The following is a 115343-nucleotide window of genomic DNA, read 5'->3' as shown; positions in this document are numbered from 1 at the left end:
CACGGGCACGCGGCGCAGAGCCGCGCGCACCAGGTCGCGCCCGTGACGCGCTCGCGTCGCTCGTTACTCACGCTGCGGACGCGGACGAGACGATCGAACTCCTTGCTGCCGGCGGCGAGATGGGTGCGTCGATCGTCCACGATGTCGATTTCGAATGCGAAGTCGTGACCGACCCGCCCACGGAGACCGGGGCTGCCGACACCCGTGAGGCCGTCCGGCGGTTCGCCGAGCACGTTCCGCCGGCGGCGGAACGGAACGGTCGAGCGGCGGAGCCGCGAGACGAGGGGGTCGATTTAGTCCTGTTCGTCGGCGGCGACGGCACCGCAGTCGACGTCGCCGAGACGCTCGAAGAGCGTAGTAGTGAAATTCCGATTCTGGGGGTACCGGCTGGCGTCAAGATCTACTCCTCAGTGTTCGCGGTCTCGCCCCGCGCGGCAGGTCGGATCGCGGCGACGTTCGACGACACCGAGTCCCGCGAGGTGAACGACATCGACGAGGACGCCTATCGCGAGGGCGAGGTCCACACCGAGCTTCGAGCGCTCGCCCAGGTTCCAGTCGCCGAGGAGATCCAATCGAGCAAACAGCTCGGCGGCGGCACCGTCGCAACGCTCGCGGCGGGGGTCGCGAGCGAGATCGAGCCTGGCACGACGTACGTACTTGGTCCCGGCAGCACCGTCGGGGCGATCGCGGACGAACTCGGATTCGAAGGAACGCCGCTCGGCGTCGACGTCTGGCGTGCGGACCCGGCGGGGCCGGATGCGGGCGAGTGGCCGGCGGGCGAGGTGCTCGCCCGCGACGCGAGTGCCGACGAGATCCTCGCGTGCCTCGGCGACCGGAACGTGGTGGTCGTCTCGCCGATCGGTGGCCAGGGGTTCGTCTTCGGCCGCGGCAACCAGCAGCTCTCGCCCGACGTGCTCCGACAGTCGGATGTCGAGATCGTCGCCTCGCGCCGCAAGCTCGACGACATCGGTGTGCTGCGCGTCGATACTGGCGACACGGACCTCGACGACGAACTCCGGGGCTGGCGGAAGGTCAGGATCGGGCGGGTCGAGCGCCGGCTGATGAAGGTCGTCTAGCGTTCAGCCAGTGAGCTAGTAGGCCGCCGACTTCGTTTAGTGACATAGGGAGAAGATTAAGGTGTGTGGGCGCGTCGACTCCCGGTATGGTTGAGACGCGGAAGGTCCAGCGGCTGGGCCCCTCGACGCTGGCGATGACGTTACCGGCCGAGTGGGCGTCGGCACACGATGTCGAGAAGGGCGACGAGGTGTCGCTTCGGATGGGCGGCAAGGGGACGCTGACGGTGCTGTCGGAGTCGGCCCAGACCGAGGAGTCGAAGGCGACGATCCACGCCGAGAACCTCGACGCGGACGCGGTCGAGCGCGCGATCGTCGCGCAGTACGTCCTCGGTCGACGGGTGATCCACGTCGAGGTCGCGGAAGGTACTCTCGACTCCGAACACATCAACGCGGTCTACAACGCCGAAACCCAGCTGATGGGCCTCGGCGTGATCGAGGAGACTCCCGAGCGTATCGCGATCCGGTGTTCGGTCGATCCCGAGGACTTCACGCTCGACAACCTCCTCGAACGGCTCGAATCCACGGGTTCGACGATGCGCGAGGAGGCGGTGAAGGCGCTCGCGCTCGGCAACCCCGACTTCGCCCAGCGCGCGCTGAACCGCGAGCGCCAGGCCAACAAGATCTTCGTCCTTCTCCTTCGGCTGATCTTCACCGCCTACCAGAACCCCAACCTCGCGCGGGCGGTGGACCTCGACGACGGCTTTCCCCTGGTGGGGTATCGCGCCATCGCGAAGAACCTCGAACTCACCGCGGACAACGCAGAAGACATCGCCGACATCGCGATGGAAACGCCGGGCCACACCCTCGATGTCGACGACGCGACGATGCGCCGCATCCGGGAGTTCACCGATCAGGTCGACGAGATCTCCGCACTCGCGGTCCAGGCGGCCGTCGAACGCGACTTCGAGCGCACGATCGAAGTCCGGCGGCAGTTCGCCGAGATCAACGACCGCGAGAGCGAGATCTTGGACGACCTGCCCGAGATGGACAACGAGAGTCTCCTCCGGGTGCGTGAGGTGCTCGTCAGCCTCGCCAAGACGGCGGAGTACGCCGTCCGGAACGCCGAGATCGCGACGAATCTCGCGCTCAACGAGGAGTCCGAACACACCACGATCCTGTAGCAACGGGCTCGATCGCGCCCACAGTTCACGCGATCCAGCGTGATCTCACCCACCCGAGGTCGACGTTTCTGCCGACACCTGTCGGGCGTCGACGATCCGTCCACCGGGTGTCTCGACGAGCACCGTATCGCTGGCGTCGTTGATCACTGGATAGAAGAAGCCAGCGTAGCGCTCGGCACCGGTGTTGTCGCCCCGCCCGGTGTTGAGCGTGACTGTCTCACCGGGTCGGAGGACGTACCGGGAGAACGTGTGCTGTTGCCCGTCGTCGAAGTCCACGACGTACCCATCGAGATCGAGCGATCGGTTGCCGGCGTTGCGGAACACGACCGTCTCGTTCTCGGCGTCGAGGCGTGTGATGGTTAGCTGTGCTGACTGCGGTGTCGGCGATCCCGAGGCTGTCGTCGATGGCGGGGTTGAGGCAGTCGACGTGGCCGTCGTGGACGGTGTCGGAGTCGCCGTCGGCGGACGTTCCGGTGTCGGTGTGGGGGTCGGGGTCGGCGTTGCTGTTGGCGTCGGCGTCGCGGTTGCAGTCGGTATTGCGGTCGCAGTCGCGGTTGCTGTCGCCGTCACGGTTGCAGTCGGCGTCGTCGTAGTGGTTCGCGTCGGCGTTGCGGCCGTCGTGGCCGACGCGGTTTCGGTCGCCGTTGGGGTCGCTTCGGCCGACTGGGACGTGTCGGTTGGCGATGCGGTGATGGGAGCCGTCGACTCCGTCGTCGCGGTCGGTGTCCCCTCGTCGACAGGCGCGGCCAACTGCGAACAGCCCGCGAACACCGCACAGATCGCGAGGGCCACGACGATCGCGGACCGCCGTTGCATGGTCTCGTCTCGTAACCGGGGACACAATTACCTTGCTAGTACCGAACACCGATGGGAAGCCACTTCCCAAGGGACGACCGCTCCGGTCGATCAGCCGTCGGCGGCGAGCACGTCGGTCTCGACCTGGGTGGTGTACCCGAGCTCGTCGAGCGGGACTCGGACCGTCTCACCGTCGGGGAGTTCGACGACGGCAGTGAAATCGACCTGGAGCTCGGTTTGTTGCTCTCGTTCGATATGTGACACCCACCACTCGTCGAGTTTGCTGTTATCGATCGCCACGTCCCCACGGATCGTCTCCTGGCCACCGGCGGGGACGGTGTATCCGCGGGCAGTGGTCCCGTTGCCGACGGTCACGTCGTTCATCGTGACCTCGTAGTCGATCCGACTGATCGCGTACGGGATCGACGTCGGGTTCGAGACGACGATCTCGGTGGCCAACGGCGTCGCCTCGTCGGTCACCTCGCCCCACGTCGCGCTCGTTCGGTCGACGACCAGCACCGGATCGTCGACGAGCGGGAGATTCGCGTTCACCGGCCGCGATTCGGTCGAATTGAACCCATCCGTGATGTGGGTCTCGATCGTTTCGGTCTCGCTGACGCTGGCCGTGCGACCGAGTAGCGACGAGCGCACGCGCGCGGTCGCGACGACCTGCGATCGCTCGCCGTTCGCGACGTGGCTCGCCCACCACGCGGGAATTCGCTGGTTGTCGATGGCGGTCGTGAGACCGATCGTCGTGTTGCCGTCGCTCAGCTCGAACCCGTTTTTCTTCCCAGTGCCCATCTCGATGTCGTTCATCGTGATGGTGTGGCCGACCGTGGTGTTGCTGAGGCGGACGCCGATCGGGTTCGGGTTGGTGACGACGACGTCGGTATCGACGACGGTCGTACTCGCGTTCACCCCGGCGAACCGGCTCTCGGAGTCGACGATCGACGGTCGCTCGATCACGCCGAACACCACCGCCCCGCCGACGATCAGCCCGAGAACGACGACGGCGATCACGAGGGTGCGCAACAGGCCACGCAGGCTCATCCGGGTGGCGATCGCCTCATTGGCTGGGATCGGGCCGGCGGCGGCATAACCTCCGCGGCATGGAACGATACTGTCGGAAAAACGTCTTCACCCATCGAAGACGAACGAATCGCGGGACAGCGATCGGGTGTTCACGCATGGACTCGTGGTTCGTTCTTTCCGACAGTATAAGTCCCCGCCGCCGATAGCGGTGGCATGGCTACCGAAACCGTCGGAAGCGACCGCAGTGTAGGGTTTGCGGTGTTGTTCGGGTTGCTCGGACTCGCTGGCGCGCTCGTGGCGTTCGCCGCCGCGCTCGCGCACAGTCAGGTCGTCGCCGCGTGGGGCTTTGCGGCCGCGGTGCTCGCCGGTGCGATCCTCGTGGTCGGGATTCACCTCACTGGGTGAGGACGACGGAGACAGGAGCGGCTCGATTCGCCACAAAGGGTTAAGGACGTCACGGCCGTAGTACGTACAATGAGCGACTTCACCGAGGAAGACCGCCGTATTCTCGCGTACCTCCACGACAGCGTGTCGCGTGGCGAACGGTACTTCCGATCCAAAAACATCGCCGAGCAGCTCGGCCTGAGCTCGAAGCAGGTCGGCGTTCGCCTCCCGCGGCTGGCCGAGCGCACTGACGACATCGAGATCGAGAAGTGGGGTCGCGCCAAGTCGACGACGTGGCGCGTTTCGCCGGGCTGACTGTCCGGACTCGTCGACCGAACGACAGCCGATCGATCGCGGCCGTGCTTTCTCGGGTCGGCGGACTTTTACCCGACCGAGCCCTCTACTCGATATGACTGTCCGGGTCGAACGCACCTTCGAACTCGAAGCCTCGCCCGAGCGCGTCTGGGAGTTCATCGCCGACCCGGCGAAACGCGCGCGCCCGATCAGCGTCGTCGAGTCGTTCGACGTCCACGACGACACCCACGCGACGTGGCACATCTCACTCCCGATCCCGTTCGTCAGCCAGACGATCGCGGTCGAGACCGAGGACACCGTTCGTGAATCACCCGAACACGTCGAGTTCGTCGGCCGTTCGCGCGTGATGCGCGTCATCGGCGAACACGATCTCGAACCGCTTGATGGCGGCGGCACGCGACTCAGGAATCGCTTCACCGTCGAGGGGAAAGTACCGGGCGTCGAGCGCTTCTTCAAACGCAACCTCGACGGCGAGCTCGACAACCTCGAAACCGCTATCCGGAACGCGGCCGAAATCGAGGCCTGATGGAACTCGCGCTCCTCCAGCTCCGGATCGAGGCCGGCGATGTCGCTGGCAACGTTGAGCGGGCGCTGGGCGCGATCGAGGACGCGGCCGCGGCGGGTGCGGAGCTCGTCTGTCTCCCCGAAATCTTCACTGTCGGGTACTTCACGTTCGACGAGTACGAGCAGCGTGCAGAATCGCTCGCCGGGCCAACACTCGGCTCGGTGGCCGACGCCGCAAACCATCACGACGTGGCCGTGCTCGCGGGGAGCATCGTCGAGGATCTCGCGGCGAGCGCGGCGGACGGATTGGCGACGCCTGCCGAAAGCGGTCTCGCGAACGCGTCGGTGTTATTCGATCGATCGGGCGAACGCCAGGCGACCTACCGAAAGCACCACCTGTTTGGGTACGACTCGGCCGAAGCCGACCTGCTCGTGCCCGGCGAGTCGCTCGGCGTGGCCGACATCGGCGGATTCACGGTCGGGATGACGACGTGCTATGACCTCCGCTTCCCCGAACTGTACCGCGATCTCGCGGAAGCTGGCGCGGACCTGATTCTGGTTCCGAGTGCGTGGCCATACCCCAGAGTCGAACACTGGCAGCTCCTCCCGCGAGCGCGAGCGATCGAGAATCAACTGTTCGTGGCGACCTGCAACGGCTCCGGCGTGTTCGAGAGCGAAGCGTCCGACGCCTCGGAAACGGCGCTCTGTGGACGCTCGACGGTGTACGATCCGTGGGGCGACGTGCTGGCCGAGACCGACGACGCACCGGCCACCGTCACCGCCGACATCGATCCCGGCCGGGTCGAGACGGTCCGCGAGGAGTTTCCGGCGTGGCGCGATCGGCGACGATAGACGGGAAACGAGAGGTTTATCCGGCGCACGAACCTTATCCTAGGTGCCGGTACGTGACGCTTTTCTCGTTGCAGCCGGCAACAACGCGCCCGCCACCACCGCGCCCACCGCACCCCCACCCCCACCCCGTTTCGCTCGATACACTCAAAACCGGTAAGCCCCAGCGACGCCGGTTCGATCAGTGTGCCACGGCGCTATTGAACCCGTAGAGGCGACGGGATTCACTGTTTGACGGCCTGTTCGACGTTGTAGACGCAGTAGTCAACGCGACCTCGCAGAAATGACGAGTCAGTAACGAATCTCCCGTCGTACCAGCTGGAGCATATCAGAGAATCGGACCAGTCCCAGAGTCTTGATCGAACTATCGTGACCGATGCTTTTATCCACCTCAGTTTAGATGGATGATCCGGTATTTCATGGCAAACGAGAACGAAGCGAGGACGGCCCGCGAAGAGTGGGGGACTCGGTTCGGATTTCTGATGGCGATGCTCGGGGGGATGGTGGGCTCGGGTAACATCTGGCGGATGCCGTACACGACCGGTCAGAACGGTGGTGGAGCATTTCTCCTGGCCTATATCATCCTTCTCTTCGTGATCGCGATACCCGGATTGATGGCCGAGACCGCGCTTGGCTCGTACACCAAACAGGGAGTCATCGGAGCGTTCAAGAAAACGTATGGACGCGGCTGGTCGGAGGGGTTCGGCCTCGTCGTCGTCGTCGTCACGATGGCTCTCACCTCGTACTATCTCCCCGTGGTTGGACAGGTCACCTACTACGTGGCACACTCGTTCCTGCTCACGTTCTCTCAGCCTGGCTTCGAGTCCGTGGCTTTCTGGAACGAGTTCACGGCCTCACCGTTGCTCACGATCGGTACCCACACGATCGCGACCGTACTGGTGGGTGGTGTCCTCCTCTTCGGTATCAAGCGTGGGATCGAACGCGTCGTGAAGTGGATGATCCCGCTGCTGGTCGTGACGCTGATCGTGGTCGCTGTGCGTGGGCTGACACTACCGGGCGCGACTGCAGGGCTCGCCTTCGTGCTCACGCCGGACTGGAACTATCTCGTTCGCGGCCAGACGTGGATCGCTGCCCTCGGACAGGCGCTGTTCTCGACCGGCCTGGGATGGGGGATCGCGCTCACCTTTGGGAGCTACCTCCGCCAGAACGACGACATCCCGCTAGGAGCGGGGATATTCACTGCGATCGGCAACACCAGCATCGGACTCCTGTCGATCTTCGCCGTCTTTCCCGTGGTCTTTGCATTTGGGCTCGAGCCAACCGCCGGTGCCGAGCTGACGTTCGTCTCGCTGGTCAGCGTGTTCCCCCAGATGGCGGGCGGCCCGATTTGGGCGATCGTCTTTTTCGTCGGCTTTTTCTTCGCGGCCCTGTCGACGGGTATCGTCATCACCGAGATCGGCGTGTCGACGATCATCGAGGAAACACGGCTGGATCGAACCCAGACCGTTCTCGTCGTCTGTACGATCGTCTGGCTCCTCGGGATTCCGAGCGCCTACTCCTCAGCGTTTCTCGGCACGATGGACTTCATGTTCGGGAACTGGGGGCTGCCGCTGGCAACGCTGCTGATTATCGGTACGGTCGGCTGGAAGATCGGCCCCGAACGCCTCCGCGTTATCGAACTCAATCGCAACGCGGACGTCTACATCGGTTCGTGGTGGAACCCGGTAATCAAATACGTCATCCCGCTCGTGATGGTGTTCATCATGGCCTACTACCTCTTGACGAACATTGCGGGTTCGACGTTGCAGACGGTCGGCGGGGTCGTCCTCATGACGGTCTTGCTTACTGGGGCAGTGCTCGTCATGCGCGTGGTGCGACAGCGGGAGAGCACCAACGTAGCCTCCGGGGGTGACTGAAATGGCGCTCAGTACGGCCGCTTGGGTCGTCATGATCGGTTCGATTTCGGTCCTATGGGTGCCGGCCGTGTGGGCGTTGGTTCGCACGCTTCGGGACGAAGGTCAGAAACTCGAACTCCTCACCGAACAGGGGAAGATCGATACCTACTCGCCGCAAGCACTCGGGGAACTCCACGAGTGGATTCAGGCCCACCCCGATGACACGTACGAACCCGAGGCTCGTCGCCGGTACAACGAGTGCGTCGAGACGCTCCGCGATATCGAGGAGCCGTTCTACGATTGGTCGGACGCAGCAGTTGATGATCTGCAAAAGTTCGATCGATCAGAGTAGGTGATGTCAGTGGACTCCGGCTCTCCCCGTCACGGCACTGCGACGGTGGACGGGTAACGTCCCTTCGCGTTCGATGTCCGACTTCGAGGCCACGGTAACGCGTGGCCGTCTGCCGATGGTGGGTTGCGAACCGTGATATCCTACCGTGGATTCCCACGGCTTTAGCCGTGGAAAATATCAAAATGGCGCACTTTACGGGTTCAACTGAGCCACGTGCCACAAAACCGAGTGTGGTCGTCGCTCCGCCGCTCAGTCCTCGTCGGTCGTGATGTCGGCCGACAGTCCCTGTGCCATCTCGATCCCCTCAGAGTTGTTGAGCGTCCACGCGGTGCGCTCGGTGACGGCCTCGATGACCTCACGCGCGCTGGGGTAGCCGTTGCCCGACTTCTTCACCCCACCGAACGGGAGGTGAACCTCCGCGCCGATGCAGGGGAGGTTGCCGTAGGCGAGCCCGATCTCGGCGTTGTCGCGGAAGTAGTTGATCTCGCGGTAGTCCTCGGAGATGATCGCTCCCGCGAGGCCGTACTCGGTGTCATTGTGAAGCTCGACGGCGTCCTCGATGTCACCGGAGTACTTCAGGAGAGCGACGTGGGGACCGAAGACCTCCTCGTGAGTCACGCGAAGGTCGTCTTCGGGATCGGCCTCGTAGACGAACGGCCCGATCCAGTTGCCGTCCTCGTGACCGTCGGGAATTTCGTCGTCGTCGAGATCCGCGCGGTCGACGAGCACGTTGACGTCCTCGTCGCGTGCGAGGTCGTTGTAGCCGGTGACCTTCTCTCGGTGATCGGGCTCGATCAGCGGCCCCATGAACGTGTCCTCTTCGAGAGGGTCGCCGACAGCGACGTCCTCGGCGACGTCGACGAAGCGCTCCTTGAACTCGTCGTAGCGATCCTCGTGGATCATCAGCCGCTCGGAGGAAACACACCGCTGGCCGGTGGTCTTGAAGCTCGACATGACGGCGGAGTGGACCGCAGTATCCATGTCGGCTTCGCTGGAGACGATGATCCCGTTCTTGCCGCCCATCTCACACGCCGCGAGCTTGCCGGGCTGGCCGCCGACCTCACCGGCGATCTCCTGGCCGACCTCGGCCGAGCCCGTGAACAGCACGGTATCAGTGCGGTCGTCGTCGACGATGGCCTCGCCGGCGTCGCCGTAGCCCTGGACCATGTTGAACACGCCGTCGGGAATCCCGGCGTCCTCGAACATCTCGGCGATGACCTGGCCACACCACGGGGTCTGCTCGGCGGGCTTCCAGACGACGGTGTTGCCTTCGACCAGCGTGACCGCCATGTGCCAGAAGGGGATCGCGACCGGGAAGTTCCACGGCGAGATACAGCCCACGACGCCACGAGGGCTCCGTCGCATGTAGGCGTCCTTGCCGGGGATTTCGGACGGCACGACGTCGCCGTGGGGATGGCGGGCGTTGCCGGCAGCCCACTCGACCATGTGCCACGCCTCGGTCACGTCCGCTTTCCCCTCGGAAATCTCCTTGCCGCACTCCTTCGTGACGACCTCGCCCAGCTCCTCGTGACGATCCTTGAGTTCGTGGTAGATGTCCCAGAGGTACTCCGCACGGTCGATGTACGACAGCGCGCTCCACTCCTCGAAGGCCTCGTCGGCGGCTGCGAGCGCGCGGTCGACATCCGAATCGGTGCCTCGGTGGAACTCGCCGAGCGTCTCGCCCGTCGCCGGGTTGATGCTCTCGAACGTTTCGGTTCCCTCTCCGTCGGTCCATTCGCCGTCGACGTAGTGCTCCGACGGCTCACTGAGTTGCTGACTCATCTCGGCAAGAATTGCGCGGGCCGGGTACAAAAACGTCGCGCTGTTCACACCGGACACGGCCGAGAGGCGATGACGACGCTTCGGCCCTACCGAAGGCCGGGAATCCGCTTCATCGCGCGCAGCGCGGCCGTCATCCCCGTGGTGTACAGCCACTCGGGAACGCCGGGCGGCGCGGCGAGCGGGGCCACGCGCTGTTCGGCCACCGTCTGGGATTCGGTGTACTTCTGGATGCCCTCGCGGCCGTGTCGCCGACCGAGCCCCGATTCCTTCATCCCGCCCATCGGCGCGTCGACTGACCCCCACGCCGCGACGTACGCCTCGTTGATGTTGACCGTTCCACACTCGATCCGTTTCGCGACGGCGTGGCCGCGCTCCGTGTCCTCGGTCCAGACGCTCGCGTTCAGCCCCCGATCGGAGTCGTTCGCCCGCTCGATGGCTTCTTCTGTACCCTCGAACTCGTACAGCGACACCACCGGGCCGAACGTCTCCTCGCTTGCCACCGTCATGTCCGGCGTTACGTCGGCGAGCACTGTCGGTTCGTAGAAATACGGTCCGACGTCCGGGCGCGCCTCGCCGCCGGTGAGCACGGTCGCACCCTTCTCGCGCGCGTCCGCGACGTGTGACTTCACCTTCTCCAGTTGGTCGGCCGACGCCAGCGAGCCAACGTCGGGGCCGTAGTCGAGGCTCGTCCCGAGATCGAGGTCCTCGACGGCCGCGACGAACCGCCGCTCGAACTCGTCGCGGACGCCCGACTGAAGATAGCATCGTTCGAGCGAGATGCAGAGCTGTCCGGCGTTGGTGAAGCAGCCACGGATCGCGCCCTCGGTAGTTTTGGCGAGATCGGCGTCGTCGAACACCAGGAGCGGGTTCTTCCCGCCGAGCTCCATCGAGCACTTCGTGAGGTTCGCGCCGGCCTGCTCGGCGACGGTCTTTCCGGTTTCGGTGCTGCCGGTGAACATCAGGAAATCAGAATTCTCGATCAGCGGCGGGCCGATCGTGGAGCCGTGCCCCGTGACGACCTGGAGGGCGTCCTCGGGAAGGCCGGCCTCACGGAGGAGCGAGACCGCGAGCAGCGCGGTGAACGGCGTCTCCTCGGCCGGTTTCAGTACCACCGAGTTGCCCGCGAGCAGCGCGGGGATCGCGTCCGAGACCGCGAGCGTCAGGGGGTAGTTCCACGGTGCGATGATCCCGACGACCCCCACAGGATGGTGGTGCTCGACGGTCTTCGTCAGCAACGGCAGCGCACCCGTCCGTCGGCGCGACGTGAGGTGATCCTCGCCGTGGTAGGCGTAGTACCGGCTCGTGATGGCGACATCGAGGAGCTCCTCGTAGGCCGCCCGCCGGCTCTTGCCGCTCTCGCGCTGGACGAGATCGAGCAGCTCGTCCTGGCGGTCGAGCACGAGATCGTGATACCGCTTCACTACTGCCGCCCGCTCGCCGAACGACCGATCGGCCCACGATTTTTGGGCGTCAGCGGCGCGCTCGGTCGCCCTCTCCACGTCGGACTCGGTGTGGGCCGGGACCGAGCCGAGCGGCTCGCCGGTGTAGGGTGCTTCGACGGTGATCGCCTCCCGCTCGGTCGTGTCGCTCGGGAGATGTTCGAGCAGTTCGACGAACTCCTCCGTTCCCGTCGGTCGTGCCTGAATCGGTTCGGTCACGCCCTTCGAACGAGTGGAAATCACGTATAGCTGTCGCCGATGGCGACGACACACCGGGCTACGCCGCGCGCTTTTCGATCTCGCCGCGGAGCAACGCGGCGTCGAAGTCGTGATCCGGGCGCATGTTGATGAAATCGACGAACTCGCGAGCGGCGAGCAGGTCGTCGACGCCGTAGTGTTCGGTGGCGGCGTCGACCGCCGCCCGCGCCCCGATCAGCGGTTCGAGTGCCGCGAGCCCGCAGGCGAGATCGTACGATCGAACGTCGGCAGCGGCGTCCCCTCGCACGCTCGTCGCGTCGATGACGTACAGCTCGCCGTCGGCGACGAGGACGTTCTCCGCCCGGAGATCGCCGTGGCCGAGCTCCGCCGCGTGCATCCGCGCGAGCACGCCGAACACGTCGGGCGCGAGCGTGCGGGCCTCGTCGGTCGGGAGCGCGTCGAGCGTGCGGAACGCGGGGAGGTACTCGAACACGAGCACGCCGAACTCCTCGTGGGCGAACGCTTCGAGCGGTTCGGGCGCGTTGACACCGATACCGCGCAGCCGGCGGGTCGCGTCGCGTTCGTGCTCTGCCATCTCAACCGGGTCCGCGAAGCGCTCGAAGAAGCCCTCGGTCCCGCTCGAAAACGCACCGAGGTTCCGGCCCGTGGTGAGCAGCCCGTGGACCAGGGCGTTCTGTGGCGTGATGACCTTCACGAACCACCGCTCGTTCAGGACGCAGGGCGTCGAGAGCCAGTTGTCGGCGTCGAGGCGGTCGATCCGCTCGACCGACGCCCCGTAGCGGGCGGCGACCGCCGCACAGACGGCTTCGAGTCGCTCGGGATCGACCTCACCCCGGATGAATCGACGGAACGCCACGGGTTCCATAGAGGAGCCCCCGTCTTTTGACTTCGGAACTTGGCAACGGCCGAGCAGTCGTACCGGCTCCGACTGCACGACCGTTACCGCCAGCGACGAGCTAACTGCCCGCTGCGATGAGATCGGCGGCCCGTTCGGCGATGGCGATCGTCGGCGCGTTGGTGTTGCCGCCGGTGATCGTCGGCATGACCGAGGCGTCGACGACCCGGAGGCCGTCGAGGCCGCGGACCCGCAGGCGGTCGTCCACGACGGCCATCGGATCGTCGCCCATCCGGCAGGTGCCGACCGGATGGTAGACCGTCTGTGAGGTCTCGCGGATGTGCGCTTCGAGCTCCTCGTCGGTGCGTGCGGCCTCGCCGGGCCAGACCTCCTCACCCCGATGCTCTTCGAAGGCGTCGGCACGGGCGATCTCGCGTGCCCGCCTGAGACCGTCGACGAGCGCTTCCATGTCCGCCGGCTCGGTGAGGTATCGTGGATCGATGGCGGGCGCGTCGAACGGGTCCGCGGAGTCGAGGCTGATCCGCCCACGACTCTCCGGGCGGAGCTGGGTCGCGGCGATCGAGAATCCGCTACCTTTCTCGGGGTTGTCGAATCCGTGGCGCATGAAGTACGCCGGCCCGAAATGGTACTGGAGATCGGGTGCCGACTCGTCCGGGCTCGTCCTGACGAACCCGCCGGCCTCGGCGACGTTCGACGTCAGGGGGCCGCGCTTGAGTAGGGCGTATTTGGGAAGATGACGGAGCTTGGCAGCGTCGTCGATCGTGTCCGCGTTCGTGGCCTCGTAGACCACGGTCGCGAACAGGTGATCCTGGAGGTTGCGCCCAACGCCGGGCAGGTCGTGGCGCACCCCGATGTCGTGTTCGCGGAGATGTTCGGCGTCGCCGATCCCCGAGAGCATGAGCAGTTGGGGTGAGTTGATCGCGCCCGCCGAGAGGACGATCTCGCGCTGGGCGTCGGCCCGAACCCGATCGCCGTCGATCTCGTACTCGACGCCGGTCGCGCGGTCGCCGTCGAACGCGATCCGTGTGACCTGTGCGCCGGTTCGTGCCGTCAGGTTGTGGCGGTCGAGAACCGGCTTCAGGAACCCATCGGCAGCGCTGTGGCGCTCGCCCTTTTTCTGGGTGAGGTGGTAGTGCCCGACACCTTCCTGGTGTTCGCCGTTGAAGTCGTCGTTGCGGGCGTTGCCGACCTCGACCGCAGCGTCCACGAACGTCTCCGAGAGCGATCGAGGCGATCGGGGAGTGGTGACGTTCAGCGGGCCACCCTGGCCGTGGTGCGTCGCGTCGCCTGGCTCGAAGTGTTCGCTTCGCTCGAAGTAAGGGAGCATATCGTCGTAGCTCCATCCCTCATTTCCCAGCGATGCCCAGTAGTCGTAGTCCGCCCGGTGACCCCGGATGTAGATCATCGCGTTGATCGAACTCGACCCCCCGAGGGTCTTGCCCCGCGGCCAGTAGAGTTCGCGGCCGTTCATCGCGGTCTGGGGCTCGGTGTAGAACTCCCAGTCGACCGAACTCTCGAACAGTTCGGGGAAGGCGGCCGGGATGTCGATCTCGCGCTGCTCGTTGGGTTCGCCGGCTTCGAGCAGCAGTACCGACGTTTCCGCGTCCGCACTGAGGCGGTTCGCGAGCACGCAGCCCGCCGACCCCGCGCCGACGACGATGTAGTCGTAGGTGGCGGTTTTGGGCGCCATCGTCAGCGAAGTGGCTGGCTCTCGTTCGCGTATTCGGTGGCCGACGAAACGGCGCTCTCCGACCGTGGATCGGTCGTCGCGGCCCGCTGCTCGTCGAACTCTCGGCCGAACGCATGGGGCCGTCTGTCGAGATAATGGTCAATGATGCCGAACCACATAGCACTCGCTCGTCGGCTGTGAGCATCAACGTTGGGGTCGGATTCGATCGCCCAGGTTCGCAATCGTTGCCGGGAGTTTTTATCCTCGTGCCGCCGTAGGGAGCGCATGGATTTCGAGGTGCCCGACGAACACCGGATGATGTGCGACACGGTGCGGGACTTCTGCGAGGACGAAATCGAGCCGATCGCCCAGGAAATCGAGGACGAGCACCGCTATCCCGCCGAGATCTTCGACCAGCTCGGCGCGCTCGACGTGATGGGCGTCCCGATCAGCGAGGAGTACGGTGGGCTCGGCGGCGATCAGCTGATGTACGCGCTCGTCTGTGAGGAACTCGGCCGGGTCTCGGGCTCGATCGGGCTCTCCTACGCCGCCCACGTCAGCCTCGCCTCGAAACCACTCGAACTGTTCGGCACGCACGAGCAGAAAGAGCGCTGGCTTCGGCCACTCGCCGAGGGCGACCACATCGGTGGCTGGGCGCTGACCGAACCCAGCAGCGGCAGCGACGCGAGCGACATGGACACCCTCGCCGAGAAGGAGGGCGACGAGTACGTGCTGAATGGCACCAAACAGTTCATCACGAACGCCTCGGAAGCCGGGTCGGTGCTCGTCAAAGCCGTCACCGATCCCGACGCGGGCTACGACGGCATCTCCACCTTCATCGTCGATCCCGCGGACGACGGGTTCGAAGTCACCACGATCTGGGACAAGATGGGGCTCAACGCCTCGCCGACCTGCGAGATCCAGCTCGACGACGTTCGCCTGGCCGAGGACCGACTCCTTGGGAACGAGGGCGACGGGTGGAACCAAACCAAAAAAACCCTCGACGGCGGCCGGATCTCGATCGCCGCCCTTTCGGTGGGGCTCGGTCAGGGGGCCTACGAGGCCGCGAAATCCTACGCCACCGAACGTGAGCAGTTCGGCCAGCCCATTTCGGAGTTCGACGCGGTTCGGAACAAGATCGTGGCGATGGATCGGAAGATCGAGCGCGCGCGCCTCCTGACTCACAAGGCCGCGACGAAGTACGACGCCGGACAGGACGTCAACCGCGAGAGCGCGCTCGCGAAACTCGACGCGAGCGAGGCCGCCCGCGAGATCGCCGAGGACGCAGTCCAGGTTCTTGGCGGCTACGGCTACACCACCGACTTCGCGCCCCAGCGCTTCTACCGCGACGCCAAGCTGATGGAGATCGGCGAGGGCACCAGCGAGATCCAGCACCTCGTCATCGGGCGCGAACTCGGGTTGTAGGTCATCCGTCGCCCCCGTCTCCATCGCCGGCGAGCGACCGGGCGATCGCGGCGGCTGCGACGCTGCCGACCGCACCCAGCGCTGCGACTGCGCCGAACCCCGGCCCACGAGCGTCGCTCGCAGTGTCGCTCCCGTTTTCCGCTCCCGAGCCGTTCGTCGCCGTTCCGTTCTCCGTCCCCGCCGATTCCGCTGCGGGCGTGTCTCCCGCCGTCGATTCCGTCGCGGAGGTCTCCGGGACCAGCTTCTGCACCCGTCCGGTCGTGGTCGCAGGATCGACGCCCAGCACGTCGGTCGTGAGCGCGTACAGCTCGCCCGCCGCGTCCTGGCCGATCCCGAGGAGGTAGGCGTCGAGCGAGCCATCGGGGCCGCCGGCGACCCGGAGCTCTTCGAGCGACCACTGCCCGTCCTCGGCGGATGGCGTCGCGGCGAACAGCGATCCGCGGGGCTCGCCGTTCAGGCTGTAATCGCCGAAGACGTACGCCCCGTCGAGGTCCGGGATCGTGTCGGTGTCGTAGACGTGGCCACCGATGACCGCGAGCCCCACGCTGTTGCCCTCGTAGACGTGGGGGTACTCTACGATCGGATCGACGAGCGGTTCGCCGCCACGGACGTCGGGTGGCGTCCGTTCGGGACACGCCGTTGGCGGGTCCGTGGGGCTGCCGGTGCTGTAACAGTGACTCCCCTCGCGAACGTTCCAGCCGTAGTTTCCACCCTTCTCGACGACGTTCACCTCCTCGTAGTTGCTCGCGCCGACGTCGGCGACGAACAGTTCTCCACTACTGAAGCTCATCCGCCACGGGTTCCGGAACCCCCATGCGTAGTGCTCGTCGCGGCCCGGTCTGCCCACCAGTGGGTTGTCGTCGGGGATGCCGTAGGGTTCGGATCCACCCCGATCGTCGACGTCGATTCTGAGGATCGACCCGAGGAGGTTCTCGGTCACGTTCTGGCCGTTGCCGCCGTTGTTCGCGTACCAGTCCTCGGCGTGGCCGGCTTCGAGTTTGCTGCCGCCGCCGTCGCCCATTCCCATGTAGAGATACCCGTTCGGACCGAACGCGACCGAGCCGGCGTTGTGGGTGTAATGCGGCGACGGGATGTCGAGGAGTACTCGTTCGGCGTCGGGGCGACCTCGCCGGCCGTTCTCACCCGCCGTGAACTCCGAGAGCCGTTCGATGTGGGTGTAGCCCTCGGGAGTGTTCGGCGCAGGTGGGGCGCTGTATCGGACGTAATACCGACGATTTTCCCGGAAATCGGGATGGAAGGCGAGTCCGAGCAGCCCGCGTTCCTCGATCGAGTCGGTCCGCGCGGATGAGAAGTCGATGAGTCGATCGGTGATGTCGAGGAACGGTTCCTTGGCGAGTCCGTTGGAACCGTGAACGTGGATTTTCCCTATCTGGTCGACGACGAACCGGCGATCGCGGTCGTCGGGAGCGACTTCGAACCCGAGTGGTGCGCTCAGGGGCCCGTCGGCGACCGTCTCGGTCCGCACGGTCGGACCGGGCGGCATGAAGCGGTCGCTTCCGTCCGTGTCGTCGCCGGCGCTGCCGTCGCCAGCACCGCCGTCGTTCGCGGACTCCTCGCCCGCGATCCGGATGTCGCCGCGCATCGAGCCCGGATGGGCCTCGCAGACGTACTCCGCCATCGTCTCGGTGGCGACGAAGTCGAACGTCTGGGTCGCGCCGCGCTCGGTCACGAACGAGGTGCGCTCGATCGCACCGCCGTCGGCGCCGAGCAGCGCGACGTTGTGGGGCGTGCCGTCGACGTTCTCCCACACGATCCGGTAGACCCGACCCGGTTCGAGAGCGAGTGTGGGGTTCGTCTCGCCCTGGATCGTCGCCGGGTCGCGCCCCCGCCAGCCAGGAATCTCGCCGCCGAGGCGGATCGTTCCCGCTGCTTGAGAGGACTGTGCACCGACGCGTTCGCCCACGCCGGTCAGACCGAGCGCGGCTACTCCGGTGAGGAACCCACGGCGGGACGTGTTGGGGACCACTACCGAACCAGTATCCCTCCTGGGATTTGACTTTTGCGTGCGATCGACATGCGATCGATACCCACGAACACGAGATCGGAGTGTATGTGTATCGACACGTCGATCTCGGGTCGATCGTGCCAACTGTGGCACGTTCGCACAGGCTTAACCGTTTGCGACGAATAAGACGACTATGCTCGTCGACGGATTCGGTCGGGAGGTTTCGGGGGTGCGTGTCTCCCTGACCGATCGCTGTAACTTCGACTGTGTCTACTGCCACAACGAAGGACTCGGCGACACGCGCGGCCCGATGGAGCCCGCCGAAAACGAGATGAACACGGATGACGTCGTTCGATTCCTCGAAGTCGCCCGTGAGTTCGATGTCGGGAAGGTCAAGTTCACCGGCGGCGAGCCGATGCTCCGCGACGACTTGGAGGAGATCGTCCGCCGGACGCCCGACGACATGGAGACCTCACTGACGACCAACGGGACCTTCCTTCCGGGGCGCGCGGTGGGATTGCGTGAGGCGGGCCTCGACCGCGTGAACGTCTCTCAGGACGCGATCGACAGGGAAGCGTTCGCCGAGATCACCGAATCCGGTGCGTACGAGCGCGTGCTGGAAGGCGTCGAGGCCGCGCTCGACGCCGGTCTCGACCCCGTGAAGCTCAACATGGTGGTGTTCGAGGGCACAGTAGAATTCATCCCGGAGATGGTGGAACACGTCGCCACGAACGCGGGACTCCAGCTCCAGCTCATCGAGTACATGCCCGAGATCGCGGGCCACCCCGAGTGGGCGATCGACATCGAACGGGTTCACGACTGGCTCGCGGAGCGTGCCGATCGGATCGAACACCGCGAGATGCACGATCGGCGGCGCTACTGGGTCGATGGTGGGATGGTCGAGATCGTCGACCCCGTCGGCAACGAAACCTTCTGTGCGAACTGCCACCGGGTCCGGGTCACTCACGAGGGGTATCTCAAGGGCTGTCTCAACCGGAACGACGACCTCCGGTCGATGGGCGAGATGACCAGGGACGAAATCCGCGACGCGTTCCGCGAGGTCGTCCACAACCGGGTGCCGTACTACGGCGAGTACATGGTCCGGGACGGTGACGGCGGCTGGGAAGTCAACGACGAGTACGTCGGCGCGTAGCGACGATCGTCGACGGGAGTGATTCCTGTGATCGCCGCGATCCCAGTAGTCGAGCGACAGCGACGGGCTACTCGGCCTGATCGCTGAACCGATCAGCGATCGCCGTGATCCCCGCGCGCGTGTTGACGTTCGTGAGCGTCGCCGCGTCGGCGTGTTCGCGCAGCTCCTGCTCTTCGATCACGACGCGATCGAGATCGGCCACCGCCGCAGTAACTCGGTGTTCGTCCCGCGAGAGCGCCGCCGCACACGCGTCGGCCATCGCGTCGACGCGGTACACTGCCTGAAGCGGCTGGAGACGGTCGTCGGATCGAGGAACCGCCGCGTCGTGGCCGGCGGCCCGATCGAACAGATGCGAGACGAATCTCGGATCGACGAGCGGCATGTCGGCAGCGACGACGGCCGCATACTCGACCGTGGGCTGTTCGGCCCGGACGAAATCGAGCCCGGTTCGGATGCCGGCTGCCGGTCCACGATCGGGATCGGCGTCGGTGGCGTATCGTGCGTCCAACCCCGCAAGCGCCGTCGAAATGGCCTCGATCTGGTCGGCTCGGCAGTTGACGACGAGTGTATCGACGACACCCACGAGACGGTCGGCGACCCGGCGGATCATCGAGACGCCCGCGAGGTCGGCGGTGACCTTGTCCCGATCGCCGAACCGCATCGAGCGTCCGCCTGCGACGATGACGCCAGCACGCATCGGTGACCGTTCGTCGTGCGCACGCATGAACGTGTTCCACGGCATCGTCCCGCGACATCGCGCGGTCGGTCGACCACCGAACGTCGTTCTACTTCCACTCCGCTTCGATAGGATATAAGTGCGGATCGAAACGAGTAGAGTACGTATGGCGGACTTCATCGTGAAATCAGCGGTCAAGGACCGACTCGACGACCAGAACGTTGCGGCCGACTTCTACGACGCCCTCGACGAGGACGTCGCGGAGCTCCTCGACGACGCTGCCCGGCGCGCCGCGGACAACGACCGAAAGACCGTCCAGACGCGCGACCTGTAACGCTGCGAGACGACGATCGCTGGTTTCGGTCGGCGTGAGGCTGCATCGAGAATGACTGCGGAGCGATCCGCTCGAACGGCGAATCCGGTGGTCGTATCGGCCCGCGACGTGGGGGAGCGCCACACACAAATACTCCCGCCGATTGTGTTCGGTGATGGCAACGCCCAAGGGTGCGATCGGCAACGAACCAGTCGTCCGGATCGCGGTCGGCGGCGAGCACGACGGCACCGACCGCCTGAATGCGGCCCGTGACACGGCCGAGACGGTCGATGTCGTTGCGGTGGGGCCGACCGGCGTGGAGGCGCTCGCGCCGCTCGTCCTCGCGACTCGTGACGGCGCGACGGCGTTTCTGCCCCGGTGTACCGTTGAAGACGCGCGCACGGCCGTCGAGGCACTCGAAGACGGATCGCTTCCGGATGGGGGACCGACCGTGGAGCACGACCCGACCACGTCGACACTGCCGCTCCCTCCCGAGGAAACGATGGTTTCGACGGCGCTCACGGCCGGCGTGCGTCGCGCACTCGGGGGCTGTGGCTGGCAGGCACCGGCGAGCGTCGCGGACTACCGCACCTCGTGCGACGGCGCGCTCCTCGCCGAGGACGGGATCGACGATCCCGACGCGGTCCACGAACGGGTCGCGGACGCCGCGCTCCGCGGGCGAGGCCGGGGCGACGGCAGCACCGACGACCCGATATCGGGGGCGTGGACGACCGCGAGCGAAACCGACGGCGAGCCGGTCGTGGTCGTGAACGCGAACGAGGCCGACGATCACGCGCGCGCCGATCGACTCCTGCTCGAAAGCGCGCCGCTCGCGGTCCTCGACGCGGCGCTCGCGACGGCCCACGCCGTCGACGCGACCGACGTGCTCGTCTACACCAACGACACCGAGTCGCTCGCGAGGGAGCGGGCACAGGAGGCGGCGGACGCGCTCGCCGCCGAGTGTGATTCCCCCGTCCCGATCCAAGTCGTCGCCGGACCGGACGAGTACACTGCAGGCGAGATGACGATGGCGCTCGAAGCGATGGAGGGAAACGACCGACTCGAAGCCAGACGCAGACCGCCCGGTCCCGCTGAGTACGGACTGTACGGCCGACCGACGGTGATCCACACACCCCGCACCTTTGCCCAGGTCGGGCAGGCGCTCGCTGGCGAGGGCCTCGGTGGTGTCCCCGGTGATCCGGGGACTCGACTGTTCACCGTGGCTGGCGACGTCGACGCACCCGCGACGATCGAACTGCCGACCGACGCGACGCTCGCCGACGTCCGCGGTGCGGTCGCGCTCGACGGCGGACTGAAGACCGCGTGTGTCGGCGGGCGGTTCGGCGGGCTGACTCGCGATCTCGACGTGCCGGCGAGCGCGTCCGGACTCCGGGGCGCGCGCCTCGGTACCAATGGTGTTATCGAGCTGTTCGACGAATCGACCTGCACGGTGGCGCTCGCCGGCCGGCGCGCGAAACTCGCGCGCGAGGAGAACTGTGGCCGGTGTGTTCCCTGTCGCGAAGGGTCGAAACAGCTCGTCGACCTCCTGCGCGACGTGTACGACGGCGAGTACCAGGATGGGATGCTCCGCGAACTCGCCCGCACCATGCGCGAGACCAGCACCTGCGAGTTCGGCCAGGAGGCCTCGCGCCCCGTCACGACTGCGATGGAGTCCTTCGAGCCCGAGTTCCGCGCCCACGCCGACGGGCGCTGTCCCAGCGGTTCCTGCGATGGAGTTTCATCATGAGCACCGACCAATCCACCCCACGCGTTCCGGACGTCGAGAACCCGCAGCCGACCATGCCGCTGACCGAAGACATCAGACCGGGGACCGCGAACGATCCCCCCGTCGAGATCGTCGAGCGCGATCGGACGGCCGACGCCGACCGGGCGGCGACGCTCACGGTCGACGGCGAGTCGGTCACGGTGTCGGCGGAGTCGACCCTGCTCGACGCCACCGAGGCAATCGACACCGACGACTACGTCCCTGCGTTGTGCTCGTACGACGACCACGACGAGATCGGTCCGCGGAGCGAGTGTCGGACGTGTATGGTCGAAACCGAGGAGCACGGCGTCGTGCCGTCGTGTAGCTTCCCCGCCGAAGACGGGATGACCGTCCGCACCGACACGACCGAGGCGAGCGAGGCTCGCGACGTCAACCTCGATCTGCTCCTCTCGAATCACAACCTCCGGTGTACCACCTGTGGAAAGAACGGCCGATGCGAACTTCAGGACGTCTCGATCGAGAACGACGTGGCCGAACCTCGGTACGGGGTGTTCGACGAGCGCGACGCCTACGAACCGCTCGACGATTCGTCGCCGTTCATCCAGATCGACCGCAACAAGTGCATCCTCTGTAACCGATGCGTCGAGGCGTGCAACGACGTCCAGGTCGAGGGCGTGCTCCGGATCGAAGGCTCGGGCGAGGACACCCGGATCGGGTTCCAGAACGACGCGGAGACGATGATGGACTCGACGTGTGTCTCGTGTGGCCACTGTGCGACGGTGTGTCCGACGGGCGCGCTCGTCGAGCAGGGGTTGACCGACGCGGCGACCATCCCGGCCCCGGGATTCACCCAGAAGAACTCGATCGGCAAGACCGTCGAAGCCGAGAACGACCGGTTCCAGCCCGGTCAGGCGACGCCGATGAAGGGCGATCAGGGAGACGAGTCGGCCGCCGAACCGACCGCCGAATCGCCGGCGACGGAGGACGACTGATCATGTCCGGGAAACCCACACCCGAGTCCGATCCGGAAGGCGATCCCGACACCGAAAAGGAGGGCGTCGCGGGCTTCATGGCCCGTGCGCGTGAGCAGGCCCAGGAGGGGATGGCGAACGCAACCGAGAGCGACGCGTTCGCGTCGGTCGAGCACGCCGTCGAGGGCGTCGCCGCGAACACGATGTCGGAAGGCCGACTGTTCGACGTCGCGGACGCCCTCAGCGACTACCGACTCAACGAGGTCGACGTCACCGACACTACCTGCGGGTACTGCGCGGTGGGGTGTCGGTTCGACGTCTACTCGAAGGACGGTGAGGTGCTCGGGACGCGGCCGAACCCGGAGAAGGCCCCGATCAACGGTATCTCGACCTGTGTGAAAGGGAAGTTCAGCTACGGCTACGTCGACAGCGACGACCGGCTGACCCAGCCGCTCGTGAAGGAGGACGGTGAGTTCCGCGAGGCGTCGTGGGACGAGGCGCTCTCGCGAGTGAAGGAGGGGCTCGACGGGATTCAGCAGGAGTATGGTTCGGACGCGATCAGTCTGGTGGCCTCCTCGAAGGCGACCAACGAGGACAACTACGTGATGCAGCGGTTCGCCCGCGAGGTCTTGGGAACGAACAACATCGACAACTGCAACCGGCTGTGTCACGCCGCGACCGTCGAGGGGCTCTCGGACACGTTCGGGTTCGGGGCGGCCTCGACAGGGTTGACAGCGCTCGAAGACACCGACTGCTACGTGCTCGTCGGCTCGAACACCACCGAGGCCCACCCGGTGTTCGGGACGCGGATCAAACAGAACGTCCGGGACGGCGCGGATTTGCTCGTCTTCGACCCACGGAAGACTCAGATCGCCGAATACGCCGATCAGTTCACCCGCGTCGAACCCGGCTACGACACGACGTGGATCAACGGGATGATCCGGTACATCCTCGCCGAAGACCTCCACGACGAGGAGTTCATCGCGGAGCACGTCGACGGGTTGGAGAAGATCAGAGAGAGTGTCGAGGAGTTCACGCCCGAGTTCGTCGAGGAGAAGGCAGGCATCCCGCCCGAGGAGCTGAAGAGTGCGGCCGAGACGATCGCCACCGCCGATTCGTGCATGTTCGGCTGGACGCTCGGACTGGTCGAGCACTCCCACGGGACGGACAACATCTACGCGATCGCGAACCTCGCGCTGATCACGGGTCACATGGGTGGGCCGAAAAGCGGCGTCAGCCCGTTCCGCGGCCAGAACAACGTCCAGGGCGGTGGCGGTGACATGGGGCCGCTCCCGAACAACTTCCCGGGCTATCAGCCGGTGACTGACGAGGAGAACCGTGAGAAGTTCGCCGAGCAGTGGGGAATGGAGATGGACGAAATGCCCGCCGAGGAGGGGTATCGCCTGACCGAGATGTTTCTGGCTGCCGACGATGACGATCTCAAAGGGATGTTCATCCAGGGCGAGAATCCCCAGATCTCCGAGCCGAACATCGGCCACGCGACGGAGGTCCTCGAAGATCTCGACTTTCTCGCGGTCCAGGACATCTTCCTCACCGAAACTGCCGAATACGCCGACGTGGTGCTCCCGGCGACCTCGACCGTCGAATCGAACGGGACGTACACGAGTTCGTCCCGCCACGTGCAGCTCGTCAAGCGCGCGATCGAGCCGAAGGGGAACGCGAAGCCGGACTGGGAGATCACCCAGGCGCTCGCGGCACGCTTCGGCTACGACTGGGGGTTCGACTCGCCGTCGGACATCATGGACGAGATCGCGGATCTGACACCGATCTACGGCGGGATCAGTCACGAACGCCTCGAAACGGAGGGTGGGATTCCGTGGCCGTGTCAGAGCGAGGACGACGATGGCACGCCCTACCTCTACGCCGACGGCTTCCATGCGGTCGAGGACAGCGAGAAGGCCCAGATGCACGTCGCCGACGCGATCGAACCCGGCGAGACGCCCGACGAGGAGTTCCCGCTGGTGATGACCTCTGGACGAGTTCTCTACCAGTACCACACCGGCACGATGACGCTCCGGGAGGAGGGGCTCGACGCGTACTCCGCCGAAAGCTTCGTCGAGATCCATCCGCAGACTGCGGCGGAGTACGGCGTCGCCGATGGCGAGACCGTCACGCTGACCTCGCGCCACGGAGCGACCGCGGTGCGCGCCGAGACGACCGATCGCCCGAGTCCGGGCGAGGTGTTCGTCCCGATGCACTACCTCGAAGGGGGGGCAAACAACCTGACCAAGGAGGAACCGCTCGACGGGCCGAGCCGCGCGCCCGAGTACAAGGTCACTGACGTTCAGGTGACGCTGGAGGGTGGATCGACGGAGGGAGAGCGGCCACCCGCCGAGAGCGACGAACGGCCGCCCGCCGAAACGGACTCCGGAAGTGACGAACGACCGGCAGCGTCGGACGACTGATACCCATGAGTCTCACACGCCGAATCAAGCGGCTGGCGGGTATCACGAGCGACGAAACCGGCGTCGAAAGCTCGCGTGAACGAACGCTCCGGGAGTGTACCGTCTGCGGTAAGCGCTTCGACAGCGAGGCAACGACCTGCCCGGACTGTGGGAGCCGGATCAGCCGGACGAAGACGTTCGTCCCGCATGCACTCTTCAATATGGTCGTGGTGCTCGCTGCGACCGGCCTCCACGTCGTTCGGAACGTCCTCGCGGGCGACATCCCGAAGGAGTGATCGTGCGCCGAGCCCGGATCCAACCGGTGACGCCGGTCGTCCATCCATGAGCCAGGAGCGTCTCGACGAACGAACCGAAACCACCTGCCCGCGGTGTGCGGTCGGGTGTCGGCTGCGGTACGACGAGGCAACCGGCCGCGCGACCGGGGTCGAGGGCGCGCGCGTCAATCGTGAAGGGCGGCTCTGTCCGAAGGGGATCGCGGCGTTCGAGGGTCTCGACGAGGATCGACTGACCACTCCCCTCGTGCGGCGCGACGGCGATCTCGAATCCGTTTCGTGGGAAGAAGCGCTCGATCGTGTCGCAAGCGGGATCGAGCGGGTCCGCGAGCGACACGGGCCGGACGCACTCGCTTTCTTTGGTGCGCCGCGATGCACGAACGAGGAGAACTACCTCCTCCAGAAGATCGCGCGCTCGCTCGGCACCAACAACGCCGACAACCGCGCGCGGAGCTGTCACGACGCGACCGCGGAGGCGATGGAAGCACGACTCGGCTCGGGTGGGACCACCAACAGCCTCGACGACCTCGCCGAGGCCGATGTCTTCCTCGTCGCCGGCGCGAACCCAGCCGAGCGCCAGCCGATCGCGTTCGATCGGTGTGTCCGGCCGGCGGTCAACGACGGTGCGGCCCTGCTCCATCTCGATCCCCGGGCGAACCGGACGACACGACTCGCGACACAGCACCTCGCACCGCATCCGGGGCGCGACGCACTCGCGGTGGCGCTGCTCGTCCGAGCGATCCTCGATGCGGGGCTCGAAGATCGGGCGTTCGTCGCGGAGCGCACGACGGGGTTCGACGCGTTCGCCCGCTCGATGGAGCGCTTCGACGTCGCGGCGGACGCCGAGCGAGCGGGACTCGACCCTGCGGCGGTGCGCGAGGCGGCCGAGACGTTCGGCGAGGCCGACCGCGCCGCCGTCGTCACCGGAACGGGAATCGAGGACGACGAGGGCACGACCCCGAACGCGCTGCTCGATCTCCTCCTCGTCACCGGGAACCTCGGCAAGCGCGGGGTGGGGATGAACCCCTTTCGCGGCCTCGTGAACGAACAGGGTGCGAGCGATATGGGTGCGCGACCGGACTGCCTGCCGGGCGAAGCGCCCGTCTCGGACGCCGACGCCCGCGCGCGCGTCGCCGCCGAGTGGGGCGTCGAGCCACCTGCCGAGTCTGGACGATCCGAGCCCGATCTCGTCAGGGAGTTCGGATCGGGAGTTCGGGGCGCGTTCGTGCTCGGGGAGAACCCCGCGGTGAACCGACTCGACGACGCGACCTCGGAGCGGCTGTTCGCCGACCTCGATTTCCTCGCCGTTCAGGATGTCGCGCCGAACGAAACCACCGCGTTCGCCGACGTGGTGCTCCCGGCGAGCGCGTGGGCGGAAAAGGAGGGCACCGTGACCAACCTCGACCGGCAGGTCCAGGCGCTCCGCCCCGCCGCGTCGCCGCCGGGACGAGCGCGGCGCGACTTCGACGTTCTCGCCGATCTCGGCGCTCGGCTCACCGACATCGATTTCGAGTACGACGGGCCGCCAGCGGTGTTCGACGAGATGACACGAGTGAACCCGCTCTACGCGGGGATGGAGTACGAGGGCGTCCTCGATGGCGGCGAGCGGTGGCCGTTTTCCGAGGGCGAAAGTGAGGGCCAAGACATTCTCCATCGGAAGCGATTCCGGACCGGACGGCAGCGCGCACCGCTCGAACCGATCGACGTGGCGGCAAGCGGGACGGCTGGGGACGATCGCGATTCGGGCGACGGGGACGGGCTCGTGTTGCTGACCGAAAGTCGGGTCGACGAAGACGCCGGCAGTCCGAGTGCTCGCCGGGAAGCGGCGACGGTGCAGATCAACCCCGCCGACGCCGCCACGCGTGACATCGTGGATGGCGCTCAAGTCGCCGTCGAGAGTGATCGTGGGACGGTTACACTCCGGGCTCGTTGCACCGACGCTGTCCGCGAGGGTACCGTGTTCGCCCACGCGAGCGTCGCGGACCCGCTCGTCGGCGAGGGACGCACTCCGGTCGAAGTAACGCAATCACGGCTCCGGGAGTAGCAGCACTCGAACGAACCGCTTTCTGCTGGGAAGCCGCTGTTGACTTCGGCGACAGCCAGCTGAGCAACTGCTCCCGGTGGGATTGAAAAAGGCGTCACTCCCGGCGTTGCCGGGACTTTCGAGACGTTCGTGGTATCGATAGCCGTCGCCGCTGTCGAGACCACTGCGATGCCGACGCCAATGAGAACAGCACCACAACCGTCCACACGCCTCCCCAACCGATTCCCTCGTTCACTCACTCCGTTCGTTCTCTCAGTCATCCCTCGCACGCCGATCCGCGCTCGATGCTCGCGGCGAGGTGCTCGCTTCGCTCGCACCTCGCTGTTCGCACACGAGCGCGAGCGCGCGCCAACCGCGACATGGGTTCCGACCAACAGCACGACCCCGTTGCCGCGCTGGCGTCGCCCATTCGGTTCGCTCGTCGACTTCCCGGTTCGGCGCTACCCGAACTTCCCCGTAATATAGTCCTCGACGCGCTGGCTTTCGGGGTTCTCGAAGATTTGGTCGGTGTCGCCGTACTCGACGAGTTCGCCGCCGGTGAGGAACACGGCGGTCTGGTCGGAGATGCGGGCGGCCTGCTGCATGTTGTGGGTGACGACGACCACGGTGTAGTCCTCGGCGAGGTCCTCGATGAGATCCTCGATCTTCGAGGTGGCGATGGGGTCGAGCGCGCTTGCAGGCTCGTCCATCAGGATGACGTCGGGGCCGACCGCGAGACAGCGGGCGATGCAGAGGCGCTGCTGCTGGCCACCGGAGAGTCCGAGTGCGTTGTCGTCGAGCCGGTCTTTCACCTCGTCCCAGATCGCCGCCTGCCGGAGCGACCGTTCGACGAGATCGTCTTCGTTCGTTCCGTCACCGCGGCCGAACAGCCGAGAGAGCAGCCCTGTCTCGACCTCGCCGTGTTTCCGGGGACCGTAGGCGACGTTGTCCCGAATCGACTTCGGGAACGGGTTCGGCTGCTGGAACACCATTCCGACGCGCTTTCGCAGTTCGACGAGATCGGTACTGTCGCCGTAGATCTCTTCGTCGTCGAATCTGACCGAGCCGTCGACCCGTGCGGCGTCGATCCGATCGTTCATCCGGTTGAGACACCGGAGGAACGTCGACTTCCCACAGCCCGAGGGCCCGATCAGCGCGGTGACGCTCTCCTCGGGGATCTCGAGACTGACGTCGTCGATCGCGCGCTCGTCGCCGTAGTGGACGTCGAGGCTGTCGACGGCGAGTTTCGTCCGGCCGTCGAACCCGTACTCGGTCCACGCGGGATCGATGCGTTCGTCGGTTTCGGCGGCGGTGCGTTCGGGTCGTTCCTCTGGTTCGGTTTGTGTCGTACTCATGCGTCGAGTTTCCTCCGGAAGTAGATTCGCGAGGCGATACCGACGGCGTAGAAGCTCATCACCACCAACAGGAGGACGAGCGCCGTCCCCCATCTGAAGCCCTCGGAGACGTCGCCGACACCCGCAGTGATGGTGGCGAACAGCTGGTAGGGCAGCGCGGTCGCGGACTGGAGCAGTGCGTCCGGGTTGATCGCGCTCACCTCCACGAACGGGAACGACGACGTGAACCCGGCCGAGAAGTCGAGAAGATCGGGCCCTTCGGCGGGGAACGGCTCGCCGGTGAGCACCAGCAAAATGGGTGCCGTCTCGCCTGCGATCCGGCCGACGCCGAGGATCGTGCCGGTGATGACGCCCGGCATTGCGGCCGGCAACACGATGGTCTTGATCGTCTCCCACCGGCTGACCCCGAGCGCGGCGCTCGCGTCGCGGTACTCGTCGGGGACGTTGAGCAGCGCCTCCCGGCTCGTGATGACCACGAGCGGCAGTAACATGAACCCGAGCACGATCATTCCCGACAGCAGCGTGCTCTGGTTGCCGATCCGTGGGACGAGGAACGCGAGCCCGAACAGGCCGTAGACCACGCTCGGCGTGCTCCAGAGCCCGTTGGTCGCGATCTCGACCAGCGCGGTGATCCGGCCCTGCTCGGCGTACTCGGTCAGGAACACCGCAGTTCCGACCCCGAGCGGCACCGCGAACGTCACCGCGCCGACCACCAGCCAGACCGTGCCGACGATTGCGGGGGCGACGCCGTTTACTGGGTTGGTGATCGCGACGCCTTCCATCGCGAACGGCCAGTAAAACCAGATCGTCGGCGCGTCGACGATGACCCACTGGTTCCAGATCGGGACCTGAAACCACGTGAGCGGCTCCCAGAACAGCCCGTATCGGATTCCCTCGGTCATCGGCCCCCACCCGCGGACGGCGATGAACGAAACCAGCACCACGAGCAGCGCGATCATCCCCGCGGCGTTCGCGCTCACGAGCAGCGACGCGCCGCGCGCCTTGCCCTGCGTGCCGAACCCGGCGATCGCCTGTGCGCCGACCCACGCGAGCAGCAGGCCGGCGACGCCGAACAGCAGCGGCACGGTCGTGTCGGCGCTGAAAACGACCGACAGTCCGCTCGGCTGCCACGACCAGTTCGAGCCGATGACGCCGGTGAGAACGACGAGGCTCGTGATCAGCGCGAACCCGCCGCCGGTCGCGGCGAGCGCCACGTCTTCGCGCGGGACGAGCGCGAGACCGACGCCGAGCGCCGCGCCCGCGATTCCGCCGAGCGGCCAGAGCGTCGCCAGCCCGAGCGTCTGTGCAGCTACGAGGCTGCCGGCGACGAAGCCGAGAACCCCGAACACCGCCGCGATCGACGTGCCCGCGGTGTGATCCGGCGTCGTGTCGAGCAGTCCTGCCGACGAGGCGGTCCCGACACCGATCATACCGAGCGCCCCCGCTCCGAGGACGACCGCGAGCAGATCGAGCAGCGGGACGCCCGCGACGGTGCCGGTCGGGATCGCCCCCGCGAACGCGAGCAGGCTCACGAGCAGGACACCGACGCCGAGGCCGGTGACCGCGCCAGCCGCGTACCGGAGCGAGCCGGACGTACCGCGAGTGAGGGCGGATGTGCTCGTTTCGGCCATCACTCACTCCCCCCGAGTTTGCGCTGCATCCGGCGTTCGATGTACTGCGAGCCGAGACTGAGACCGAGCACCGTCACGAAGAGGACGACGCCGGCGGCGAACAGCGCGCTCATCTGGAGACCGCTCGCGATGCCGTACTGGCTGGCGATCAGGCTCGTGAGCGTGATGGTGTTGCCGAACACGTCGTACAGCGGGTCGGGCAGCTCCGTGACGTTGGCGAGAATCACCGTCGCGGCCATGGTCTCGCCGACCGCGCGCCCCACACCAAGGAGGACAGCGGCGGAGATGCCGGAAAAGGCCGCGGGCACCGTGACGTCGGTCGTGGTCTGCCAGCCGGTCGCACCAAGCGCGAGCGAGCCGTCCTTCATTGGGCCGGGCACGCTCGTGATCGCGTCCTCGGCCACGGAGACCACGGTGGGCAGCGCCATCGCGCCGATCACGGTCCCCACCACGAACAGGCTGCCGAAGTCCGGCAGCGCGAACTCGTCCATCATGAACCGGTTGAGAACCGTGAACCCGATGAAACCGTAGACGATCGACGGAATCCCCGCGAGCGCCTCCACCGCGGGTTTGAGGACGTTCCGTGCCCAGTCGGGGGCCATCTCGCTGATGAACACCGCGCCCGCGACGCCGAGCGGGGCCGCGATCACGACCGCAATGAGCGTCGTGACCAGCGTCCCCCACATCATCGGGACGAGCGAGTAGATCGCCTCGCTCGATGCCCACAGCGTCCCGTCGGTCTTCGTCAAAATGTCGAGACCCATCGCCCGGAACGCCGGGAACGACCGCGCGACGAGATAGATCATGATCAGCCCGAGGACGAGCACCGTCACGACCGTCGCCGCGAGTGCGAGCGTGCGGGCGGTCGTCGCCTCGTCGGCGACCCAGCCGTAGGCCACGCTCACGACGACCGCCGCGAGCGGGTACACGACGAGCCCCGGCGCGAGGAAGAACGTGACCGCGGTGGCGAGCAGCGTCGCGAGGACGAGCCCGCCGACGTGGCCCATCCCGCCAGCGACCCCTTCCATCCGTCCCGAAAGTCCGGTCCCGGTGCTCATTGCTGCGGGGTCGGAAGCTTGTCGCGCTGGCGTTGCTGTCGTTTGTCGGTCAGTACCGCGTAGCCCGCACCCTTCACGAAGTTCGCCTGGCCGTACTCGCTGAGAATCATCCGGACGAACGCGGCCTCCTTCTTCGACGTGCCGTCCCACGTGTAACAGTGGAGATCACGCGCGAGCGGGTAGCCACCCTCCGCGAGGTTCTCGCCGGGCACGTACTCGGTGCCGTCGAACGTCAGCGCGATCGTGGAGACGGAGTCGTCGACGAACGCGAGCGCCATGTACGCGATCGCGTTGTCGGAGTTCGCGACGATCTGTCTGACCTGCTGGTTTTGCCCTTTCCGGCTGTCGACGCCGGGGATCGGGGCGTCCGAATCGCCGAAGAGGTTGTTCCGGAACGCGGTGTCGGTGCCCGAGCCCTCGGCGCGCCCGACCGTCTGGATCTCTACTTTCGGTCCCTCGTAGCCCGGAACGTCCCGCCAGTCCGTGATGTCGCCGGCGTAGATCCCCTTCAGGGTCTCAGCCGAGATCTTCTCGACGCCGGCCTCGGCGATCGCCCCGCTCACGACGATCGGCTGGGCGTCGACACCGACGACGTGATCCGTGTACTTCGAGAGCTCGGCTTGCTCCAACTCGGGGAACTCGGCTTTCACGGGTGCGCTCGAGTTCCCGAGGTCGAGCCGTCCCTTCCGGAGGTTTTCGAGCCCCGTTCCCGAGTGGCTGAGCTCCACCGACACCGCGATCGGGGGCGTCTCGCTGTCGATCGCATCGAAACCGTACTGTCCCGCCCAGTAGTCCGCGAGGCGCTCGTCGGTACTGATCCCGTACTCGTCGGGCGTCCAGTACTCTTCGTCGGGTGGAGCGGCGTTCGTCCCCCAGAACGACGCCGCCCTGTCGACGATCGGGAACACCGTCGAGGAGCCACCCAGACGGAGCGTCGGGACGTTCTCGTTGCCACCGCCACCACCCGAATCGTTCCCGCCTGCCTGACTCGGCGGCGTCGCACTCGTACTGATACAACCGGCGAGTCCCGCACAGAGGCCGGCTCCACCGGCCAGCACTGCGCGCCGACTCACTGGGCTCTCCTGCATCATCGCTACGTAGCAATAGGGATCGTAAGTACCCTTCTATGACTTCTATATAGCCATACTTTCCCAGGGCGTGCGACGTCACGAACCGTCGTCTCGGTGTGTGCGACGACTATGACGACCGCTGTTTCTGAAACCCGGCAAGTGATATGCTCATGCACTCTGCCGTCGGCTGGGTCGGTGCTGAATGCACGGAATGGATGTTCGATGCAGTCGGTTTCTTGGTACAGTAAACGAGCCGCGAGCGGAATCTGGTCACTGTCTCAGGATCAGCGTCCTAACGCACGAACCAAAGAGCGTCCAATAGCGCTGTCGCTCACCCATCTTAATAAAAAGCTTGCCTTCGATAGTAGCTTTTATTAAGGCTGGGGTGGCAGATAGCAGTAGCTATGAGTGAACGCACCCGGCGGCAGCTCCTCGCAGCAGGTGGGATAGCAGCGGGTAGTGTGGTGGGACTGGCCGGCTGTGTCGGCCAGGGCAATCCCGGCAGCAGCGATGCTGAAGGAACCAACACTACTGCCACGACGAGTAATATGGGGCAGCTCACTGTCGCCTACGTGCCGATCTACCCGAATATGCAGCACTACATCATGCAAGAGGAGGGCTACTACGAATCGATCTCCTCGGCAGTGACCGTCGAACGGTTCTCGAACGGTCCGAGCGTCGTCAAGGCGTTCGCGAGCGACGAGGTCGATATCGCGCTGTTCGGGATCACGCCAGCGATGGTGCTCGTCGACAAGGGCAAAGCGGCGAACGTACTGGCGGCGAACAGCCGGAACGGGTTCCGGGTGATGGCGACGAGCGCGTTCGCTGATCTGTACACGAACCAGCAGGGGGATGCATTCTCGGCGTTCGAGAACCAGCACGGGAGGAAGATGAAATTCGGCGTTCCACCCGACGGGAGCGTTCCGGACGTCGTCCTGCGATACTGGATCGAGCAGGATCTCGATCTCGGTGAGATGGAGTCGGTGATCGACAAGGTGAAGCTGTCCCCGGCGAAGGCCCCACAGACGATCCAGGCGGGTGAGATCGACGCGACGATGATCCAGGAGCCGTTTGCGACGGTGATCGCGAGCGAGCAGGGCTTCGGTGAGGTCGCATGGTCTGGTGAGATCCTTCCGGGGCACCCAGTAACCGTGACGTTCGTCCAGAACAGTGTCCCTGGGAGCGTTGCCGAACAGTTCGTCGAACAGCACAGCAAAGCAACGCAGTTCCTCCGCGAGAACCCAAAGAAAGCGGCCGAAGACGCCGCGGCGGTCATCGGGTCGGGTGTCAGTACCGAACTGGCGCGGGAGGCGATCGACTCCCAGGCGTCCGATTTCCTCTCCGATCCACATGAACTCAGAGATCAGGCGGCGACGATGGCCGAGTTCGTCAAAGAGGTCGGAAACACGGATTCGGTGGTCTCGCCCGACCAACTGTTCGACTTCGAGGTCTACGATACCGTCTCGAACCAATGAGCATCGAAACGAGTGACACCGACCAGGCTACTGGAAAACGGACGTTTCCCGAGTGGAACGCGAGTCGGATCGTGCGTGGAGTCCTCGGAACGATCGGATTTCTCGGGCTGTGGTGGGCAGCATCGTCGGTCGTTACACCGGCGTATCTCCTTCCGAGTCCACTGGCGGCGGCGAGCGCGTTCGTCGAGCAGCTCACGACGAGTGCGAGACTTACGCTCCCGGTGGTCGGCACTGAGATCCAGACCGCACGGATGGTGGTGAAGCTCGCCCAGAGCTTGCTCCATTACGTTCCGGGGTTGCTCATCGGGGCATCGTTCGGGATCGCACTCGGTGTCGCCCTCGGATGGAGCGGGCGACTCGATGACGCACTGACGCCGGTAGTTCGAATCCTGCGGCCGATCCCGCCGCTGGCATGGATCGTCTTCGCGATCGTGTGGTTCGGGATCGGTCATACGGGAGCGGCGTTCATCGTGTTCATCGGCGCGTTCTGGATCAACTTCTACGGCGCGTACAGCGGCGTCGAAAGCACTCCCACCCAGCTCACGGAGGTCGCGTCGAGCCTCGGGGTTCGGGCAGACCTTGAAATGATCCGTTACGTCGTCCTCCCAAGTGCCGCGCCACAGATCCTGACGAGCTTTCGGACGAGCATCGGTCGGTGCTGGATGATCGTCGTGGGCGCGGAGCTGTTCGGCGCACCCGGCGTCGGCTACGAGATCATCAACGCCTCGAACAACCTCGCGATGGACATAAGCGTCGCGTATATGCTGGTGATCAGCCTCGTCTATCTCGTGACCGACGGAGCGTTCCGCAGCGTCGAAGGGAGGATGCTCGCGTGGCGCGAGTAGACGAGAGCGCCGATGCGATCGAGCGGGTCGGTGCCCACGCTAACGGCACTGGCGACGCGGACGATACCGACCACACTCCAGAAATCCTCGTCGATGGTGTGAGCAAGCGCTACGAGTCCGAGCGCCAGTCGGTGCAGGCGCTGTCCAATGTGCAGTTCACCGTCGAGAGCGGCGAGTTCGTCTGTCTCGTTGGTCCCTCGGGCTGTGGGAAAACGACGCTCCTTCGAGCGGTCGCGGGGATCGAAGCACCGACGGCGGGAACGGTCGTGATCGACGGCGAGACGGTTGACGGTCCCGACACCGACTGCGGGATGGTGTTTCAGGAGTACGGCTTGTTTCCGTGGCTCACGGTCCAGGAGAACGTCTGTTTCGGGCTCGAACGACAGGGGATGGCGCGAGAAGCGTGTGACAACCGCTGTCATGAGATGCTCGATCTCGTCGGTCTCGATGGGGTCGCAGACGCCTATCCGAAGGAACTCAGTGGAGGGATGAAACAGCGCGTCGCCGTAGCACGCGCACTTGCCGTCGATCCTGACGTGTTGCTGATGGACGAACCGTTCGGAAGCGTCGACGCCCGGACTCGCGAGCGGCTTCACGCCGAACTGCTCGACATCTGGCAGGAGACGGGAAAAACGACGCTCTTCGTGACCCACGAGGTCAACGAGGCGGCCCTCCTCGGTGATCGAGTGGTCGTCATGAGTCCTGAGCCTGGACGGGTGAAAGAGATCGTCGATGTCGATCTTTCGCGGCCGCGGTCTCGAACGGATGGTTCGTTCGTCGAGTACACCGAACGCATCCGGGCACTCATCGGCGGGGAGGCGACCGACCGATTTTAATATCTCGAAACGCAAAATTAACATATGGAGATCGTTAGCGTCTCGATGACGGATTCGCTTCTCGACCGGATCGATGGGTTCGCCGATGACCACGACTACGCGGGTCGGAGCGAGGTGGTCCGCGAAGCTGCACGGGCCCTTCTCGGAGAGTTTGAGGACGATCCCCCCGACGACAGTGAGCTCATGGGAGTGGTCACGGCCGTGTTCGAGTACAACAGTCCACAGGTCGAGGAGCGGATGATGGATCTCCGCCACGAGCACGACGACCTTCTCTCGTCAAACGCGCACAACTGCGTCGGTGAAAAACGTGGGTGTATGGAGTCGTTCGTGCTGGAGGGACATCTCGAAGACATCTCGACGTTCGTCAGGAAAGTCCGTGCCGTGGATGAAGCGTTGACCGTCGAATACTCTCTGATACCAATCGACACTATCGGAGAGACGATCACCAGATCCAGATCGTAAAACCGAGCTCTGTCGTCGAACTCCTTTCGTATTTCAGAGATAGCTGTGCATGATGAATGTCGGTAGCCGACCTCCGCTGGTACGGTGTTCTTCACGACTACATCGAAGACGGCCACGATGAGGTATCTGTCTCCAGAAAGGCGAAGTGCTGTTCGTATCGACAACGAGGAGCTTCGATGCCGAGCGACGACGCTCTCCGGATGCCTCGGAGGCAACGCGGTAGATTTGAAGGGGATGTTGAAAACGGGTTCGTGCCGATGAGCGCAGCCTCGTTTGATGCCCACACCCCAACAAGGAGGACTGAGTCCTGATGGAAGCCCATGGATAGCGTCGATCCATGGTACGAGTCTTTGTGTGGTGATGGGCGAGTCATTCTCTGTAGAGTGGCGTTCAGAACAGCTTCCGAAGCCGCGCTCGTAGCGTTCGATCATCACACGTATCATCTCCGAGCAGCCACCCGGCCATCTCTGCAGCAGTCTCGACATACAAAAACTCCCACTCGGAACCTTCCGCGAGAATCCGACTGTCTTCGACCCCGACGTACACGTGTCGATCTGTTTTGAATCGTGAGTGTGCATTTTTCAGGGCTGTCTTCCTGTCACAGGAGTTTCGTGGGAAGTCACGGCGGATGACGTGACGGGTGGTGAACCCTACCGCGGCGTCGCTATCCTTCGCGACGATACCGACGTGTTGAGCCCACTGTCTCGTGTCGACGACGACCGCTCGCGGGTTCTGCAGCCGATGCAATGCGGCGAGGTCGACCGCGAGCGTCATCGTTCGAGCAGTCATCGATCAGACGAGAAGCGAGCCACCCCATGCGATGAGCAGAGAGAAGCCCGCAGCAGCCGTAGCTTGGCGGAGCATCATTCGCCCCGCGTAGTTCACTGAAAGTTCCTTCGCGACCGTGATTGCGGTGACGAGACAGGGGAGCAACACTCCAGCCAGATAGACGGCAGTCAGGACTTGAACGGGGGTCATGGTCGTTAGCGTCGGGCTCAATCCATCCGACTGCAACAACAGCAGGCCATCTTTCCGGATCGAACCTAAAACGACGACGAGTGCTGTCTCGCCGGGGAGATTGAACAGCCCCATCACCGGCGCGAGGACGTCTCCCGTCACGTCGAGCGCTCCGAGATAATCGAGGAGCGATGCGACGAACACGATACCGACGAACACAGGCAGCGCCTTCACGAAGAAACTTCGAATCACGGTTCGGGTTTCGAGCCACACCGACTGCCACGTCGGCCACTGGAGGAACGCGCGGTTCCCGGTGGCGAGCGAGGTCGTCCGTGCGTTCTCCGGGGCGATCAGCCGTGCGTAGATGAGCGTCGTCGTCGTGAGAACACCGAGATATGGGAAGACGAGCCACGGCATCTCGACTGCCGCGAACACTGCGAGCGTAGCGGGGAACTGATACGAACAGGCCGACCCGAAACCGATGGCCGAGACGGTCGTCCGGCGCGTACAGTCCGAACAACCGCGGGTACTGGTGACCGCTGGGACGTTACAGCCAAAGCCCATTATGACGCGAACGAGGTCCCGTCCAGTGAGACCAACCCGTCGAAGATGTGGATGGAGTGACGCAGTAATCCGCGTGACGATCCCGCTCTTCTTATAGACTGCCATGAAGACGGCGAAGATGAGAATCGTCGGTCCTGCCCAGACGAACAGGAACGGTCCCATCGAGAGGAGGCCGTACTCACCACCCAGAACTGCTGCAACTGGGCCCGGAAGACTGTTTGCCCACTGAACCACGGGTTCAAGAACTGTGCTGACTCGAGGGGAGAGTTCGGCGGCAGCAGCGTTTGCGAAGTGGACTGCAACAGCTGCGGGCAGCAGGAGAAGTAGTATGCTGACGAGCGGTCCGAAGACGGGGTGCTCGATGATCGTCTCCGGCGGTTCGAGGTGAATATCTGTCCGTCGGTCGACTCCACCCGGGAACTCATCGGCATTCTGAATCGCACTGATGAGCTGATTGTAGTCGCTCCTCGTGGCACCGGTGCCGCTGTCTGTCGCTATGCGAGAGACGTTCCGAGCGTCGACCGGGACGAGTGGTACACCAAGAGCGGCTGCAAGCCCGTCCAGCTCCTCACGTGCTTCGTTCCTGTTATCCACCTTGTCCCAGAACGTGACAGCAATCGCACCGAGTTTTCCCTGCACCAGTGGCAGAAGGTCCTGGAGATCATCGTCGATGTTCGTCGCCCGGAGTACGAGTACCACCGTCTCAGTTTCCTCGACGGCACGGATAGCCGCCCGCGTCGTCTCTGTATCTGTCCCGAGGAGGATTCCGGGCGTGTCCACGAAGACAAACCGATCCGATTCGTACCGTTCAACATCGACGGTCGTCCCGCGAAAGTTCCCCGTTATCGGATACGCGCCAGCCATCTTGGAGATGAGTTCCGATTTACCGACGCTCTCTTTCCCGACGACAACGACGGGCTCTTTCGATTCGCTCTCTGCCGACGGAGCACTGTTCGATGGCGACCGTCTGTCAATCATGTTTGATTAATCTCGTCTTCTGCATTAGTTCACGGAACGACGGTCGATGGAGGCCAATATCGTCACTAGTGACAATCGCTTGTTCACGGCCGATCGTACGACGGACGTGGCTGTCGTCTTCTGTGTGCCCGTTCGTACGATCGGTTCTGTCGTCGGCTCGGGCAATCGTTGATATCATAGCTAGCAGTCACACATGTCGGACTCACATCAGGACAGATCCTCGAGGAACATGTTTTTCTCACGGTACACATCGAGCGGGGAGCGATCGATGCCGAGTCTAGCGGCGATTTCGTCGGCGACAACTGCGAATCGCTGTCTGAACTTGTAGATGAAGCAGAACTGCTGTCCGTTGTGTGCGACCTGGGGTCCAACGAGAAACAGTCCCAAGGTCGTGGCTGATTCGTCGTGCTCGGTGATCTGTGGAAACCCGTCCTCGAAATCGAAATGTTCGTCTACCAGTCCGAGTCCCCTCTCGAAACCCGTCGCAAGTACGGGCTGGTTTCGGGTCGTGTAGAACTCTCCGTCACTGCCACGAACGTCGAACGTACTGTCTTTCATATCGACACGCTCGACACGAGTACCGTCCCCAAGCGCGATCGATGCGCCATTTTCGAGCGCGTCGTGAAGCTGCTGGCTAGTGTGAGGGGAGAGTACTTCACTTGGGTCGGGCCCCCGGAACTGCCATGGCCCCTCTTCGTCGAGGACCAGCACTTCCTGGCCATAGTTGGCGAGCGTCAGGGCCGCGTCGATCCCACTCTCGTAGCCACCAATAATAACAACAAGATCGTCGACACACTCTGTGGCGAACTCACTCCACGAACTCACCCGGGAGTTGTGGACACAGTAGTTCGCGCCAGGGAACGGGTCGTCGTTCGGCTGGTCGAACTGACCAGCCGCCCAAACGACGAAGCGACTGTGGATGACGCCGGAAGTCGTATGCAGTACGAAACCGTCCTTATGACGTTCGAGAGACTCCACTTCGACACCCGTTCGGACAGGAAGATCGTGGAACTCAGCGACTCCTTGGAGATATTCGGCGTACTCCACGCCGGTCGGGTGTTCTCGATCGAGGGCGAAGGCAGGTGATGTGTCCGTGGTTATGGCGTTCAGATCACGACATCCGAAGCTGTTGCTCGGAAACGATGGTGTGATGAACTGCATTTCCTCTGGCCATTGTCGAAAGGACGCGCCGACATCGTCACGCTCGAAAATGACGTAGGAGCCGATATCGAGATCGGCAAGGACGGCTCCGATCCCGACTCCAGCGGCTCCTGCACCAACTACGGCCACGTCAAGCGACTCATATTTACGGATCGTGTCTGAGGTCATTCTTAACAATAACTGGTATAGAATATCTGAATATAAATAAGATACGGTGCACAGTTGTTAATGATGAGTCGAGAGACGATTCCCGTCACCGTGCTGAGCGGCAATCTCGGCGCAGGGAAGACGACCGTGTTGAACAGCTCTATTGAATCCGCCGACGGCGTCGGGGTGAGTCGTTAGAACGATTGAGATGAAGCGGAAGAGGAGTCTTTGTGCAGAAGATTCTCNAGCTCTATTGAATCCGCCGACGGCGTCGGGGTGAGTCGTTAGAACGATTGAGATGAAGCGGAAGAGGAGTCTTTGTGCAGAAGATTCTCTTCCGCTTCGTCAAACAGGCTGTCTCGATTGCACGAAAGCTTACTGATGCAGCGCTGATCCAGATCAGCGATCCTGCCGGCAACGGAGTTGCCGGCTGGAAGCACGCCGTCCTGCACTTTCTCCGTGAACACATGGACGCGACACTCGCCGAAGTCCTCGACTGGGCCGAAGAGATGGAACGTGTTCGAGCCGCGCTCGTCCTCGAGCGCGGCGAGTTCATTGGTCCATCTGCGCTGTGCAAATCCCTTGATCGAGCGCCGATGGCTGTTTGGCGAGAGCTGCTCCGACTCTCGTCGGAGCTGCTCGATCGGTCCGGTCACGCTGCCATCGATGCCACCTACTTCGACCGCAGAGAAGCATCGAGCCACTATCTCAAGCGCTGTGATCGAAACGTACAGACCGTGCAAGCGACCTTTCTCGTCGATACCGCGCAGGGCGCGGTTATCGACGTCCATTGCAGTGCGAAGTGGCCCAACGGAACGAACGTTGGCCCGCAGGTCGCCCTGCGAAACGCGGGCGACCTGCTCAGTCTCGCCGCCGACAAGGGCTACGATGATATGAGCTTCCGCGAGGAGTTGCGCGCTGAAGACGTGCGTCCGCTGATCAAACACCGTGTCTTCGCACCGTACGATCACGCACATAACGCGCGGATCAAGGACGAACTCTATAACCAGCGCTCGATCTGTGAGACTGTGAACTCGGTGATCAAGCGCTCGTACGGCTCCGCCGTCCGAGCGCGGTCATGGTATCGTCAGTTCCGCGAGATCACGCTCACCGCTGCGGTCTACAACCTCGAACTGGCCCTCAAACCGTGAATCCCGCTGCCCTCTGCGGATTCAATAGAGCCNAGTTCCGCGAGATCACGCTCACCGCTGCGGTCTACAACCTCGAACTGGCCCTCAAACCGTGAATCCCGCTGCCCTCTGCGGATTCAATAGAGCCGTGTTGAACAACCTGCTGAATACGCGAGCGGACCTCGATATCGCTGTCCTCGTCAACGATATGGGCGAAGTGAACGTCGACGCCGATCGCGTCGCCGAACACTCCGATATTTCCGAAGACGACGAGGAGCTGGTCGAACTATCGGATGGTTGTATCTGCTGTGAGCTTCGCGGAGATCTGCTCGACGCGCTCGCGAGGCTCGCACAGACTTGTGAGTTTGATCACCTCGTCATCGAATCGACTGGAGTAGCCGAGCCGTTGCCCGTTGCTCAAACACTCACGATGGGGTTCGATCAGTCCGATCTCGACCCGACGAAGTTCTACGAAGAAACGGGTATCGAGGTGATGGACCACTATGAACTCGACACGACAGTAACTGTGGTCGACGCTCACCAGTTTTGGGCAACGTTCGATTCGAAGGAATCGCTCATGGACGGCGATACCGAGAAAGACCTCGGCAATCTCCTCGTCGATCAGATCGAATTCTGTGACGTACTCTTGCTCAACAAGTGCGACTTGGTCGACGCTGACACGCTTGCCGAGATCGAAGAGATGGTCGAAATCCTCCAACCGCGGGCAGAAATCGTTCACACCGAACACGGACGGGTCGACCCCAACGAGGTTCTCGGAACGGGCATGTTCGATTTCGAGGAAGCCCGTCAGTCGGCCGGGTGGATACGGGAGCTCCACGAACCCCACGAATCTGCGGAGGAAGAACATGGAGTTACGTCGTTTGTCCATTCGTCCCGGCGCCCCTTCCATCCCGAACGGTTCGCCGACTTGCTCGATTCGTTCCCCGAGAACGTCGTTCGATCGAAGGGACACTTCTGGCTCGCGGGCCGCGAGGACATGGCTCTCGGGTTGGACATCGCTGGACAGTCCATCCGGATCACACCAGCCGGTACGTGGGTCGCGTCACTCCCTGAAGAGGAGCGCGAAACTCATCTTGAAGCTCATCCTGAAATCGAGGCGATCTGGGACGACCAGTGGGGCGACAGAGGGAGTCAGCTCGTGCTCATCGGTAGCGAGATGGACCACGAGGCATTCACCGAAGATCTCGAGGCGGCCACGCTGACCGACGACGAGATGACTGCTGACTGGAGTCTCTTCGAAGATCGCTTTCCGGTGTTCGAGTTCGACGGAGACGATGTGGAATCGACGCAGCAGGACGCCGAACCTGCTGACGAGAACGCTGAGGAGGTGGGTCTCGCAGATTGATCATGTCGTCTCCACGCTCGCTCTTCCGAAGGGTACTCAGTAAGAACGTATCACACGAAGCTCGCATGGACGCGATTGACGAACTCGGCGAGGAAGGTGCGGCCACCCAGCTCCGCATCATCGCGGTAACAGGTGGTCTCAACGGGTCGTATCGGCGCAGAGCAGTGAATACACTTGGTCAATGCGGAGCCATCACAGACCTGGAGAGAGTAGCCGAGGATACGAGCGTTCACCCTTCCATCCAGATGCAGGCTGAAGAGTTGACACATCTCTGAGCGATACGGTTCATTTCGGTCGTCTCCGAGTGTTGTCTCGGTCATCTTCGTTAGTGCGCGTCGAGCGCCTTCGTCGGGAGGTCGATACTCTTCATGGCCTCGACGGAACTCCAGCCTTTGTCGGCCCACTGCTGGTTCCGTTGTTGGTACTATCAGTTCCGTTGTTGCCAGTCTCGTTGCCCTCCCCGGCTCCGCTGCCGTCGAAACATCCGGCGATGGTAGTGCTACCCGCCGCTCCAACGCCGATCAAGACTCTCCGCCATGTGTAGTCTTCCACCGTAATCAGTTTCGAACAACAGTCACAAATATGAAAAATCGCGGTTCGAACGTCTGATTTCGATAGCAGCGGATTCCCGGAATCACTGCCCATTGTCATCATCTACGAGCCGTTCGGCTGCTCGTTTCGCCCCGGCGATGTTGTAGGCGAACGGACCAATAACGGAGGTCGCGAGTGCACCGACGACGTAGACGTTCGAGCCGGAGTAGCCGTCGGCAGGGATCCATTCGAGTGTCTCGTCATCGAGAACAGGCATTCCCTCGTCTCCGATCGTCAAACAGGGGATCGCTGTGATTCGTTCGACGAGAGGGTGGGTGCGTATATCCGCGAACCCAGTCGCAAGAACGACCTGAACGTTGGTTCTGACCGATCCATTCTCGAGTGACAGCACGATACGACCCTCAGTGTCTCTGGCGGTTCTGACTTCCCCGATTTCCCGTGTCAGCAAGCCCTCCTCCTCCGCCTCCCTGAGATCGTCCATCAGGTATGGTGGCACGGTTCCGTCGAACCGCTCGTCGTTCACGAGCCGCTGCCGCGCCGCCGATCCGGACGGGAGCCGGTGGAGGTGATCTTGAATGTACGACCACCCGATCCACTGGGGATCGCACTCTATCGCCTCGACTTGCAGACTGCTCCGCGAGAGCAGCGTCACTTCAACGCCGGCATCTCCAAGATCGAGCGCGACCTGTCCAGCGGTAATTCCGCCCCCGATGACGTAGGTCTCGCCGTCGTAGGATTTGACGCGTGACTCGTCATACCCCTCCTCCCAAACGTGATGCACAGGAGCCTCGTCCGGCAGGTCCGCAGCCCACTCGGGCACGTCGTACGCTCCGCCGTGGCCAATAGCGAGGACGACCCGTTCGCCATGGTGGTTCCCCGCATCCGTTTCAACGACGAGGTGGCCACTATCGCGGCAGATATCTGTCGCTCTGGCTTGATGATGCATCGCTTCCAACCCGTTCTCCTCGATGACACGACGCGCGTAGTCGAAGAACAGCCCGACTGAAGGCCGACGCGGGTTGCCGTGTGTCGAGACGAGCTCGTCGATTCGGCCGTGTTCTTCCGCATATTTTCTCATCCCGAACGATTTCGTACCGATATGCTGGACGTATGGTGACCGGAGATACTCCATCCCACAGGCGGCGGCCTTTCCCTCGAAGGAAGCGAGCAGTTCGTCGTGAGGATCGATGATGGTGATGTCGTCGTGAGTCAGTCCTTCCGTTTCGAGGAGCCAGCGTGCGATGCACGTTCCGTAGATGCCACCACCAACGATGAGATACTCCTGCATGGTGTCGAAGAGAGTATCAGTAGTGTGGACGCCTCCAGAGGAGGAATCCAGTCATCAGTACTGGCGACGATCTCCGATGGGTTTCTCCCGATTTGTCAGCACCGAAGCTCACAGGCGTTTGCATTGTGAGGGCGATTACTCCGTGGTGGTCTTCGCTTGGGTTTTCTCGCCACGATAAATCTCGGCTCCATCCTGGGCGACTTTTTCGGCGAGGACGGCGCATTTGAGGCGCATCGGAGTGACCTCTACACCGAGCATTTCGGTAATATCGTCCCGGTCCATCGCACCGAGTTCGTCGAGGGTCATGCCGACTAACTCCTCAGAGAGCATGCTCGCGCTCGCCTGACTGATCGCACAGCCCTCGCCGCCGAATCGGACCGCGTGGATGATCTCTTCAGTCTCGTCGAGTTTGACGTCCATACGGATCGTATCCCCACACAGGGGGTTCTCGCCGACGTGTGAGAACGTGGCGTCGTCGAGCTCTCCGTAATTTCGTGGGTTGCGATAGTGGTCGAGGATCTGCTGTCGATACATGTCCGAACCCATGGCTGCTATTAACCAATATTTAGAAGTTAATAAATACTGCTGTTCCCAGTGGCGAGCATACGTTCGAGGGGATGTATGACAGTTCAACCAAACCCTAGCACAGGCGCGGTCTGGTTGAGGTGGAGAAGCTGACTTCGGCGGCAAGATCCGGACAACACAGGACACCGTTTCGGTCGATTACTCGGTCAACCCTGTCGAAGACTTCGCCGAAACGCTTGCCTGATTGATTGCATCAGTAACTCGCGGGAGCGGAACCCCTAGCACTGCAAAAACGTCGGTCGGTAGCGATCAGTTCGATCGGGACGGCGCTCCTCGTTAGTGGTCGAGTACGGTGTGGTCGCGAGGTTCGGCAGCGCCGTCGAATTCGTCATCACACAACCGACAGACGTTGTGGTGAAAGACGACGTGCTGGTCGATTGCCGCTGCGGTCTGGAGCTCCGCGCTTCACCGCGAACGGGTGTGTCATGCAGCAAATGCTAATCCAATCAGTATCATTTGCAGTTCTTGCTAACCGAGCCCCATTCAGTACGCAAGATTATTATATTGATGGGTCAGATTAGCAGTCGATATGGCACACATCCACCTCGGGGAAGGGTCATTCCCTCTGTGGGCACTCGCCCTTTGGACCGTCCTCGGCGCCGGGTTACTCGCGGTCGTCACGTATCGCATCCGTAAGGGTGGTATCAAGACCAACCAGATCGCGCTTGCTGGCATCGGTGCAGCGGCGAGCTTTGCGGTCTTCCAGCTCAATCTCCCTATCTGGGGTGGGATTCACATGAATCTGACCGGCCTCGTCGGCATTCTTGCCGGGCCGCTGCTGGGAGCGCTCATCGCGCTCGTGGTCAACGTCTTCTCCGCAGCGCTCGGTCACGGTGCGGTCGGCCTACTCGGCGCGAACGTCATCGTCAACGCCAGCGAGGCGATCGTCGCCTACTACGCCTTCCGAACCCTGCTGCGCATGGACTGGGATGTCTTCCCTGCAAGCGCGAGCGCGGCCACCATCGGACTCTCGGTGGGTGCGATCCTCATGGGCGCGATCATCGTCATCAGTGGCGTCAACGGCAGCGCACTCCCTCGTTCGGATCTCACCATCGCCGTCGCTGGGATGGTCGGGATCAACCTCGGCGTCGCCATCATCGAGGGGGTTCTCACTGGATTCATCGTCCAGTTCCTTGCGTCGGTTCGACCTGACCTCGTTCCCGGTGCGAGTCGCGAGAAGCGCGAAACTTCCACAGGGGTCGGTGCCTGATGCAGCGCTGGAAACAGTACGGCGGTCTCGCGGGATTGCTCGTGGTCTGTCTGGCCGCTGGCCTCTACGGCTTCACCTCTACTGGTGGCGCGCTCCCCTACGCCAAGCGGTTCGCAAGTACGCTCCAGCAGGGCGCACGTGAGGGCAGTGGACCACTCGTCGATCTCGGTCGAGGCATCGTCATCGCCGGCCCCATTCGGAAGGGCGGGCTCGTTCTGGAGTACGCCGCACTCGTGGTCCTGTTCGCTGGTGTCGGCATCGGGCTGTACGTCTACGCCACTCGCTACCGAAGCGAGAGCGACGGCGACCGCGACACCGATAGCGGACGAGATACGGTCTGAGTGGATGACGACCCTCTCGAATCACGTCCCCGACCCGCGGCTCATCACTGCCTACGCCGAACGTCGCGACGGACCGCTTCACCGCGTGAACCCGTGGACCAAACTCGGCGTCGTTGCCGTCCTCGTCCTCGCGGTCACGGTCGTCGACGCGCTCGCCGTTCTCGCGGGGCTGTATGCCGCCACCCTCGTGATCTATGGACTCGCCGGGCTTCCCTACCGCCGACTCGTCCTCTGGTACACGTTGCCGATGCTGTTTATCGTCTCGGTCGCTGGGCCACTCGCCTTCCTCGAACCTGGCCGTCCGATTCTCGGCGCGCTCGCCACACCACTGGGGGAGTTGTCCGTCACCTGGCAGGGCGCGGCGTTGTTCGCCGAGCTGACCTGCCGGTCGCTCACGGTGGTTACGTTCACGCTCACGGCATCGATGACAACGAAATACAACGATATCGCCTACCTGCTCGGGAAGATCTTTCCCACTCCGATCGATCAGGTGACGCTGTTAACGTACCGCTTCACGTTCGTCATGCTCGAAACGCTCGAAGATCTCGTGAAAGCCGCGCTCTCTCGTGGCGCGAACCTGAGCGATTTCTGGGCCAACAGGCGACTCTACGCCCGAATCCTCGGCATGACGATGCTGACCGCCATCGAGCGATCCGAACGCCTCGTCACGTCGATGGAAGCTCGTGGCTACGACGGCGACATCACCCTCTACGGTGACGTGCGTCGACCACCAGTGCTTGAAGCAGCGGCAGTCGTCGTCATGTTCACCGTCGTCGTCGTGTACGCGCTCGTCATCGCCTACGGGGTGGTGGCGATATGACTGAGACCATCGACAGCGAGCCCCTCGAACGGAGCACGGGGACGGACGACGAACCGCTCGTCTCGCTGTGGTGTGAATCCCACACCTATCCCGACGGCACTATCGGAATGCACGACGTCGAATTCGCCGTCCACGCCGACGAAGTCGTCGCACTGGTGGGTGCCAACGGCTCGGGGAAATCGACGCTACTCGAACACTTGAACGCGACGCTCACACCTGACGAGGGTGAACTCCGTGTGACCGGTCGGCGAATCACCGGAAACGACACGGCTCACGCCCGCCGGGAGGTCGGTTTCGTCTTCCAGGATGCCGATTCGCAGCTCGTGGCTCCAACGGTCCTCGACGACGTGATGTTTGGACTGCAAAACAACGGTCTCCCAGCCGACGACGCGAAAAAACGAGCCCGTGAGGCGCTCGCGACCGTCGACGCGGGCCACCTCGAAGGGCGTATCCCGCACTACCTGAGCGGGGGCGAGAAACGGCTTGTTGGACTCGCTGGGGTGCTGGTCCTCGAACCGAGCGTCGTCGTTCTCGACGAGCCGTTCGCCGGTCTCGACCCCGAGCGGTCGCGCTTGGTTGTCGAGCGCATCCGTCGGATCCACGCGGAAGGTATCAGCGTCGTCCTCTCGACACACGACCTCGATATCGCGGCCGAGATCGCCGATCGTATCTGTGTGATGTCTGAAGGAAACGTCATCGACAACAGGAGCCCCCGCGAGGTGTTCTACGACGAGGATTTACTGACCGAGGCGAACCTCCACCCACCGAGTACGGTTCGGATCACCCGCGATGCTGGGTTGGACATCGGGTCACAGCCAGTCACCGAGGCCGAACTCGTGACGTTCCTCGACCAGCAATCGGCGACGACAGACGGCAGTGGGCTTGCTCACCCCGATGGCGACACGAGCGACTGACTCCCCGTGGTATCTCAACCCGACCCGAGGGATCGAAACGCTGGCACTCGGATACACGTGAGTCATCGCCACGATCGATTTTCTTCACCGAGACCGAAACGAGACGTGGTGTCGGCGGATGGCCACGAGTCGGTTACGCTTCGTTCTCGTCGAAGCCGAGCGCCGCGGAGTTGATGCAGTAGCGCTTGCCGGTCGGTTCCGGACCGTCGTCGAAGACGTGGCCGAGGTGGCCGCCACACTCGACACACACAACTTCCGTCCGGTCCATTCCGTGACTGGTATCCCGGCGGAGTTCGATGTGCTCGTCGATCGCCTCGGAGAAACTCGGCCAGCCGGTCTCGGAGTCGAACTTGGTGTCCGAAGAGAACAGTTCGGTTCCACAGCCCGCACAGAGATAGGTTCCGTCTTCGCTCTGGTCGAGGAGGTCGCCGCTGAACTTGGGTTCGGTGCCCTGCTCGCGCAGGATCTCGTACTCCTCGTCGGTCAGCACTTCACGCCACTCTTCGTCGGTTTCGGGGACATCATCCGTCGTGGCTGCCGGTTCGTTCGACATGCCTCGAAAGAAGGGTTCGACGCTCTTGTGTATTGCGTCCTGCTGTGGGATGACGGTCGGCCGTCGGCTCAGAACGTCGCGATCTCACCGTCGACGGCCCGACGGGTCACGTCGGTGAGGTCGGCGAGTTCGCGGTCGACGATCCGTCCGACCTTGCTCTCCACATCGCCGATCGCGACGCCGGATTCGGTGCTGACGTGAACGTCGGCGACGTGGGGCTGATCGACCGGCTGGCCGATCCGACTCACGAGTCGTACCCGGAGGTCGCGGATGCCGTCGACCTCGTCCACCACGCTTTCGGCGATCTCGGTCGAGAGCAGGTTGTAGAGCTTCCCGATGTGGTTGACGGGGTTCTTGCCGGAGGTGGCCTCCATCGACATCGAGCGGTTCGGGGTGATGAGACCGTTCGCGCGGTTCCCCCGGCCCACCGAGCCGTCGTCGCCCTGTTCGGCCGAAGTCCCGGTCGTCGTGAGGTAGATCGAGCCCTCGTCGTAGTCGTCGGCCGTGTTCACTCGCACTTCGATCTCACGGTCGGTGTACTCGCGGGCGAGGTCGGTGACGTACTCGCGCACGCCCGCGACCGCGTCGGTGTACTCGCCGAGACTTGCGATGTGGGCGTCGATCATCGCTGCCGCCACGGTGACGTCGATCCGGTCGCCTTCGCGTTTCCCCATCACCTTGATGTCCGCACCGAGCTCGGGATTGTCGGCGGCATACTCCCGATTGAGTCGGCGCTCGGTGTTCAAAACTATTTCTTCGGTTTCCGAAAGTGGCGCGTGGCCCACCCCGAAGCTTGTGTCGTTTGCCATCGGGACACTGCCGTCGTCGAACACGTCCTGGAGGTCGCCGCTGCCCTCGCCGAGCTTCGCGTCGAGGATCACGTCGGTGCCGACGTCGAGGTGGGGAACGTGGGCGTCGAGATACTGGCGGGCCGCCCGGAGGGCGATCGGCTCGGTCGGGATCTTCGTGCCCTCGTACTCGCTGGTCGCGCGGCCGACGATCAGGATGTAGATCGGCTCGATCATCTCGCCGCCGCCGAAGGCGGGCGCGGCGTTGCCCGCCACCAGTTGGGTCTCGTCGGTGTTGTAGTGAAGGATCGTCCCCACCCGATCGAGATACGCGGCCGCGAGCGCGCGCGAGACGCTCTCGGCGATCCCATCACAGAGCGAGTCGGGGTGGCCAATGCCCTTTCGTTCGACGATCTCCACGGTCTGGTCGTCGACTGCGGGCCGGTCAAGCGCCTCGACCCGGATGTTCCGTTCGGTCATGACCGAGGTTCGCGGCCGGCCGGTCTATAACTTACGGAAACTTTTGCGCACAGGAGGATTATCGTGGGTTATTGCCACCGTCACGCTCGTTCTGCTCGTCCGCCGTCCCGCGCGCATCGAGCAGGAGGGCGAGATACGACGTTCGGAGCTGGTCGTCGGGATCGAGGTCGAGGTCGGCGAGGCGTTCGCGCGCGCCGTCGCGAGCGGCATCGATCTCGGCCTCGGTCTCGACGGTGCGCTCGATCTCGACGAACTGTCCCACGTCCGTGACGCTATCGAGCGCGATCGTGTACTCCCCGAGAGCGAACCGTTCGCGGTGTTTTCGCACGCTGGCGGCGGGCGAGAAGCCGAGGGCTTCGACGATCGTCTCGGCCGCCTCGGGATCGTCGACGACGGTTTCGGCTTCCTCACGGGTCTTCGACGTGGTGTCGACGAGCGGCCCCTTGTAGGTGAGGTGGGCCGTGCTCTCCTCTGTGCCTTCCACGTCCTCTGGGTTCTCCACGTTCTCCTCCCGCGTCTCGCGGCGGAGTCTGAGCGCCTCGTCGGTTTCGGCGAACGATCGGTGTGGTGCGTGGTAGTAAGTGTCGTTCTGCTCGACGGTGCCGAGGCACGTGGCCTCGCGGGCCACGAGCGCTTCCCGGACCGGTTCGTGGGCGGCACGGACCTTGAGTTCGACTTCGTACATTCGGTAGCCTCTGGCGGGTGCCACTCGCCTCCGCTACATGAGCGCCGCGATGGACTACTCGTCCGCTTTCCAGCTCACCTCGATGCTGATCGATTCGCGCTTGTCGCCGATCATCGGCTCCCGTTCGCTCACTTCGATGTCGTACTCGACCGTTTCGTCCGGGCTGAGCGTCACCGACTTGTTGCCGACGGCGACATCGATCTCGCTTTCGGTGTCACGTAGCTCGTTCGCGAGCGATTCCAACTCTCCCGCGACGTCCTCCCGTGAGACTGTCTGGCTCGCGGTGGTAGTATCAACCATACCATAGTAGACACGCCTGAATATAATAAGATCTCCGCCGCTCGTCGTCGGAGCGTTTCGATTCGTCTGCTCGAAGCTACCGAACTCGAAACGTTGTTCTTAAACGTCGAACGGGTGTGAGTGCGCACATGACCGACGATCAGCCCGAGGCCGCCGAACCGAACGACGAGCCCAGCGATGCCGACGATGCCGAATCGAGCGGCATCCAGGAGGGAGACTTCGTCCGTCTCGCGTACACCGCCCGCTCGGTCGAGAACGACCAGCTCGTCGACACTACCGATCCAGACGTCGCCGAGGAGGAAGGCGTCGATGACCAGCAGCAGACCTTCGAGCCGCGCGTGATCGCGGTCGGTGCGGGCCATCTCTTCGACGCCGTCGAGGAGGACTTCATCGGGGGCGAGGCCGGCGACTCCGGCTCCGTGACCGTGCCCGCGGCCGAGGCGTTCGGCGAGTACGACGAGGAAGAGGTCCGGACGCTGAGTGCGGAGAAGATCCCCGAGGACGACCGGTATCCCGGCGGCCACGTCGACATCGAGGGCGAGCACGGCCACGTCAACACCATCATCGGCGGCCGCGCGCGCGTCGACTTCAATCACCCCCTCGCGGGCGAGGACGTCGAGTACGAGTACGAAGTGCTCGACACCGTCGACGACCGGATCGAGCGCGCCGAGGGAATGTTGGGGATGTACTTCGACGCCGACCTCGACATGCGGATCGAGGTCGACGAAGTGGAAGAAGAGCGGATGGTCGAACCCGACGAGGCGGCGGACGAGGACGACGACGAGGAAGCCGAACCCGAGTTCGAGACCGAGACCGTCGAGAAGGAGACGCTCTACATCGAGCAGTCCCAGCAGCTCCAGTTCGACCAGCAGTGGATGATGGGCAAACAGCAGATCCTCGGCGACCTCATCGACCGGCTCGATCTCGACCGCGTGATCGTCGAGGAGGTCATCGACGGCTCCGGCGGGATGATGGGCGGCATGGGTGGCATGATGGGCGGTATGGGCGGCGGTGGCGAGGAGGCCGACCTCGAAGCCATCGAAGAAGAGCTCGAAGACGCCGACATCGACGCCGACGAGATCACCGAGGAGCTCGGCGACGTCGACGAGTAATCGTCCAACAGCGGTACTCTTTCGACGACCGTATTCCCCGGAGCCGTCGATTTTCCCCAGTCCGACGCCGACTCTCCCAGCACGCGCTGCACGCAGTCGACGACCTCGTTCGCCCGGAACGGCTTCTCGACGTGATCGGCCACGTCGACCGCATCATCGATCTCTTCACGGGATTCTGCCGCCGTCAACAACACCACCGGCAGGATGGTATCGACCTCGTCGCGACCCCGAAATCGTGTTTCTCGGGCGTAAACCGGAGTCGCTCGCGGATTCCAGCGTCGTCGACGATCTGAACCGTTCGCGTCATCGGTCTTCGTCGTTCGTTGCAGCTGTCGAGCTACTGACTGGGAAACGTATCGACGACCCGATCGATGGGACTCCGAGTTGCGCTGCGCTCTCCCCGTTAGTCGGTCGTTCGGTGATGGAACCGGTATCTCAGGCGATGTCGCGGCTGGTGTCGATCTCGACGCGATCGGTGAGCTGGAGCTTGAGGGTCTCGGTGAGCGCGCGTCCGCCGCGGAACTTGGGGACCGCGAGTCTGGTTTCGACCGCCGTGCCGGCGGTGGTGGCGGTCAGCCGGAGGATCACGTCTGCCATGTGGGCGGTGGTGTCGCGTAGCGCCGGCACGTTTCGGCCGTCGAGACAGTGGAGCACGGCGACGCTTTCGGTGTCGACGACGTGGCGGCGGAGTCGCGTCATGAACTCCCGAAAACGCGGGCGGTCCTCACGTTCGAGCACGGTGTGGGGATCGACGATCAGCGTCGAGCGCTCGGGGAGATCCCCGGACAGCTCGATGGCGTGATCGACCCGCGAGTCCGCGGCGACGGACTGGATCGTCGGATCGCCGGTGTCGATCGATGTCCGTCCGAGCGCGTCGGCCACGGCGAGTTCCGTTCGGTCGAGCGTGAGATACAGCGTCTCGCGCGGGGCCATGAACTCATACAGTAGGAGTTCGGCCTGGCTCGCTGGCGGCGCGGTCAGCGCGACGATGCTTCCCGGCGGAATGCCGCCGCCGAGGCGCTGGTCGAGGAGGTCGATCCCGGTGGGAAGACGCGACGACATTATTCACTCCTGAGTTCGGCGCTGGATAAAGCTTGCTCACGCTCGAATCATGGTCGGATTCGGCACGCGGACCGGCATCCGGAACGCGGGTCACTATCCCGAACGCCGCCGACAGCGCGCGGTGGCGGCGGTTCCGCAAACGGAAACGGCTATCCGTTGGCCCGTTCGAGAGGGCGCTATGCGGGTCTCGGTCGTCCTCTGTACGTACGATCCGGCGCAGTTCGATGTCTTCAGTGAGGCCGCCGACACTGTCCTCGACCAGACCCATTCACCCGTGGAGCTCGTGATCGTGGTCGACGGGCGACCAGACCTTGCCGAGCGAGTGCGGGAAGCGTACGGCGAGCGCGAGGACGTCGTGATCCACTGCAACGACGCAAACCGGGGACTGCTCGAAAGTCGGAACACGGGCGCAGAGCTCGCCTCGGGTGAGGTCGTCGCGTTCGTCGACGACGACGTCCGGGCCGACCCCGAGTGGGTCGAGCGCCTCGTCGGGGCCTACGAGCGCACCGGCGCACCCGCGGTCGGCGGACGGATGACCCCCGAGTGGGTCGCTGGCCGACCGGCCTTCCTCCCTGCGGAGTTCTTCTGGCTCGTTGGCGTCACCCATCGCGGGTTCGGCCCCGACGGTGACGAGACCGCGGCGGGCGAAGTCCGGAACACGTTCGGTTCGAACATCTCGTTCGACCGCGACACGTTCCTCGACCTCGGCGGGTTCGATCCAGCCATCGGCGGTCGGAAGGGGGATGCGAACCTCCAGGGTGGCGAAACCGAGCTCTGCGCCCGCCTCGAACGCGAGTACGGCCACGGCGTCTACTACGTCCCCGACGCACGAGTGGCACACAAGGTGTTCGAGTACCGCACCCGGCCGGGGTGGCTCGCCGACCGCGCGTTCTGGCAGGGCTACTCGAAGCGAGCGATGGAGACCTTCGTCGCCGACTCGACGGGCGAGGAAAGCGCGTTTCTCGGCCGACTCCTCGTCGAGTTCTTCCCCGGTCGACTGTGGGACCTCCTCCGTGAGCCGTCACGCGAGCACGCAGCCAGGCTGGTCGGGCTGGTCGCGTTCACTGCTCTGGTGGGGATCGGCTACTGTTACGGACTCACCCAGTATCCCAACGATCTCGGGTCGGCGGCATGACGAACCCCGACGGCGAGCGGGAGGGCAGTACGGCCTTGCGAGTGCTGTGGCTCACACCCGACAAGCCGGCGGACATCAGCGTCGGGCGGCGGCGGATCGCCGAACACCTCCGCAAGGACGGGATCGACGTGACGCTCCGCGGGACTACCCCGCAAACGCTCCTCGCCTCGCTCCGCGAACGCGACAGCTACGACGTCGTCGTGGGAACGACGCGCTCGGGCGCGATGGCCGGCGTCGTCCTGAAACTCCTCGGAACGCCGTTCGTGGTCGACCACATCGATCCCATCCGGCAGTTCGCCGACACTCACTCTTCGGAACTCGCGTTCGCGGTCCGGGCCGCCGAAAACGTCGCCTTCACGCTCGCCGATCACACTCTCTACGTCTACGAGGAGGAACGAGATCGCGTCCGGCGGTACGCCCGCGCCGCAACCGCAACCGACCTCGGGGTGGCGTACGATCGGTTCGCCGATCCCGACCCGGCAAGCGTCGAGCGCGCACGCGACCGTCTCGCCACCGTGGGGATCGACGCCGACGACCGAGTGGCGATCTACGTCGGCGGTCTCGAACCGATCTACCACATCGACGAACTGCTCGCGGCGATCGAGCGCCTGGACGGGTGGACGCTCGTCGTGCTCGGTGCGGGATCATTGGTGGAGCATGTCGAGCGCGCCGCCCGCGAGTGCGAGAACGTCGTCTTTCTCGGAACGGTCGATCACGACGCGGTGCCGGGCTATCTCCACGCCGCGGACGTCGGAATCTCGCTGGTTGATGACCCACACACGCTGAAAGTGCTCGAATATGCGGCAGCGGGGCTGGGCGTCGTGCAGGCTCGCGGCCGCGCCGAGGAGCGCTTCGGCGAGCACGTCACGTTCTGCGACCCGACGCCGACGGCCATCGCCCGGGCCGTGCGACGAGCGGGCGATGGTGGAGCCAGCGACGAGGACGGAGCCGACGACGAGAAGGGAGCCACCGAGGCGTTCCGGACGTTCGTTCGCAGGTTCGATTACGAGCGGGTGGCGGCGACGTACGGGAAGGTACTCGAAGGCGTGGCGAGGGGAGAGGGCCGATAACCGACGAGAGAAGCCGAGGCGAGGGGGAAAATCATCTCACGACACTGAGTCTCAGTACCAGGATAGTGCAATCGACTATCCCTGTCTGACAGAAGCGAGAACGCTTCCGCCGGAGTCCTGTTCCGGCCGTCAACGATTCTATCGTGATCCTGATGGTCGGCTGTCTTGCCTCCGTCGGGGCCATCACAGTCAGCAACTAGTAGCGGAAGTGGCCCCCGGTTTGGCGCTCTCGCCGCGATATGCACCATTGTGTTCGGTTCGTTGTCCTTCCGTGACTGAACATCGGGCGATGAACCGATGCAGGACTCGGTTGTTCGGATGGTGAGAGGGACTGTCGTCCGTCATTTCGGTACGCCATCGGTACGGGGCCGGCGGCTACCGGGAAACAGTGACAACGATCCCTCCCAGTCCCAGGCATGCCGGCACCGCGAACGTAACGCTCATGATCGTCGGCCGTGCCCTCCTCCCAATGGAGCGATCGCCCGCGTACTGGCTCGGAAAGTGGGGTCGGTACGCCATCGAGGAGTCGCGACGGAACGGACTGGACGGCGCACGTGAGGGGCTGTTGGACGCGTGGCGAGACGTGTTCGTGGTCGCGAATCAGCGCCTCGTCGAGGCCGTCGGCAACCCCGGCCGGCCGATCTACGAACCCGACTGGGACGTGCTGCTGGTGCTCGATGCCTGCCGCACCGATCTGCTCCACGAGGTCGCCGACGAGTACGAGTTCCTCGGCGAGATCGGCACCTTCCGCTCACGGGCGAGCATGTCCGAAGACTGGCTGGCGCGCAACTTCACGCCGGAGTACGCCGACGAGATGGCGCGGACGGCATACGTCACCGGGAACCCGTTCGCCCGTGCGCTCGACGATGATTCGTTCGCGCTCCTCGACGAAGTGTGGGAGTACGCATGGGACGAACAGTACCACACGATCCCCGCGCGGCCGCTGACCGATCGCGCAATCGACACGTGGCGACGCCGCGAGGACAACGGGGTTGAGCAGATGGTCGTCCATTACATGCAGCCCCACGCACCGTTCGTGCCGGACCCCAACCTCGGATCGTTCGGCACGCCCGACGACTTCGGCGAGGGATCGTTCGGTAGCCTGTGGTCGGAAGCCGGCTACACGATCCCCGCCGAGGAGGTCTGGGCGGCCTACCGCGACAATCTTCGGTACGTGCTCGACGACATCGAGGTTCTCTTGGAGAACATGGACGCCGAACGGGTCGCCATCACCGCCGACCACGGCAACGCTTTCGGCGAGTTCGGTCTCTGGGGCCACGATTCCGACGTGCTCCTCCCGAGCGTCAGACTCGTCCCGTGGGCCGAGACGACCGGCCGCGACACCGGCGAGTACGAACCGTCGGTCGAGCCACGGGAGGCCGACACGGCAGCCGTCGAAGACCGACTGCGTGCCCTCGGCTATCGGTGAGCTATCGCAATCGTTCCTGTACGGCTTCGAGCAGTTCCAGCAGCCGACGATGCCCGAAAGGAAGCAACGAGACAGCCAGCAGCGTGAGCGTCCGCGGGTCGGTGCGATCCGCCGCAAACGCCGTTCGAAGCGCCGTACGGGCGGCTGTCGCGTCGCCGGCGCGGAGCAGTCGTTTGCCGCGTTTGTACCGCGCCTTGCGTTCGAGCGCCGTCCGGTGGGACGTGACTGATGGCAGCCGCTCACAGAGGTCCGCGATCACGTCACGCTCCGCCTCGTACATCGTTTCGATATCGGAGCTCATCGAGTCGTCGCGGCGGGTGTAGTACGCGAGCGGCTCAGCGACGCGGGCGGGCGTGTAGCGGGCGAACAGCCGCGCCCAGAGGTGGCGATCCTCGACCGCCGGCAGGCGCTCGTCGAAGCGCTCGTCGACGAAGCAGTCCCGGCGGGCCACGACCGTCGGCATCGGCACCCCACCCTCGTAGAGAAAGTCGATGTGATGGCTGTCGGGGTTTTGGACGGGGAGTGCGGACAGGTAGCGCGTGCGTCCCGCTTGGCGGAGATACACGTCGGCGTAGACGACGTCCGCACCCGCATCGAGCGCCGCGAGCTGTCGTTCGGTTTTTTTCGGTCGCCAGCGGTCGTCGGCGTCGAGAAACGCGATCACGTCGCCCGTGGCCGCGTCGAGGCCGGTGTTTCGCGCCGCCGCGAGCCCGCGCGGCTCCTCGTGGATGTACTCGAAGCCCACGGTGTCGGCGGCGAGATCGCGAAGCCACGCCACGCCAGAACTATCCACAACGATGAGTTCGATGTTTTCGTGCGTCTGGGCCGCAATGCTTTCGAGAGCCTCCGGAAGGTATTCGGCGTCGCCGTAGGTCGGCACGATGGCCGACACCAGCGGCCCGGGGCCGGTCCGCAGCGAATCGGGCAGCGAGATGGCGTCCGTCACGGTTCTCGTCACTCAACCGGGCGGCGGGGTTTACACTGTTCCGATCCCGACGGCTCTCTCGTGGGTGGATCGACGGCCGAACGGGGCCGTTCGATTGCCGTCGGAGCTGCCCTGCTCGTCGGTAGCGAAGCGAAACGCCCAATTCCCGCTCGCGGAGAAGCGATGGTATGCACTCCGAACGCCAGCGCGACGACGGGCCATCGGACGCCCGTCTCGCCGGGGTTCGTCGGCTCGTGACGGCGTGTTTCGGTGGCCTGCTGAAGGGGCTACTCTACGCGCTCGGGTTGGTGTCGCCGCGCGACGAACGGCTCTGGGTGTTCGGCTGTAACGGCGGGACCCGCTTTGCCGAGAACTCGAAATATCTCTTCTTGCACGCCGCAAACGAACACGCGGACGAGGTTCGTCCGGTGTGGCTCTCTCGCCGCTGGGACATCGTCGGCGAACTGCGCGAACGCGGCTATGAGGCCCACCACGCCGACACGCTGTACGGGAAGTACGTCACGCTCCGCGCCGGCACCGTCTTCTTCACCCACTCGCTCAACGACGTCGTGATGTCGTGTGCGATCGGTGCGCGAGCGGTCAACCTCTGGCACGGCGTCCCCTTGAAGCGGGTTTCGCTCGACGACAGCTACTATCTCCAGCGGATGGGGTGGGCGAACCGACTCAAAACGCGGCTGCTCTATCGAAGCTACGATGACGTCGTGACCACCGCTGCGAGTCTCGTTCCGAAGTTCGCCTCGGCGTTTGCCACGAGCGAGGCGTCGGTCGTGTCTCTCGGCTACCCGCGCAACGACGCGCTCTTCGGGACCGTCTCCGGGGCGGACATCGGCTCCGATCCGACGATGCTCTCGCGGCTACGGGAGCTACGGGCCGACAACGACGTCGTGGCGTACGTGCCGACGTGGCGGGAAACCGGCGGCAACCCGATCGCGGACGCCGACATCGATCTCGCCGCACTCGATGCGTTCCTCGCCGAAGAGGGGGCAGTGTTACTCTGCAAGTTCCACCCGAGTACCGAGATCGCCTTCGACGACGGCGCGTACGACCGGATCGTTGCGGTGCCGGCGGGGCTCGACGTTCACGCGATGCTCCAGCACGTCGACTGTCTGCTGACGGATTACTCCTCGCTCTATTTCGATTTCCTGCTCCTCGATCGCCCGCTGGTGTTTTTCCCCTACGATCTCGAACGGTACGTGGCCCGAGACCGGGAGCTGTACTTCGAGTACGAGACGGTGACGCCCGGCCCCGTGGCGACCGACGGCGCTGAGCTCCACACGGCGATTACCACGGCGCTCGGCGACGACGATCCGTACGCTGCCGAGCGGAAACGGGTGCGCGATCGGTTCTTCGACGATCCCGACGGGAACGCCGCAGAGCGGGTGTACTCGTTCGTGCGTTCGGCCGGAGAGTAACGTATCGCCTGACGATTGCTGGCAGCCGCGGACCGAGCGCCGGCGGCACGCCGTCTCCGGGATTCCACAGTCATATAAACCGACACCGACATGGGAGGGACAATGACCGAGAACGACCACGCCGTCGTGCTCGCGGCAGGCATGGGGAGACGGTTGCAACCCCGTACTGACGATACACCGAAGACACTGCTGTCAGTCGGCGAAAAGCCCATTCTCGGCCACATCTTCGCTGCGCTTCGAGCGAACGACTACCGCCGCGTCACGATGGTCGTGGGCCACGAGGCCGCACGGATTCGCGACTACTGTGCTGACGTCTCGGCGTTCGAGATCGACTACATCGAAAACGAGCGCTACGCCGAGACGAACAACCTCTACTCACTCTGGCTGGCGCGCGAAACGCTTACAGACGGGTTCACGCTGGTCAACGCCGATACGCTGTTCTCGCCGGAGACCGTTGGCCGCCTCGTCGCCGCCACAGGGCCGACGCTGGTCATCGATCAGGAGAAGTCACTCGATGACGAGGAGATGACCGTCGCCATCGACGGCGGAACGGTCGTCGACATCGGCAAAGAGCTCGCTGCGGCCGACGGCGAGTACATCGGCCTCTGTAAGTTCGACGCCGAGAGCGCGAGACGGCTGGTCGAGACGCTCGGTGAGTTCATCGAGAACGAGGCGCTCGGCGAGTGGTACGAGCGCGCGTTTGCCGAACTGTTCGGCGACGTCTCGGTTGGCTGCGTCGCGCCAGTCGGCCCGTGGGTCGAAATCGACGACGCCGAGGACCTTCGTTCCGGACGGGAGCTGTACCGAACCGTCGAGGCCGACGGCATCGATGGCTGACGCTCCGGGACCGCGAGCGCCGAGCGCATGGCCGTCGCCGATGGTTGTCGCCCGACCGAGAGAACGAAGACGTTCTCACCCATCCGAGACGGGGCGAGAGCGATGAACGCCCGGCGGCTCGTTCGCTACGCTGTCGACGAACTCGCCACCCATTACGACGATGGACAGTGGTGGAAGGACCGTCTCGTCCAGCGAATCGTCCGGCCGTTCCAGACGCGGGTTCATCCGGGCGACGGTGGCATCGGGGTGATGGACGAGGAGTGGGATACGCTCGTGGTGCTCGATGCTTGCCGGGCCGATCTGTTCGAAACGGTTGCCGACGCCGATGCGTTCGACGACTACCGCCGCGTCACTAGCCGTGGAAGCATGACCGCCGAGTGGGTTCGCCGGAACTTCGCCGACGAGTCGTTCGGTGACACGGTGTACGTTTCGGCCAACCCACACGTCTCGCTGGCCGCCGGCGACTCGTTTCACGAGCTCGTGGAAGTCTGGCGGACGGCGTTCGACGAGGACGAGCAAACCGTGCTCCCCGAGGCGGTCGTGGATGCCACGCTCGCGGCCCACGAGCGCCATCCCGACAAACGGCTCATCTGCCATTTCATGCAGCCACACTACCCGTTCGTGGGGTACGAGCGTCGGTTTACCGGCTGGCATCCCGACCGAATCGCCGGCCCCGAACGCCGGTCGCCGGATGCGGAGGACCCGTGGCAGGCCATCGAGCGGGGAACGGCCGATCGTGACGAGGTGTGGGCGGCCTACGCCGAGAACCTCGAACTCGTGCTCGAACACACGGCGGACCTCGCAGCGGAACTCGACGGGCGGACCGTGCTCACTACGGATCACGGCAACGCGATCGGTGAACGCGCGTGGCCACTCCCGCTGCGGCTGTACGGCCACCCCGAGGGGCTTCGACTGCCGGCGCTGGTGAGGGTGCCGTGGGCGACCATCGACGGCGAGCGACGGACAGTGGTCGACGAGGGCACTCACTCGGTGTCGGCCGCCGAGGGCGATGACGTCGAGCGACGACTGCGAGCACTGGGGTATCGCTGACCGATGCGGATCGGCCAGACCTCGATCATCGGCTTCGGTTCGCAGATCATCTCGACCGCGGTCGGGTTTCTGGCGACACTGGCCATCGTGCGGGTCCTTGGCGACGACGTCTTCGGGACCTACACCGTCGTTATCTCGGTCGTGGTCTGGTTTCAGATCGTCGGCGATCTCGGGGTCCGCAAGGCTGTCAACAAGCGTCTCAGCGAAGCCGGTGACGACGATGCCTACCTGCTGGCGGGGGCCACGCTACAGTTGGCCGTCTTCGTCGTGATGGCAGTGCTGCTCGTCGTGGCGTGGCGGTTTGTGGGCGTGCTCCCCGAGCGACCGATCACGGACGCCATCGAGAACTACACGCCGTTCATCGTGCTGTTGTTGCTCGTGAGCATCGGCTACTCGTTTCTGCGTGCGGTGCTCAACGGTCGCCATCTGGTTCACGTCGCCGCGGTGCTCGGCTCGACTGAACGCTCGCTGCGGAGCGTCCTCCACCTCGGGGTCGTGTTCGTGGGGCTGGGCATCACGGGGCTGTTCTGGGGCTATGCGGTCTCCGGGTTGGTGGCGACGCTCGCCGGGATCGCGCTTCTCGGACGTCAGAGGCCGCTCGGGATCACGCTCCCGACTCGACAGCATTTCTCGCGGCTGGTGTCGTACGCCCGATACTCGTGGCTCGGCGGCATCGAGACGCAGGCGTTCAAATCGATGGATACGATCGTCCTCGGTGCGTTTTTGGCGGCGAATCAGACTGATCTCATCGCAGTCTACGAGGTGGGGTGGAACATCGCCTCACTGTTTGCGGTGTTCAGCACGGCGATCAGCAACGCGCTGTTCCCGGAAGTCAGCCAGATCGCGAGCACCGACGGGCCGGGCCGGGTGTCGGGACTCGTCGAGGACGCGCTCGCCTATGCCGGGCTGTTCGTCATCCCCGGCCTCGTCGGCGCGGCGCTTCTCGGCGATGCGATCCTTTCGATCTACAACCCGGCGTTCGCGCGCGGTCACTGGGTGCTCGTGGTTCTCGTGATCGCCCGTCTGGTGTACGGATACAGCAACCAGTTCACTAACGCACTCAACGCCATCGACCGACCCGACGCCGCCTTCCGGGTCAACGGTGTGTTCATCGGTGCGAACCTCGTGCTCAACGTCGTTTTCGTCTGGCGCTACGGCTGGGGCGGGGCAGCGGTCGCCACAGCGATCTCGGCGGTGGTCTCGCTCCTCGTTGGCTACCGCGCACTGACCGCGGTCATCGACGTTCCCGTTCCGGTGCGAGAGCTCCTCAAACAGTGGCTCTCGGCGGCCGTGATGGGGATCGTGGTGCTCGGCGGTCGGATGGCCTTCGGCGCGTCGATCCCGGTTGCACTCGCACTCGCAGGCGTCGGTGCAGTGACGTACTTCACGGCGCTGTCGGTGGTATCCGAGCGGTTCCGAACCACGGTGCGTGACAATCTGCCCGACCAGTTGGTTAACGTCATACGGTAGTCACCACGAGCACTCTCGACGGGCGACCGTCGATCGTGATGCGGTGTTTGCCTACCGTCCGCCAGGGTACTTCCCGACACTCTCGTACTCCCAGATCAGCTCGAAGTAGCGCTGGAGCCCCGCGACGAACGATCCGTTCTCGGTGATCGCGGCCTGACGCAGGTGGTTGGGGATCTCGTCCTCCTGGACGAGCAAGATAGCGGTGCCGGTTTCGTAGTCCATGCTCGGATCGGCGAGCGTGCCCCGCCAGGGGAGCTGTTCGGTGCTGAATCGCAGTCCGACATCGGGAAACTCGTTCCGCAGTCGTTCGACGATGTCGGCCTGAATCGCGGCGTTCGATGCCGAGAGGTTGTCCGGATGGAGCACGAGCACGTCGACGTCGATCCCGCGTTCGAGTGCGTCGGCGAGCGCCGGCGCGACGGTGTCGAGGTACTCGAAGCTCTTCGAGAGAACCCGTATTTGACTACGGGCCTCGTGGTAGAGGCGTCTGGTTTCTGACTCGCTCGGCTCGCCGACGTCGACCACCGAGAACAGCTCCTCGGCGGGCGTGACGTCCTCGCTCGCTCGCTCGAATCGGGGTTCGAACTCGTCGAGGAACGCCTCGCGCCGGTCGTCGAGGTCCGTCCGAAATCCTTCGTAGTCCTGACGGCGGTTCTCGACCGCGCGATCGAGGATCGATTCGGGCGAGCGGGGCTGGTACCGTTTCGGGCGCTCGGGGATCACCTTCACGAACCCGCGGTCGGCGAGCGCGTCGAGCACACCGTAGATCCGGGCCTTCGGGATGCCGGTGGCCTCGGCGAGCGTCGGCGCGGTCGTCCGTCCGAGGCTGAACAGCTCGGTGAGCGCACCCTCCTCGTATTCGGTGAGGCCAACCCGATCGAGCGTTCCAGTGGGATCGGCGTCGGTCATACCGACGGTTCATCGGTCGGGGTTGTAACGCTGCCGGAGGCGCGTCGCGAGCGGCTGTGATGGGGCATATGACCGTCTCCGAGCGGTCACGACAGCTTTCGGAGCGGTGTGTCGTCTGTGATAACGAGCACCTCGTGGGTAGTGTTCGGATACGCAGATTCGATGCGACGGCGAACGATCGTAACCACTCGTCGGCAGTTGCTGGATCGGCGTGACTGAAACAGTTCGAGAACGAGGCGGTGCGTCGTTTTCCCTCGCGGAGGACACGTCCGGCGCTGTTACGATTTCCGTGTCGTTCGGAGCGGAAATCGAGGCCGTCGGCGGCGGCCTGCTTCTCCAGCGTGTTCGCGATGAAGCAGCTCGCGTTGTCCAAGACGATCGCGAACTGTTCGCCGAACTCGTGGCATATCGCCCGGAGACAGTGCTTCGCGACCTCAGCATTGAACTGGTTCCGTGTGAGAGCCACGAACCGTTCGCCGTCGTCGGTGACGGCTCCGAGCATGTTTACCCTCTCACGAGCGCCCGAGACCGGCAGTTTTGGGGATGAGTTCACCGGGAATCAATCGGGCTTCTGGTTGGTTGCGACCGTTCGGAATGCTGACCGATCGCGACGATCCGATAGCCCTCTGCCTTCAGCGTCGGCCACTTTTTTTGAACTGGTTGTGCCAGTGTCGCTGCTCTCCTGAGTCGGCCTGATAGGCGATCGACTGGGCTGTCTGGATCGACAGCCCGATCTTGTGCATCACGTGGTAGATGTGTGCGAGCGGGTACTCAACGCGGAAGTTCTCAGCGATAAACTCCCGGACAAGCGGCGGTTTCCAGGCTGGTGCGTCGACGCCAGCCTGGCTGATCAGGCTGGCGTGCGCTGCTCACGCCGCTGCAGCGTCGCTGGCGGAGTGTCGCGACCTCTGCGAGTGGTTCGGCGTCAGNACGCCAGCCTGGCTGATCAGGCTGGCGTGCGCTGCTCACGCCGCTGCAGCGTCGCTGGCGGAGTGTCGCGACCTCTGCGAGTGGTTCGGCGTCAGCCGAACCCGTGCCACCATTCACCACTGGTACCAATCCTACGCCGACCACTACGATCAGGACTTCACCGCCGACCCGGATCGTATCGCCGCCGACGAGAAGCAGATCCAGCTCGCTGAGGAGGAGAAGGTGTGGCTCTACGCCGCTATCGATGTCGATTCGAAAGTCGTGCGTGAAGCACGACTTTCTCAAAATCACGGGATTGGGCCCGCAACGACGTCCTCTGCGAATTGAAGGAGGAGCACCGCTCGGAGACGCGGAGTTCCTCGTCGACGGTATGGGTTACCTGACGGCGCTGGCCAAGACCGATCTGCTGGGCGACCTCAACTACTCCGAGCGGAACATCGTCGAGAAGCTGTTCCAGACCTACACCATGCGTGTCGGCCGATTTCACGAAACCTGGAACGGCAGTCAGCCAGCGTTCGGCGCTTGGCTGACTGCCGACACCGCCTCCTACGATCACCTCAGAAACCACCAAACGCTGGAGAATCAAATCTCGCTCGAACTACTCGAACTGGAGAGCTCAATCTAGCAGTGCCGCGACCTGAATACTGTATGAAAACGTGTACAATCGGTGGATGTACGAAAGCACACGAGTTCCGTTGGTGATCTCGATATCAATCACTGGCAGTCCCGCGCGAACGCCGCGATTTTGCCGCGTCCAACGTCCGGCATCGCGTCGCGACGACTGGACGGGTTTTTGTCGCTCCGCGCCGCAGGTCGCCCCAATGAGCGCGGAGCCAGACCACGATCCCGACGGCGATCCGGGTCATGATCACGATTACGAGGAACTGGGTCTCGTCGCAGGCCTCGAGATCCACCAGCAGCTCGACACCGACACCAAACTGTTCTGTGGCTGCCCGACCGATCGGCGCGAGCCCGACAACTCGACCCATCGGTTCCGCCGATACCTCCATCCCACGCGGAGCGAGCTCGGCGAGATCGACGTCGCCGCGCTGGAAGAGGCGAGCGTCGAGCGCGAGTTCGAGTATCTCGCGTTCGACTCCACCTGTCTGGTCGAAGCCGACGACGAGCCGCCGGGACGGATCGACAGCGAGGCGGTCGACGTGGTGCTCGAAATCGCCGCGCTGCTCGACATGACGCCGATCGACCAGGCCCACGTCATGCGGAAGCTCGTGATCGACGGCTCGAACACGGCGGGCTTTCAGCGTTCGGCGCTCGTCGCGGACGACGGCGCGATCGAGACCTCGGCGGGCACAGTTGAAATCGAGGACCTGATGCTCGAAGAGGAAAGCGCTGGACGGGTCGACGAGACCGAATCGGGCGTGCGGTACGCGCTCGACAGGCTGGGAATCCCGCTGGTCGAGATCGGCACTCGGCCCGACATCACCTCGCCCGCTCAGGCGAAGGAGGCCGCCGAACGCATCGGGATGTTGTTGCGCTCGACTGGTACTGTGAAGCGCGGGCTCGGGACCATCCGCCAGGACGTCAACGTCTCGATCGCGGAGGGTGCGCGCGTCGAGCTCAAGGGCGTCCAGAGTCTCGACGACATCGACGACATCGTGGCGGGAGAGGTCCACAGACAGGTCGAACTCCTCGCGATCCGTGACGAACTCGACGAGCGCGAGGCGGGCGTCGGCGAGCCCGTGGACGTGACCGACGTCTTCGCCGGGACGGACAGCAGCGTGATCGACGGCGCGCTCTCGGGCGACGGCCGCGCGATGGCCGTTCGACTGGAGGGGTTCGCGGGGCTCGTGGGCCACGAGATCCAGCCCGATCGCCGGCTCGGCACCGAGTTCGCCGACCACGCCAAACGCCACGGCGTCGGCGGCATCTTCCACACCGACGAACTCCCCGCCTACGGCGTGACCGAAAGTGAGGTCGACGCGCTCCGGGAGGCGGTCGACGCGAGCGAGGACGACGCGGTGGCGATGGTCGCCGCCGATCCCGAACCAGCCGCGGCGGCGATCGAGGCGGTCGCGGAGCGCGCCCGCGCGGCGATCGCGGGCGTCCCGGAGGAGACCCGCGGGGTCCAAGAAACCACTTCGGAGTACCTCCGTCCGCTTCCTGGCGCGGCGCGGATGTACCCCGAAACCGACGTTCCACCCGTCGAACTCGACATCGAGAACGTCGAACCCCCGGAGCTCCTGACCGAGAAAGTCGACCGCTACGAATCAGAGCACGATCTCGACGCCGGCCTCGCAGAACAGGTCGCGTACGGCTGGCGGATGGGGCTGTTCGAGGCGGCAGTCGAGCAGGGTGTCGATCCCACGCTCGCGGCCCAAACCGTCGAGAGCACCGTCACCGAGCTCCGGCGCGACGGCGTGCCGATCGAGCAGCTGGACGACGATCGCTTCCTCGACGCTTTCGCGCTGCTCACCGCCGGCGAGGTCACGACGGAGGGGCTGCCCGACCTCCTCGCGACGCTCGCCGAGAACCCCGACCTCTCGCCGGCGGAGGCAGCCGATCAGGAGGGACTCGGGAGTGCGGGCAACGAGGAAGTCCGCGAGATCGTCGTCGAGGTGGTCGAGCGCAACGCGGATCAGGTCGAGACGGAGGGAATGGGCGCGTTCTCCGGGCTGATGGGCGAGTGCATGGGCGCGCTCGGCGGTCGCGCGGAGGGCGACACCGTGAGCGAACTCCTCCGCGAAGAGATTCAGAAACGGGCCTGAGACGGCGTTTGGGCGGGTTTTTCGATTCGATTTAGAGATTCAGCGTCCCTCGAACTCGGGGTCGCGGTCCTCGCGGAAGGCGGCGGTGCCTTCGGCCACGTCGTCGGTCCCCATCAGAATCGAGAAGCCCTGGCGTTCGAGCGTGAGGGCGGCGTCGAGGTCGGCGTCCGCGCCCTCGTTCATCACCTTCTTCGCGACTTCGAGGCCGACGGGCGGCCCGTTCACGATGTCGGCGAGGACTTCTTCCATGGCGTTGTCGAGCTCGTTGGCCGGCACCGCACGGTTGATCATCCCCCAGTCGGCTGCGGTCGCGGCGTCGATCTGGTGGCCGCGGAAGACGAGTTCCTTCGCGCGCGCGGCACCCACGAGCCGGGTGAGTCGCTGGGTCGCGCCGCCGCCGGGGATCAGGCCGAGTCCGATCTCGGGCTGGCCGAATTTGGAGCCCTCGGTCGCGATCCGCATGTCACACGCGAGCGCGAGTTCGTGGCCGCCGCCGAGGCAGAACCCCTCGATCTTCGCGATGACAGGACGAGGAAACTCCGCGACGGTCTCGTAGGTCGGCGTCGCCCGGAGCACGTCGGCGGGCTCGGTGTCGGCGAACCCGGTGACGTCCGCGCCGGCCGAGAACGCGCGCTCGCCCGTGCCTTCGATGGTGACGCAGCGAAGCTCGTCGGGATCAGTAGTGGAAAGGAGGTGGTCGATTTCTTCCAGAAGGTCCTGTGAGAGCGCGTTCAACCGTTCGGGCCTGTCGAGTTCGATCGCGAGCACGCCCCGGTCGTCGATCTCGTAGTTCAGGTCGTGATACGTCCGCTCGTCGCCGTCGCCGTGGGAGTAGAACCCCTGCCCGGCGTCCGCGCCGGTCTTCCCGCTCTCGCCGAGTTCGACGAGGTAATCGGCGGGCGCGAACCGCTCCTCGCCGGTCTCGTCGTGGAGCGCTTCGAGCTTCTCGATGATCCGATCGAGTCCGATGTCGTCGGCACGCCGGCACGGGCCTTCGGGGAACCCGGCACCGAGGCGCATTCCGGTGTCGATCGCTTCCGGGGTCGCGACGTCCTGCCCGATGAGCTTCGCGGCCTCGTTCACCATCTGCGCCTCGACACGAAGCGTATCGAACCCCTCGCCATCCCCGGGTTCGTAGTCGGCTCCCTCTCCTTCTTCGTAGTCGTAGTAGCCCTTGCCGGTCTTGCGGCCCAGCTCTTCGGCTTCGACTTTCTCCTCGATCAGCGGCGGGTTCTCGATCCCGGCCTCCTCCCGTACTGAATAGCCGATGTCGATCCCGGTCAGGTCGCCGAGCTCGAACGGTCCCATCGGGTAGCCCCGCTGATGGACCATCGCGGCGTCGGCTTCCTGGATGGTGGCTTCACTATTTGAAACCATCCACGCCGGCTCGACCATGAACGGTCCCAGCACGGAGTTGACCACGAACCCCTGGACGTCCTTCCGGACGTAGATCGGGGTCTTATCGAGCGATTCGACGAACGCGTGGGCAGCTTCGGCGGTCTCGTCCGACGTCCGCTCGCCGTAGATGACCTCGACGAGGTCCATCTTGACTGGGGGGTTGAAGAAGTGGGTGCCGACCACGCGTTCGGGATCGTCGACGGCGGTGGCGATCTCGGTGATCGAGAGCGACGAGGTGTTCGAGGCGAGGATCGCGTCGTCGGGTGTGAAATCGTCGAGTTCACCGTAGATCTCCTGTTTGAGCGCCATTCGCTCGGGCGCGGCCTCGATCACGAGATCGACGTCACCGACCGCGGTCTCCAGGTCGGTCGTGATGTCGATCCGATCGAGCACGTCGTCGGCGGATTCGTCGATCCGGCCCTTCTCGTCGAGTTTGTCGAGGCTCCACTCGATGTCCTCGTAGCCCGAGTCGACGAACTCTTCTTCGACATCACGCATCGTCACGTCGTAGCCCGCGATCGCGACGACTTCGGTGATGCCGTGGCCCATGTTGCCCGCGCCGAGCACCGCGACACGCTCGATCTCACTGGCGTCCATACAGACGAACCCACCCGGCACGGAGTTAACTCCATCGCCACTGGTCAGCGAATCCCGGAACACACTCATCATTGTTAAGCAATGGTCGGGGCGGAACGACTGATTCCGGGCCACCCGCCATCCCTTCGTGGGTCCGGCCTGTCGACTCTCTGCAACCGACCCCGAACCCGTTCGGGCCCAGCCAATCAAGACGCACCGACCTGTCGCTTCACGAACTGTACCATCCGGAACTTTTATGAACAATGTGTCCTAGTCACGGACTACCAATGGTTAACAATGGTAACGAATCGAACGGTGAGAGCGGCAACGACCCATCGGCGGACGATGGACGCAGCAGTCCCTCGGCTGACGAGGGAGACAGCAGTCGGCGGACGTTCCTGAAGGCGACCGGCGGTGCAGCGGTCGGGGCGGCGGTTGCGGGTTGTCTCAGCCTCGGTGGCGGCGACGGCGGTGGTTCCAGCGGTGATGGTGGCTCCGGCGGTGACGGCGGCTCCGGTGGCGGTTCCGGAGGTAGCGGCTCCGATTCGGGCGGTAGCGACAACGGTTCCGGTGCGAGCGGTGGCACCGGCTCCAGTGACAACGGCTCCGGCGGTGGTGGCAATGGGACCGACGGCGGCAGCGGCAACGCATCGGGTGGGGGCTCCGGCGGGAGCGCCGATATCGAGGGTCCGATCACGATCGGGGCGCTGGCCCCGAACCCCGAAAACGATCCCATCGGTGGCTCGATCGTCAACGGCGCGGAGCTCGCGGTCGCGGAACTCAACGAGAACGGCGGGATCGGGGGCGCGGAGGTCGAGCTGGCGGTCGGAAACACCGAGGAGGACCCGTCGACCGGTCAGCAGCGCTACCGTGAGCTCGTCCTGAACCAGGAGGCAGACCTCACGACCGGCGTGTTCACCAGCGAGGTCCTCTTGAACATCATGGACGACATCGCCCAACAGCAGACGGTCCACATTACGGCCGGTGCGGCGAGCACGGAGGTCTCGGCGATGATCGCGGAGAACTACGAGCAGTTCAAATACCACTTCCGGGCGGGTCCGCTCAACGACCTCGACCTCGGCCGGAACATGATCGACTTCGGGAAGGCCAACTTCGAGGCGATGGGCTGGGATTCGACGTATGCGATGGTCGAGGACTACACGTGGACCGAGCCGATCTCGGAGCTGTTCAACGAGAGCCTCGGCGAGGTCGGCGTCGAGGTGGGGGGCAATCAGCGCTACGCGAGCGGGACGACGAACTTCGGACCGCTGTTCGACGACGTCGAGAGTGCGGACGTGAGCGGGATGTTCACCGCGATGGCCCACACGGGAACCGAGGCGGTCGTCCAGTGGGCCAAACAGCAGCGGCCGTTCGGCTTTGCGGGCATCCACGTCCCGATGCAGCTTCCCTCCTACTACGAGTCGGTCAACGGGGCCTGTCTCTACGGCGTGACCCAGACCTCCGCGACGCCACAGAGCGAGGTCACCGAGAAAACCCAGCCGTTCGTGGAGGCTTACAACGAGGAGTACGACAGCTATCCAGTTTATACTGGGTACATCGCGTACGACGCGATCAAACTCTACGCCGCGATGGTCGAGCAGACGGGCACGACCGACGCCGACGAGCTGGTGTCGGCGATGGAAGAGGCCTCGTTCACCGGGACGACGGGCAACCTTCAGTTCTACGGGCGCGACGAGGACCACCCGCACGACCCGATCTACAGCGAGGACGCCATCTACCCGGTGTTCCTCCAGTGGCAGGAGGGCGAGGACGGCGGCGGGGTCCAGGAAGTCATCTGGCCCGAACAGTACAAGACCGCCGACTACCAGCCGCCTGCCTGGATCTGATCGATGGTCGATGTCGCCAACATCCTCATCAACGGGGTGGTGATCAGCTCGCTGTACGCGCTGGTCGCGATCGGCTTTACGATGATCTTCGGCGTCGGCGGGACCATCAACCTCGCACACGGGGCGGTCATCACGATCGGCGCGTTCGCCGCCTACTACGTCACGACGGCGGGCTTTGGGATCTGGGCGGGCGTGTTCGCGGCGATCGCGGTCCCGGCGCTGTTCAGCGTGCTCCTCTACAAGGGGTTCGCCGAGCGCCGCAGCGACAACGTCATCGTCGTGATGATACTCACGCTCCTGGCTTCGATCGTCGTCGAGGAGGTCATCCGGATCGTCGAGGGGAGCCAGCCCCGGGCGATCCCCACGCTCGTCGCGGGTAACACCGAGATCCTCGGCAACGCTGTCCAGAACAATTTGTTGGTGGCGGTCGTGCTCTCGTGGGTGCTCATCGGTGGGCTGTTCGCGTTCATCAACTACACGAGCACGGGGAAGGCGATCCTCGCAACCAGCATGAGCCCGCGCGGCGCGGCGCTGGTCGGCATCGAGAGCGACCGGATCAACCTCTACACGTGGGCGATCGCCGGTGTCCTCGCTGGCCTCGCCGGCCTCTTTCTCGGGTCCTACCAGACCGCGAACTGGGCGATGGGGCGCGAGCCGCTGATCCTCTCGTTCTCGATCGTGGTGCTCGGTGGACTCGGCTCCATTCGTGGGAGCCTGGTGGCGGCGTACGTCATCGGCTTCCTCGAAGTCATCACCACCTCCGCGATCGACCCGCGGCTCAGCGGGCTCGCCGGTCTCGTGATCCTCGTGCTCGTCCTCCTGGTGCGTCCCGAAGGCCTGTTCGGCCGGGAGCTCGCGGAGGCGTAGATGGCGGACGAAAACCTCTCCGGCGAGACGGTCGAGAACCCGTCCGCGACGACCGACGAGCCGTCGCTGTTCGCGTCGCTTCTCGCTCCACGCTATCTCGTGGGGCTCCTCGGCGTCGTGGTGTTCGCCCTCCTCCCGTTTCTCGGCGTGTCGACGACCCAGCTCCTCGTGCTCATCGGCGCGCTGTACTTCGGCCTGTTCGCGATGAGCTGGGACACGGTGTCGGGGTACACCGGCGAGATCAGCTTCGGCCACGCGATCTTCTTCGCGGTCGGGGGGTACACCTCGGCGCTGCTCAACCTCGGCCACGGTGTCCCGCCGACGCTCTCGATCCCTGCCGGGGTCGTGCTCGCGGCGGTCGCGGGCGTGCTGATCGGTGTGCCCGCACTCCGACTCCGCGGGCCGTATCTCTCGCTCGTGACCCTGGTCGCACCGCTGATCCTGCTCCAGACGTTCATCGTCTACGGCGGGATCTTCGGCGGCGAGCTCGGGCTGAGTTCGCCCGCGAGCCTCGTCACCGCCGACGAGTTCGAGCTGGTGGTCGTCGCGAACTACTACATCGCGCTCGGCCTCTTTCTCGCCGTCATGCTTGCGCTCCTCCTCCTCATGCGTTCGGGACTCGGCTCGGTACTGACCGCGATCCGGGAGGACGAGGACGCGGTCGCGGCGGCGGGACTCGACGTGGCGAAGTTCAAGGTGTTCGCGTTCGTGCTGAGCGCGGCCGTCGGCGGGCTCGCAGGCGCGATGTTCGTCCACACCCCCGTCGGCAGCCCTCAGCCGAGCCAGCTCCTCGGCCTGATCGTGAGTATCGAGGTGCTGATCGCGGCGATCCTCGGCGGGATGGGGACGATCGTGGGCGCGGGGCTCGGCGGCGTGTTCTTCTACTTCACCAACGATCTCCTGAACCAGCAGGACGCCACCATTCCCCTCGTCGACGTCGGTGTCAACGAGGCCAGCCTGCTGCTGTTCGCGCTGCTGGCGATGGTGATCGTCTACTTCCTGCCCCAGGGCATCTTCCCGTCGGCGATCCGAGCCGGCCGGCGTGGGCTGCGGCGCGCCCGCGGAGGCGAAACCGTCGCCACCGATGGCGGTCGTGGTCCCGACGAAGCCACCGAGGGCAGCGACGCGACGAACCCCATCGAGCAGACGGCCGAACGGTATCGGCGCGCACTCGACGCACTGAACGATCGGTTCGACGGCGGTGAGAACGAATGAGTACTGAATCGAACGCCGACGCCACGAACGACCGCGCGACGAACGAAGCACAAACCGATGAGAGCGAGCCTGACGGGCCGACGACTGCCGAGCGCGAGCCCCAAACGGAGGCCGCGAGCGATGCCTACGGGCCGGACGACGGGCTCCTCGTCCTCCAGAACGTCACCAAACGCTTCGGCGGTCTCACAGCGGTCGACGATCTCTCCTTCGCGGTCGAGGAGGGCGAGATCCTCGGGTTCATCGGGCCGAACGGCGCGGGGAAGTCGACGACGTTCAACTGCGTCACCGGGGTCTATCCGCCCACCGCCGGGACAGTTCACTACGACGGCGAGGACGTCACCGGCACTGCGGCCCACGGAATGGTGAAACGCGGCCTCGCGCGCACGTTCCAGTCGTTCCGCCCGCTCGAAGACCGCTCGGTGCTCGACAACGTCGCGCTCGCACTCACGCCGGATAGACTGTTCTCGCTGTCGGGCTTTCGCGGGGGGTTGCGCGAACAGGCCCGGGCGATCTGCGAGCGGGTCGGGCTCGGCGATCGTACCGAATTATCGCCGAGCGAGCTCCCCCACGCCGGGCTCCTCCGGCTCGAACTCGCCCGAGCGCTCGCGACCGATCCCGATCTCCTCCTGATCGACGAGCCGTTCGCCGGACTCTCCGGTGGTGAGGTCGAGGACGTCTCCGGGCTCCTCACCGAGCTTCGCGAGGAGGGACTGACCCTGGTGGTGGTCGATCACAACATGCGCGGGCTGCTCTCGCTGATCGATCGGGCGATCGTGATTCGGTTCGGCTCGAAGCTCGCCTCGGGCACGCCCGAGGAGATCCGGGCGAACGAGGAGGTTCAAGAGGCGTACCTCGGAGGAGGGCTATGAGCACAGACACCGACGCCGCCGGCGATTCCGACGGCACCACGCGAACGGACGAGGCCGACAGCGGCGAGCGAACCGACCGCGAAGCCGGAGACGAGACCACGCTCGCGATCGAGGACCTCCAGGTCTCGTACGGCAAGGTGGCTGCGCTCCGCGGGATCGATCTCCAAGTGGGAAGCGGCGAGATCGTCTCGGTGATCGGCCCCAACGGCGCGGGGAAGACGACGCTTGCCGNAGATGTGTATAAGAGACAGGGCTGATCCACTGCACCGAGGAGCGCGACCTCTTCGGCCACATGAGCGTCGCCGACAACCTCTCGCTCGGCACCTTTCGACGCGGGAACGCCGACGAGCGCCGGTCGTTCGTCTACGATCTCTTCCCCGTGCTCGAAGAGCGCGCCGACCAGCACGCCCGGACGATGAGCGGGGGCGAACAGCAGATGCTCGCCATCGGCCGGGCGCTGATGAGTTCACCCGACCTCCTCGTGCTCGACGAACCCACACTCGGGCTCGCACCCGTGGTGCTCGACGACATCAGCGACGGCCTCGACCGCATCCAGGACGCCGGTGTCACGATCCTGCTCTGCGAGCAGAACGTGACCTTTGCGATGGACCACGCCGACCGGATCGCGCTGCTCGAAAACGGCGAGATCGTCCGCGAGGGCGCACCGGCAGAACTCCGCGAGGACGAGTACATCCACGACGTCTACCTCGGTGGATAGTCGGAGACCTCCCGCACCGAAACGGATCCCTTTGGGGATTACGATCGGTAACTCTCGTCGGCACAGAATCAACCACTGGTTCGTTGCGGGGCAACGCTTTAGCCGGCGGGCGTCCACGTCCCACGAGAAACCATGACAAATCTCGTCACGAACGTCGAATCCACGGCGGCGGAGCACCCTGAAGAGACTGCGATCCACTACGACGGGACGGAGCTGAGCTACGAGGAGTTCTGGTCGCGGACGGGGGCGTTCGCCGCCGGGCTCACGGAGGCGGGCATCGAGTCGGGCGATCGGGTCGGGATCTATCTTCCAAATCTCCCGCAGTTCGTGATCGCCTTCCACGGCGCGCTCCGGGCGGGCGCGGTCGTGGTGCCGATGAACCCCCAGTACAAATCCCGCGAGATCGATCACCTCCTCTCGGACAGCGGTGCCGAGGTGGTCGTCACGCTCTCGGATCTCGTCCCGATCGTGGAGCAAGTCCGCGACAACACAGCCGTCGAACACGTCGTCAGCGTCGGTGGTGAGTCCGAGGGCGCGACACCGTTTGGAGAGTTCCTCGTCGAGGCCGCACCCGCAGTGGCCGAACGGGCGGACGACGACGTGGCGGTCCAGCCGTATACCTCGGGGACCACCGGCCAGCCGAAGGGCGTCCTCCTGACCCATCAAAATCTCGCCTCGAACGCGCGGATGGCGATGGACCTTCTTCCTGGTGGGACCACCGCCGACGACCGCTCGCTGGGCGTGCTCCCGCTCTTTCACATCTACGGGATGACGGTCGTGATGAACACCTCGCTGTTCGCCGGCGCGGCGTACTACCCACTGCCGGAGTGGGACGCACAGACCGCGCTCGGGCTAGTCGAGTCGGAGGAGCTCACCATCATGCAGGGTGTACCCGCGATGTACAACGACGTCATCAACCAGCCGAACGTCGACGAGTTCGATCTCTCGTCGCTCCGGTTCGTGAACTCGGGTGGGAGCAGCCTCCCGGTCGAGGTGCTTCGGCAGTTCGAGGACCTGTTCGGGATCGAACTCTACGAGGGGTACGGCTTGACCGAGACGTCACCAGTGACCCACTTCAACAGCCCCGACGCGCGGCGGGTCGGCAGCATTGGCCAGCCGCTGCCAGGCGTTGATTCGATGGTGGTCGACGAGAACTTCGAGCCAGTCGAACGGGTTACGGAGGGACCGGTCGATGAGGACGAGACCGACCTCGATGCGATCACCGGTGAGCTCGTGATCGCGGGCCCGAACGTAATGGCTGGGTACCACGACCGGCCCGAAGCCAACGAGGAGGTGTTCACCGAACGCGACGGCAAACGGTGGTTCCACACCGGCGATATCGGCTACAGCGACGAGGACGATTTCTTCTACATCGTCGACCGGGAGAAGCACGTCATCGTCACCGGCGGCTACAACGTCTACCCCCGCGAGGTCGAGGAGCTGCTGTTCGAACACCCCGACATCGCCGACGCTGCGGTAGTCGGCATCTCCGACGAGCGCCGCGGCGAGACCGTGAAGGCGTTCGTCGTGCCGGTACCCGATAGCGACGTTACTGGCGAGGAAATCAAGGAGTACTGTCTCGACAGTCTCGCGGAGTACAAACATCCCCGCGAGGTCGCATTCATCGAGGAGCTTCCGCGGACGACTACCGGGAAGGTCCAGAAGTTCGAGCTCCGCGGGCGTGAGAGCGACGAAGCGGAGGCGGCCGAATGAGCGACGCGGCGGGCGGTGAGCCGACGGACGACGATCCGGTGGTGCTCGACGTTGCGGACGGGGTCGCGACGCTGACGCTGAACCGCCCGGAGATGCGCAACCCACTGACCAGCGAGATCGCGCGCGGGATCATCGACGCGGTCGAGCGCCTCGAAGACCGCGACGCGCGGTGTCTCGTGGTTCGCGGTGCGGGCGGCGCGTTCTCGGCTGGTGGCGACGTCAACGCGATGGCCGAGCGGCTTGCGGGCGAGACCACGCTCGACGAGGCGGTTCAGCGGATCACCCAAGAGACCAGTCGTGCGGTGAAGCGCGTCGCGGAGTGCCCGCTGCCGACGGTCGCGAAGATCGACGGCGTGGCGTTCGGTGCGGGTGCAAACCTCGCGATCGCCTGCGACCTCCAAGTCGCGAGTGCTGAGGCGAGAATCAGCTTCGGCTTCCGGCAGGTCGGCCTCGCGGTGGATTCGGGAACCTCGCACTTCCTGCCGCGGATCGTGGGCGAGAACACGGCGAAAGAACTCGTCTTCACCGGCGAACTCGTCGAAGCTGATCGTGCGGAGTCGCTCGGGCTGTTCACTCACGTCTATCCCGGAGAATCGTTCGACGAGCGCGCGGACGAGTTGATCGAGCAGATTGCCACGGGGCCGACGGTGGCGCTCCGGACCTCGAAGCGACTCATCCGGCAGGGCTTGAACGACTCGCTCGATCAGGCGATGGAAAACGAGGCCGCCGCTCAGGCTGCGGTGTTCGAGACTCAGGACCACCGCGAGGGCGCGGAGGCGTTCATGGCGAACGAGGAGCCGGAGTTCGAGGGTCGGTAGCTCGCGGTTTGGCTGTTTGGTTGTGGCCGGCGGCTGCGGTAGCGGGGCGGGCCTGGCGTCTCGACGAACGGAGTGAGTCGAGGCTCAGGAGAGCGAAGCTCTCCTGGTGGATGAAGGGCGAGATCACGAACGGAGTAAGTGATCGAGGGCTTCGGCGGTGCGTGGGGTTGTGGTCGGTTGTATTGTCCGCGCGAGCGAAGCGAGCGCGGTTCGCCGTGAACGAGCGCCGGAGTTCCCGCGAGCCGAAGGCGAGCGGGAGCACGGAAGAGCTTGCTCTTCCGGAGGCGCGAGTGAGCGGGTGTTTTTAGTCCAGGTTTTTACAAGGAGTGGTGGGCGAGCGAAGCGAGCGCACCCGACGCAGTAAAAAAGTGGTCCGAAAGCACTAATCCACCCGCGGTGAGAATGGAGGTATGGCTGACGACGACAACGGCGAGGACGAGGACGAACCGGTCGTCGAACTCGGCGAGAGCGAATCGATCGAGGGGGTCCCGCTGTCGCGGGCGACCTCGCGACTGACGTGGGGGATGGAGAAATCACGGCTCGAACGCCGGATCGGCGACACCGAGATCCGGACGCCGGACGGGCCACGGCGGATCGACGACGTGCTCGACGAGATCGACGAGACGTACTTCGAGCGCCGCCAGGAGTTCGAGTCCCACGTCGACGAGGTCGTCGGCACCGGGCCGGTGCCGACCGCGGACGAGTAGGTCGTGGCGGTCCGCACGTTCGATCGCCTCCAACTCTCGTGGGTGCAGGTGTCGCTGCTGTGGGGCGGCGTCCTCGCGATCGTGTGGATGGCGTGGAACGACGCCGCAGGCAGTACCGGACTGTGGGCGCGCACCGCTCGCGACGCGATCGTGTATCTCGCCGGGCCGGGTGTACTCGCGTGGCTGTACGGCGAGCGATTGGGATGGCGCGTCGATCGCGAGGCACTGCGGAACACCCTTTTGCTCGCGCTGTTCGTGCTCCCCTTTTATCTCGTGGGATCGTCGCTGCCGTCCGTGCGGGCGTACTACCCGATGTGGGGGACGAGCGCGGCGCTTGGGGCCTTTCTCCCGCACGCCGTCGGCCAGTTCGTGATCGTGATCGCAGCCGAGACGTACTTCCGTGGGCTGCTCTGTGTCGGCGTTCGCGAACTCGGCCCGAAGAGCGTGCTCATCAGTCCCGTGCTCTACGCGCTCCAGCACGCCGCGAAACCACCGATCGAACTACTGCTCTCGGGGCCGACCGACGTGCTGTTCGGCGCGGTCGACTACCGGAGCGGCTCGATCCTTCCCTCGGTCGTGGCCCACGGCCTCGGGCTCACGCTGCTCGACTGGCTCGTGCTCCATCCGCCGTTGCTTTCGCCCGAACGGGTCGTCGGCTGGCTGCGGTGGCTTCCGGTGCCGGTCTGATAGCGTCCGGAATCTGACAGCCCCCTTCCTGAAGGGTGTCCGTTCGAAGCGGTTCAGTTTGGGTGTCTTTAGCTGTTGGCGACAGGAGTGAAAAGCTCTCACTCCTCGCTCTCATAGGACTCACCGACGGCCGACGGCACCCGTGTCGAGCCCCATATCGTGAGAACGACGATCACGATCACGTAGGGGAACAGATTGACGAGCTTGTTTGGGACGCTGATGCCTGCCGTCTGAAACTGGATCTGGAGCATGTCGAGACCGCCGAACAGGAGTGCGGCAGCGGCCGCACCGATCGGGTTGTAGTTGCCGAATAGATAGGCCACGATAGCGATCCAGCCTCGGCCAGCAACCATTGTCTCGCCAGTACCGGTGAACGATCCTGCCTGCGCCAGCAGTACCGCGCCACCAAGGCCTGCCATCACGCCCGAGAAGATCGTCGCCGCATACCGGACGCGTGTGACGCTAATGCCCGCCGTGTCCAACGCTTCGGGGTTCTCTCCGGCTGCCTGCAGCCAGTAGCCGTATCGAGTACGAAAAAGCACTATCCAGGCCACTACCGTTACGAGTAGAGCGAACAATACCAATGGTGAGCTATCGAAGAGCACTGGACCCAAAACCGGGATCTCTGCGAGAAACGGTATCGTTAGGTCGTTGATGGTGGTCAGCCCGGGGCTGTTCCTGCTGCCCCAGACGAGAACTGCGGTGAAAGGACCGAAGCCGAGGCCGATGAACCAGACTGCCAGCCCTGCTACGAGTTGGTTTGCTTTATATCTGATCACCAACACGGCAAAGGGAATCACGTACACCAGTGTGAGCAGGCCGGACGCGAAGACGGCGATCCAGAGGTCGCTTTGACCAGGTGAGCTACCGCCGACGATCCACATGATGGCTGCTGCGTTGACCGCGCCGAAAATCATGAACCCCTCTAGCCCGACGTTGAAGACGCCGCTCTTCTCAGCATACAGACCACCGACTGCTGCGAGTGCAATCGGGGCCGCTGCCTGAAATGACCGCTCGACAAACCCGACCGTCAAGAGAGCTTCGACCGGTAAGTCGAGTAAGAGGGTACCCAACACACCGATGGCGATCAGCGCAACGACACCGCCAACCTGGACGGTGTTCTGACGAGCATATTGGGCCATGCTCATCAGTCATCACCGTCCATTCCGGTCCGCCGGGCGGCCATGCGAAAGAGTTCCGGAGCAGCGACGAACAACACGACGAGACCGACGATGCCGTCGATCAACTGTGCGGGGACATCGCTGTTGAGCCCGATGAACGACGTGGCCGAGTCGAGCCCGCCGAACAACAGCCCAGCCGGGATGACTCCGAGTGGGTTGTTCGCCGCGAGGAGACTCACCGCGATCGCGTCGTAGCCGTAAGTAGCGATACCTCCTGGCGTGCTGTAGTAGCCTTGTATCATAATTGCGAAGATTGCACCCGCGATCCCGGCAACCATTCCCGAGATCGTCATCGTCACCACGATCATCCGCTTGGCATCAACACCGGAATACGCCGCTGCGGACTGTTGGTACCCGCTTGTGACGATATCGTAGCCGAAGCCAGTTCGCACCAGAAGAACGGAAAGGACCCCCGAAACCACGAGTGCGATGGCGAGACCGACCATCGAGAAGTCAGGGACGTCATAGATTAGCCGAGGAAAAGCGACGTACTCTGGGATCCGCTCGGTGTTCGCTGCCGCCTGGTCTTCGCCTCTGAACGGGCCCTCAACGAGCCAACCGACGGCTCCGATGGCGATGAAGTTCAGCATGATGGTGGTGATGATCTCGTTCGTGTCGGTGTATGCTTTTAGTGCGCCTGGGAGGGCAGCATACGCGCCGCCAGTGATGGCGGCGGCCAGAAAGCCGACCAACATCAGTATGATGCCGCCGATCGTTCCCTCCGGTACCATGGGGGCAAGCCAGAGAATCGAAATGACGGTAGCGAACCCACCGACGATGAACTGGCCCTGTACCCCGATGTTGAACACCCCGGCTCGAAACGCGACTGCGACCGCGACACCGGTCAAGACGAAGATCGTCGTGAACTTCAGTGTCCGTGCAATGGCAGCATCGTCGCCGAACGATCCCTCGAATACGTTGGCGAGGAACTGTACCGGGTCATATCCGCTAGCAGCGACAATCATCAGCCCGATGAGTAGCGCCGAAACCGTCGATGCTACTGCAATGGCGAGTCGTCCGAGAACCGATGCATTTTGGAGACGAGCACTGATCCGGCTGAGAACCTCCGAAGAACGAGTTGATTCGCGGTCGCTCATATCTCCGCCTCGCTCTGTTGGGACTGTTCGATCGGTTTTCCGTCCTCATCGGGGTCGTGACCCGCCATCAGCAGCCCCAGTTCCTCTTCGGTAACATTGTTCGGATCGACTGTGTCGATGAATTCACCTTCGTACATGACCGCGATTCGGTCCGAGAGCTTTTGAATCTCGTCGAGTTTCGAGGAGACGACCACGATCGCCAGTCCGTCGTCACGAAGCGAGACCAGCCGTTCGTGAATCGACTCGATCGAACCGATGTCGACCCCACGGGTCGGGTGTGACGCGATCACCACGTCTGGATCGTGTTCGATTTCGCGCCCGACGATGAATTTCTGCTGGTTGCCTCCGGAGAGAGAACTCGCCTTGATGGTCGGGTTCTGAGGTTGTACGTCGTAGTCTTGTACGATCTCCTCTGCGTGATCACGGATCGCCCTCCAGTCGAGAAATCCGTGGCTGGTGTACGGTTCGATAGTCTGGTTGCCAAGCAACGCGTTGTGTACCAGATCATAATCCTGGACCAACCCCTCTGTCTGGCGGTCTTCGGGGATATAGGCAATACCGGACTCGATCCGCTGGCGTCGGTTCGTTTCGGTGATATCCCGATTGTGGAACTGCACGGTACCTGATTCGACGGATCGGCCGCCGGCGAGTGCCCCGATCAGTTCGCTCTGTCCGTTGCCTTGGACGCCCGCAATACCGAGTATTTCCGACTCCCGGACTGTGAGGTCGATTCCGCGAACTTGTTCGAGGCCGCGATTGCCACGGACTCGCAGCTTCGTGGCTTCGAGGACGGGCTCACCGGACTCGGTTTCTCGTGGACGACGATCGGAGAGGATTTCCTGATCGACCATCATCCGCGCCAACTCCTGTTCGGAGGTATCGTCCGCGTTCACGGTGCCGACGGCCTCGCCGTCGCGAAGAACCGTGATCTGGTCGGCTACCGCCAGTGCTTCGTCCAACTTGTGGGTGATGAAGATGAGCGAGCTGCCAGTCGCCGTGAGAGCTTCCATCACTTCGAGGAGTCGATCGACTTCCTGGGGGGTAAGAACCGCCGTCGGTTCGTCGAAGATGAGGATTTCTGCGCCTCGGTAGAGACTCTTGACGATCTCGACACGCTGTCGAACACCGAGATCGAGATCCCGAATCGGCGTATCGAGATGCTGGTCCACCTCGAAGTCATAGCGCGAGCAGATCTCCTCGATATTTTCTCTTGCAGCCGACTCGTTGACCAGCCCGTTGTCGGTTGGTTCGTGGCCCAGAATGATGTTTTGTAGTACGGTCATCGGTTCCACGAGCTGGAAGTGCTGGTGGATCATGCCTACGCCAGCATCCATCGCGTCTCGCGGTCTATCGAACGTCCGCGATTCGCCATCAATACTGATCGTTCCGGCGTTTTGATCGTACAGTCCGTAGAGGACACTCATCAGCGTCGTCTTCCCAGAGCCGTTTTCACCGACCAGAGCGTGGATCGATCCTTTCCCTACGGAGAGGTCAACGTCGTCGTTCGCCACGACGTCGCCGAAGCGCTTGGTGATCCCTTCGAGTCGGACTGCAGGTGTCTGTGTATCATCCGTCATTATACAAATCCCGTTTGTGTCGTGTTCTGTGGTGTCTGGAGATCTACTGGCAGCCGGATGCAGTACAGGGAACACTGATATCGCCGTCGATGATGCCCTGTTTCGCCTCCTCGATGTTCTGTGTCAGCACGTCCGGTAGTTCACCCTCGTACGACTGTCCGACAACAAAGTCGACAGCGTTGTCTTCAAGCGTGAGGACGTTGTCACCAGCGACGCTATCGAAGTTATCGTTGGCGACTGCCATCGCGACCTCCCGCGTTCCCTCGTTGATGAACTTGACTGCCGAGCCCATGATGACGTCCTGGAAGTCCGGAAGGGTTGTGGACTGATCCGAGTCGACGCCGATGGCAGGGCGACTCTTGCTCTGTGCTGCTTGGAAGACGCCCCGTCCCGCCGCCGCAGCACCATGGTAGACGATGTCCGCTCCGCCGTCATACTGTGAGTTGGCGATGTCGGCTGCAGTGCTCGTATCGGTGAAGTTGCCGATGTAGCCGACATCGACTTCGACGTCCTCGTTGACTGACTGGGCACCAGCAGTGTATGCCCGTTCGAAGGCGTTGATAAGCGACCCGTCCTCGCCGCCAACGAAGCCGATCTGGGCGGAATCCGGGGTCGTCGAGACGCCCCCAAGAGAGAAGTCCTCCGTAGTCATCGTTCCGGCCGCAACCCCAGCCAGATATGACATCTGGTGGTTGGCCCACGTGTAGCCAGCGACGTTCGGCTGATCGACGAAGGCGTTGATCAGCATCCAATTTTGGTCGGAGTAATCGGCTGCGTTCTGTGTCAGCGCTTCCGTATGGTTGAACGAGACCAAGACGATGAGATCGTAGTCACCGCTCTGTGCCAGATTCGCCTGTACCGACTGGTACTGTGATTGTTCAGTCTCCTCTACTTGATTGATCTGGAGGTTGGTTGCGGTCGCTGCGGCGTTCAACCCATCGAGAGCAAGATCGTTGAACGCGTTGTCGCCAAAGCCGGCCGGACTCGACACGATCGCGATGTTCGTTGGCTCCCCGGATGTGACGGTAGTACCGCCGAATTCTTCCGAGCCGTTGCCTCCCTCGCCGGAACCATTCTCCATCGAGGCGTTCCCCGTAGAAGCAGTATCCGCAGACGTCTCCTCTGCAGAGGTCTCTCCGTCCGTCCCTGACGCGTTCCCGCTGCTGTTGTCACCACCACCACTGTCATTCTCACTACCACCGCTACTATTCCCACTACCCCCGTCACCACTCCCACCAGAACAGCCTGCGAGAGCGGTCCCAGAGAGGACTGCTGCGCCAGTCTTCAGTACGGTGCGTCGTCGAGCTGCCGCGTTCTTCGTCGTGTGTTTCTGGGTACTGTCTTCGGAATCGTCCGCTTGGTCCGCGTTCCGGGACATGATGTACTACTTTCGAATTACCTACAACCATAAGTAATTTTTGTTGTGTTGGTATATCTACTGTTCATCCCCGTGCTCAATGAGTTGCACCGCCTTGCTGATATACGAGTCACAGTCGTCTTGACTCGGTGAGCGACGCGCAGAGATTGGTTCGTGCATTCTCACTCGTTGCTGACCGTTTCACAATCGGTGTATTCGCCCCGCAAGGAAGACGATGGGCTGCTCACCACCCCGAGTGTGAACCGGATCACCGCTACCGCGCACACCAAACCAATCCAACGGCCGATCGTAGAAATCCGTCTTAGAGCGACTGCGAGATGCCTTGAAGCGTCTTGAGGAATCGATCGGTCCAGTATTGCTATCATTCAGGCGGCGGTACTCGAACCAGCCAAAAGTTCACACACGGTTGCCGTCTGGTGGTTTTCGTTTCGGTGTGCAGTGGGTGAGTGCGATCGACGATCGTCCAGCGGTTGCGTGCATCGACAGGCAGACAACACCGATTCGCAAAACCACTCCCTGAGGGGACTCAAATTCCTGCTAACGGCTGTCCCAGAATCGGACGCACTGTTCGATGGTCCCTCCGCAAGGATCGATGAGTAACCAAAACCGGTCTTCACACTCGGATCCGATTCACCCGCACCAGTGTCTCTTGTGGGGTTTGTGGCCGATTGTGAACACTGGACTAGTCGCTAAGCGACCAGCAGAGAACCCCTCGAACCGTATCGGCTGGTAGATCCGTGTGTGAACGCAGAGTCGATAGTTCCCAATCGAGGTGAGCGGCGGAGCTAAATCATCGGTCAGATTAGGTGATGGCTGTGTGAGTGAATGCAGCGTATCATGGAATTCGTCGCACAACTCCATGCTAGGCCGAGAACCAGTGCCTGATACGTAGACAATATCATCGCTATTCAGAACCAGCGGGAACAGTCTTCTCAGACGGTGGCCGAACACCAGGCGAATCTTTCTATGACACGCTGGGAGCATCCGTCTTTAGCTAAGAGTCGAACCGCAGGACAGCGACGGAGTGATCTCTGAGTGCGCTCATCGGGTGCTTCACTCGAATCCAGCGCGAGCGCGCTTGGTGGAGCGGATGCTCCCCCTCCCCCAACTGCTTGTCCTCCAGGCAAGGAGGCGGTTAGCTAAAGCCCGATGAGGCCATCATGGCCGTACTCTTCGAGGAGCTCACGGAGCGTCCGTAGCCGGACGTAGAGCGGATCAGGCGTATACAACGTCGTTCCCCCACGATCGGTTTTCAGGAGGACGCTCATCTCGACGAGTCGTTTGAGATGGCTGCGAGCCGTGTTCTCCGCGACGAGGGTCTCGTCTGCGATGTCCGATGCCGATCGGGGCTGTGCGACCGCTTCCGCGACTGACCGAACCCTATCGAATGCGCTCGTGTGTTCTTTCCACGCTTCGAGGCCAGGTTCGTTGTCGACCATACTCTCTCTCACCACTAGACGTCAATAAATCCACCACTGGTATGAATAGTCGAGCTCGACCTGTCGAGCAATCGGTGATCGTCGGGGTTGCGGTCTCTGATGATCACGCCGACGCGTCGCTCCCGGCCGCCCTCGTAGCCGAGTGGTGCTGGGGAGTATCCTACCGGACGGAATTTATCGTGCTGTAGCACACATACACACTCGTAGTTCCGCTGGAACTGCAACATAACCATCGGCTACGCGCGAAGAACCCATGAACAAATACGACGATCTCTTCGACGATACCGCCCCCGACGACAGTGTGTTTACGGACAAGGGCGCGCTCGATCCGCTTTCGGAGCCCGACGAGATCGTGGCCCGCGAGCCCCAAGAACGCGAGCTGGCGACCCTGCTCAACGGGGTCCACGAGGGCTATCTCCCGACGACCGTCTCGATCTACGGCCCACCGGGAACGGGAAAGACGCTGACGACCCGGCGACTCTGTACCGAGTTCGCCGCCCGCACCGACCAACTGGCCGCCGAGTACGTCAACCTGAAGGAATGTCGCTCGCTGTTCAGTGCCGCAAACGAGATCCACTTCGAACTCACCGGTGAGAAGAAGGGTGCCTACGAGGGTCTCGATGGGGTGTTCGAGGGGATCTGGGAGGCGCTTGCGGCGTATCCCGAGTGGACCGTGCTGATCCTCGACGAGATCGATCAAATCCGGCAGGATTCGAACTACGATCCCAACGAGTTCTTCTATCGGCTACTGCGTGGAGAGGGGAAGCTCAAACGGGACATCCAGCTCTCGGCGTGGCTCCTCAGCAACGAGTTGATCGATGTCGATCTCCGGGTCGACAGCCGCGTCCAGAGTGCAATGAGCGACGAGGCGGTGTTTTTCCCACCGTACAACCAAGCGAAGCTTCAGGCGATCGTCGAACCCCGCGCCTCCAGCGGGCCTTCCGTGAGGGGGCCGTTCCCGAGAGGGTTGCCTGCTACGGCATCGGTACGGCCGCCACACGATGGGGTGACGCTCGCAAAACGCTCACCCTGTTTCGCCAGGCCGGCGAAACGGCCAACGACGAGGGGCTCACACAGGTCACCGAAGACTGCCTCGACAGCAACATCGAGACGACCGACAGAGAATCGACCGTCGAGAAGCTCCTGAACCTCTCCGTCCATCACTTTTTCGTGCTACATGGGGCCGCCGATTGGACCGACACCCGGACGGGTGAGACCGTCCAACCGGTAACGACCGAGCAGGTCCGCGAGGGGTACTCGCGGCTCATCTCACAGGACAATCAGATCAGTACCCGTGCGATCCGTGAGACCATCACCGATCTCGAAACGATGGGGCTCGTCAAGACGTGGGTCGAATCGAAAGGCAGCAACGGCCGCGCGAAACAGGTCGAGACTTTTTAGTAGTAGCGCATGTCCTCGCGACATATCGTCGGTTTCCCGATGGTGGCAGAACGAAACCTATCGCTTACTCGAGGGACCTCCTCGATTTCGAGTCATCACTGGTCACCTCACACTCGCGTTCACGACATGAGATGTTATTAGAGGTGTTCTAGTTTGATTTCAGACGCTGATTGTCGCTTCACGATTAACGATATCTTCCGGAGGAAGCCATTGGTATCCCTGTTGTGAGACGACTGTGAACCGACAAGACTCCGAACCGACGAGCAGCCTTGGGTAAGCCTCGATGCCGCATGCGATCCGCTGAGGGGCCGAGCGACCTATGGGAGCGACGGGCCACCCCTGGACGGCCGTCGAAGCCACGCCGAGGATCACACACGGCTGCAGTCCCCTGATTTCGACGGTATCGAACGACGATCGGGACTGGCCGGCGATCGCGTGGTGGCCCCTGAGAACGCACCGGCGCGACGATCGACGGGGCCGTACTCGACCCAGCGATGCACCGAACAGGCCAGCGTCTGTAAGCGTCGTGGCTCGCGGAGCGACGATCGGCGATCGAATCGTGGACGCCACATGGAAGGTGGCCACCGTGATACCGATCAGCAGTCGTTCGAATGCGTTGCACAGACGTGTTGCGTGGCATGAGCTCCCTGTTGGATTGCCCGGTTCCTAATGTGACGCAGAACTTTCTCCCCTACCTCATAGAGTGCTCTAAGGCTGACTCAACCTACCTCTGTAACGTTGTGATCCGGTAGGACCAATGGAGTGGCTACCCGAACACCACTGCTGGTCCCTAGCAACGCTGGCGGACACAGTATCGCCGCGGGATCCGAACGGCGATCGCCAGCGACGGCGTGTCAGTCGAGGACGCGAACCCATGGCGCGGATACCGCTCGGTTTCTCGCCGGGACGCCGTGACGAGAGAGTCTCGGATGTTTCGCATGCAACAGTGAGGGGTGGGGGTTTATTAGCAAATTCGTCGGATGCAACGGTGCCCCCCTACATGCAACGGTGGTATCCGTGCGAACGGTTGGCAACCGACTACGACCACTGACGGAATCGCCGCCACAACTCCGCCGGGAGCAATGCGTTCGTTCGGCGGTATTCACTGGCGCACTGGAGCCCTTTGGGACATCGTTTCGCCGTCTCTCGATACCATACGTGGGGGACGGAACGAGTTCCGACTGACAGGCCGAATCGTGTCGTCGTGGATCGGCCACAGTGGTCATGACGGCGGACGACAGCACGCTCAAGGTGTCGGGCCCACCGTACGGCGTGGATCGATGAAATGTTGGGTGGCGCTCATACTGTCGGACAGCGGTGATTGCATATCAGACAGCAACGGATCGCCGGATAGTGCATACACATTTCATACCGACCCTCACATGACCTTGGTGACAGTCCCAGAAAGGGTCCCATACTCTGGAGAGACGGCGTCCGAATTCGACGGACCTCCAGCAGACGGCACACCATCTGGACAACCACTGTATCGATCGTCCCTGAACCACCACTGGTGGTATGCTGTGGGACGAATCCGTCCGTGAGTGCACGGTTCGTGTCGACCCATCCACGCAAGCGGTGACGTCCGACAGTGTGGTGATCGCTCATGTTCGATTCGGCCCGTACAGACCAATCAATCGGGTCGTGGAGAAGCGCGAGTTCCCCGAGATCACACGGGATGGACGATGTCGCAGACGAAGAAATGGTACTCAAAGTACGACCCGAACACGGATCGTGTGGCGACGTGCCGACCGCCACTCACCGACCGAGCGTCGCGGCGACGATCCGATCACTGCGACTGGGCTGTCGATTCCACCTCCCGAGTACGGTTCGCGTGACCGGCTAGCCGCCCACACCACCACAACCGACAATCACCGACCGTCGACTGGCTTCCGAGACTCGGCTGCCTGTGGGTTCGTCATACTCCCGAACGCGACCCGATCGGTCGGCCATGACGGTACTCGCCCGCTCCACACTCGTCGTCACAACAGTCAAGACAGCTATTCCTGCGGTCGTGAGACCGATCGTGAAACCGGTATAACTCCTCGTGAGGGCGCTAGCGCCACTCTCGACGCGTCTCGACCACTGTTTCCGACTGTGAAACCCAATCGGTGGTGTCGTCGGCCCGTGGCGCTCGGGACGTGCTCGTCGCCCCGCGTCGGCATCGGCGGGGGTGGTGCTGGCGGCGAGCGTTGTTCCGGTCTCAGGAGAGGTCGAATACTACATCGTCGTCGATCGCATCGCGCATCCGTTCGACCGGGTAGATATCGGTCAGGCCGGCCGTATCGATGGTAAACTGGCTTGGCGGCGTGTTCTCGCTGTAGGTCTTTTCGACCCGGGGGTCGCCGTCGGCCGGATCGTTGAGGGCCGTGAGGATGTCGTGGCCCTCCCCTCTACTCATCGCAACCCAGACCGCATGTTCGGGATCGCATGCGGCCATCTTGTCGAAGTCGGCGGGCGTGCCCTCCCTGAGATCGTGGGTGGCCCGCTCGACTTCGAGGGTGAGTGCGATCTCGCCGTCGGCATCGAGGCCGGCGATGTCGAGTCGCCGCCCACCGTCGATATCGTAATACGGCTGTATCTCAACGATCGGTGAGTCGGGATCGTCGACGCAGTTCGCTTCGAGCGATCGACGGGCGATCTCGACGGCACAGACGTGCTGGCTCGACTCGCCCAGATCGCCCTTGCCGTCGCCGTAGTCGAGACCTTCGCGGTAGTTCTCGCCGAGCAGCTCGCGGCCCTCGGCCGTCACCGAGTAGAGGCGGTGGGGATGGTCCGATTCGTGACGTGCCAGCACGTCACCGACGAGCTCGTCGACCGCCGCGTCGTCGATGCCGACGTACTCGTGGAGCCGGAGCATGCTATCGCAAGTGATATCGTATTCGAGGTCGGCGTAGCGAAGCTGCTGGGCGTTGTGGACGGCCTGGACAAAGCAGAGCTGGCGGTCTGAGTACGCCGAGGCGGCGCGTTCCTCGGGAGTGAGCTTGAGATCGGTCGCACAGATCGGCACGTCGTCGCGGTCGATCTCCGCGAGACTGTGACAGCACTCGATCGCACGACGCATCCCGTCGATGTCCGGACTGTGACGGCTCCGACACGCCGAGCATTTGAGTGCATCCATCGTCGGGTCGTATTCGACGCACTCGGGCAGGCGCTCGGTGTACGGCAGCGCGCTGTCGAGGCGCGGGAGCTCCGCGTCGCCGTCGGCGGCTTGCTCGTCGGTCTCGGCGAGGCTTGGCTCCTGGAGGCCCAGGCCGATGTCACCAGCGCGCTCGGTCGCCGCTGGAAGCGCGTTCTCGTATGCCTCCAGTTCTTCGTCAGTCGCTGGGCGATCGCCGGCCGGATCGCCCGGCGGTGGTGACGCCGAGTGGCCGAGAAACAGCTCCGGGTCGTTCTTTTTGTGCGGCGATCGGGGTCTCAGCATCCACCGGCCGTCGTTGAGCGCACGGAGTCGGTTGCCGACTTTCCGGAAATCCATATCATGGGTTGCGAGCCGTTTGGCGAGTTGCTCGTCGAACGGAACGCAACCGATCATCAGCGTTCCGATGTTGTTGAGCACTTCCTCCTGAACGTTCCGTTCGGTTCCCTTTCGACTGAACTGTTCGGGATACTGTGTCAAAAGCGTCAGCGAACAGTTGAATTCGCGGCCCTCGGCCAGCAGTTTGCCGAGCATATCGGAGGTCGCGATGGTCGAGGCCTCATCGAGATAGACGTTGACGAGCGGCTGCTCGCTGATCAGTTCGTTCTCGCGCTCGCGCCGTTTGAGCGCCGTCCACAGCTCCGAGAGAACGACGAGTGTCAGGGCGCGCTGGGCCTGTGGCCGCACCTCGCCGGTATCGATGATGATAAGCGCGTCTTCGTCGAGATACTCACGGAGATCGAACGCGTCGTCGCGATCGTCCGGCGAATGACCGAAAATTCGTGCAAGCCGATCGTCGACGGTNTACTCACGGAGATCGAACGCGTCGTCGCGATCGTCCGGCGAATGACCGAAAATTCGTGCAAGCCGATCGTCGACGGTGATCTTCCCGATGCGGGTAAACACACCAGACATGACGTTTTCGGACCCATCCGACGAATCCGCCACGATCCCCTCGAGCGAATCTTCGAGTTTCTCGTCGCTGACCGCGGGTGCGGTCCGGTGTTCACTCACTCGTCTGGCGGCCTTGTACAGGTCGCGGTAAGAGAACGATTCGTTGCCGTGTACCGGGTCGAACAATGCTTTGAGAAGATATCGGATCACATCGGGCGAGCGGGCCGAAGTAAAAACCGTTGTTGACGCCGACAGAGCGTCATGGTCTTGTCGATGGTTGAGCCCTCCCCCCTTCTCATCACAACCTAAAAGCACCAGCCAAACGAGCACAATCGTTTTTCAGCCTCTGCTTGCGACGCGCAGCAGCTGCCACAAGCGGGTCATCCTCACGAGAGATGCTGCCATATATCCAGTGGGTCGGCGTCGTTCAGTTCGGCGTTCGTCTGCATCTTCCGGAGTTCGGTGATACACCGCTTTGCGACCAGCGGATACACGTCGGCGGGGGTGAACGAAACGTCGAGCTCCATCAGCTCCGGCCAGCCTTCGGCCCAGATGTCCTCGACCACGCGTGGGTAGAGGTCGTCGTTCAGCTGCAGGCCGAACTCGTAGTCTTCCTCGACGACCATCGTTCGAACCTGTTTCCGGATCCGTGCCGGCGTGCAGTAGGTTGCAACCACGTACTCGGCTCCCGATTCTGCGTCCTCGGGCTGTTGGCCGAACTGTTCGCGGTTCAGCTCCTTGAACGCCTCGCGGACCAGCTTCGCGCGACGCGCCGAGGCGTCGCTTCGCACCACGACACCTTCGACCTGCATCTCCGCAGCCAGCGACGAGGCCGGAAACGTGTACGTCTCCGGGTCGAACCCATCGTCGAGACGATCGAGGATCGTTGCCGAAACCAACGACGAGGCGGTCGGTGCCGTATCGACCCGGATCCGCTCGAAGATCTCCCACGCGCTGTCGATGTCGAGAAAGCCCTCGAAGGTCTCCTCGTAGGGGTTGCCCGGCGCGGTCATGGTCCCGATCGCCGCATACGGCAGGACATCGAAGCCAACGAGTGCGGGGAGGTCGCGGTCGGTGTAGCCGTAGTCGAGCGTCGAGTAGACGAGATTTTCGGCGTAGACGATCAGTGGCCCCTCGTGCTCGTCGTGAAGCGTGCGGAGGGCGGCGGCGTCGATACCCTCGCGGAGGCAACGAACGGCACGCTGTAACGCCCCGTCGATCTCGTCCAACGAGTCCCGATGGGTGCCCCGGACGGTCTTGCGCGTCCCGAAGACGAGGCTCCCATCACCATCGGCGACACTGGCGACCGGTTCGGGATACTGCTCCGCGTACCGTTGGTCGTACAGCGTGAACCGGAACGCGCTTCCATCGAACTTCTCGATGAGGGTCAGGTCCTCGGCGTCGAACAGTTCCGCCGAGACGACCGGATGATCGTAGCGCGGGATCTTCGGGTACACCTTCATGGTTCGGTCATGCCATCGATATCCTCGTGAGGGACGATCGACCATCCGTCTTCACGCTCGATCGAGAGCATGTCCATGGCGAGAACTGGGTGCGAGTCAGCATGAATGGTTCTGACAGCTGCTATCATGTAACATTGTTTCGCTCGTCGAGGAACTCCCGTGTCAGGGCGGCGACCTCGGCGCGAAACGCCTGCATGTCCACGTCTGTATTGCCGTGCTGCAGCTGTTTGTGCTCCTCACGAACGATATCTTCGAGCACGCGCTCGTAGAGGGTGTCGAACGTCACGGACTGGTGCCGATCATCGAGCTTGGCTGCGAGTTTCTCGAACCGACGTTGCGTAGCATATTTCGCTGCCAACTCCTCCGCTGATGCATCGACCGGCACCGTTTCATCGACCTCTCGGAACTCGGGATGGAGCAGCTTCGCACGCTGGCCTCGCTTGTTCCAGATGATGACTCCCTCGGCAGGCCCGTCATACCAGTTGGACTGCGGGAGCGTGTACGAGTCGGGGTCGAAATATCGGGCGCGAGACTCCTTCTCGAACGCGTTTACCCTGTCCGAACTCGCGAATCACCTCTGGACAATCCAGAGCAGAGGGTCCGACACTGTTCGATCCCGATCGAAACACACCACGAGAGCCGGTCGGCGCTCGTGTGGCGGTGAGTCAATGTGTGGTCGGTAGCGCCCGTGTGGTCTGCGTTCGGAGCGTCGGCGGGGCCGTCTGTCGGCCATAGCTGGCGGTCCGTTACATCATTCCCGGATGGGTGGCCGGTTGGCGCTTGCTCGTGGACGGCCTTCAGAGCTTGTCCGTGCTAGTCCTCCGAATCGGTCGGAACAAGCCACTCGACGATGCGGTCGACGGTCCTCGAGCCGCGTTTGTTCCACACGCCGCTTTCCTCGGGCGAGGGCTTCTGTGGGTCTCGGTCGATGGTGCCGTCGGATGCCGACCGGTCGGCCGCGTCGCTTGTGGCCGATCTGTCGACCACGAGGCGGGTGAGGATCCGATCGAGTCGGACGGATCCGGGCTCGTCACCGGTTCCGCTCTCTTCTGGCGGTGGCTTTGCCGGATCCCGGTCGATCGGCTGGTTTCGGTCGGGCATGTCCGTTGGTACGGGCTCAGTCATCTTAACAGTGAACCGTCTCGGGATCATATCCTGGGCGTTGTCTCGCTGCCTTTTCGATACCTCCGCAATCCTCTGAGCGAACAGTTGGACTGTTTGGCGAACGCTACTCGAACAGTTCGTCGATGGGACGATCATCGTCGCCGCTATCGCTCGGTGGCTCCGCTGGCGGTGCATCGAACAACCGCTGTGAGGCGAGCTTTTCGAGCGACACGTCGAACTCCTCGAAGTCCGCTTCGTCGGGCTCCGGAAAGGCGAGTGCGTCAGCGACCTCGTCCGGCAGCGGCGGACGGGCGGCGCTCCGATGGCGTTGCATCTGCTCGTTGAGATGGAGGTGATCTTGCAGCGCGCGCAACACCGGAACCCCCCTGAGATACTTGTACTCGTAGAGGAGCGTCACTCCGTAGTCGGTGAGGCCCCAGAACCCCGCCGGAATGCCGCGCGTGCTCCGGTTGGGTTCGTGAACGTACTTCTCGACGATCCCCTTCCGTCGCATGTCCTGCAACTGGTCGTTGATCGACGAGCGGTTCTTCGGAACGAGGTACGCGAACTCGTCGAGCGACAGGAGGTGCTCCGGGTGCCCGAGTATCGACTGGACGATGTGATGGCGGGTTTCTTGCGAGAGGTACTCGTGGACGCGCCGTTGTTTCTCGAACGGCAGGACATCTTCGTCCCCGAATGGATCCTCCGATAGGTCGTCAGATGGGGATCGAGCCCGTTCCGGAGCGTCGCTCATGCTGTAGTGTTCTCCGTATGTGGCTATAACAGTTGGGGTGACCGGATTGGAAAAACAGTAGATAGACAACTTACTTGCAAAGCTTTACCCCAACCCGGTACGTGGCATAACCGATGAGTGCTCCGACGGTCCCACTCAATGCTACACGCATCTATCGAGCGCTCGAACGCGCTCTCGATGGGCTGACGGTCCCGCCGGACGACATCACCGAAATCAATCGGTTCGTCAATCAGGAACTCCCGCCGTTCGAACAGTCGGGTGTCACGACCTATCTCGTCCTCGGGAGTTACCGTGAGGAGTACGGCCAGCGGCTCCGACTCTTCGCAGCCGAACTCAACAAACCCCACGCCGCAACCGCGGTCGTTCTCGGCGATACGTATGACCTCCAGACGGCTGTCGCGCCGCCGTTCGACGTCAAGCTACATCTTCTCGCGGAGTACGCCGACTACGTCGCCGGCGTCTACGAGAAAGAACGCGGTGGGGAGAGCCCGGAACTCGGCTACCTTCGGGCGGTTTATCCGGAGAAAGGTCACGTACTGCCGCGGGATTACACCGGCCTCACCCGTGATAGGTTGGAGACGCCAGCCGATGTCGTTTCGACGGCACTCGGGATCTACTACTCCGATGGAGACGACGACCACAAACGCGACCAACTACTCTCGTTGTTGTCGGCGGCACAGCGCTGTGGAGTCGAGATCAGCGAACAGGAGCTGGTTGCGATGATCAAGGATCGGGCGGAGGATCTCGACGAACCGCCGGCGTCGTACAGCTGGGTTCACTTGAACGTCTTTCGATTCTTCGAGTTGCAGGGACGCTGCTACCCCTGGACGACTGTCGACGAGCTCCGTGCTCGTGCCGATTCACTGCCAGGACCGACACGCCCAGCGTGGGAGCAGACATTCGAGTATGAGGACACTGGTGATGATCGCCCGACGAAATGACATCCTCCTCGGCGTAAACACCGTGGCGTCGAAGACGCCACGAGCAGACGGCGAAGCCGTCGACGCCGAGATTTCCCGACCGCAGTTGGGATATTAGGGTTCGCAGTGCATCCGTTCTTGTGGAAGGAACCGTCCTTCCGTAGCGTCGAACGAGTACGTCGCTGGCTGTGCCATGCAGCCGTTATCCCTATCCAGACGGTCAAATGCGTCTGGATTCGGGAGTAGTGTTTGTCTGACACTGTTATGGACTCGACGCGCTGCTCTTGACGACGACGTTCTCGAGGCCACACTGTTCCGAACTCGCGACTCAATTCCTTCGATGGTCAGTGCTGAGGGGGGATTCCGCATCGACAAAACAGGTCTTCGTTGTCATGTTCATGGAGCGCATATCTATACGCCACCCGCTGGATTCGACGGCTACATGCCTCATCAACCATCTGGAGGAGTCCATGTCTGACCAGCAAGCGAACGCACTCCGTGTCGTTGCCCACACGTTCGAGGACCTCGCGGACGTCCTCGAGGCGGATCTCCCTGCCCTCGATCAATCGGACTACGAGGAGGTGATCCAAGACGTTTCGGCGACCGATACCGCCTTCGCCGAGCGGTGGGACGCCATCAAGGCGTGTGTCGACGCCCACTTCGAACGGTTGAGTCTCGATGAATCACTCGATCGGACGACCCACGACTACGTCGCCATCTCCGGTGGCCATCCGCCCGAACACAGAGCACTGACGCTTTCAGTTCGGTACTACCCCGAGGGCCGTGTCAAAGTCGAGGTCGGGATCCACGACGAAACGGAGGCATCGAGTCGCTGAGGGCAGCTGGCTCCCGCTTCGCTGTGGCCACGTCTGTGGTCGATAGTACGTCGTGTGCCGATACGTGCATCGTCGACGATACCGCGTGAGCGCTGGCGAGTTCTCTTTGGTAGCTGGTGGCCGCGTCGACCGGGGACGTCCGGCGATCGTCCGTTCGCGCCTCCGTTCTCAGGGACCGCGAGAGATGACCGATAGCTGTCTGGTTCATGCACCTCATATCTATGTACGAATCGCCGATCGGTAGTCACATGGCAGCATTCGACGATCTCGACGAGGTTTCCATGGACGAACAGCAGGTGGAGACGTTTGATGCTCTTTCCCAGCTGTTCGACGAACTCGCGGCCCTTGCCGAGGAGGGGTTTCCGGGCTTCGATCAGGCCGCCCGTGAAGACGGGTTGGATGATATCACCGCAACCGAGACCGCGTTCGCCACCGTGTGGGCCGACCTCAAAGCGTGTGTCGCGACCCATCTGGAAGTGACTGCCTGCGATGACTCCCTCGATCGTGACATGTTCGATTCGGTGTCGGTCACCGGCCATCCACCATCGGACGAGACGATGACGCTTACGGTCCGTTATGCGCCACAGGGCTTTCTCGAAGTCGACATCGACGATTCGTGACTATGAGGTGGCTGTGGCTGTTCGCACTCACAGCAGTCCTCATTGTCGTCATCCTGGGCTTCGTGCTCGCGGCAGTCCGGCCACTCATCATTGATCGGCAACAAAAGACTCGACGACCAACCGATACTGAGTACGAGCGACTGACACGCGGCGTCGGTGAGGTTGGTCGCGTTCGCTTGCGTATCACCGACCAGCCGGTGTCGTCGTCCCTCTCGCGGGCCCGTGCGTTGGGGATATTTCCGGGCCACCGGTATCTGTTCGTCGCCGAGCGATTGCTTGCGTCGCTTTCGGTGACGGAAGGACGGGCGATCGTCGCCCACGAGAGCTATCATCACCGATACTGGCATCCGCTGGTGCGAGCCGTGCTTCCGGCCGCCTTCCTCGTCGGCTGGGTGTTTGCCATCGTCTACGACCTCCCGTATGCGCTCGTCGGTGGCGCGGTGGCGGCGGTGCCGTACTGGCTGATCGTTGCCGGTATCGAACGGTGGATGGAGTATCTCGCCGATCGCTCTGCGGCCGAGCAGATCGGGTATGACCCGATGGTTGATGCGCTTGATCATCTCAGGGCGACGACCGACGAGCAGCCGTCGGGGCGACTCGCGGGACTGGTGGCGGCGCATCCATCGTTCGACGACCGTATCGATCGTCTCACCGAGGCGCGCAGCGATGTCGAATGACTATGTGACTTCCTCCCCGCCCTACCGCTCGCCTTGCGGCTCGCGCTTGAGGGCGGGGCTTCCTGTTTCCGCGACGTGGTTTGCAGCGACCGGCTGAAAAGCGGTCGCCGTAGGGACCACGGTCTCCGCAGGCGTTAATTCGGCATTGCCCATGCCTACTTTCGTGAGGCCGCGTTGAAGGACGTTCCACGCGGCGTTCTCGTCCCGGTCGGCGGTGAAGCCACACGTCGGACACGAGTGCTCGCGCACCCATAGCGGCTTGTCCGTCTCCGCGCCGCACCGGGCGCATTCTTTGGTCGTTCCGTGTGGCCGAACCTCCGCGAAGTGCGCGCCTTCGCGCTCGCACTTGTACGCAAGCATCCGCCGGAACGTCCCCCACGCGGCGGACGCCCGGTTGCGGCTGTTGCCGTCGAGTTGCATCAACTCCTTCGCGTCGAGGTCTTCGACCGCCACGAGGTCGTATTCCTCCGCGTAGTAGTTCGACAACTTGTGGAGGAAATCGCGGCGCTTTCGTTTGAGGTCGGCGTGTCGGCGAGCGACTTTCCGGCGCTGTTTCTCCCAGTTCGCCGAGCCGTGCTCTTTCCGCGAAAGGACACGCTGTTCGTGCTCCAGTCGCTCGCGTTCGTGTGAGAGGTTGAGCGACCCGACCGCCGTGCCGTCGGTGTCGTGGGCGAACTTCACGATGCCCACGTCGATGCCGACGACGTTCTCCGGATTCGTCGGTTTCTCCGGCGGATCGTCGGGTGTTTCGACCGACAACACCGCGTACCAGCGCCCCGTGGGTTCGCGCTTGATTGTGACGGCCTTCACGGTCGCGTCGGTGGGGAGGTCGCGGTGTGCGACGACCGGGATACGCCCGATTTTCGACAGCCACAGTTCGTCGCGGTCGCCCTTTTTGTCGAGCTTGAAACCGGACTGGCTGTAGGTGAACGAATGGTAGTATCCCGCTCCTTTCCACCGGAGTTGGCCGACGCGGTGGCCGTTCTCCTTCAGACCGCGAAGCGTCTGTAGGTTGTCGTATAATCGCTGAACGACCTTCTGAAGCACCTTCGAGTGGACTTCCCGTAGGTCGGTCCACCACTCCTTGAGCTTCGGTAGCCGTTCCTGTTCGCTGTACGACGACGTGTCATCGATGCGGTTGAGTCGGTGGAGAAAGTGGTTGTAGACCTGGCGACAGGTATCGACCGTCCACGCTAACCGCTCTTTCTGAGCAGGCGTCGGGTTGAGGCGATACCTGTAGTTCAGCACGGTCTACTCGTCGTCGGATGGATCGGGTTCGGAGGTTCGGACGATCTTGACGGTCGCGCCGATCCACCGTTTCGGGACGAATACGTGTGCGCCCGTGCCGGTGGGTTTGGCCTCGCCGTCGTGGACTTCGTGGCCTTCTACCTCGTACCGATCCATTGACTATGTATATGAGATAGACATATTTGAACGTTGCGTTGGTGGTCCGGCCGGTCGTCGCACTAAGCGGGTGTAGGCACGGGTGATGACGGCGCTGTATCCCCACCCTACTCGCTCGCCACGCACCGCGCTCGCTCCTTGAGGGTGGAGCCTTAGCGCCTGAAATTAGGTAAATGACCCCTCCCTGCTCGCTCGCTGACGCTCGCTCGTTGAGGGAGGGGCATCCGCACTGTATTTTGGGTGAATCGCTGATGAAATCGGGAAAGCGACACCCCTACAGTTATACGCTGTTGCGTGTAATCAGACACCATCTGAAATCATGCAACGAGGAATAAGAGCCTGTGTTCGAGTACAACCGGGCAGCGACACAGACGTGTTCCGTATCGGCGCTGCCGATGACATCCTCCGATTGCTCGTCGATGCACACGATACGGAGTTCACGATTGCGGATCTCGTCGGAATGACTGGGGCGACCCGATCGACGGTGTGGCGAGCTGTCGACCTCCTCGACCAGCTGGACATCATCGAAGTCCGCAAAACACCACAACGGAATTATGTTTCTATCGATCCGGCTCATCTCGAAAAGGACGATCCAGTGCTCGCAGTCGAGCAAGCGGGGTTTCACGACCCCATTCGAGCGTTCGTCGATCGTGTCCGGAGCACGGTCGCACAAGCAGACGACATCGAGCGGCTCGTCGGCATTGTCGTCTTCGGGAGCGTCGCGCGCGGTGAGGCGGACCGACAGAGCGACATCGACCTGTTTGTCGTCGTTGAAGGAGATCGGACGGCGGCTCGACGGTACGTGGCCGATATCGTGAGCGAACTCCGTGAGGAACGGTTCGACGGTGATCGGTTCGATTTCGAACAGTACGTCGAGTCAGTCGACAGCGCACGTCGGGTCGGTGACGATCTCCGAACGATTTTCGCTGAGGGAATCTGTGTGTACGGGACCGACGAACTGCAGTCGCTTCGCAAGGCGGTGTTCGCCGATGAGTAGCACGCGAATCGAGGCGCTGCTCGAGGAAGTCCAAGCAGCGTTCGATCAGGCGGCTTCCTCCTCGAGTTCGCGCGGCGCGAGGAACTGTAAGATCACGATCGCGGCGGCCAGCATGATCCCCGCTACAGAAGTCGCCGGGCCGCGACGCATGTGCTTGCCATGAGCGTGGTCGTGTACGAAGAATCGCTAGCAGTTGTTGGAAGTGGTCCGTCCAATCGCGGGAGGCGAAACTACTTTTAGCTACAATCAACTACAACCAATCACAAGCCATGCCTGTCCACCTCGACACGCACGATCCCAAGATCGACCTGACGCCGGGAACCACGAAATCAGACATCGTGGCGTTTCTCTACAACAACCCCGAGTACGNACGATCCCAAGATCGACCTGACGCCGGGAACCACGAAATCAGACATCGTGGCGTTTCTCTACAACAACCCCGAGTACGGGTACAAACCCTCCGAGCTCAGAGAACACCTCGATGTTCCTCACGGGACTGCGACGACCACTCTCAAGCGCCTTCATGAAGCGGGCTATATCGGAAAAACCGAAGATAGCTATTACCACGCGCTTGAACAGCGAGAGAGCCTTCGACGCTACGTCGCCAGTCTTGACCAGTTAGACCGGATGTTCACCCAGCCGACTGACAACGATCGGCCATCAGCTTCTGACACAGAAGACGTTCCCCCGGAACGGATAGACGATGCGGAGATTGAGCGTGAACTCGCAGAACTGGAAGACGAGCTTGGAGAATGAGCAAGTACCCTGCAGGGACAGTCGCCTGGGCGTTCGATCCAACTGACGCACACGACGAACGCCCAGTCATCATCCTCTCTCACGAAAATCGGCCGTTCAGTTCCGTCGAGTGTACCGTGATGTGTCTGGGTACTGGTGCGAAGAACTACGACCACTATGCCCCTGAACTCGAAAACGAATGCCTCTCGGGTATTTCGTTCGCCAGCACGACGTATCTGATGCCGTGGGCGCTCTACACGATTCCACCGGGAGCAATTCAGACGGGCAAAGCACGCGGAGAGCTCACTGAGAAGGGCGAACGCCTCGTCAAAAAGGCGCTCATCACTCTTTTCAGTGTTTGATGAAGACGGATCGTGACAGGCAGTTATGACAGCTGACTACGAGGCTGTGTCGTCTCGCTCGTACGGCGCGAGGAACTGCAAGACCACGACTGCGGCGGCCAGCATGATCCCCGCCGCAGGAGTCGCCGGTCCGCGACGCACGTGTTTGCTTTGCGGATCGTACCCAATAATCCGGGCGTCAGCGAGCGGTTCGAGGTGATTTTGGACGAGGTTGGTGTACACCGTTCGGCGCTCGGCTCTCGTGATGGTCGCCGGTTCTTTGTCCGTCTCGACGCTGGCGATCCGGCCGGCAAGCGTGTGGAGGTCGATCGTTTCGTCCGGGCCCACCAGGTACACGCTCACGACGACGAGGCGACGACGGCGGTTCGAGAGCAGCCAGAGGAACTCCGTCAGCTCCTCGGCTGTCGTCGACCGCGCCAGATGCCGGATGAGTTCGTTCGGCGTTCGGGGCAGCGTCGACATATACTGCTACGATGTGGATCGATGCCCTTAGTCTTATGTATCGAATATCGACTTATAGATACAGTATTTTGTGGCTACAAAGCACGGATCGCGGTAGCTAAGGGCTGATCGGCCGGTCGCCCTTGCATGCGGCCGCGCATCGACTGGATGACACGCTCGGACGATCGCGTCCTGGCGTTTCTCGCCGAAAAGGAGATCGTCGCCTCCGCCAGCGTCATCGCGGCCAACATCGATTACAATCCGAGCTATCTCTCCCGTCGGTGCCGGAAACTCGCCGCCGCCGGTCTCCTCGAACGGATCGACAAGTCGAACTACCGGCTGACCGATCTCGGCGAACGCTACCTCTCCGGCGACGTCGACCCCGAGGCGTTGGCCCTCGACGAGGAGTCCTGACCGCGCCGCGATCTCTCAGGGACGGCCGGCGGCGGCCGACGCGGTTCGGGGCGGCGGGCACGGATCCGATCGGTTCTCGTCGGCGGACCGCTGTTGTCTCCCACTGTCGGTGTCAGGTGGCGTCATCCGGATCGAACGCCCTGAGATACGCCTCGAGGGCGCTTGCGGTCCGGAAGGCTCCGAGGTTCAGCGCCTCGATGGGGTCGTCGCCGTCGGGCGGATGGACGTACCAGACGTTCTGGGTGTGGGCACTCCCGCCCAGCCGGAGGTCGACGCCGTGGATCCGGACCCACGCGCCGTGGGCGTAGGTGCCCGCCATGAGCTCCCCGAGGACGTCGGCGGCCGTCCACTGGGTGTCCTCGTCGGGATACACCATCGCGTACCCGTCCTCCTCGCGCGTGCTCATCGGCGTCGCCTCCGGTTCCCTGAGACGGCAGCCGTGCGAGCGCCGGCGCTGGCGATCGGCAACGGTGTCGATTCGCGCGTGCGATCGATACGTGCGGGACGCGAGCCGACGGCTTCAAGCCCGCGTGCGTCCGTAGTCTCCATTGGTCTTCCTCTCAGAGAAGACCGGTCCGGGTGCTGGCGGCACCCGGGCGTTTCCGTACCGCGATCACGCCCCGTGGGACCGATCCCCTCTACGTGGTCGTTGCTCGTGGTTAGTATTAAAAATCCGGATACGGGCCCGACCGCCAGGTAGCGACCGGCCGGTTCGCTCGCCTCGACACATCGCGACCTGTCGGAGCACGAAACCGAGCTCTCGACCGGCGTGACCTCGTGTGGGTGAGCGTGGCCCACGCCGAACGCAGCTCCCGCAACCGGATGATATTTCGACCAACCGGTAGTGCGGAGTCCCCCTCCTCGAGCGCGGGCGGAGCGAGCGGTAAGGGCAGGGAGGAGGATATCACTATCGCCGATTCGGTCACCCTTTCGTGTACTCATCACGAAGCCGGGTGAGATACTGTTCGTCCCAGTGTTTCGTATCAGCATAGTAACTGCAGGCAGCGTCGACGTACTCGGGAGGGAGCACACCTCGTGACGCAAGCTTGCACAGCACGTGTGGGGTCGTGAACAGCGTATTGCGGTCATCGAGTGCCAGACTCACGAACAGATAGTTCGTCGAGTTGAACTCGTCGGTGATGAACAACGCCGCCTCGAGATCGTTCGCCAGCCAGATTCCATCCGATTCGTCTCTATCCAGTTCGTACTCGAGCGGTGCGTCGATTTTCGCCTCGACATCGTGGGTCATCAGATGGTGAGACGTGTTCAAGACCAGCTCAGCGGCCGCCGAGAGCAGATCACCGCTCCCCGTCGCAGTACTCAGTTCACCAACGACGCTCGCAGGCACATGGACGTCATAGGTGCTGAGGAGTGCTTTGAGTGGGTCGGCACCGCTGGGGGCCGCCGGTCTTCCATCGACGACCGGTGTTGCGAGATTCAACAGGACAGTGGTGTCGACGACACTGCGGGGGGTTGTCGGTCACTGCTAGGCGGTTGACTCGCCGTCTTCGTCGTCGGCTGCCCCCTCGGACCGCCACACGGGCACCTCGCCGTCGTAGAACTCGTCATCGCTGGGGAGTTCCGCTATCACCTGGGGTTCGGGTGGGTCCCGGTCGATCGATGCCCGCAGGAGCTTCATTCGCATGGCTTCTTCCTGGCCGAGAACGGATTTCACGGTCTGGAAGTCGATTCGTTCGTCATAGTAGGCGTCTCGGAGACGACTCCGGAACCCCTCGTCGTTGATGAGTTCGTCGAGTTCGTCCTGGAGCGCATCGATGAGGAGTTGCGTTCGAGAGACGTTGAGCAACTCGGCGACATTATCGGCCCGCTCGACGATCGAAGCAGGGGCGTTGAAGTCAACGCGGGTTTTCTCTTCGGCCATCAATCATGTGTAGACTCTACACATGAATAACTGTTTTTCTACTATCAACTCTCTGGCCGTCTCGATTGATGACATCGACTCCAGAGGGTTTCGATCGCCGCTGCCGTTCGTCACGGTGTTCGTGCAATCGCCATGGTCGGTACCGCGTGGTGGTTCCCTCAGACGCCGAGATCCCGGAGCGTCCAGTCTTCGGACAGATTGTCGTCGAAACCCGTCTCCGCGACGAGCTCTCGGATGCGCCGTTCGACCGTCTCGTCGAGATCGAAGCTGTACGCAAACTCCTCGGTCCAGTCGTAGTACCGTGGCATCTTCGGGTAGTCGTCGTCCGTCTTCAGACCGAACACACTGTCGAGGAGGTACCGACGGTACGGCATCTCCGCACGATTCAGCCGTGGCAGCGTCCCATCGATCGATTCGTCGCGGACCAGTGCTTCGAGTGCCCCAACGGCGGCGTTCTGATCGGCGTAGAAGGCGTGTTCGAGTGTGGGCGTGACCGAGAAGATATCCGCCGACGTGCGGGCGTGGAGCCGATCGACGACCGAGTGATCGGGGTGGCCGATCCCCCACCCGTACGCGTGAACCTCCTCGCGGGCGATATCGGCGCTGTCGTCGGCGGTGACCGCGACGGCGTCGAGATACTCGAGTGCGCCGACCGGGATCGCCCCGACGCCATCGGTCAGTCGGGTGCGGATGCAGTATCGCCCGATGGCGTTCGCTATCGCGGGCGTTGCGAACGCTACTTCCTCCTCTGTTGTGGGATCGTACGCCGCGATCACGTCACCGAGAAGCTCCCACCCTTCCGTTCGGGTCGCCGTATCGAGGCCGTTGCTGACCCGCTCGTAGTACGGCCAGAACACGTCTCGGTCCGTGTCGCCACTGGCGTCGGCCGAGAGTATCGCCTCGAAGTTCGCGACGGCGTCGGTGATCGCTGCCACGTCACCGTCCGACACTCGCTCGAGCGAATCGTCGAGGTCGGCGACGCCCGCAGTCGGTTCGTCGGCTGTCGATGTCGCTGTGGTAGTCGATCCGTCGGCGTTGGATGGTGGCGAGGCCGACTCCGACCGGTCGTTGGCACAGTCGTGGAGGCGAAGCCGTGTCAACTACCCCTCCCTAACTCGGCCTGACGGCCTCGTTTGAGGGAGGGGCTTGTCAGTGGACTCCGGCTCTATCCGTCGCGTCTAAGCGACGGTGGACGAGTAGCGTCCGTTCGCGTTCACTGTCCCTGACTTCAAGGCCACGTTGACTCGTGGCCGTCCACCGATGGACTTCTGCCGTCGACGGACGTGCTTCATTCCGATGTTCTTCGCCGCGTTGTAGTCCGCGTGGACCGCGTACCCGCACTTCTGACACTCGAATCGGTGGTCGCCGTTCGGACGATTCTCTTCGAGCGTCGTCCCGCACTTCGAGCACCGTTGGGACGTGTACGCCGGATTGACCTGCACCACGTCGATGTCGTACTCCTCGGCCTTGTACTCGACGTACTCGTAGAGGCGGCGGAACGCCCACGCATGGAACTTCTTCGCTTTGGGCATCCGATCGCGGATGTGGGTTAGTTCCTCGAAGGCGATCACGTCACAGCCGTAGGCGTCGGCCTCTTGGACAAGCGCCTTCGAGATACAGTGCAGGTAGTCGTCGGCCCACCGAGTTTCGCGTTCCCCGATGGACTCTATCGTGCGGTGGGCGGACTGTGTACCACGTTGCTGTAGCGATCCACGGACCCGTTCGTACTGTTCCCGGCGGTGGTTCAGGTAGCCGCCGGACCACATCTTCCCCGTCGAAGTCGCGGCGATCGTGTCGATCCCGAGGTCAACGCCGAGGACAGTAGTGTGCTCGGTCGAAGAATCAGTCTCGGGTTCGCCGTCGCCGTCGTAACTCCGGAGGCTGATGTGCAGGAACCACTCGTCCGCGTCGGCGTCGTACTGCAACGTCGCCATGCGCGGCTCGTAGTCGTCGTTCAGTAGGTAGCGACCGTGCGGTGTTCCCTCCGGGTCGTCGGGGAGAACGTAGTCCGCACGGATACGACCGTCTACCGTCGAAAGGGTCGCGTGGTCCTCGTTGAACGTGGCCGACCGTTTGTCGTAGACGACGGACGTCTTTCGGAACGTCGGCCGGGACGTTCGCTCTCCGTCTTTGAGGCGGGAGACACCGGACTTGACCGCTTCGACGGCCCGGCGGATACCCTTCTGGACGAGATTCGCCGTGAGGTCCGTCTCGTCTTTTAGGTCGGCGTACAACGCGCGTTCGGCCTTCGCCTTCGAGGTAACGTGGTATCCGTCGTCGCCGTGCCAACACCACTCGGACGCGGTGTTCGCACAATGCTTGAATTGATCGACGGTGTCTTGAAGCGACTCGTCGGCCCCTTCGGGCAGATCAAGCTTTGTGACGACGGTACGACGGAGTTCGACCACACTTCACATTACAATGCCTGTACTTAAGTTTATTTCGGGGTCGGCAGGCCATAGCCGGATAGTCCCAGCGGTCGGTAGGCTCCTTCCGACGTGCGGATCGGTCCAAATGCCCAGCTATACGAACGCGCTCCTCCCCACCCTACTCGCTCGGCCTTCGGCCTCGCTCCTTGAGGGTGGTGCCTCCGCGCTACCGATTGGGTGAAATCAGTTGTCTTCGGCAGGAGACAGCAGCGATTCGAGATCCGAGGCGCTGAACAGCGACCAGTTCTCGTCGAGATCGTCTTCAAGACCGTCGACGAACCCGCTTTTCGAGACGAGAGCGAATCGTTCGTCCCGCGTGCTTGGCCCCCACCGAACGTGCTCGGCGTCGTCCCTGAGAGCATCCATGAGTGCGTACCCAACCGGCTCGGCCGTCCACTTGCATTCGGCGAGGAGTATTCGGTCGTCGTCCGGAGCGAGGCCAACGAGGTCGATCTCGTGTTCCCCGTACCACCATCGGCCGACCTCCGCGTACGGATCGAGTTCACCGTGACGGATTGCGGCCCAGACGGCTTCCTGGGCGATGTCTTCGAACGTCGTCGCGACGTGATTCGGGAGGTCCGGTTCGACCGTTCCCTCGAGAACCATCTCCGGGGCTTGCTCGATGCTGGAGCGGTTGGGTTCGATGTATCGAAACCAGAATCGCAGGAACTCGTCCGCAACGCGGTATCGCGACCGCTTCGAGTGCTTCCGTGAAGCGGTCACTGGGACCTCTCGGTCGATGAGGCGAAGCCGTCGCAGTGTCCGTAGATACTTCGAGAGTGGCCCCGAATCGATGTCCGTCGCCCCCGAAATCTCGTTTGGCGTCGTCCGACCGGTGGCGATCGCTTCGAGAATACTCATATATCGGGCTGGCGTCCGAAGTTCAGTGCGCAACAGAAACTCCGGCTCGTTGTACAGAACGGCCGTCGGCGAGAGGACGTGTGTCTGGATGTTCTCGACGAGGGAGCGAGTGTAATCGAACAGTGTGAGATACATCGGTGTCCCACCGGTGACGGCGTACGACCGAACTGCCTCCTTGAATTCGTACGGGATCGCTTCCCGAGCCTGTCGAAACGAAAACGGCTGGAGATCGATCTGTCCCGTTCGGCGACCGTACAGCGGACTCTCGTGTCCGAGGACCTCCGATTCCATCGTACTCACGCTGGAGCCACACAGCACGAGCATCGATTCGGTGTCTTGCAGTCGCTCGTCGACGAACGACTGTACATACGACGGTAGGGAGTCGTTTTCTGCGACGAGATATGGAAATTCATCGATCACAACCACGAGTGTTTCCGTCGCGAGTTTCTCTCCGAGGTAGTCGAACGCCTCGTCCCATCCGTCGATCCGTGGCACGCGATCTCCGAAATGATCGGCAATCTGTCCAACGAATTTCTCACGCTGTCGCTGTTCTGCCTCCTGTGAAGCAAGGAAATAGATATGTGCTCGATCGGCACAAAACCGCTTGAGCAGCTCGGTCTTTCCGACTCGCCGACGACCGTACACCACGTGAACGAACCCCGACCTCAAGGGTCGGGGCTTCCCGCTTCGACGACGCGCTTTGCATCCACGCGGTGGGAATGGCGGCAAACGCCGCTTCCACCGTCGGTGAACGGAGGGAGCGCAGTCTGCACGGGCGTTGATTCGGACCGTCCCGGCCCTACATGAAGTGTGTTGGTTGTTCGGACGAACGGCACGCCGCTTTCGGCTAACGCTTTGTCGAGCACGTTCTTCGCGGCGTTCAAGTCCCGGTCCTCTTCGTGACCGCACGCTGGACACGAGTGTTCGCGGACCCACAACGGCTTCGAGGTCTTGACGCCACACTGATTGCATGCCTTCGTTGTGTTCCGTGGTTCGACCGAGATCACGTGAACGCCGTGCAACTTCGCCTTGTAGTCGAGTAGGCGAATGAACCGACTCCACGCTGCGTCCTGTTTGTTCTTCGCCGACTGTGACGTTTCGAGCATCGGCTTCACGTCGAGGTCCTCGACGGCAATGAAGTCGTATTCCGTGACGAGCCATGTCGAAAGTTTGTGCTGGAAGTCGAGCACCTTCCGTTTGATGTGCCGTTTCGCTCGGGCGACCTTCTGCCGTTGTTTCTCCCAGTTCGCCGATCCGTGTCCCTTCCGATCCAACGACCGTTGTGCTCGTGCGTAGCGGTCGTAGCTGTCGGTCAAGTCGAGACAGCCTACCGCCAGATCGTCCGAGGTGTGGATGTACGAGAGAATCCCGAGGTCGATGCCCACACACTCGTCGGCCGTGAGGTTCGACAGGTCGGGTTTCTCTGGTTCGTCGGCCTCCACGACGAAGGTCACGAACCATTCGCCGGTTCGTTCCTTCTTGAGTACGACCCGTTTCACGTCGTCGGTCTCGGGAACCGCGCGGTGAGCACGAACCTGTATCCAGCCGATTTTTTCGAGCCGGAGTCGGAGCCAGCCATCCTCGCCCGTGTTGTGATCCACGTCGTAGCGGGATGGTTGGTTGTACGACACCGACCGAAACTCACCGCGACCCTGCCACTTGAGCCGCCCAGTCTTGTAGCCGCTCTCTCGTCGCCCCTTCTGTGTTTCGTGATCCTTGTGGATCTGTGAGACGGCCTGTTGAGCCGCATGAGCTGACGGTTTCTTGAACACCGGCCATCGCCGTTTCCACTCGGGAAGTTTGGCGTGTTGGTCGTATTCGGTCGGCCTGTCGTCGTGTGGCGAGCGGTAGTAGTGACGGATCGCTTGGTTGCGAATCTGCCGAAGTATATCGATGTGTTCCCACGCTACGCTGGCGGTCTCCTCGTCGGGATACGCGCGACAGCGGAGCGTGAGATCCATCGATTAGCTCTCCGGACTGGCGTCGAGACCGGCGCGGATGAGTTCGGCGTACGCCCGGGGCATCCGTAGTCCGTTCGCTTCGGCGTACGCTTTTGCGCGATCCATATCCTCGTCCGAGAGGCGGACTCTGAGATTTCTCTCTGCCATTTTCTGTGCAGCTCATGTTAGCATTTGGGCTAACATAAACGTGTCGCTGACCATTCGGTGACCGATCCAGCGTACGCGATTCATCCCCGAGGTCAAGCCTCGGGGCAGTCTCGCTGTCTTTTCTGTACAGCTCGTGCGTGGCCGAATCGTGGGCCCGTTCGAGTGCTTCGAGCTCCGAGTCCCGATCGTAGTAGGTCATTCTCTGGATAATGATTATCGTGATAATGACCTAAAATGGCCGGTTGCCGAGAGATCGTCCTCCGTCCAACCCCATGCAGTCTCTGGAAAACCAACTGTTGGACGTTCCGAACGATCCGACCGCCATGCACGATTGGCGCAGACCGTCTCGATGATCGAGTTCCGGTATTCGATTTGTGTGTCTGTCCACACGGCTTGCCCAGGATTAGTTCATCCAACCGACCGACCGACCGTCGATCCGGACGATCGTCCAGCCACCCGACCACGCGACCTCCACATCAAAACCCCGCCTTGTCGAGCTCGTCGAGAAACGCCGGTCGATTCGAGTGGGTGTCCTTCAACGTATCGACGAACGCATCGAACTGATCCGCAGACACGAGAGCTTGCATCGCTTCGAGATGATCGGCGATCTCCCGGTAGTGTCGTCGGCCTGTCTCTCCAGCAGCAAACGGCACGAGGAGCTCCCTGTACGCCTCGAAATACGCGTCCGGATCCACCTCGGCAACCGACTGTCTATACCGCTGCAACCACGCGAGGTTCTCGCTATCAACCACCGCTGCAAACGCGTCTTCCAGTTCGCCCTCGTGGACATACACATCGATCAGCCGTCGTCGATCGGTGTCCGCGAGGGACGTCACGATCTCATCATAGATCGAGTCCCACCGCTCGTCGTCACACGACGCTTTCAGCTCGTCGTAGGCGTCCCACTCGCTGTGATCGAGGAACAGGCGTTCGAGCGTCTGGCGGTATGCGTCCGAGTTTCGCTCCCGGTAAAGATCGGCCGCAAGCCACTGCAGCGTCGTCGTGGATCCGAACGTCTCGAGTCCGTCCTCGACCGCGCGGAGCGCCTGTTCCTCGTTGCCACGATTGATCAGTTGCACGGCGTACTGTTTACAGAACTGTGAATTGTCGAGGTAGATGTCGTCGTACACCGACAGCACCGTCTCCTCGTCGCCGAGTTGGTCGACCAGATACAGATACGAGGACAGCACACGTCGCGTCCGCAGCGACGAGGGTGACCCCGACGTTGATGCCTCCGATTCGGAGGATGTGACATCGGCGGTGTGGTCCTCGACCGTCGTGGGGGCATCGACGTGGAAGTTTTCGAAGGCGTCCCCGACGAAAGACTGCAGTTCGAGCGGCCCGACAGTGAGATGGGCCACGTCGAGCGTCTCACCGGTGAACTCCTCGGTGGTGAGCGGCCCAGCAGTGAAATCGGATGCATAGAGCGTCCCGTCGGGTGGCTCGCGGGGAGCCTGTGTGTCGTCGCTTGTTTCGGACTCGGCCTCGGCGGGTGGCTGCTGGATATCTGTCCCAGTCGGTGCCGGTGGTTCGTCGCTACCGGTGAGGTCGACCGAGACGTCCGGGACATGGGGGTCCAGACGGTCGAACCAGTGTTCGAGATCGCTCGTCGACGTACAGACCGTCCGCAAGGCATCGCCGTAGTCCTCGCAGACGAACGCGTAGTCGGCTTCGATGAACTCCGCAACGAGGTAGTCGATGTAGGGCCGTTTTTCGTCGTGCTCGAGGGGTTGCTCGGTGATCGTCTCCGCGTATGCATCGATGATCGTTTCGAGTTTCCGGCCGTAGTAGCCGCCGCTGTCGTCGATTCGAGTCATGTTCTCGCGGATCGCCTCGGCGAGAGCGCGGTAGATGGCCGTCGCCTCGTGGGTGTGACCACGAGACCGATGGGTCGCCGCGAGGTCGTGGTAGTGTGAGAAATCGATGTGGGTGTTGTATTCGATCATGCCCCGCCGACTCAGCGCATCCTCGAACAGTCGGTTGATCTCCTCTTTGTAGTCGTAGACGGTGTTCTCTGTATCCTCGCCAGCGAACGCGACGAAGCGGTCACGGATGTCGTGGTCGTCTTCGATGAGCTCCTGGAGAAACGTCCGGAGGTCCTCGGCGGGGGTCTCCTCGACGAGTGATTGTACGTCGGTCGCGGCGGGGCCCGTCGATCCCGCTGCCGTGTGGCTGTCGTCGCTGGTTGTGTGCTCCGGTTCCCGCTTGTTGGCTGCCAGCAGCACCGAAATAACGTGTTTGCACGCTCCCGCGTAGTCGTATGGACAGCTACAAAAGTAAGTCCGAACGCCCTCGTCGTCCACGGTGATGGAGATCTCGTAGTCGTGGGTCCCGCGAACGGTGGCCGTGAGTTCCCCCTCGTTGATTGCGAGCTCCTGAATTCGCCCTTGGTTATGGTAGTTGACACCACGCTCGTAGGACTGGTGGGTGCAAAGCGAGCGAATCTCGTCCTGATTCGGGTACTCCATATTGCCGATATTCGCTTCCATGCGTTGCAACCGTTTTCCGCTTACGGGCAGCTGCGGCTTGCGATGGGAGCGTGTCATATTTTGGAAGGAAGAAGCGACAGTACCTCCCAGACGACTCGCGTCGGATTCTTCGAGGTGAACGTGTGCGGTTCGTAGGCATACTCCGTTTCGGCGTCGGTCCGCTCTTGGAAGTGTCCCCACCCCTCGACGTGCGGATTCGGTTCGTGATGCCACCCGAAGTCCCTCCCTGTGTTATCCTGGTAATGGAACGAAAATTCCGGACGGGCATCTGGCGTCTCGCCCGCGAACCAGCGCACCGTGAGTGTGGCATCGTCCACGTTCCGTCCGATTCGGTCGGGTTCCAGCTCTGTGACGACGTGGTTGTGTACGTCCGGTGGGAACCCTTGGGCCGACGAAACCGCTGGATGACGTTCAAGCTCGCGCCGGATTCCACGAAGTGCCCTGTGGGAGGCTTCTGTCGAATCATACGAGCGATCGCCGGCACGCATTGACTACGCCATCGCCCTGCTGTCACGGCTGTAGGTTGCGTAGTTCTCGATGGCATCCTCAACGATAGTGAGGCGATATCTGGTGAGTTCCCAATCACTTGCAGTTGTTCGAATCTCGCTGGTTTGTTCGACCTGTTCCGCCTCCGCTGCACGTTCGCGGAGCGCTTCCGGAGAGCTGACGTCGTATTCGCCCTGCCACGTCCTGATTCGTGCCTGCAAGTCCTCTTTCAGTCCAATGAGACCATCATGGTCGTATTCGTCGAGTAGGTCACGGAGCGTCTGTACACGGACGTAGAGCGGATCGGGCGTATACAACGCCGTCCCTTCGCGATCAGTTTTCAGGAGGACGTTCATCTCGACGAGTCGTTCGAGATGACTGCGAGCCGTGTTCTCTGCAACGAGGGCCTCGTCTGCGATGGACGATGCCGATCGGGGCTGCGAGACCGCCTCAGCGACTGACCGAACCCTATCGAACGCACTCGTGTGTTCTTTCCACGCTTCGATACCGGGGTCGGTTTCTGTCATACCGCTCCTTGGCATCGGACATCAATAAATCTACTCCGAGATGAAATAGTCAACTTCTGGTCGGGACGGAACCCGCTCTCGGCTGTCGTCTGCATTGCGAACACGGCCGACTGCTCTTCGGTCGTGGTCTCGCTATTGCCATCCGAATCGATATCGGGAGCGTCGACCGGCCAACGAGACGGTATTACTGTTGCCCCGATGACAAGCCGGAATCCTTGCCGGTTTGGTTGTGGGTGGATATCAAAAGAGGTGCTCGGCGACCAATTCGAGAAGACACGAGACACCGTGCGGGAAACACGGGCGACCGATTAACGTTGCCGGCAGATCAATACCAACCGAAAATGGAACTCGAACGCCGGGACGACGATCGGTGGCACCTCGTGAGGCCAACCGTTCTACCCTCACCAGTCTGCCTTGCAGTTGATGACTGGAGCCAGTCGATCCTTGATCTCGCCTGTCTCGGCGAGCCGTGATTCGATCAGGGCGGGATCTTTGTAGCTCATCGGTGATTCGTCGAGCGTCTCCTCCGAAATCGATGTCGAGAACACCCCGTCCATCGCACTTTCGAACTCCTCCATCGTGAACTCGTCTTTGGCCCACGTCCGGCTGCCGTCGCGGCCAGCCCCATGCGGCGCGCTCCTGTTCCAGTCGTCGTTGCCTTTCCCTTCGAGAATCACCGACCCTTCGCCCATGTTGAACGGGACGATCAGCCGTTCGCCGTCGTGAGCCCGGGTCGCGCCTTTTCGGATGATGAGATCGTCGAAGTCGATCAGGTTGTGTGGCGAATGGATCGAGTCGGCGATCTCGACGCCGAGCGCGTCGGCCACGAGTTCGCCCATATATCGTCGGTTTTCCCACGCATACGTCTGGCAGAACGCCATGTCGATGAGATAGCCGTGCGCGGCCTCGCCCTCGAGATAGTCGAGGTGTGTGTTGCGGTCGTCTTCGAGCTGTTCGGCGCGGTCGTGGCGTACCTGCCGGATGCGATTGAGGTTCGCCTCGATCGCCTGGCCGTCGAAGGTTTCGCGACAGAAGGCCGCCGCGCGCTCCATGTCGATACGGCGGCCGTCCTCGCCCGTGAGCATGGCCGCTGTCCCGCCGGCCTCGCGGATCTCTTCGGGGACGTCTTCTTCGGTGAGCAGCGGCACGGTCGATTCATTTCGTCGCTCGGTGGCCGTTTCCTGCCAGTACTCCGCGACGGCGTTGCCCAACGCACGGCTTCCACTGTGGAAGACGGCCCACCACTCGCCGGTCTGCTCGGATTCGGCGATCTCGATGAAGTGGTTGCCCCCACCGAGCGTTCCCATCTGATTGATCGCCTTGTTGAGATCGACCTGCGCGCGCTCGCAGAGGTCTTTGAAGTGATCGAGATCGTACCCCTCGAAGTCGATCTCTTCGTTCAAACTGTCTTGGAGGCGATCGATCTTGTGGGTGGTCTCCTGCCACGGGAAGTCGTTGCCGATGTGGTACGCCTGGTTGTCGTGTGCGTGCCATCCCATCGGGATCGTCTCGCGAATGCGCTCGTCGATCTCCGCGTTCGAGAGCGCGGGCTTCTCGGCGAGTTTGATCGCGAACATGCCACAGCCGATATCGCTCCCCACGACGTTCGGGACTACCTTGTCGTCGAGCGGCATCGTGAAGCCGATCACACAGCCCGCTCCAGGATGGGCGTCGGGCATGACCCGGACGGGTTCGGTGAACGCTTCGTGGTCCACCATCTCCTGGATCTGTTCTCTGGTGAGTGCTTCGAGGTTCTCTTCGTCGAGATACACCTCGGCTGTCGTATGGTCGCCTTCGATTGTCGTTGTCATTGGATCACCCATACTGCTGTACGGTAGCAAGCAGTAGCTCTCAGGGACGGCTTGTGTTGTTCAGTGTCGCCATCGTCCAACTGTCTTTGGAATCGGCATCGGTCACCGTCGGCGGTGTGTGCCTTCTCTGCGTGCTGGCTCGTAGTACGGTGGTGGTTCGGCTGCGTCGTCGGTCGCCGTGTAGGGTTCGTTGGTGTAGACGAACGACTCCCGGCCGTTCGGCTCGTTGTCGTCGGCCGCTGGCAGTTCCGCGAGCGGGAGCGAGACATCCACCGCTTCGAAGACGTTGGGTTGGCCGTCGTTGTCCTCGGTGAGTGCACAGAACATCCACGGCAGGAAATGCTCAAACCCCTCCGCAGACAGATCTTTCAACTCGACATCGTCGACGACCACGAACACCGGCCGCTGTGCTTGCTCGGTGTCGGTTGCGGCCTGTTTCTGTGGTTGTCCGTGGAGATCCGCAATGAGCCGGAGTCGATCCCGTCGGCAGGGTCGTGGTGGCTCCCGATCGAGACCTGGATACGCCGTCGTTGAATCGCCGTTGGTCCTGTGATCGGTGTGCGTGGCGACATACTGGTTCCAGTAGGCAACCGCTTCGGCCGTTCCGGGGATCATCGCCTCCTCGCAGAGCTGTTGGTTGCCCGTTGCCCACACGTCGACGGCTGTGGCTCGCTCGTCGTGGGCCAGATACTTGATCCATGCGAGCGGTACTGCGGGATCACCCGATCGCGGTGGCGGGTTCACCGATACCGTTCGGTCTCGGTCGAAACAGATCACGAGCTCCGGTTGGCGCTCGTGTGGTGCCGAGTCACCGATCGTGTGGTGCCGAGTCGCCGGAATGATCGATGGCGCTCGTCTGCGCTGTGTTCTGTGAGTCGGCGTCGGTCGGCTCTCGCTGGTGTTCTGTCACGGTGTTTGTTTGCTAGTCCGGCTGTACCCGATGGGCGGGCGGAGTTTCCCATCCGATCGCGGTCAATCCTTCGAACGCGGTGGCACGAGCCATTCGACGATGCGATCGATGGTTCGCGATCCGCGTTTGTTCCACACGCCGCTTTCTTCGGGCGCGGGTTTCGGCGGCTTCCGGTCGCCGCTCTGATCGGTGGCTCGGTTTGGACGATCGTTCTCGCTGGTTGTGGCCGCACCGTTTGGGAGGAGGCGTCTGAGAAATCGGTCGAGCCAGATGGAGCCGGGCTCGTCGCCGGTACCGCTCTCTTCTGGTGGTGGCTTCTCGATATCCCGGTCGATCGAGTGTAATGAGTGAGAGAATTTTTGAAAATGGCTGCCGACGACAGAGTGATGGGCGGAAGTCGTCGCAAAGAGATCGAGCAGCACCTTCCAGAGGAGAAGATCGACGAGATGCTCCGTGAAGCCGAAGACGACGATCGTTTTCGGCGTATTGGCTTTGTGAAGAATCTCTACCAAGGAGATACGGTTGCAGAGGCTGCCGATCGTGCGGGACGGTCTCCAGCAACCGGTGGCCGGTGGGTAAAAGACTGGAACGAGGGTGGGTTTGCTCAACTCATGCCGAGCTACGGGGGCGGAAGGCCCCCGAAGCTCGACGAAGATGAACAAGACTGCTCTATTGAAAATGCGGTACGGGAGTACGATCATAGCGTCTTGGCGAGCTTCTTGATGTTGTTGAGCGCGAACAGGAGAACGATCTCAC

Annotated in this window: 106 protein-coding genes and 7 pseudogenes (1 of these 113 running past the window's edge); 60 read left to right on the top strand and 53 right to left on the bottom strand. The window is 63.2% G+C overall.

Going from position 1 to position 115343, the window contains the following annotated elements:
* On the top strand, positions 1–1076 hold the 3' portion of the coding sequence (locus C450_RS00545; RefSeq protein WP_005038659.1) for an ATP-NAD kinase family protein. Its footprint begins 88 nt before the window's first position; only the last 1076 of its 1164 coding nucleotides appear in the window; its start codon lies off the left edge, out of view; the stop codon is at positions 1074–1076.
* Positions 1077–1162: 86 nt separating this feature from the next.
* On the top strand, positions 1163–2197 hold the full coding sequence (locus C450_RS00540) for a phosphate signaling complex PhoU family protein (RefSeq protein ID WP_005038658.1): 1035 nt from the start codon (positions 1163–1165) through the stop codon (positions 2195–2197).
* Positions 2198–2242: 45 nt separating this feature from the next.
* Here C450_RS00540 and C450_RS00535 read toward each other — a convergent pair whose 3' ends face one another.
* Positions 2243–3013 (bottom strand): lamin tail domain-containing protein, encoded by a 771-nt coding sequence (locus C450_RS00535; protein ID WP_005038657.1) that lies wholly within the window; start codon positions 3011–3013, stop codon positions 2243–2245.
* 90 nt (positions 3014–3103) lie between these two features.
* Entirely contained in the window at positions 3104–4042 is a 939-nt protein-coding gene (locus C450_RS00530; protein WP_005038656.1) for an LEA type 2 family protein, read from the bottom strand.
* 195 nt (positions 4043–4237) lie between these two features.
* Between C450_RS00530 and C450_RS00525 the strand changes: the two genes are divergently transcribed.
* The 6 genes from C450_RS00525 (at position 4238) to C450_RS00500 (ending at position 8284) form a co-directional block, all read left to right on the top strand.
* Positions 4238–4429: a DUF7525 family protein gene (locus tag C450_RS00525; RefSeq protein WP_005038655.1), complete on the top strand. Its 192-nt coding sequence runs from the start codon at positions 4238–4240 to the stop codon at positions 4427–4429.
* Positions 4430–4498: 69 nt separating this feature from the next.
* The gene (locus C450_RS00520; RefSeq protein ID WP_005038654.1) at positions 4499–4723 is read left to right on the top strand and encodes a DUF7123 family protein; all 225 of its coding nucleotides are present in this window, start codon (positions 4499–4501) and stop codon (positions 4721–4723) included.
* Between the two features lie 94 nt (positions 4724–4817).
* Positions 4818–5249: an SRPBCC family protein gene (locus C450_RS00515; RefSeq protein WP_005038653.1), complete on the top strand. Its 432-nt coding sequence runs from the start codon at positions 4818–4820 to the stop codon at positions 5247–5249.
* Positions 5249–6079 carry a carbon-nitrogen family hydrolase gene (locus tag C450_RS00510; RefSeq protein ID WP_005038652.1) on the top strand — a complete coding sequence of 277 codons (831 nt, stop codon included), beginning with the start codon at positions 5249–5251 and terminating at the stop codon, positions 6077–6079. Before C450_RS00515 ends, C450_RS00510 begins: the two co-directional genes overlap by 1 nt.
* A 416-nt stretch (positions 6080–6495) precedes the next feature.
* On the top strand, positions 6496–7953 hold the full coding sequence (locus tag C450_RS00505; RefSeq protein ID WP_005038650.1) for a sodium-dependent transporter: 1458 nt from the start codon (positions 6496–6498) through the stop codon (positions 7951–7953).
* Position 7954: 1 nt separating this feature from the next.
* On the top strand, positions 7955–8284 hold the full coding sequence (locus C450_RS00500) for a hypothetical protein (protein ID WP_005038649.1): 330 nt from the start codon (positions 7955–7957) through the stop codon (positions 8282–8284).
* A gap of 249 nt (positions 8285–8533) precedes the next feature.
* Here the strand turns inward: C450_RS00500 and C450_RS00495 are convergent, their stop codons facing one another.
* The 5 genes from C450_RS00495 to C450_RS21960 all read right to left on the bottom strand — a co-directional run bounded on the left by C450_RS00495 (position 8534) and on the right by C450_RS21960 (position 14428).
* A complete protein-coding gene (locus C450_RS00495) occupies positions 8534–10066 on the bottom strand; it encodes an aldehyde dehydrogenase family protein (protein ID WP_005038648.1) in 1533 nt (510 codons plus the stop codon).
* Between the two features lie 86 nt (positions 10067–10152).
* Positions 10153–11724, bottom strand: coding sequence for a succinic semialdehyde dehydrogenase (locus C450_RS00490; protein WP_005038647.1), 1572 nt, complete (start codon positions 11722–11724; stop codon positions 10153–10155).
* A 58-nt stretch (positions 11725–11782) separates the two neighbouring features.
* Positions 11783–12580 (bottom strand): RIO1 family regulatory kinase/ATPase domain-containing protein, encoded by a 798-nt coding sequence (locus tag C450_RS00485; protein ID WP_049909760.1) that lies wholly within the window; start codon positions 12578–12580, stop codon positions 11783–11785.
* Positions 12581–12680: 100 nt separating this feature from the next.
* Complete coding sequence (locus C450_RS00480; protein WP_005038645.1) at positions 12681–14270, bottom strand: GMC family oxidoreductase; 1590 nt, start codon at positions 14268–14270, stop codon at positions 12681–12683.
* A gap of 2 nt (positions 14271–14272) precedes the next feature.
* Positions 14273–14428 (bottom strand): hypothetical protein, encoded by a 156-nt coding sequence (locus C450_RS21960; RefSeq protein WP_161606928.1) that lies wholly within the window; start codon positions 14426–14428, stop codon positions 14273–14275.
* A gap of 106 nt (positions 14429–14534) precedes the next feature.
* Between C450_RS21960 and C450_RS00475 the strand changes: the two genes are divergently transcribed.
* A complete protein-coding gene (locus C450_RS00475) occupies positions 14535–15674 on the top strand; it encodes an acyl-CoA dehydrogenase family protein (RefSeq protein WP_005038643.1) in 1140 nt (379 codons plus the stop codon).
* 1 nt (position 15675) lies between these two features.
* Here the strand turns inward: C450_RS00475 and C450_RS00470 are convergent, their stop codons facing one another.
* Positions 15676–17661, bottom strand: coding sequence for a PQQ-dependent sugar dehydrogenase (locus C450_RS00470; RefSeq protein ID WP_005038642.1), 1986 nt, complete (start codon positions 17659–17661; stop codon positions 15676–15678).
* A 172-nt stretch (positions 17662–17833) separates the two neighbouring features.
* Between C450_RS00470 and moaA the strand changes: the two genes are divergently transcribed.
* On the top strand, positions 17834–18793 hold the full coding sequence (moaA, locus tag C450_RS00465) for a GTP 3',8-cyclase MoaA (protein WP_005038641.1): 960 nt from the start codon (positions 17834–17836) through the stop codon (positions 18791–18793).
* 67 nt (positions 18794–18860) lie between these two features.
* On the opposite strand, the gene C450_RS00460 is transcribed toward moaA, so the two are convergent.
* Complete coding sequence (locus tag C450_RS00460; protein ID WP_049909759.1) at positions 18861–19490, bottom strand: molybdenum cofactor guanylyltransferase; 630 nt, start codon at positions 19488–19490, stop codon at positions 18861–18863.
* 145 nt (positions 19491–19635) lie between these two features.
* Between C450_RS00460 and C450_RS00455 the strand changes: the two genes are divergently transcribed.
* From C450_RS00455 to C450_RS00430, 6 genes are all read left to right on the top strand, one after another.
* Positions 19636–19803, top strand: coding sequence for a hypothetical protein (locus tag C450_RS00455; protein WP_005038638.1), 168 nt, complete (start codon positions 19636–19638; stop codon positions 19801–19803).
* 154 nt (positions 19804–19957) lie between these two features.
* A complete protein-coding gene (locus C450_RS00450) occupies positions 19958–21529 on the top strand; it encodes an NADH-ubiquinone oxidoreductase-F iron-sulfur binding region domain-containing protein (RefSeq protein WP_005038636.1) in 1572 nt (523 codons plus the stop codon).
* Complete coding sequence (locus tag C450_RS00445) at positions 21526–22500, top strand: 2Fe-2S iron-sulfur cluster-binding protein (protein ID WP_005038634.1); 975 nt, start codon at positions 21526–21528, stop codon at positions 22498–22500. The genes C450_RS00450 and C450_RS00445 overlap by 4 nt, the downstream gene beginning before the upstream one ends.
* Positions 22501–22502: 2 nt before the next feature.
* Positions 22503–24905 carry a formate dehydrogenase subunit alpha gene (gene fdhF, locus C450_RS00440; protein WP_005038633.1) on the top strand — a complete coding sequence of 801 codons (2403 nt, stop codon included), beginning with the start codon at positions 22503–22505 and terminating at the stop codon, positions 24903–24905.
* A 5-nt stretch (positions 24906–24910) separates the two neighbouring features.
* A complete protein-coding gene (locus tag C450_RS00435; protein WP_005038632.1) occupies positions 24911–25180 on the top strand; it encodes a hypothetical protein in 270 nt (89 codons plus the stop codon).
* A 46-nt stretch (positions 25181–25226) separates the two neighbouring features.
* On the top strand, positions 25227–27221 hold the full coding sequence (locus C450_RS00430) for a molybdopterin oxidoreductase family protein (protein WP_005038631.1): 1995 nt from the start codon (positions 25227–25229) through the stop codon (positions 27219–27221).
* Between the two features lie 440 nt (positions 27222–27661).
* Here C450_RS00430 and pstB read toward each other — a convergent pair whose 3' ends face one another.
* From pstB to C450_RS00410, 4 genes are read right to left on the bottom strand one after another with little or no spacing between them, the layout of a single operon-like run.
* Positions 27662–28555: a phosphate ABC transporter ATP-binding protein PstB gene (gene pstB / locus C450_RS00425; RefSeq protein ID WP_005038629.1), complete on the bottom strand. Its 894-nt coding sequence runs from the start codon at positions 28553–28555 to the stop codon at positions 27662–27664.
* The gene (pstA, locus tag C450_RS00420) at positions 28552–30186 is read right to left on the bottom strand and encodes a phosphate ABC transporter permease PstA (protein WP_005038627.1); all 1635 of its coding nucleotides are present in this window, start codon (positions 30184–30186) and stop codon (positions 28552–28554) included. Before pstA ends, pstB begins: the two co-directional genes overlap by 4 nt.
* Positions 30186–31244: a phosphate ABC transporter permease subunit PstC gene (gene pstC / locus C450_RS00415; RefSeq protein WP_049909752.1), complete on the bottom strand. Its 1059-nt coding sequence runs from the start codon at positions 31242–31244 to the stop codon at positions 30186–30188. Before pstC ends, pstA begins: the two co-directional genes overlap by 1 nt.
* Positions 31241–32335: a PstS family phosphate ABC transporter substrate-binding protein gene (locus C450_RS00410; RefSeq protein WP_005038624.1), complete on the bottom strand. Its 1095-nt coding sequence runs from the start codon at positions 32333–32335 to the stop codon at positions 31241–31243. Before C450_RS00410 ends, pstC begins: the two co-directional genes overlap by 4 nt.
* 383 nt (positions 32336–32718) lie before the next feature.
* Between C450_RS00410 and C450_RS00405 the strand changes: the two genes are divergently transcribed.
* Genes C450_RS00405 through C450_RS00390 form a run of 4 tightly spaced genes read left to right on the top strand, consistent with a single transcriptional unit; the run spans position 32719 to position 35932 of the window.
* Entirely contained in the window at positions 32719–33789 is a 1071-nt protein-coding gene (locus tag C450_RS00405) for an ABC transporter substrate-binding protein (protein WP_049909751.1), read from the top strand.
* A complete protein-coding gene (locus C450_RS00400) occupies positions 33786–34634 on the top strand; it encodes an ABC transporter permease (protein ID WP_005038621.1) in 849 nt (282 codons plus the stop codon). Before C450_RS00405 ends, C450_RS00400 begins: the two co-directional genes overlap by 4 nt.
* A complete protein-coding gene (locus C450_RS00395; protein ID WP_005038620.1) occupies positions 34622–35470 on the top strand; it encodes an ABC transporter ATP-binding protein in 849 nt (282 codons plus the stop codon). The genes C450_RS00400 and C450_RS00395 overlap by 13 nt, the downstream gene beginning before the upstream one ends.
* 24 nt (positions 35471–35494) lie before the next feature.
* Positions 35495–35932: a CopG family ribbon-helix-helix protein gene (locus C450_RS00390; protein WP_005038618.1), complete on the top strand. Its 438-nt coding sequence runs from the start codon at positions 35495–35497 to the stop codon at positions 35930–35932.
* 390 nt (positions 35933–36322) lie between these two features.
* On the opposite strand, the gene C450_RS00385 is transcribed toward C450_RS00390, so the two are convergent.
* The 3 genes from C450_RS00385 to C450_RS00375 form a co-directional block, all read right to left on the bottom strand.
* Complete coding sequence (locus C450_RS00385) at positions 36323–36721, bottom strand: DUF7124 domain-containing protein (protein ID WP_152424371.1); 399 nt, start codon at positions 36719–36721, stop codon at positions 36323–36325.
* A gap of 3 nt (positions 36722–36724) precedes the next feature.
* Positions 36725–38431 (bottom strand): nucleoside recognition domain-containing protein, encoded by a 1707-nt coding sequence (locus C450_RS00380; RefSeq protein ID WP_005038615.1) that lies wholly within the window; start codon positions 38429–38431, stop codon positions 36725–36727.
* Between the two features lie 207 nt (positions 38432–38638).
* A complete protein-coding gene (locus C450_RS00375) occupies positions 38639–39658 on the bottom strand; it encodes an NAD(P)/FAD-dependent oxidoreductase (RefSeq protein ID WP_241430223.1) in 1020 nt (339 codons plus the stop codon).
* Here C450_RS00375 and C450_RS22755 point away from each other — a divergent pair.
* From C450_RS22755 to C450_RS00360, 5 genes and pseudogenes are all read left to right on the top strand, one after another.
* Entirely contained in the window at positions 39605–39754 is a 150-nt protein-coding gene (locus C450_RS22755) for a hypothetical protein (protein WP_241430224.1), read from the top strand. The genes C450_RS00375 and C450_RS22755 overlap by 54 nt on opposite strands.
* Positions 39755–39823: 69 nt before the next feature.
* Positions 39824–39931, top strand: a pseudogene (locus C450_RS21335) (GTP-binding protein); the annotation flags it as partial.
* Between the two features lie 128 nt (positions 39932–40059).
* The gene (locus tag C450_RS00370; RefSeq protein ID WP_005038612.1) at positions 40060–40890 is read left to right on the top strand and encodes an IS5 family transposase; all 831 of its coding nucleotides are present in this window, start codon (positions 40060–40062) and stop codon (positions 40888–40890) included.
* 91 nt (positions 40891–40981) lie between these two features.
* Entirely contained in the window at positions 40982–42235 is a 1254-nt protein-coding gene (locus tag C450_RS00365) for a CobW family GTP-binding protein (RefSeq protein WP_049909750.1), read from the top strand.
* Between the two features lie 65 nt (positions 42236–42300).
* On the top strand, positions 42301–42510 hold the full coding sequence (locus C450_RS00360; protein WP_005038610.1) for a hypothetical protein: 210 nt from the start codon (positions 42301–42303) through the stop codon (positions 42508–42510).
* A gap of 359 nt (positions 42511–42869) precedes the next feature.
* Here C450_RS00360 and C450_RS00355 read toward each other — a convergent pair whose 3' ends face one another.
* Together C450_RS00355 and C450_RS00350 are read right to left on the bottom strand one after the other, a co-directional pair.
* Positions 42870–44075, bottom strand: a complete 1206-nt coding sequence (locus C450_RS00355; RefSeq protein ID WP_005038609.1) for an FAD/NAD(P)-binding protein — start codon at positions 44073–44075, stop codon at positions 42870–42872.
* A gap of 135 nt (positions 44076–44210) precedes the next feature.
* Complete coding sequence (locus C450_RS00350) at positions 44211–44621, bottom strand: iron-sulfur cluster assembly scaffold protein (RefSeq protein ID WP_005038608.1); 411 nt, start codon at positions 44619–44621, stop codon at positions 44211–44213.
* Positions 44622–45189: 568 nt separating this feature from the next.
* On the opposite strand from C450_RS00350, the gene C450_RS00345 reads away from it, so the two are divergent.
* The 4 genes from C450_RS00345 to C450_RS00330 are packed head-to-tail and all read left to right on the top strand — an operon-like array spanning position 45190 to position 47945.
* Positions 45190–45870, top strand: a complete 681-nt coding sequence (locus C450_RS00345; protein ID WP_005038607.1) for an energy-coupling factor ABC transporter permease — start codon at positions 45190–45192, stop codon at positions 45868–45870.
* The gene (locus tag C450_RS00340; RefSeq protein ID WP_005038606.1) at positions 45870–46211 is read left to right on the top strand and encodes a hypothetical protein; all 342 of its coding nucleotides are present in this window, start codon (positions 45870–45872) and stop codon (positions 46209–46211) included. Before C450_RS00345 ends, C450_RS00340 begins: the two co-directional genes overlap by 1 nt.
* A gap of 4 nt (positions 46212–46215) precedes the next feature.
* Complete coding sequence (cbiQ, locus tag C450_RS00335; protein WP_005038605.1) at positions 46216–47031, top strand: cobalt ECF transporter T component CbiQ; 816 nt, start codon at positions 46216–46218, stop codon at positions 47029–47031.
* Complete coding sequence (locus C450_RS00330; RefSeq protein ID WP_005038604.1) at positions 47028–47945, top strand: energy-coupling factor ABC transporter ATP-binding protein; 918 nt, start codon at positions 47028–47030, stop codon at positions 47943–47945. The genes cbiQ and C450_RS00330 overlap by 4 nt, the downstream gene beginning before the upstream one ends.
* 133 nt (positions 47946–48078) lie before the next feature.
* On the opposite strand, the gene msrB is transcribed toward C450_RS00330, so the two are convergent.
* The 4 genes from msrB to C450_RS00310 all read right to left on the bottom strand — a co-directional run bounded on the left by msrB (position 48079) and on the right by C450_RS00310 (position 50751).
* Positions 48079–48498, bottom strand: a complete 420-nt coding sequence (msrB, locus tag C450_RS00325) for a peptide-methionine (R)-S-oxide reductase MsrB (RefSeq protein WP_005038603.1) — start codon at positions 48496–48498, stop codon at positions 48079–48081.
* A 68-nt stretch (positions 48499–48566) separates the two neighbouring features.
* On the bottom strand, positions 48567–49766 hold the full coding sequence (locus C450_RS00320) for a methionine adenosyltransferase (RefSeq protein ID WP_005038602.1): 1200 nt from the start codon (positions 49764–49766) through the stop codon (positions 48567–48569).
* 58 nt (positions 49767–49824) lie between these two features.
* Positions 49825–50451: a class IV adenylate cyclase gene (gene cyaB / locus C450_RS00315; RefSeq protein ID WP_005038601.1), complete on the bottom strand. Its 627-nt coding sequence runs from the start codon at positions 50449–50451 to the stop codon at positions 49825–49827.
* Positions 50452–50505: 54 nt separating this feature from the next.
* Positions 50506–50751: an amphi-Trp domain-containing protein gene (locus tag C450_RS00310; protein WP_005038599.1), complete on the bottom strand. Its 246-nt coding sequence runs from the start codon at positions 50749–50751 to the stop codon at positions 50506–50508.
* 128 nt (positions 50752–50879) lie between these two features.
* On the opposite strand from C450_RS00310, the gene C450_RS00305 reads away from it, so the two are divergent.
* Positions 50880–51863, top strand: coding sequence for an FKBP-type peptidyl-prolyl cis-trans isomerase (locus C450_RS00305; RefSeq protein WP_005038598.1), 984 nt, complete (start codon positions 50880–50882; stop codon positions 51861–51863).
* Positions 51864–52298: 435 nt separating this feature from the next.
* On the opposite strand, the gene C450_RS00300 is transcribed toward C450_RS00305, so the two are convergent.
* Positions 52299–52925 (bottom strand): RAD55 family ATPase, encoded by a 627-nt coding sequence (locus C450_RS00300; RefSeq protein ID WP_005038597.1) that lies wholly within the window; start codon positions 52923–52925, stop codon positions 52299–52301.
* A 178-nt stretch (positions 52926–53103) separates the two neighbouring features.
* On the opposite strand from C450_RS00300, the gene aglG reads away from it, so the two are divergent.
* The 3 genes from aglG to C450_RS00285 all read left to right on the top strand — a co-directional run bounded on the left by aglG (position 53104) and on the right by C450_RS00285 (position 56559).
* Positions 53104–54060 carry a glucosyl-dolichyl phosphate glucuronosyltransferase gene (aglG, locus tag C450_RS00295; RefSeq protein ID WP_049909757.1) on the top strand — a complete coding sequence of 319 codons (957 nt, stop codon included), beginning with the start codon at positions 53104–53106 and terminating at the stop codon, positions 54058–54060.
* Positions 54057–55130, top strand: coding sequence for a rhamnosyltransferase WsaF family glycosyltransferase (locus C450_RS00290; RefSeq protein ID WP_005038595.1), 1074 nt, complete (start codon positions 54057–54059; stop codon positions 55128–55130). Before aglG ends, C450_RS00290 begins: the two co-directional genes overlap by 4 nt.
* Positions 55131–55599: 469 nt before the next feature.
* Entirely contained in the window at positions 55600–56559 is a 960-nt protein-coding gene (locus tag C450_RS00285) for a hypothetical protein (RefSeq protein WP_241430220.1), read from the top strand.
* A 1-nt stretch (position 56560) separates the two neighbouring features.
* On the opposite strand, the gene C450_RS00280 is transcribed toward C450_RS00285, so the two are convergent.
* A complete protein-coding gene (locus C450_RS00280) occupies positions 56561–57505 on the bottom strand; it encodes a glycosyltransferase family 2 protein (RefSeq protein ID WP_005038593.1) in 945 nt (314 codons plus the stop codon).
* 167 nt (positions 57506–57672) lie between these two features.
* Here C450_RS00280 and C450_RS00275 point away from each other — a divergent pair, with 167 nt between their 5' ends.
* The 4 genes from C450_RS00275 (at position 57673) to C450_RS00260 (ending at position 62274) form a co-directional block, all read left to right on the top strand.
* Complete coding sequence (locus C450_RS00275; protein ID WP_005038592.1) at positions 57673–58917, top strand: CDP-glycerol glycerophosphotransferase family protein; 1245 nt, start codon at positions 57673–57675, stop codon at positions 58915–58917.
* A gap of 102 nt (positions 58918–59019) precedes the next feature.
* Positions 59020–59754, top strand: a complete 735-nt coding sequence (locus C450_RS00270; RefSeq protein ID WP_005038591.1) for a phosphocholine cytidylyltransferase family protein — start codon at positions 59020–59022, stop codon at positions 59752–59754.
* Between the two features lie 102 nt (positions 59755–59856).
* Entirely contained in the window at positions 59857–60804 is a 948-nt protein-coding gene (locus C450_RS00265) for a hypothetical protein (RefSeq protein WP_152424368.1), read from the top strand.
* A gap of 3 nt (positions 60805–60807) precedes the next feature.
* The gene (locus C450_RS00260) at positions 60808–62274 is read left to right on the top strand and encodes a lipopolysaccharide biosynthesis protein (RefSeq protein WP_005038588.1); all 1467 of its coding nucleotides are present in this window, start codon (positions 60808–60810) and stop codon (positions 62272–62274) included.
* Positions 62275–62325: 51 nt separating this feature from the next.
* Here C450_RS00260 and C450_RS00255 read toward each other — a convergent pair whose 3' ends face one another.
* The 4 genes and pseudogenes from C450_RS00255 to C450_RS20490 form a co-directional block, all read right to left on the bottom strand.
* Positions 62326–63183 (bottom strand): TrmB family transcriptional regulator, encoded by an 858-nt coding sequence (locus C450_RS00255; RefSeq protein ID WP_005038586.1) that lies wholly within the window; start codon positions 63181–63183, stop codon positions 62326–62328.
* Positions 63184–63340: 157 nt separating this feature from the next.
* Positions 63341–63499 (bottom strand): annotated as a pseudogene (locus C450_RS22530) (IS6 family transposase); the annotation flags it as partial.
* A gap of 3 nt (positions 63500–63502) precedes the next feature.
* Positions 63503–63736: pseudogene (locus C450_RS23400) on the bottom strand (transposase); the annotation flags it as partial.
* A gap of 79 nt (positions 63737–63815) precedes the next feature.
* Positions 63816–63977: a winged helix-turn-helix domain-containing protein gene (locus C450_RS20490; protein ID WP_241430222.1), complete on the bottom strand. Its 162-nt coding sequence runs from the start codon at positions 63975–63977 to the stop codon at positions 63816–63818.
* A gap of 136 nt (positions 63978–64113) precedes the next feature.
* Here C450_RS20490 and C450_RS23610 point away from each other — a divergent pair.
* Both C450_RS23610 and gatE read left to right on the top strand, forming a co-directional pair.
* Positions 64114–64738: pseudogene (locus tag C450_RS23610) on the top strand (IS6 family transposase); the annotation flags it as partial.
* A 196-nt stretch (positions 64739–64934) separates the two neighbouring features.
* Positions 64935–66839, top strand: a complete 1905-nt coding sequence (gatE, locus tag C450_RS00240) for a Glu-tRNA(Gln) amidotransferase subunit GatE (RefSeq protein ID WP_005038582.1) — start codon at positions 64935–64937, stop codon at positions 66837–66839.
* A gap of 39 nt (positions 66840–66878) precedes the next feature.
* On the opposite strand, the gene C450_RS00235 is transcribed toward gatE, so the two are convergent.
* A complete protein-coding gene (locus C450_RS00235; RefSeq protein WP_049909756.1) occupies positions 66879–68834 on the bottom strand; it encodes a 3-hydroxyacyl-CoA dehydrogenase/enoyl-CoA hydratase family protein in 1956 nt (651 codons plus the stop codon).
* A gap of 266 nt (positions 68835–69100) precedes the next feature.
* Here C450_RS00235 and C450_RS00230 point away from each other — a divergent pair, with 266 nt between their 5' ends.
* The 9 genes and pseudogenes from C450_RS00230 to C450_RS00190 all read left to right on the top strand — a co-directional run bounded on the left by C450_RS00230 (position 69101) and on the right by C450_RS00190 (position 78254).
* On the top strand, positions 69101–70660 hold the full coding sequence (locus C450_RS00230) for an ABC transporter substrate-binding protein (protein ID WP_005038578.1): 1560 nt from the start codon (positions 69101–69103) through the stop codon (positions 70658–70660).
* Between the two features lie 3 nt (positions 70661–70663).
* Entirely contained in the window at positions 70664–71527 is an 864-nt protein-coding gene (locus C450_RS00225) for a branched-chain amino acid ABC transporter permease (protein ID WP_005038576.1), read from the top strand.
* The gene (locus C450_RS00220; RefSeq protein WP_005038575.1) at positions 71528–72742 is read left to right on the top strand and encodes a branched-chain amino acid ABC transporter permease; all 1215 of its coding nucleotides are present in this window, start codon (positions 71528–71530) and stop codon (positions 72740–72742) included.
* Positions 72739–73611 carry an ABC transporter ATP-binding protein gene (locus C450_RS00215; protein WP_005038573.1) on the top strand — a complete coding sequence of 291 codons (873 nt, stop codon included), beginning with the start codon at positions 72739–72741 and terminating at the stop codon, positions 73609–73611. The genes C450_RS00220 and C450_RS00215 overlap by 4 nt, the downstream gene beginning before the upstream one ends.
* Positions 73608–74329, top strand: a pseudogene (locus tag C450_RS23395) (ABC transporter ATP-binding protein). Before C450_RS00215 ends, C450_RS23395 begins: the two are co-directional and overlap by 4 nt.
* Positions 74330–74461: 132 nt before the next feature.
* Complete coding sequence (locus tag C450_RS00205; RefSeq protein ID WP_005038569.1) at positions 74462–76042, top strand: long-chain-fatty-acid--CoA ligase; 1581 nt, start codon at positions 74462–74464, stop codon at positions 76040–76042.
* A complete protein-coding gene (locus C450_RS00200) occupies positions 76039–76860 on the top strand; it encodes an enoyl-CoA hydratase/isomerase family protein (RefSeq protein ID WP_005038568.1) in 822 nt (273 codons plus the stop codon). The genes C450_RS00205 and C450_RS00200 overlap by 4 nt, the downstream gene beginning before the upstream one ends.
* A 410-nt stretch (positions 76861–77270) precedes the next feature.
* Positions 77271–77567: a DUF5789 family protein gene (locus C450_RS00195; RefSeq protein WP_005038567.1), complete on the top strand. Its 297-nt coding sequence runs from the start codon at positions 77271–77273 to the stop codon at positions 77565–77567.
* A 3-nt stretch (positions 77568–77570) separates the two neighbouring features.
* Entirely contained in the window at positions 77571–78254 is a 684-nt protein-coding gene (locus C450_RS00190) for a CPBP family intramembrane glutamic endopeptidase (RefSeq protein WP_005038566.1), read from the top strand.
* Between the two features lie 98 nt (positions 78255–78352).
* On the opposite strand, the gene C450_RS00185 is transcribed toward C450_RS00190, so the two are convergent.
* From C450_RS00185 to C450_RS00165, 5 genes and pseudogenes are all read right to left on the bottom strand, one after another.
* The gene (locus tag C450_RS00185; RefSeq protein WP_005038564.1) at positions 78353–79402 is read right to left on the bottom strand and encodes an ABC transporter permease; all 1050 of its coding nucleotides are present in this window, start codon (positions 79400–79402) and stop codon (positions 78353–78355) included.
* The gene (locus tag C450_RS00180) at positions 79402–80532 is read right to left on the bottom strand and encodes an ABC transporter permease (RefSeq protein WP_049909746.1); all 1131 of its coding nucleotides are present in this window, start codon (positions 80530–80532) and stop codon (positions 79402–79404) included. The genes C450_RS00185 and C450_RS00180 overlap by 1 nt, the downstream gene beginning before the upstream one ends.
* Positions 80529–82109 (bottom strand): ABC transporter ATP-binding protein, encoded by a 1581-nt coding sequence (locus C450_RS00175; RefSeq protein WP_005038562.1) that lies wholly within the window; start codon positions 82107–82109, stop codon positions 80529–80531. Before C450_RS00175 ends, C450_RS00180 begins: the two co-directional genes overlap by 4 nt.
* Positions 82110–82152: 43 nt before the next feature.
* Entirely contained in the window at positions 82153–83487 is a 1335-nt protein-coding gene (locus tag C450_RS00170; RefSeq protein WP_049909744.1) for a BMP family lipoprotein, read from the bottom strand.
* 1142 nt (positions 83488–84629) lie between these two features.
* Positions 84630–84926 (bottom strand): annotated as a pseudogene (locus tag C450_RS00165) (DUF7342 family protein); the annotation flags it as partial.
* A 253-nt stretch (positions 84927–85179) separates the two neighbouring features.
* On the opposite strand from C450_RS00165, the pseudogene C450_RS00160 reads away from it, so the two are divergent.
* Both C450_RS00160 and C450_RS21955 read left to right on the top strand, forming a co-directional pair.
* Positions 85180–86321, top strand: a pseudogene (locus C450_RS00160) (Cdc6/Cdc18 family protein); the annotation flags it as partial.
* A gap of 1681 nt (positions 86322–88002) precedes the next feature.
* The gene (locus C450_RS21955) at positions 88003–88170 is read left to right on the top strand and encodes a hypothetical protein (RefSeq protein ID WP_161606927.1); all 168 of its coding nucleotides are present in this window, start codon (positions 88003–88005) and stop codon (positions 88168–88170) included.
* Between the two features lie 2573 nt (positions 88171–90743).
* Here the strand turns inward: C450_RS21955 and C450_RS00150 are convergent.
* The 4 genes from C450_RS00150 to C450_RS00135 form a co-directional block, all read right to left on the bottom strand.
* Positions 90744–91820, bottom strand: a complete 1077-nt coding sequence (locus C450_RS00150) for a hypothetical protein (protein ID WP_005038557.1) — start codon at positions 91818–91820, stop codon at positions 90744–90746.
* 124 nt (positions 91821–91944) lie between these two features.
* Positions 91945–92205 (bottom strand): hypothetical protein, encoded by a 261-nt coding sequence (locus C450_RS22610; protein WP_005038556.1) that lies wholly within the window; start codon positions 92203–92205, stop codon positions 91945–91947.
* Between the two features lie 428 nt (positions 92206–92633).
* On the bottom strand, positions 92634–92921 hold the full coding sequence (locus C450_RS00140; protein WP_005038555.1) for a hypothetical protein: 288 nt from the start codon (positions 92919–92921) through the stop codon (positions 92634–92636).
* Positions 92922–93048: 127 nt separating this feature from the next.
* Positions 93049–93678, bottom strand: coding sequence for a hypothetical protein (locus tag C450_RS00135; protein ID WP_005038554.1), 630 nt, complete (start codon positions 93676–93678; stop codon positions 93049–93051).
* Between the two features lie 113 nt (positions 93679–93791).
* Here C450_RS00135 and C450_RS00130 point away from each other — a divergent pair, with 113 nt between their 5' ends.
* The 4 genes from C450_RS00130 (at position 93792) to C450_RS00115 (ending at position 96731) form a co-directional block, all read left to right on the top strand.
* On the top strand, positions 93792–94619 hold the full coding sequence (locus tag C450_RS00130; RefSeq protein ID WP_005038552.1) for a hypothetical protein: 828 nt from the start codon (positions 93792–93794) through the stop codon (positions 94617–94619).
* 449 nt (positions 94620–95068) lie between these two features.
* A complete protein-coding gene (locus tag C450_RS00125) occupies positions 95069–95434 on the top strand; it encodes a hypothetical protein (protein WP_005038551.1) in 366 nt (121 codons plus the stop codon).
* Between the two features lie 248 nt (positions 95435–95682).
* Positions 95683–96054 carry a hypothetical protein gene (locus C450_RS00120; RefSeq protein ID WP_005038550.1) on the top strand — a complete coding sequence of 124 codons (372 nt, stop codon included), beginning with the start codon at positions 95683–95685 and terminating at the stop codon, positions 96052–96054.
* 2 nt (positions 96055–96056) lie between these two features.
* Positions 96057–96731: a M48 family metallopeptidase gene (locus C450_RS00115; RefSeq protein WP_005038549.1), complete on the top strand. Its 675-nt coding sequence runs from the start codon at positions 96057–96059 to the stop codon at positions 96729–96731.
* A 21-nt stretch (positions 96732–96752) separates the two neighbouring features.
* On the opposite strand, the gene C450_RS00110 is transcribed toward C450_RS00115, so the two are convergent.
* Both C450_RS00110 and C450_RS21320 read right to left on the bottom strand, forming a co-directional pair.
* A complete protein-coding gene (locus C450_RS00110) occupies positions 96753–97979 on the bottom strand; it encodes an RNA-guided endonuclease InsQ/TnpB family protein (protein ID WP_005038548.1) in 1227 nt (408 codons plus the stop codon).
* Between the two features lie 3 nt (positions 97980–97982).
* Positions 97983–98135 (bottom strand): DUF2080 family transposase-associated protein, encoded by a 153-nt coding sequence (locus C450_RS21320; protein WP_005038547.1) that lies wholly within the window; start codon positions 98133–98135, stop codon positions 97983–97985.
* Positions 98136–98454: 319 nt separating this feature from the next.
* Here C450_RS21320 and C450_RS00105 point away from each other — a divergent pair, with 319 nt between their 5' ends.
* From C450_RS00105 to C450_RS00095, 4 genes are all read left to right on the top strand, one after another.
* The gene (locus C450_RS00105; RefSeq protein WP_193790491.1) at positions 98455–99132 is read left to right on the top strand and encodes a nucleotidyltransferase domain-containing protein; all 678 of its coding nucleotides are present in this window, start codon (positions 98455–98457) and stop codon (positions 99130–99132) included.
* Positions 99125–99295 carry a hypothetical protein gene (locus tag C450_RS21950; protein ID WP_161606926.1) on the top strand — a complete coding sequence of 57 codons (171 nt, stop codon included), beginning with the start codon at positions 99125–99127 and terminating at the stop codon, positions 99293–99295. The genes C450_RS00105 and C450_RS21950 overlap by 8 nt, the downstream gene beginning before the upstream one ends.
* A 254-nt stretch (positions 99296–99549) precedes the next feature.
* Positions 99550–99888 carry a MarR family transcriptional regulator gene (locus C450_RS00100; protein WP_005038543.1) on the top strand — a complete coding sequence of 113 codons (339 nt, stop codon included), beginning with the start codon at positions 99550–99552 and terminating at the stop codon, positions 99886–99888.
* Positions 99885–100229, top strand: coding sequence for a hypothetical protein (locus C450_RS00095; protein WP_005038541.1), 345 nt, complete (start codon positions 99885–99887; stop codon positions 100227–100229). The genes C450_RS00100 and C450_RS00095 overlap by 4 nt, the downstream gene beginning before the upstream one ends.
* Before the next feature lie 36 nt (positions 100230–100265).
* Here C450_RS00095 and C450_RS00090 read toward each other — a convergent pair whose 3' ends face one another.
* Positions 100266–100691 carry a DUF7344 domain-containing protein gene (locus C450_RS00090; protein WP_005038540.1) on the bottom strand — a complete coding sequence of 142 codons (426 nt, stop codon included), beginning with the start codon at positions 100689–100691 and terminating at the stop codon, positions 100266–100268.
* Positions 100692–100817: 126 nt separating this feature from the next.
* Between C450_RS00090 and C450_RS00085 the strand changes: the two genes are divergently transcribed.
* The gene (locus C450_RS00085; RefSeq protein ID WP_005038539.1) at positions 100818–101084 is read left to right on the top strand and encodes a methyltransferase family protein; all 267 of its coding nucleotides are present in this window, start codon (positions 100818–100820) and stop codon (positions 101082–101084) included.
* A gap of 112 nt (positions 101085–101196) precedes the next feature.
* Here the strand turns inward: C450_RS00085 and C450_RS00080 are convergent, their stop codons facing one another.
* From C450_RS00080 to C450_RS00025, 12 genes are all read right to left on the bottom strand, one after another.
* On the bottom strand, positions 101197–101490 hold the full coding sequence (locus tag C450_RS00080) for a hypothetical protein (RefSeq protein ID WP_005038538.1): 294 nt from the start codon (positions 101488–101490) through the stop codon (positions 101197–101199).
* Positions 101491–102006: 516 nt separating this feature from the next.
* Entirely contained in the window at positions 102007–102525 is a 519-nt protein-coding gene (locus tag C450_RS00075) for a hypothetical protein (RefSeq protein WP_005038537.1), read from the bottom strand.
* 45 nt (positions 102526–102570) lie between these two features.
* Entirely contained in the window at positions 102571–102966 is a 396-nt protein-coding gene (locus C450_RS00070) for a hypothetical protein (RefSeq protein WP_005038536.1), read from the bottom strand.
* Between the two features lie 158 nt (positions 102967–103124).
* The gene (locus C450_RS00065; RefSeq protein WP_005038535.1) at positions 103125–104066 is read right to left on the bottom strand and encodes a hypothetical protein; all 942 of its coding nucleotides are present in this window, start codon (positions 104064–104066) and stop codon (positions 103125–103127) included.
* Positions 104067–104144: 78 nt separating this feature from the next.
* The gene (locus tag C450_RS00060; protein WP_005038533.1) at positions 104145–105374 is read right to left on the bottom strand and encodes an RNA-guided endonuclease InsQ/TnpB family protein; all 1230 of its coding nucleotides are present in this window, start codon (positions 105372–105374) and stop codon (positions 104145–104147) included.
* A 204-nt stretch (positions 105375–105578) separates the two neighbouring features.
* On the bottom strand, positions 105579–106925 hold the full coding sequence (locus C450_RS00055) for an ATP-binding protein (RefSeq protein WP_049909740.1): 1347 nt from the start codon (positions 106923–106925) through the stop codon (positions 105579–105581).
* Positions 106922–108217 (bottom strand): RNA-guided endonuclease InsQ/TnpB family protein, encoded by a 1296-nt coding sequence (locus C450_RS00050; RefSeq protein ID WP_005038531.1) that lies wholly within the window; start codon positions 108215–108217, stop codon positions 106922–106924. Before C450_RS00050 ends, C450_RS00055 begins: the two co-directional genes overlap by 4 nt.
* Before the next feature lie 623 nt (positions 108218–108840).
* A complete protein-coding gene (locus C450_RS00045; protein ID WP_049909754.1) occupies positions 108841–110832 on the bottom strand; it encodes an SWIM zinc finger family protein in 1992 nt (663 codons plus the stop codon).
* Positions 110833–110906: 74 nt separating this feature from the next.
* Positions 110907–111170 carry a hypothetical protein gene (locus C450_RS20480; RefSeq protein WP_206536818.1) on the bottom strand — a complete coding sequence of 88 codons (264 nt, stop codon included), beginning with the start codon at positions 111168–111170 and terminating at the stop codon, positions 110907–110909.
* A 174-nt stretch (positions 111171–111344) separates the two neighbouring features.
* Entirely contained in the window at positions 111345–111866 is a 522-nt protein-coding gene (locus C450_RS00035; RefSeq protein ID WP_005038527.1) for a DUF7342 family protein, read from the bottom strand.
* Between the two features lie 401 nt (positions 111867–112267).
* Positions 112268–113677: an RNA-splicing ligase RtcB gene (locus tag C450_RS00030; protein ID WP_005038526.1), complete on the bottom strand. Its 1410-nt coding sequence runs from the start codon at positions 113675–113677 to the stop codon at positions 112268–112270.
* A gap of 102 nt (positions 113678–113779) precedes the next feature.
* Positions 113780–114421, bottom strand: a complete 642-nt coding sequence (locus C450_RS00025; RefSeq protein ID WP_152424366.1) for a hypothetical protein — start codon at positions 114419–114421, stop codon at positions 113780–113782.
* Between the two features lie 552 nt (positions 114422–114973).
* Here C450_RS00025 and C450_RS00015 point away from each other — a divergent pair.
* Positions 114974–115343 (top strand): helix-turn-helix domain-containing protein (locus tag C450_RS00015; protein ID WP_005038523.1); only part of this gene is annotated, 370 nt, incomplete at its 3' end.

This window comes from Halococcus salifodinae DSM 8989, from assembly GCF_000336935.1.
Lineage (GTDB): Archaea > Halobacteriota > Halobacteria > Halobacteriales > Halococcaceae > Halococcus > Halococcus salifodinae.
This window is presented reverse-complemented; position numbering and strand designations above follow the sequence as displayed.

Excerpts from the sequence above, each read along its gene's own strand:
- C450_RS00195 (WP_005038567.1), top strand. The coding sequence starts at position 77,271 with ATGGCTGACGACGACAACGGCGAGGACGAGGACGAACCGGTCGTCGAA.
- C450_RS00130 (WP_005038552.1), top strand. The coding sequence starts at position 93,792 with ATGAGTGCTCCGACGGTCCCACTCAATGCTACACGCATCTATCGAGCG.
- C450_RS00180 (WP_049909746.1), bottom strand. The coding sequence starts at position 80,532 with ATGAGCGACCGCGAATCAACTCGTTCTTCGGAGGTTCTCAGCCGGATC.
- C450_RS00050 (WP_005038531.1), bottom strand. The coding sequence starts at position 108,217 with ATGGATCTCACGCTCCGCTGTCGCGCGTATCCCGACGAGGAGACCGCC.
- C450_RS00405 (WP_049909751.1), top strand. The coding sequence starts at position 32,719 with ATGAGTGAACGCACCCGGCGGCAGCTCCTCGCAGCAGGTGGGATAGCA.
- C450_RS00090 (WP_005038540.1), bottom strand. The coding sequence starts at position 100,691 with ATGTCGACGCTGCCCCGAACGCCGAACGAACTCATCCGGCATCTGGCG.
- C450_RS00430 (WP_005038631.1), top strand. The coding sequence starts at position 25,227 with ATGAGCCAGGAGCGTCTCGACGAACGAACCGAAACCACCTGCCCGCGG.
- C450_RS00480 (WP_005038645.1), bottom strand. The coding sequence starts at position 14,270 with ATGGCGCCCAAAACCGCCACCTACGACTACATCGTCGTCGGCGCGGGG.
- C450_RS00070 (WP_005038536.1), bottom strand. The coding sequence starts at position 102,966 with ATGGCCGAAGAGAAAACCCGCGTTGACTTCAACGCCCCTGCTTCGATC.
- C450_RS00300 (WP_005038597.1), bottom strand. The coding sequence starts at position 52,925 with ATGTCGTCGCGTCTTCCCACCGGGATCGACCTCCTCGACCAGCGCCTC.
- C450_RS21950 (WP_161606926.1), top strand. The coding sequence starts at position 99,125 with ATGAGTAGCACGCGAATCGAGGCGCTGCTCGAGGAAGTCCAAGCAGCG.
- C450_RS21955 (WP_161606927.1), top strand. The coding sequence starts at position 88,003 with ATGGACGATGTCGCAGACGAAGAAATGGTACTCAAAGTACGACCCGAA.
- C450_RS00285 (WP_241430220.1), top strand. The coding sequence starts at position 55,600 with ATGGAGCGATCGCCCGCGTACTGGCTCGGAAAGTGGGGTCGGTACGCC.
- C450_RS00355 (WP_005038609.1), bottom strand. The coding sequence starts at position 44,075 with ATGCAGGAGTATCTCATCGTTGGTGGTGGCATCTACGGAACGTGCATC.
- C450_RS00085 (WP_005038539.1), top strand. The coding sequence starts at position 100,818 with ATGCGGCCGCGCATCGACTGGATGACACGCTCGGACGATCGCGTCCTG.
- C450_RS00235 (WP_049909756.1), bottom strand. The coding sequence starts at position 68,834 with ATGGACGCCAGTGAGATCGAGCGTGTCGCGGTGCTCGGCGCGGGCAAC.
- C450_RS00330 (WP_005038604.1), top strand. The coding sequence starts at position 47,028 with ATGACTGAGACCATCGACAGCGAGCCCCTCGAACGGAGCACGGGGACG.
- C450_RS00200 (WP_005038568.1), top strand. The coding sequence starts at position 76,039 with ATGAGCGACGCGGCGGGCGGTGAGCCGACGGACGACGATCCGGTGGTG.
- C450_RS00205 (WP_005038569.1), top strand. The coding sequence starts at position 74,462 with ATGACAAATCTCGTCACGAACGTCGAATCCACGGCGGCGGAGCACCCT.
- C450_RS00170 (WP_049909744.1), bottom strand. The coding sequence starts at position 83,487 with ATGTCCCGGAACGCGGACCAAGCGGACGATTCCGAAGACAGTACCCAG.
- pstC (WP_049909752.1), bottom strand. The coding sequence starts at position 31,244 with ATGAGCACCGGGACCGGACTTTCGGGACGGATGGAAGGGGTCGCTGGC.
- C450_RS00530 (WP_005038656.1), bottom strand. The coding sequence starts at position 4,042 with ATGAGCCTGCGTGGCCTGTTGCGCACCCTCGTGATCGCCGTCGTCGTT.
- C450_RS00520 (WP_005038654.1), top strand. The coding sequence starts at position 4,499 with ATGAGCGACTTCACCGAGGAAGACCGCCGTATTCTCGCGTACCTCCAC.
- C450_RS00360 (WP_005038610.1), top strand. The coding sequence starts at position 42,301 with ATGGACGCGATTGACGAACTCGGCGAGGAAGGTGCGGCCACCCAGCTC.
- C450_RS00290 (WP_005038595.1), top strand. The coding sequence starts at position 54,057 with ATGACGAACCCCGACGGCGAGCGGGAGGGCAGTACGGCCTTGCGAGTG.
- C450_RS00225 (WP_005038576.1), top strand. The coding sequence starts at position 70,664 with ATGGTCGATGTCGCCAACATCCTCATCAACGGGGTGGTGATCAGCTCG.
- C450_RS00510 (WP_005038652.1), top strand. The coding sequence starts at position 5,249 with ATGGAACTCGCGCTCCTCCAGCTCCGGATCGAGGCCGGCGATGTCGCT.
- C450_RS00495 (WP_005038648.1), bottom strand. The coding sequence starts at position 10,066 with ATGAGTCAGCAACTCAGTGAGCCGTCGGAGCACTACGTCGACGGCGAA.
- C450_RS00525 (WP_005038655.1), top strand. The coding sequence starts at position 4,238 with ATGGCTACCGAAACCGTCGGAAGCGACCGCAGTGTAGGGTTTGCGGTG.
- C450_RS00035 (WP_005038527.1), bottom strand. The coding sequence starts at position 111,866 with ATGACAGAAACCGACCCCGGTATCGAAGCGTGGAAAGAACACACGAGT.
- C450_RS00400 (WP_005038621.1), top strand. The coding sequence starts at position 33,786 with ATGAGCATCGAAACGAGTGACACCGACCAGGCTACTGGAAAACGGACG.
- C450_RS00340 (WP_005038606.1), top strand. The coding sequence starts at position 45,870 with ATGCAGCGCTGGAAACAGTACGGCGGTCTCGCGGGATTGCTCGTGGTC.
- C450_RS00380 (WP_005038615.1), bottom strand. The coding sequence starts at position 38,431 with ATGATTGACAGACGGTCGCCATCGAACAGTGCTCCGTCGGCAGAGAGC.
- C450_RS00030 (WP_005038526.1), bottom strand. The coding sequence starts at position 113,677 with ATGACAACGACAATCGAAGGCGACCATACGACAGCCGAGGTGTATCTC.
- C450_RS00345 (WP_005038607.1), top strand. The coding sequence starts at position 45,190 with ATGGCACACATCCACCTCGGGGAAGGGTCATTCCCTCTGTGGGCACTC.
- C450_RS00105 (WP_193790491.1), top strand. The coding sequence starts at position 98,455 with ATGCAACGAGGAATAAGAGCCTGTGTTCGAGTACAACCGGGCAGCGAC.
- C450_RS00460 (WP_049909759.1), bottom strand. The coding sequence starts at position 19,490 with ATGCGTGCTGGCGTCATCGTCGCAGGCGGACGCTCGATGCGGTTCGGC.
- C450_RS00410 (WP_005038624.1), bottom strand. The coding sequence starts at position 32,335 with ATGATGCAGGAGAGCCCAGTGAGTCGGCGCGCAGTGCTGGCCGGTGGA.
- C450_RS00515 (WP_005038653.1), top strand. The coding sequence starts at position 4,818 with ATGACTGTCCGGGTCGAACGCACCTTCGAACTCGAAGCCTCGCCCGAG.
- C450_RS00500 (WP_005038649.1), top strand. The coding sequence starts at position 7,955 with ATGGCGCTCAGTACGGCCGCTTGGGTCGTCATGATCGGTTCGATTTCG.
- C450_RS00045 (WP_049909754.1), bottom strand. The coding sequence starts at position 110,832 with ATGGAGTACCCGAATCAGGACGAGATTCGCTCGCTTTGCACCCACCAG.
- C450_RS00260 (WP_005038588.1), top strand. The coding sequence starts at position 60,808 with ATGCGGATCGGCCAGACCTCGATCATCGGCTTCGGTTCGCAGATCATC.
- C450_RS00390 (WP_005038618.1), top strand. The coding sequence starts at position 35,495 with ATGGAGATCGTTAGCGTCTCGATGACGGATTCGCTTCTCGACCGGATC.
- C450_RS00450 (WP_005038636.1), top strand. The coding sequence starts at position 19,958 with ATGGCAACGCCCAAGGGTGCGATCGGCAACGAACCAGTCGTCCGGATC.
- C450_RS00385 (WP_152424371.1), bottom strand. The coding sequence starts at position 36,721 with ATGACTGCTCGAACGATGACGCTCGCGGTCGACCTCGCCGCATTGCAT.
- C450_RS00540 (WP_005038658.1), top strand. The coding sequence starts at position 1,163 with ATGGTTGAGACGCGGAAGGTCCAGCGGCTGGGCCCCTCGACGCTGGCG.
- C450_RS00215 (WP_005038573.1), top strand. The coding sequence starts at position 72,739 with ATGAGTACTGAATCGAACGCCGACGCCACGAACGACCGCGCGACGAAC.
- aglG (WP_049909757.1), top strand. The coding sequence starts at position 53,104 with ATGCGGGTCTCGGTCGTCCTCTGTACGTACGATCCGGCGCAGTTCGAT.
- fdhF (WP_005038633.1), top strand. The coding sequence starts at position 22,503 with ATGTCCGGGAAACCCACACCCGAGTCCGATCCGGAAGGCGATCCCGAC.
- C450_RS00270 (WP_005038591.1), top strand. The coding sequence starts at position 59,020 with ATGACCGAGAACGACCACGCCGTCGTGCTCGCGGCAGGCATGGGGAGA.
- C450_RS00175 (WP_005038562.1), bottom strand. The coding sequence starts at position 82,109 with ATGACGGATGATACACAGACACCTGCAGTCCGACTCGAAGGGATCACC.
- C450_RS00220 (WP_005038575.1), top strand. The coding sequence starts at position 71,528 with ATGGCGGACGAAAACCTCTCCGGCGAGACGGTCGAGAACCCGTCCGCG.
- C450_RS00435 (WP_005038632.1), top strand. The coding sequence starts at position 24,911 with ATGAGTCTCACACGCCGAATCAAGCGGCTGGCGGGTATCACGAGCGAC.
- C450_RS00135 (WP_005038554.1), bottom strand. The coding sequence starts at position 93,678 with ATGAGCGACGCTCCGGAACGGGCTCGATCCCCATCTGACGACCTATCG.
- cbiQ (WP_005038605.1), top strand. The coding sequence starts at position 46,216 with ATGACGACCCTCTCGAATCACGTCCCCGACCCGCGGCTCATCACTGCC.
- C450_RS21320 (WP_005038547.1), bottom strand. The coding sequence starts at position 98,135 with ATGGATCGGTACGAGGTAGAAGGCCACGAAGTCCACGACGGCGAGGCC.
- pstB (WP_005038629.1), bottom strand. The coding sequence starts at position 28,555 with ATGAGTACGACACAAACCGAACCAGAGGAACGACCCGAACGCACCGCC.
- C450_RS00445 (WP_005038634.1), top strand. The coding sequence starts at position 21,526 with ATGAGCACCGACCAATCCACCCCACGCGTTCCGGACGTCGAGAACCCG.
- C450_RS00120 (WP_005038550.1), top strand. The coding sequence starts at position 95,683 with ATGGCAGCATTCGACGATCTCGACGAGGTTTCCATGGACGAACAGCAG.
- C450_RS00305 (WP_005038598.1), top strand. The coding sequence starts at position 50,880 with ATGACCGACGATCAGCCCGAGGCCGCCGAACCGAACGACGAGCCCAGC.
- C450_RS00350 (WP_005038608.1), bottom strand. The coding sequence starts at position 44,621 with ATGGGTTCGGACATGTATCGACAGCAGATCCTCGACCACTATCGCAAC.
- gatE (WP_005038582.1), top strand. The coding sequence starts at position 64,935 with ATGAGCGCGGAGCCAGACCACGATCCCGACGGCGATCCGGGTCATGAT.
- C450_RS00080 (WP_005038538.1), bottom strand. The coding sequence starts at position 101,490 with ATGAGCACGCGCGAGGAGGACGGGTACGCGATGGTGTATCCCGACGAG.
- pstA (WP_005038627.1), bottom strand. The coding sequence starts at position 30,186 with ATGGCCGAAACGAGCACATCCGCCCTCACTCGCGGTACGTCCGGCTCG.
- cyaB (WP_005038601.1), bottom strand. The coding sequence starts at position 50,451 with ATGTACGAAGTCGAACTCAAGGTCCGTGCCGCCCACGAACCGGTCCGG.
- C450_RS00475 (WP_005038643.1), top strand. The coding sequence starts at position 14,535 with ATGGATTTCGAGGTGCCCGACGAACACCGGATGATGTGCGACACGGTG.
- C450_RS00255 (WP_005038586.1), bottom strand. The coding sequence starts at position 63,183 with ATGACCGACGCCGATCCCACTGGAACGCTCGATCGGGTTGGCCTCACC.
- C450_RS00275 (WP_005038592.1), top strand. The coding sequence starts at position 57,673 with ATGCACTCCGAACGCCAGCGCGACGACGGGCCATCGGACGCCCGTCTC.
- C450_RS00150 (WP_005038557.1), bottom strand. The coding sequence starts at position 91,820 with ATGAAGGTGTACCCGAAGATCCCGCGCTACGATCATCCGGTCGTCTCG.
- C450_RS00125 (WP_005038551.1), top strand. The coding sequence starts at position 95,069 with ATGTCTGACCAGCAAGCGAACGCACTCCGTGTCGTTGCCCACACGTTC.
- C450_RS00095 (WP_005038541.1), top strand. The coding sequence starts at position 99,885 with ATGAGCAAGTACCCTGCAGGGACAGTCGCCTGGGCGTTCGATCCAACT.
- C450_RS00455 (WP_005038638.1), top strand. The coding sequence starts at position 19,636 with ATGGCGGACTTCATCGTGAAATCAGCGGTCAAGGACCGACTCGACGAC.
- C450_RS00535 (WP_005038657.1), bottom strand. The coding sequence starts at position 3,013 with ATGCAACGGCGGTCCGCGATCGTCGTGGCCCTCGCGATCTGTGCGGTG.
- C450_RS21960 (WP_161606928.1), bottom strand. The coding sequence starts at position 14,428 with ATGTGGTTCGGCATCATTGACCATTATCTCGACAGACGGCCCCATGCG.
- C450_RS00185 (WP_005038564.1), bottom strand. The coding sequence starts at position 79,402 with ATGAGCATGGCCCAATATGCTCGTCAGAACACCGTCCAGGTTGGCGGT.
- C450_RS00115 (WP_005038549.1), top strand. The coding sequence starts at position 96,057 with ATGAGGTGGCTGTGGCTGTTCGCACTCACAGCAGTCCTCATTGTCGTC.
- C450_RS00265 (WP_152424368.1), top strand. The coding sequence starts at position 59,857 with ATGAACGCCCGGCGGCTCGTTCGCTACGCTGTCGACGAACTCGCCACC.
- moaA (WP_005038641.1), top strand. The coding sequence starts at position 17,834 with ATGCTCGTCGACGGATTCGGTCGGGAGGTTTCGGGGGTGCGTGTCTCC.
- C450_RS00230 (WP_005038578.1), top strand. The coding sequence starts at position 69,101 with ATGGTTAACAATGGTAACGAATCGAACGGTGAGAGCGGCAACGACCCA.
- C450_RS00320 (WP_005038602.1), bottom strand. The coding sequence starts at position 49,766 with ATGACCGAACGGAACATCCGGGTCGAGGCGCTTGACCGGCCCGCAGTC.
- msrB (WP_005038603.1), bottom strand. The coding sequence starts at position 48,498 with ATGTCGAACGAACCGGCAGCCACGACGGATGATGTCCCCGAAACCGAC.
- C450_RS00505 (WP_005038650.1), top strand. The coding sequence starts at position 6,496 with ATGGCAAACGAGAACGAAGCGAGGACGGCCCGCGAAGAGTGGGGGACT.
- C450_RS00310 (WP_005038599.1), bottom strand. The coding sequence starts at position 50,751 with ATGGTTGATACTACCACCGCGAGCCAGACAGTCTCACGGGAGGACGTC.
- C450_RS00140 (WP_005038555.1), bottom strand. The coding sequence starts at position 92,921 with ATGCCCGACCGAAACCAGCCGATCGACCGGGATCCGGCAAAGCCACCG.